This window comes from Cobetia sp. PDI-23MA (assembly GCF_059507735.1).
In genome coordinates, this window is record NZ_CM183352.1 from 339,478 (window position 1) to 453,247 (window position 113,770).

Consider the following 113,770-nt stretch of genomic DNA (forward strand, 5'->3'; position numbering starts at 1 on the left):
AGATCACCATCGTCGAGGTATTGGCGCGCAACACCCAGACCCTGGTCGGCATCTATCGTCAGTCCGAGCCGGACTTCGGTGTACTGATTCCCGAGAACTCGCGCATCGCGCAGGAAGTCATCATCCCCAACCGCGTGGCCAATGGAGCCAAGGACGGTCAGGTGGTGTCCGTGCGCATCACTCAGCAGCCCGCTACACGCGTTCAGCCAGTGGGTGAAGTGGTCGAGGTGCTCGGTGAGCGCATGGACCCGGGCATGGAAATCGATATCGCGATCCGCTCCCACGATATCCCCAGTGAATTCCCGCCGGAAGTCGAAGACCAGATCTCGACCATCTCCGCCGAGGTGCTGGAAGAAGACAAGAAGGGGCGCATCGACCTGCGCGAGACACCGCTGGTCACCATCGATGGCGAAGACGCGAAGGACTTCGATGACGCCGTCTGTGCCTGGCAGGACGACAGCGGCAACTGGAAACTGCTGGTCGCCATCGCCGATGTCTCCCACTACGTGCGTGGCGGCAGTCCGCTGGATCAGGAAGCCTACGTGCGCGGCAACTCGGTGTATTTCCCAGGGCAGGTCGTGCCGATGCTGCCGGAACTGCTCTCCAATGGACTGTGCTCGCTCAATCCGCACGTCGACCGTCTGACCATGGTCTGCGAGCTGACCATCTCCGCCCGGGATGGTGAGATGCTCGATTATCGCTTCTTCGAGGCCGTGATCCGTTCCCATGCCCGCCTGACCTACAACAAGGTCGGTACCATGCTGGAAGATCCGGACAGCGAAGAGGGTCAGGCACTGTGCCAGCAGTACAGCGAGCTGTTGCCGTCACTGCACAACCTGCATGCCCTGTACGGCGTGCTGCGCAAGGCGCGTGACAAGCGCGGTGCCATCGACTTCGAGACCACCGAGACCCAGATCCTGTTCAACGATGAGCGCAAGATCGAGCAGATCGTGCCGCGTACTCGCAATGACGCGCACAAGCTGATCGAGGAATGCATGCTGGCGGCCAACGTCGCGACGGCGCGTTTCCTGGATGAACATGATCTGCCTGCACTCTATCGTGTCCACAAGCAGCCGGCGCCGGAGCGCCTGAGTAATCTGCGCGCCTTCCTGGGCGAGCTGGGGCTGACGCTGGAAGGTGGTGACGAGCCAGCACCCAAGGACTTCCAGGCACTGCGTGCCTCGATCGCCGAGCGTCCGGACCTCGACATCATCCAGACCGTGATGCTGCGCAGCATGACCCAGGCGGTCTACTCGCCGCAGAACGAAGGTCACTTCGGGCTGGCCTATGATGCCTATGCGCACTTCACCTCACCGATCCGTCGTTATCCGGATCTGCTGGTGCACCGTGCGATTCGCTCCGTCATCCGTGGCCCGCGCAAGACCGACACCGTGCTGCGCGCTGAAGATGCCGTGACCGAGCGCCCGACCAAGTGGTGTCCGTACACCTTCGAGCAGATGCTCGAGCTGGGTGAGCACTGCTCTATGACCGAGCGCCGCGCCGATGAGGCGACGCGTGACGTCAACGACTGGCTCAAGTGCGAGTTCATGAAGGACAAGGTCGGCGAAGTGCTGGAAGGCACCGTCGCGGCGGTCACCCAGTTCGGCCTGTTCGTACGCCTGGATGCCTACTACGTCGAGGGCCTGCTGCACATCTCCTCGCTGCCGTCCGACTACTATCACTACGAGGCCGAGAAGCACCGCCTCAAGGGTGAGCGTGCCGGCGTCAGCTATGGTCTCGGCGATGGCGTCACCGTCCAGGTGGCACGTGTCGACATGGATGAACGCAAGATCGACTTCATGCTCAGCGATCCGACACCGCGCCCCAAGCGCAAGCCGCGCAAGTCGCGCAGCAGCGAGCGAGAGGGTGGCAAGTCATCTGCGGCCAAGAGCAGCTCACCTTCCGGCAAGGAGTCCTCTTCCAAGGGGCGCCCCGGCAAGCGTGAACGCGAGCGTCTCAAGTCCCTGACTGAAGAAGTCAGCCAGGAAGGCAATGGCAGCGCGGCGGCGGCCGAAAAATCGGCAGGTGAGCGTCCGCCGCGCAAGCCGCGCGGTGAGCGCAATGACCGCTCAGGCCGTGGAGAGCGCAAGGCGTCTGCTGGCAATGAGCGTGAGTCTGCGCCTGAAGCGCCGGCAGCAGCGCGTCCGGCCGTGCCGAGTGGCCCGGAAGCCGCCGACAGCCCATTCGCGCCGGTGGCACCGATGGGGGCTGCAGGCAAGGACGATCCGTCGCGCAAGCGCGGTTCGCGCTCGCGCGGGCGTCGCGGTAACGGCCGTAGCTGATTTCGGCTCGGCTCCTCGCGCGTCATTGCAATTGCATCAGCCCCGGCTCCGGTCGGGGCTGATGCGTTGGGCAGTTCAGGCTGCACGATTTCAAGGCTGTCGCGTCGGCGGCAGCGCAGTTTCCGTCAATGTGACAGGGCCCGTCGGGTCATCAGTCAGGAAGGCACAATGAGTCAGGACAAGGGGCGCAAGCCCGGCCGCGGCAAGCCCGCCGGCGAGCGTGCTAGCCACGCCAGAAGTGAGCATTCCCGAGGCGAGCGCAGTGGCGCTCAGCGCCATGAGCGAGGCGGGGCACGCAAGGGTGGCGCTCGCGCCGCTGCGCCGAAGATTCCCTGTGGGCTGGAAGCCGTCTATGGCGTGCATGCCGTGGAAGCCTTGCTGGCACGAGATCGTGCGCCCAGCGAGCTATGGGTGCAAGCGGGCGAGGCCGAGCTGCGCCTGAGCGAGATCATCGAGCAGGCGCGTGCCGCCGGCTCGCGCGTCACCCTCAAGGGGCGCGGGGAGCTGGATGCACTGGCCGTCGGCGGTGGTGCCCATCAGGGGCTGGTCGCGCTGTGCGCGCCACTGGCCACCGAGAACGAGACCGGCCTCAAGCTGCGCCTTGATGGCTGGTCTCACGAAGAAGCTCCGCTGTTTCTGGTGCTGGACTCCGTCACGGATCCGCACAACCTCGGCGCCTGCCTGCGCAGTGCCGATGCCGCGGGCGCCCATGGCGTCATCGTGCCCAAGGACAAGTCGGCTTCCCTGAACGCGACCGTGCGCAAGGTGGCCTGTGGGGCTGCGGAAGTGGTGCCGGTCTATCAGGTCACCAATCTGGCCCGCACGCTGGACGCCATGAAGGAAGCCGGTGTCTGGGTGCTGGGCACGGCGGGCGAAGCCGAATCCATGGCCTTCGAAGCCGACTTCACCGGCCCGGTCGCCATCGTGATGGGTGCCGAGGGCAAGGGCATGCGTCGCCTGACCCGCGAGCATTGCGACAGCCTGATCAAGCTGCCGATGGCGGGTAGCGTCTCCAGCCTCAATGTCTCGGTTGCCGCGGGCATCTGTCTGTTCGAGGCCGTGCGTCAGCGCCGCGGCTGAGGCAATTGTCGGCAGGGGATAGTCAGGAAGGCAGGGCAGAGACAAGCAAGAGAGAGGCGGCCGGCGGAACGGGGCTGGCTGTCTTTCACGGGCCGCTTGCCAAGCCCTTGACTCCTCTCTACAATACTGCGGTTCTGTGAAGTGCAGTCTGCAGTGAATGCGCGGCATGGGGGCACCTGTCCTCGCCCGCGCGCGTCATTCGTGGCCTTCGGGTCTGAATGGTACAACCGTAGTAATCACTCCACTCCTTGCTTCCCGGCCCGAGACGCGCCGTGGGGGCTGTCAAACCGAAAGGAGCCAAGCCATGCGTCACTACGAGATCGTGTTCATGGTCCACCCGGACCAGAGCGAACAGGTTCCGGCCATGATCGAGCGTTACACCTCCATCGTGACCGAAGCCGGCGGTACTGTGCATCGTCTGGAAGATTGGGGTCGCCGTCACCTGGCCTACCCGATCAACAAGATCCACAAGGCCCACTACGTGCTGATGAACGTCGAAACTACCGGTGAGGTGGTTGAAGAACTCGAAACCATCTTCCGTTTCAACGACGCCGTCATCCGTAACCTGGTTGTGCGTTCAAAGGAAGCGGTCATCGAGCCGTCTCCGATGATGAAGCCGGCTGAAGAGAAGCGTCCGCGTCGCGAAGACAAGCGTGACGAATCCGAAGCTCAAGACGCTAACTGATACCGCACCCCCAGGAGGTCATTGCAATGGCACGTTTTTTCCGTCGTCGCAAGTTCTGCCGCTTCACCGCTGAAGGCGTGAAGCAGATCGACTACAAGGACATCGAAGTCCTGAAGTCTTACATCACCGAGACCGGCAAGATCGTCCCGAGCCGTATCACTGGCACCAAGGCACGCTACCAGCGTCAGCTGGCGACTGCCATCAAGCGTGCTCGCTACCTGGCTCTGCTGCCGTACAGCGATAGCCACCAGTAAGGCGACACCATGATGCTGGCACTGGCACGCTGGGCCATGCGCGGCCCCCTGCAATGCATTGCGATTGTATTGCTGACGGGAATCGTGCCCTGGTTCTTCTGGTTCAGTGCCGCCATCAGTGCGCTGGTCACGCTTCGGCGTGGCCTTGCGCCTGCCGCACCCGTAGTCATCGCCGCCGCCGTTCCGGCCGGTTGGTGGTGGGTACAAGGCGATCCGGTGCCTTTGGCAACCGTATTGCTGGTCACCCTGATGGCAACCCTGTTGCGCGCTCGCGTGCGATGGGGGGAGGCGCTGATAGGCGCCAGCCTGACGGCGGCACTGATGGTGCAGTCCGGGATATTCCTGCCACCAGGCGGAGCCGGTCCACTGCTTGAGAGCATTCGCAAGAATGCCCCTGAGCTTGACGCACGCTTGAACGACTTTGCCGCTCAAGGTGTGCCGACTGAACAGCTCGCAGGGCTGGTCATCGGTGGTATTACCGGGTTGGTGGTCCTGCTGGCCGCCACGGGCTGTCTGGCCCTGGCGCGCAGTTGGCAGTCCGGGCTCTACAATCCGGGTGGGTTTCGCCGCGAATTCCATGCCTTTCGGCTGAGTTTGCCCGAAATCCTGATACTGGCAGCCTGCGGGATCATTGGCGTACTGCTCAATGTGCCTGCAGTGCTCCTGCTGATCTGGATACCGCTGCTGGTGGCGGGCATTGCCCTGGTACATGGTTACATCGGGTTAAAGGGGATGAGCGGGTTATGGCTCGTCGGCGTCTATTTCATGATGCTGACCACCTGGCCCACGATTCTGATTTTGCTGCTGTTGGCGCTTGTGGACGTCTTTGCGGATTTTCGCGCACGTCTCGCCGGCAGTCATCGATAAGAGGTTTACGAGATGCAAGTCATTCTGCTCGACAAGATTGGCAAGCTGGGTAACCTGGGTGACCAGGTTTCCGTCAAGGCTGGCTTCGGTCGCAACTACCTGCTGCCGTACGGCCTGGCAGTTCCGGCCACTGCTGAAAACCAGGCAGCTTTCGAAGCTCAGCGCGCTGAGCTGGAAGCACAGGTTGCAGAGCGCAAGGCCGAAGCTGAAGCGCGTGCCGCTCAGCTGAACGAAATCGAACTGTCCCTGGTCGCCAAGGCTGGCGATGAAGGCAAGCTGTTCGGTTCCATCGGTCCGCGTGATCTGGCCGAAGCTATCGCCCAGTCTGGCATCGACGTCGCCAAGAGCGAAGTCCGCATGCCGGAAGGCCCGCTGCGCAACACTGGCGAATACGACATCGTGCTGCAGCTGCACGCTGAAGTGACTGCCACTGTCCGTGTGGTCGTGGTCGGCGAGTAATCGCTGATCTGCAGTGGCTGGCCGGTGATCCGGCGTAGCGACTGCTGCGGTACCCAAGCCGCCTTTGCATCCTTGATGCGAAGGCGGTTTTTTCATGGGCGTGATTTGTCGTCGTCGAGGCGATGACGCACAAAATCCGGTAGAATGCCTGCCCCCGTCAGGAAGAGGCTTCGGCGTGGGCGCGACGGTTGGCAGGCTTGCGTCAATGCGTGAAACTAGAAGCCCCCGCGGGCATGTCAGTCATCAGCAGGAGTCAGTCAGGCATGAGCGAGATTCAGGATCAGGATCGCGAGACGGCAGCGCTCAAGGTGCCGCCCAATTCGCTGGAGGCCGAGCAGTCGGTGCTTGGCGGCTTGATGCTGGACAACAGCGCCTGGGATACGGTCTCCGAGCGGCTGGTGGCCGACGACTTCTACCGTTATGAGCATCGTCTCATCTACAACGCCATGTCTCAGCTGGTCGGCGGCAGCCGCCCGCTGGATGTGGTGACGTTGTCCGAGCTGCTGGAAAGTCGTGACCAGCTCGAGTCGGTCGGCGGGCTGGCGACCCTGGCCGAGCTGGCGCGCAATACGCCCTCGGCCAGCAACATCAAGGCCTATGCTGACATCGTTCGCGAGCGCGCCACGCTGCGCAAGCTCATCCAGGCGGCCAACCAGATTGCCGAGAGCTCCTTCAGCCCGCAGGGGCGTGATGCCGATGAGCTGGTCAACGAGGCCGAGCGCCTGGTGTTCCAGATCAGCGAATCGCGGCCCAAGAGCGGTGGCCCCCAGGGCATGAGTCAGCTGCTGACCGGCGCGGTGGACCGCATCGATGAGCTGTTCAACCTCAAGGGCCAGATGACGGGCCTGTCGACCGGCTTCCGCGATCTCGATGACATGACCTCCGGCCTGCAGCCGTCGGATCTGGTGATCATTGCCGGGCGTCCCTCGATGGGCAAGACCACCTTTGCCATGAATCTGGTCGAGCATGCCGTGGTCTCCGGCGACAAGCCGGTCGCCGTCTTCTCGATGGAGATGCCCGCCGAGTCGCTGATGTTGCGCATGATCTCCTCATTGGGCCGCATCGATCAGACCAAGGTGCGTACTGGCCAGCTGGAAGACGAGGATTGGCCGCGTCTGACTTCGGCGGTCAACCTGCTCAAGGACAAGCAGCTGTTCGTCGATGACACCGCGGCGCTGTCGCCCAACGAGATGCGCTCGCGCTGTCGACGCATGGCGCGTGAACACGGCGGCATCGGTCTGATCATGATCGATTACCTTCAGCTGATGCAGGTGCCGGGGCTTTCCGAGAACCGGACCGCGGAGATCTCCGAGATCTCGCGCTCGCTGAAGGGCCTGGCCAAGGAATTCGACTGCCCGGTGGTGGCGCTCTCGCAGCTGAACCGCTCGCTTGAGCAGCGCCCCAACAAGCGCCCGGTGATGTCGGATCTGCGTGAATCCGGCGCTATCGAGCAGGATGCCGATGTCATCGCCTTCGTCTACCGTGATGAGGTCTACAACAAGGACAACCCCGACAACAAGGGACTGGCCGAGCTGATCATCGGCAAGCAGCGTAACGGCCCCATCGGTACCGTTCACATGGCCTTCATCGGCAAGTACACCCGTTTCGAGGACCTGGCGCCCGACAGTTATGGCCAGGCCTTCGCTGAATAACGTGATGCGTACGCGCGTCAATCATGTACCCGGGCGGCGGCATCGCCGTTGCCTCGCAAGACCCGCACTGACGGGGAGGAGATAGCATGGCAGGTGGATTTGGGCGCGGACGCGCACGTACCCCCAAGCTGCAAGGCCGCGGCACGCTGGAGAGTCTGGAGCGTGAAGGACCCTTCAAGGAATGGCTGGGCATGCCGGACCTCTACCGCTTCACGCTGGTCGTGGAAGGTGAGAGCTACAGCTACCAGACCGAAGACAGCGAAGTGCCGGTAGAGGCTGGCGACATGGTCGTCTTCCGTTACAAGGAGACCAAGGCGGGCAAGTGGATCGACCGCAACTCCCTCGGCAAGGCCATCGACCCCAACTCGCTGTAGGCGTCACTCCAGTGCATGAGGATCACGCCATGCCGGCTGCCAGGCCGGCATGGCGTGATCCGTGTTCATCGAGATGGTCGGTACGTCGAGATGGTCGGTATAACGTCCCCCGGGCAGGATGCCGATCAGGGCTGTGGTATTTCCTCTGCCGGATGAGGCGCCTCATGCGCCGCGTGCAATCTTTGTCATCCCTTTGTCATGTCAGCATGTTCAGATTCTGACATGCTCCCTTCCCCGCCCCTGCAAGCCGCCCATGGCCAGCCTGTCGTCGAATCCTGTCATGCACTGGAGGCGTTGCTGCGTCAGCGCCAGGTGAGCATGCATTTCCAGCCCATCGTGTCGTCCAACGGGCGTGAGGTGTTCGCCTATGAGGCGCTGGCGCGCGGGAATGCCGCGGGGCCACTGGCCTCACCACTGGCGATGTTCTCGGCGGCGCGCGAACACGGCCGGCTGGTGGAACTCGACAGCCTGTGTCGCGAGCGTGCGCTCGAGCAATGGTCGACGCTGGGCCTGACGGAGCGGCTGTTCATCAACGTGTCTCCCGATGTGCTGCTGGATGGCACCCACTCGCCCGGTCTGACGCGACGCCTGCTGCGGCGCTTCGGCCTGCGTCCGCACCAGGTGGTGATCGAGCTGACCGAGCAGACGCCCGGGCTGGATTCGGCGCTGATGCGGGAAGCCGTCAGCCATTATCAATCGATGGGCTTCGCCATCGCGCTGGATGATCTCGGCGAGGGCTATGCCAGCCTCAAGCTGTGGTCGTCGGTGCAGCCGGACTTCGTCAAGATCGACCGTCACTTCATCAGTGGTATCCATGCCGACCCGCTCAAGCGGCGCTTCGTGCGCTCGATCATCGATATCGCCCACGGTAGTGGCAGTCAGGTGATCGCCGAGGGCGTCGAGCGTGAGGCGGAAATGGAGTGCGTGCGACAGCTGGGGGCCGACTACCTGCAAGGCTGGTTGTTCGCGCCGGCCGAGGCCGATCCGCTTGGCCAGCGCGCCGCGCTCGACCGGCATCTGCGCCAGCTGAGTCGCAGGCTGCAGCAGCGCCCGCCGCCTGGCCGCAGCATCGGCAGTCTGGCGCGCGCCGTGACGCCTGTGCAGCAGGATGTCACCGTCAATGAGGTCGCCCAGCGGCTGCATGCCGAGCAGGAGGTGATGTCACTGGCCGTGGTGGACGAACAGCAGCGACCAGTGGGCATGATCATCCGCCATCGCCTGCTGGGGCTGCTGAGTCAGCGCTTCGGGCCGGAACTGTATGCGCGACGCTTGATTCACGAGGTCATGCAGAGCAGTCCGCTGCGCGTCGAGGCGGATGAGACGCTGGAGCGCGTCTCGGCCAAGGTGACCGGCCGCGAAGGCAGTGATCGGGATGAGGACTTCATCATCACGCGCGGCGGGCGCTATCAGGGACTGGGGCGCACTCTGGACTTGCTGCGCATCATCACGGAGCTACAGGTCGCGAGTGCCGAGGAGGCCAATCCATTGACGCGCCTGCCGGGCAACGGACCGATTGAGCGCCAGTTGCTCGGCTGCGTGGCTGGCGCGGGCCTGGGCAAGGGAGAGGGCTTGCGAGAGGACGGCAACGCGCACAGTGCCGAATGGGTGGTGATCTATCTGGATCTCGACAATTTCAAGCCCTTCAATGACCGCTTCGGCCACGCGCTGGGCGACCGCATGTTGCTGGCGCTGGCGACGGTATTGCGCGATGCGCTGCAGGAGGGTGACTTTCTCGGCCATGTCGGCGGCGATGATTTCGTGATGACGCTGTGCATGGCCGAATCCCACCGAGCACTGCGCCTGACAGCGCTCGAGCAACGTCTTGCCGGACTGCAATCGGCATTCCAGCATGCGGTCTCCAGCCTGTATCCGGCCGATGTACTGGCAGCGGGAGGCTTTCAGGGCCACGACCGCTTCGGCACCACGCGCTTCTTCCCGCTGACGCGACTGTCACTGGTGGCGCTGCATGATCTTGCCGGGTGCGAGATGACCCACATCGCCGCGCGCTGGAGCGAGCTCAAGAGCGAAGCCAAGACGCGAGACTCCGGGCGTGTCATCGAGGCATGTACCTCACCAGTGCAGTGATCTCCGCCTGCGAGTCACTCAATCGTCATCCGCCTGCCCCATGACTGTCATCGCTGGCCATCAGTCTGGCGTGAAGCCTTGAAGTACATCCTGAAGCGTCGGGCTGCTGGGGTCAGGATTCGCCCAGCACCTGTTTTCACGGGCTATCCTTGTACCACGTCGTCGTCTTGCGGCCTTGCCATGCGCAGCCCCCTGGATGCGCAGGAGTCTTTACATGTCCAGAACCACCAGCATCTTTACGCCGTCCGCCATCTTTACCAGCAATCTGCAGGCGCTGATGGCCGAATACCCTGCACTGGAGGCGCGCGTGATCAGTCATGCCGCCAGTCGTTTCTATCAGGTTCAGCTGGTGCTGGAAGCCGCCGGCGAGGAAGGGGAGGAGCGCAGCGAGCTGCTGATGAAGCGCGGCAAGCCGATGCTGTTCCGCTCGCTGGAGGATGTCTACAGCGAGCTCAAGCGGGGCGGGATGTCACGGGCGTGGCTGGTCTCGCAGGTCGCCAATGATGAGATGATCGGCCGCCCGCCGCAGTACCACCAGCCCTTGAGCTCGCGTATCCCGCTGAGCTTCTGAGCCCGCGCCTGGTGGCTCAGATGTGCTTTTGAGGCACCCAGTGGCCAATGCGCTCGCGATGGCGGGCGAAGAAGCGGTAACTCAAGTCCATCAGCGGGCGCAGGCCCGGCAGCAGCGACAGGCGCACCAGGCGCCGATAGCCGAGTACCGCATAGAGTGCTCGGCTGGCATCCATGCCGACATACCATTCCCCGCGTGCGTCCTGCACATGCAGACGTCCCATCATCGTCTCGAAGCTCAAGCCCAGCGCCTGAGGCGAGAAATCTGGTGCACGGATGTCCACCGTTATGACTCGCTCCCGCCTCGGATGCCTGGCCAGCCAGGCGACCTCGCGCTGGCACAGGGGACACTTGCCATCGTGATAGAGCGTGACCGGTGAGCTGGCTTGCCAGATGCGGCTCATGAGGATTCCCTGTCGGTGATGAGACTGGAAGGCGCGGCGTAGTAACCGGCGCGATGGGCATCACTGCCATAGTCCGCGGCGCTGTCGAGGCGAGCCAGGAAGGCGTCGGCCTGTTGCAGCAGAGCTTCGCGCTTGTCGTCCTTCATGCGTCGCCAGCTGCCGTAGACCAGTGACATGCGCGGATTGCGCGACAATGCTTCGCGATGGCGCTCGATGAAGTGCCAGTAGAGGCTGTTGAACGGGCAGGCATGCGTGCCGGTGACCTGCTTCGGCGAGTACTGGCACCTGTCGCAGTGATTGGACATGCGGTCGATGTACTTGCCAGAGGCGCAATAAGGCTTGGAGCCCATCAGGCCGCCATCGGCATGCAGCACCATGCCCAGCGTATTGGGCAGCTCGACCCACTCACAGGCGTCCACATAGACCGCCAGATACCAGTCGCATAGCGCCTCGGGCTTCACGCCGCACAGCAGCGCGAAGTTGCCCGTGACCATCAGGCGACGAATATGGTGGGCGTAGGCATGCTCGCGGGTGCTGGCGATGGCCTGATCCAGACAGCGCATGCCGCTGTCTCCCGTCCAGAAGAATTCCGGCAGGTTGCGGCTGGCTTCCAGCCGGTTCTCGCGCTTGTAGCCGGGCATGCGTGTCCAGTAGATGCCGCGAACATATTCGCGCCAGCCGAGTATCTGGCGAATGAACCCTTCCGCCGAATTGATCGGTACATCGCCGCGCCGCCAGGCAGCGTCCACGGCGTTGCAGACCTCCTGCGGGCTCAAGAGCCCGATATTGAGCGCAGCGGACAGGCGTGAATGGAACAGGAAGGGGTCGCTGTCCTCGATGGCATCCTGATAGCGCCCGAAGTCTGCCAGGCAGTGATCGAGAAAATGCGTGAGGTCAGAGCGGGCCTGGGCGCGGGTGACGGCCCAGTTGAAGTTCTCGAGGCTGCCGAAGTGGCGATCCTTGCCACTGGCCTGTTCCCCGAAGCGCGCCGCGACCAGCGCCAGCACCTCGCGAGTGGTCGCATCTTCGTGATGGGCATGCACCGGTGGTGGCGGGGCATGGAAGTCGTCTGGAATCGGTTCGCGGTTGTCGTGGTCGTGATTGAACTTGCCGCCGGCGGGTTCGTTGCCTTCCATCAGCAGGTCGGTGTCACGGCGTTGTTCGCGATAGAAGTATTCCATGCGCAGTTGCTTGCGGCCCTCGGCCCAGCCGGCGAATGCTGCCGGCGTGGTGAAGAAGCGCGTGTCCTCGAGGACTTCCCAGCGCACGCTGCCGGCTTCGCGTCGCGCCATGAAGTCGTCCAGCAGACGCCACTCGCCGGGGCGGGTCACCAGCACGCCATCACACTGATACAGGGCGGCCAGACGTTCTGCCTCGCTGGTTAGACGTTGGAGGTTGTCCGGGTCCTCCAGTCGGCTTTCATGTACCTGCCAGCCACATTCCCTGAGTTCCTGGGCGTGATGGCGCATCGCGGCAAGCATCATCGCGATCTTGTGCGGGTGGTGCGGCACGTAGCGGCCTTCCTCCTCGACCTCGCAGAAGGCGATCACGCTGTCTGCGGGTGCCTGCTTGAGACTTGCCAGGTCATGGCTGAGCTGGTCGCCGAGAACCAGCACCAGTGGCCGCGCAAAGTGATGACGCGTCGCCAGATGCAGAATAGCGGGGGTGGGATCGGGCACGAGGCCTCCGGAGGGGTTGTGACAATAATTGTCTTAAAGCTATACAAATCGTGATGATAGTATAACTTCATCCCTCACGCACAGGGCGAGCTGGTAATATGGATGCGCTGTCGGTGAAGCTGGCTGCGCTGTCGGTGAAGCTGGCTGCGCTGTCGGTGAAGCTGGCTGCGCTGTCGGTGAAGCTGGCTGCGCTGTCGGTGTCAGTGGATGCGCTGCCGCTTTACCTCTCTTCTTGCCCCTAGTCAGGAGTCCATCATCCATGAGTACCCCGCGTTTTGGCGTCATGCTGGTCAATCTCGGCACCCCCGATGCCCCGACCCCCAAGGCGGTGCGCCGTTACCTCGCGGAGTTTCTCGGTGATGTGCGCGTGATCGACCTGCCGCGTCTGCTCTGGCTGCCGATTCTGCATGGCCTGGTGTTGACGACGCGTCCCAAGAAGGTGGCCGAGGCCTACGCCTCGGTGTGGACGGAAGACGGCTCGCCATTGATGGCGATCGGCAAGCGTCAGCGCGCCGCGCTGGAAGCACGCCTGGCCGAGTCACTGGGCGAGGACATTCCCGTCGAGCTGGCGATGACCTACGGCAAGCCGACCATGGAAGAGGTGGGGCGCAAGCTCGCCAGCCGCGGTGCCGACCGCATGCTGATCCTGCCGCTCTATCCGCAGTTCTCGCGCACGACCACCGCCGCGGTCTTCGATCGCCTGGCGCGTGCGCTCAAGCCGTGCCCGCATCTGCCGGAGCTGCGTTTCGTGCGCGACTATCACGATCATCCGGATTACATCGCGGCGCTGGCCGCCAGCGTGCGGGAGCATTGGGAGAAGGAAGGTCGGCGCGGCAAGCGCCTGCTGATGAGCTATCACGGCATTCCCAAGCGCTATGCCACCGCAGGTGACCCCTACCCGACGCAATGCGAGCGAACCAGCCAGTTGCTGGCCGAGGCGCTGGGGCTTGGTGACGATGAATGGGCGATGACCTATCAGTCACGTTTCGGCAAGGCCGAGTGGCTCAAACCGTACACCGATGAAACGCTCAAGGCGTGGGGTGGCGAAGGGCTGGAAAGCGTCGATGTCATCTCGCCGGCCTTCGCGGCTGACTGTCTCGAGACGCTGGAAGAGCTGGAGGAAGAGAACCGCGGCTACTTCACCGAATCCGGTGGTGGCGACTTCCGCTACATTCCGGCGCTCAATGATCGCAGTGATCATATCGATCTGCTCGAGGCGCTGTGTCGTCAGCATACCCAGGGCTGGTAACCAGCAGGCCCGTCAGACTTCTTCCATAGCCTGAGAAATGAAAACGCCCCACCAGTCATCACTGGTGGGGCGTTTTCATGTTGCTTGTCTGTTGTTCGTGAATCCGCTCCTGCGAATCAGCGCTCGTGGCTCAGAGTCAGGAGGGTGAGAGCCTGTCTGGCGAGAGCCGAGAGCCGAGAGCCGAGAGCCGATCACGGCAGGCGGGATTCGCTGGCCTCGGCGTTGACCTCGTCCGGCTCCTCGGCGACTTCAAGTCGCTCCGGCACGTTGCGTGTGCGCTTGTCCGCCACCAGCTTCTGGTGCAGCGCCGCCTTGGATAGCAGATGAGCAGTCACGGGGGCGGTGATGAACAGGAAGATGGACACCAGCATTTCCTGGAAGCTGAAGTGGCCGGTGGTGGCGCGGAAATAGATCATCGACGCCATCAGCACGCAGCCGACCCCCAGCGTGGTGGTCTTGCTGGGGCCGTGCAGGCGCATGTAGAAGTCCTTCAGGTGCGTCAGTCCCAGGGAGCCGATCAAGGCAAACAGGCCGCCGGCAACCAGGAAGAAGGCGATCACGCCTTCGAGGACAGGATAGAACCAGGTGGGCATGGGGAATCTCCGCTCAGGTCATTCGATGATGTCGCCGCGCAGCAGGTACTTGCAGACTGCCACGGTGCTGACGAAACCGAGCATGGCGATCAACAGCGCCGCCTCGAAGTAGGACTTGCTGTTGAGCTGGATGCCGAACAGCACGATAAGGGCGATGGAGTTCACGTACATGGTGTCCACCGCCAGAATGCGGTCCGGCAGGTCCGGCCCGATGGCGAGCCGGAAGACGTTGAGCACCAGCGAGGCGGCGAACAGCGCGATGCTGATCCACAGGGCGATGTCTAGCATTCGAAGATCTCCTTGAGCGGACGCTCGTAGCGCTGGCGGATCTCGTCGATCAACTCCTGCTCATCCTCGACATCCAGTGCGTGGATGATCAGATGGCGACCGTCCAGCGTCAGATAGGCCGAGACCGTGCCCGGCGTCAGCGTGATGGTGCTCGACAGCACGGTGATCGGGAACTTCTCCTCAAGCTCCAGCGGATAGCGCACGAAGGCTGGACGGAACTTGGCGCGCGGATTGAGGATCAGGTAGGACACCTGCAGGTTGGCGATGATGATGTCCATGATCACGCGCAGGAAATAGCTGATCAGCCGCCAGGGCTTCTGGAGGTCGGGCTGCGGCTCCCAGAAGCGGTAGGTCAGGATGGGAATCGCGATGGCCAGCACTGCCCCGAGCAGAATCTGACCGGGCGCGACGCTGTTCTGCAGCATCAGCCAGACAATCAGCAGCAGCACCGACAGCATCGGCGTGGGCAAGAGACGGGAACGAGGCTTGATCATGAGACATCTCCCTTCAACGGCGGTGCGGTTTCGGGTGCCGCGTCCTTGCCGAGCAAGGATTCAAGATAGGGGGCCGGGTTGGACAGCTGCTCGGCGGTGGCCTTGGTCCAGTTCGCCAGCGGCCCCGCGAAGATGACCAGCATCAGCGCGGCCGAGATCAGCCCGCCAGTGGCGATGCCGCGGGCCGCGCCGACCCGCTCGCCGCTGGGTTCGGCCTTGCTGGTGCGCCAGAACACGCTGGAGCCAGCGCGTGAGCAGGCGACCAGCGAGCACAGACCGGCCAGCAGCAGCAGCGGCCACAGCCAGATCTGTTGCTCCGGCGTCGCCGAGGCGAGAATCAGCGCCTTGCCGATGGCGCCCGAGAACGGCGGCAGCCCGACGGCGGCTGCGGTGCCGATCAGGAAGAGGCCGCCCAGCAGGCCTGCCTGCAGCAGCGGGCGCGAGCGCACGATGCGTGCCCCGGCCTTGCCGCGCTGAGCGGCGACCACGTCGACCAGCAGGAAGAGCCCGCCGGTGACCAGCGTCGAGTGGATCAGGTAGAACAGCAGGGCGCTGTCTGCCTCGATCGTGTTCATGCCCAGCGCCGTCAGCAGCGTGCCCACCGACACCATCACCAGATAGGCCACCAGGGTGCGCAGATCACGCGCCGAGAGCACGCCCAGCATCGCCACCACCAGGGTGGCGAGCCCCGCCCACCACAGCCAGTCACGACCGAGGTCCGCCAGTGGGCCAGCATTGTCGGTGAAGATCAGCGAGTAGACGCGCAGGATGGAGTAGATGCCGACCTTGGTCATGATCGCGAACAGCGCCGCCACAGGTGCCGAGGCCGCGGCATAGGCGCGTGGCAGCCAGAAGTACAGCGGCAGCATTGCCGCCTTGAGGCCGAACACCACCAGCAACAGCAGGCCACCGGCTTCCATCAGACCGGCCCGGCCCGGGTCCAGCGTGGTGACGATGACTGCCATATCGGCCATGTTCAGGGTGCCGGTCACGCCGTACAGGATACCCAGCGCGATCAGGAAGAACGCCGAGCCCATCAGGTTCAGTACCACATAGTGCAGTGCCGACAGCGTGCGTGCCTTGCTGCCGCCATGCAGCAGCAGGGCGTAGGAGGCGATCAACAGCACCTCGAAGAACACGAACAGGTTGAACAGGTCGCCGGTCAGGAAGGCGCCGTTGATGCCCATCAGCTGCAGCAGGAACAGACCATGGAAATTGGAGCCGGTCTCATCGATGCCCGCCGTGGCGTACAGACAGGCCAGCAGTCCCAGCAGCGAGCTGAGCAGCACCATGGTCGCCGACAGGCGGTCCAGCACCAGCACGATTCCGAACGGCGGCTGCCAGTCGCCCAGTGCGTAGTAGCGGATGGTGCCATCACCGGCCTGCACCACCAGCGCGATGGCGATGGCCACCATCATTGCCTGGGCCACCAGGCTGACCGTGCGGCGCAGGGCTGGTGAAGTGGCACGACTCAGCAGCAGGCCCGCCCCCACCAGCAGCGGCAGGACAATCGGAAGGACAATCAGGTGTTGCAGCATCACTTGGTGTCCTCTTTCTCTTTCGAATCATCCAGGCGATTGCCGTTGACATGGTCACTGCCCAGATCGCCGCGCGCGCGCATCGCCAGAATGACCACGAAGGCCGTCATGGCGAAGCCGATCACGATGGCGGTCAGCACCAGCGCCTGGGGCAGGGGGTCTGCCGTGGGCGAGCCTGAGCCAACCACGGCTGGTGTGCCATGCATGGCCAGGCCGCCCATGGAGAACAGGAACAGGTTGACGGCGTAGGACAGCAGCGTCAGACCGACCACGACGGGGAAGGTGCGGCCGCGCAGGGTGAGGTAGACACCGCAGGCGGCCAGTAGACCGGTGGTAGTGGCGTAGAGGGCTTCCATCACATCTTCTCCTTGGTCGGGCGATGCGGAGTCGTCAGCTTGCCCAGATTGGCGAGAATCATCAGGGTCGCGCCGACTACGGTCAGGTAGACGCCGAGGTCGAACAGCAGCGCGGTAGCCAGCTCGATTTCCCCGATCACGGGCAGGGTGAAGTGGCCGAAGGAGGATGTCAGGAACGGATAGCCGAACACCCAGCTGCCGGCACCGGTCAGGCCGGCGATCAACACCCCGGCCGCCGCGACGGGCTGATAGGGGAAGCGCAGCCAGCGCTGCGTCCAGTCCACACCACGCGCGATGTAGAGCAGGATGATGGCGACTGCCGTCACCAGACCGGCGATGAAGCCGCCGCCCGGCGCGTTGTGGCCACGCAGGAAGATGTAGACCGAGACCAGCAGTGCCAGCGGCAGCAGCGTCTGGGATACGGTGGCCAGGATCATCGGATGGCGATCCGGCGACCAGCCACGGCCATCCAGGTCACTGGACGGCATGAACAGGCGCAGGCGGTTGAGCAGCTTGAAGATCGCCAGACCCGCAATACCGAGAACGGTGATTTCACCCAGCGTATCGAAGCCACGGAAGTCGACCAGAATCACGTTGACCACGTTATGGCCACCGCCACCGGAGACCGCATTGGCCATGAAGAAGTCGGAGATCGACTCCACCGGGCGGGTCAGGATGGCGAAGTTGAGGCTTGCCACCACCACGCCGAAGGCACTCGCCAGCAGCACGTCGCGCATGATGCGGCGTGCACTGGATTCCTTTGGCGTGCGCTGGGGCAGGAAGAACAGCGCCAGCATCAGCAGGATCATCGTCACCACCTCGACCGCCAGCTGAGTCAGTGCCAGGTCCGGCGCGGCGAAGCGCGCGAAGGCCAGCGAGGTCATCAGGCCGACCACGGACAGCATCAGCAACGAGATCAGCCGCTTGCGGTGGGTGATCGCGGTGCCGAGACCGGCCAGACCGGTGATGATGGCGCCGGTCAGCAGCATGCCATCGAAGGGTTGCTGCTCAAGCTCCCCGCTCAGTTGCGGCACGGCCAGCAGGCCGATGCCGACGAACAGCAGCGCGGTCAGCAGCAGCCACAGCATGTAGCGCTGCAGCGAGCCATTCTCGAAGCTGTCCATGCTGCGCTCGGAAAGCTTGACGAGGCGTTGCACGTTGGCCTCGAACACCAGCAGGGCGTTGCGCGCGCGGAACTGACGCTGGAAGGAATAGAGATGGTGGCGCAGGGCATAGACGGCGACGCCGCCCGCCAGCGCGATGGCACTCATCAGCAGTGGCAGATTGAAGCCGTGCCAGATGGCGAGACTGAAGTCCGGTACCGGTCCGGCCAGCACGCTGGCGGAGGCACTGACCAGCAGGTCCTTGATCACCAGCGACGGCAGGATACCGACCAGCAGACAGATCAGCACCAGCACCTCGATGGGCAGCTTCATGTAGCGCGGCGGCTCATGCGGGGTCTTGGGCAGGTCCTTCGGCTCGCCATTGAAGAAGACGTCGTGGATGAAGCGCAGCGAGTAGGCCACCGACAGGATGCCGCCAAGGGTCGCCAGCGCCGGAATCAGCCACGACAGGCCGCCCAGCAGCTGGGCATCGAGACTCTCGGCGAAGAACATCTCCTTGGACAAAAAGCCGTTGAGCAGCGGCACACCGGCCATCGAGGCCGAGGCGACCATCGCCAGCACCGTGGTATGCGGCATGTAGCGATACAGGCCGTTGAGCTTGCGGATGTCACGCGTGCCGCACTCGTGATCGACGATGCCGGCAGCCATGAACAGCGAGGCCTTGAAGGTGGCGTGGTTGATGATGTGCAGCAGGCCCGCGACGGCGGCCATCTGGCTGTTGAAGCCGAACAGCAACGTGATCAGGCCCAGGTGACTGATAGTCGAGAAGGCCAGTACGCCCTTGAGGTCCTGCTTCATCAGCGCGAACCAGGCGCCATACAGCAGGGTGGCCAGGCCGGTCAGGCTGACGATGTAGAACCACAGGTCTGTCCCTGCGAGCACCGGGTGCATGCGCGCCAGCAGGAAGACACCGGCCTTGACCATGGTGGCGGAGTGCAGGAAGGCGGACACTGGCGTCGGTGCCGACATCGCATGGGGCAGCCAGAACTGGAACGGGAACTGGGCCGACTTGGTGAAGGCGCCCAGCAGCACCAGCACCAGCGCGACCGGATAGAGCTCGTGGGAGCGGATCTGGTCCGCCGCGGCCAGCACGTCATCGAACTGGTAGCTGCCGACGATATGTCCGATGACCAGGATACCGGCCAGCAGTGCCAGGCCCCCGGCGCCGGTGACGGTCAGGGCCATGCGGGCGCCCTTGCGCGCCTCGCTCAGCTGGTACCAGTAACCGATCAGCAGGAAGGAGCTCAGGCTGGTCAGCTCCCAGAACACCCACATCAGCAGCAGGTTGTCTGCCATCACGATGCCGAGCATCGCGGTCATGAACAGCATCAGGAAGCTGTAGAGGCGTGCCAGCGAATCCTCGCCCGACAGGTAATAGCGGGAATAGAGAATGATCAGCAGGCCAATGCCGAGAATCAGCAGCACGAACAGCCCCGACAGGCCATCGAAGCGCAGCGACAGGTGGAGTCCCAGCTCCGCGATCCAGGGCAGATGGAACTGGGGCACCATGCCCGAGAAGACGTCCCCAAGGTGGAAGACGGCGATACCGAGTGCCAGGGCAGGTGCCACCGCGGTCAGCCAGGCAAGGCGTGCACGGGGCAGGTTTCTGGCCATCAAGGGCACCAGAGCACCGAGTAACGGCAATAGCACGATCAACAGCAGGGTCATGGAAGACTCGCTCCAGTCGTTGTTGTAGTACGTAGTCCGTCATTCGTGGGCAGCGCAGACACAGGCTCAGGGCCGGACTGCCAGCTTCGAGATCGGGAGGCGGAGTTTCGGCCACTGGGTGCCGACAGAATAGGCGAGCACACTGCAGGTTGCCGCGATGAAGTGCCGGTCACACGAGACTCTGTCAGGCAGGCGTTCTCGTGGGGCCATGCGAGACACGACATGCGTCACGCGGCAACAAGGGGTGGCAGTGGCTAGCTCAGGCTGCACGGAGGATCTGGCGCGAGTTCAGCGCGTCAATCGCTCCGGGCATGACGTTACCGTCGCAAGGGGCGGATCCGTCAGGAAGGGGAGTCGCACGGCACGAGGTGCCAGCATCCAGGATGGGATGAGGTCCGCAGCGCGTCCCCGACTGCCCGCAACGGACAGACGGCGAATATGCCGGGTTGGTGCGGTCATGTCATGTCTTGCGAGCATGGCCGTATTCCTCCTGAAGCCCCTGGATGACAAGTGTGTGTTCGAGTGGAGACACTTGCGCGATCTTGTTGAAAACATTGATGGAACATGACCTAACCTCTCGAATGTATCACGCACTTGCACCCCTCGCCAGCGCATGCCCGACCCGGCGGAACGCGACATGTACCCTGTGAAGCGTTGTACAATATGTCGATTTTCTTGTACAAATATTGCACGCCATATGTTCCACGGAGTCATCATGCACGAGGTCGCCAGCATGAATACGGGCAACGCACCGGAAACCTCTCTGGTGTGGCTGCGTCACGACCTGCGGCTGGAAGACAACCCACTGTTTGCGCTGCCCCTGTCACGTCGCCCGTATCAGATGCTGGTGATGTATGTCTTCGACCGTCGCTGGCTGACACCGAGCGACGGCTTGCCACGCCTGGGGCCAGCGCGTCTGCGTCTGCTGTGGCAGAGTCTGATGAACCTGCGTGGCATGCTGCTGCGTCGTGGCAGTGACCTGCTGGTGCGCGTCGGGGACCCCGTCGAGGAAGTGCTGACGCAGGTTGTCCAGCATGATGTCCAGTGTCTGGAGGTCAGCCTCACCGCCGCGCCGGAAGACAGCCGCGCCCTTCAGCAGCTCTCACGGCGTCTACCGGCCTCGACCCGCCTCCACTGTCACCCCCCTGACCAGATCGCCTTCGACAGCCAGCTGCTGGATGGCCCAGTGCTTGATCGCCAGCTGCCGGGCAGACTCCCCCGCGAAGAGACGGCTCGCCTGCGCATGGCGCATGAAGCGTCCCGCGTTGTCGACGAGCGTGCGGCTCCCTCCAGTGATCTCACTCTGCGTGACACGGTCTCTACTGATACAGGCGCCTCAGGTGATCTTGACGCCCTGACGACCTGCGCCGCGCTTGCCTCGCAGGTGCTGCACGCCAGTGGTGGTGTTGATTCTGGCGTCGCCGACCTGATGCTGCCGCCTTCCGCTGTGCTCACGCCGGTACCCGGTGCCTTGCAGGCCCGCCTTCAGCGCGAGGCTCTGTCTCAGCGCGAGGCTTTGCCGACGGGGCTGAACGATGAGCAGTGGCGCGCGCTGTGCGAGGCGCAGTCACCCTTGCAGGGGCTGCCCTATTCCCTGCCGCCGTGGCCCGATTCTGCCTCGCGTGGCCTCCCGCCGCTGGATGCCATCTGTGGCTCGGCGCAAGCCTGGCAGCCGGCGACTGCCAGGCTTGCGGAGCTGCAGGGCGGCGAGGAGCCCGCCCGCGCATACCTGTCGACCTTGCTATGGGGCAAGGCCTGGGCGAAGGGAGATGCCGGCAACGGCGATGAGGACTCGATCGAAGGGGCGTCCTATCAGCGATCGCACTCTGTCGATGGCGAAGGCCCTGGTGTGCCGGTGGGGCTGGCACCCCAGCGGGAGGCGGGGAAGACGCTGGACGCTATGCAATTGATGGCGCGCCCGGCGGATGCATGGCCACTGGCAGCCTGGCTGGCGCTGGGCTGCATCAGTCCGCGCCGCATCCTGCAGGTGCTGGATGCCCGCCGCCGCGAGGCGGGTGATGAGGCGATCAATCGGCAGCTACTGGCTATCGTGCTGCAGCGTGAATGCTGGCAGCGCATGCTGCGTGACAAGAATGAGGAGGCTCGCGCGGCCTGGTATGGCGCTGCGTTGCGGGAAGATGCCGCAAATGACGCCGCCTTTGCGCGCTGGAGCGAAGGGCGAACCGGCGATGCCCGGGCCGACAAGGCCATGCAGGTGCTGGTACGCGAAGGCTGGTTGCCGTGGTCAGAGCGCAAGTATCTGGCCGGCGTCTGGCTGGACGGCGGCGGCGACTGGCGGTTGGGTGCGCGCTGGTTCGAGCGTTGTCTGCTCGATTACGACGCCGCCACCCATTGGGGAGAATGGCGGCATCTGGCGGGCTTCGATGTGTAAGGAGGTGTCGATATCGCGCGAGTCGTGCGAGCAGAGCCAGGCCCGGGCGGATCTTCTTTACAACCTGTCGCTCTTCAGCCCAGGCGCGCCAATAGCGCCGTCACGGCTGTCTCGACGCGCAGGATGCGCTCGCCCAGATGCACCCCTTCAAAGCCTGCCGCCATGAATTTCTCGACCTCATAGTCCACGAAGCCGCCTTCCGGGCCGATGGCCAGAACCACCGGCTCGCCTACGGCGCGTGGGCACTCATCCGGCATGCCCGGATGGGCGATGATGCCACGCGGAGTCGTGCCTGATGATGGCATCATCAGTGCCGGCAGGCGGTCTTCCACGAAGGGTTTGAACCGTTTCTCGTGGGTCACCGTGGGCATGATGGTGTCACGCGCCTGCTCCAGTCCCAGCACCAGATGCTGGCGAATCTTGCCTTCCTTGAGCTCCGGCGATTGCCAATAACTCTTCTCGACCCGCCGCGTATGCAGCAGGGTGATGTGCTTCACCCCCAATGCCGTGACGTGTTCCAGCGAGCGTGCCAGCATGCGCGGGCGCGGCAGCGCCAGCAGCAGATGCACGTCGAGTGGCGCCGGCGGCTGACGGTCCAGCGTCAGGCTGAATTCGGCGCTGTCCGCGTCCAGCCGCTCCAGGCGGCCCCGACCGATCAGCCCTCCCTCCACGCCGAGCGTCATCTCGTCGCCGACAGCGGCGCGGTGTACCTCGCGCAGATGGCGCAGGCGGCGTGGGTCCGTGACACGTGCATGGTCCTGAGCGGTCAGGTCGTCAGCGCCGAGCAAAATCAGATTCATGGCAATACCGGGGCAGTGAAGGGCGGGATGCATCGCTTACAGACAGCGGCAAGCGGGCGTTATTCTAGCATGTCGTGTCTGCTGACCCGACGAGGACAGCGTTGTCATGGCGTCAATGGCTGACGCGTGGAGACGCCTTTTCTTGCAGTCCCCCCCCTTGAGTGCACAATGAAGAAAAATCGACAGGAGCCTGACACGTGCGAGTGATCCGCAAATATGCCAATCGGCGCCTATACGATACCGAGCAGAGCCGCTACGTCACCCTGGAAGACCTGCGCAGCCTGGTGCTGGCGGAAGAAGTCTTCAAGGTCGAGGACGCCAAGAGCGGTGAGGACCTCACGCGCACCATCCTGCTGACCATCATCATCGAGCAGGAGCAGGGCGAGGGCGAAGCCGAGGTCTTCTCCAACGAGCTGCTGGAGCAGTTCATCCGCATCTACGCGATGGCCAAGCCGTTGCCGCTGGCCGGTTATCTGGAGCAGGGCACGCGTCTGATGATGGAACAGCAGCAGCGCATGCAGGAGCAGTGGTCCCAGGCCATGCGTCACTCGCCGATGGAGATGATGCGCGAGGTCGCCGAGGAGAATCTGCGCTTCTGGCAGCAGGCCATGGGCGGCGGCATGGGCGCTGGCAAGAGCGCCTCACGCTCACGGCCGAGCGATGCGGATGTGGCGCCTGATGAGTCGGATACACCGCCGGACGATGAGCGGCGCTGAGTGTGACATCGTGTCAGATCCAGCTTTCACATGAATTCATCGTGATGTGAAATGGGCGCCCCGAGCAGGGCCCCTTTCTGCCATAATGCGCAGCCTGATATTTCCTCGGTAGCTCGCGCCCTGCGGGTCGCCCTGATCCTCACTGGCTCATGAAGGTTGAAAAGATGAAGGTCCTGATCATCGGCGGCGGTGGCCGCGAACATGCGCTGGCCTGGAAGGCCGCCCAGTCATCCCGTGTCGAGGAGGTCTTCGTGGCGCCCGGCAATGCGGGGACGGCGCGCGAGTCCAAGCTGACCAATCTGGCGATTGCCGCTGACGATCTCGATGCGCTGGTCGCCTTCGCGCGTGACAATGCCATCGAGCTGACCATCGTCGGCCCGGAAGCGCCGCTGGTGATCGGCGTGGTCGATCGCTTCCGCGAAGCGGGTCTCAAGTGCTTCGGCCCGACGGCCGGTGCCGCCCAGCTGGAAGGCTCCAAGGCCTTCACCAAGGACTTCCTGGCGCGTCATGCCATCCCGACCGGCGACTACGCGACCTTCGCGGAGGTCGATGCGGCGCTTGAGTACCTGGCGGCACATCCGGCACCCATCGTCATCAAGGCCGATGGCCTGGCGGCGGGCAAGGGGGTCGTGGTCGCGATGAGCGACGAGGAAGCTCGCGCCGCCGTGCGTGACATGCTCGAGGACAACGCCTTCGGCGATGCCGGCGCACGCGTGGTGATCGAGGAATTCCTCGACGGCGAGGAAGCCAGCTTCATCGTGATGGTCGACGGCGAGAACGTGCTGCCGATGGCCACCAGTCAGGATCACAAGCGCGTCGGCGAAGGCGATACCGGCCCCAACACCGGCGGCATGGGGGCCTACTCTCCGGCTCCGGTGGTGACGGCTGACGTTCACCAGCGCGTGATGGATGAGATCATCCTGCCTACCGTGCGTGGCATGGCAGCCGAAGGCCACCCCTATACCGGCTTCCTGTATGCCGGTCTGATGATCGATGCCCAGGGCGCGCCGAAGATCATCGAATACAACTGCCGTTTCGGTGACCCGGAAACCCAGCCGATCATGGTGCGTCTGAAGTCCGATCTGGTCGCGCTGTGTCTGGCTGCCGAAGACGGGCGTCTCGACACCCAGACCTGCGAGTGGGATTCCCGCGCGGCGGTCGGCGTGGTGCTGGCAGCTGGCGGCTATCCGGCCAGCTACCGCAAGGGCGATGTCATCAGCGGCTTCGATGCTGCCGAAGCGACCGGTTGCAAGGTCTTCCATGCCGGCACCGCCGAGCAGGACGGCCAGGTCGTCACCAGCGGCGGTCGCGTGCTGTGCGTCACCGCACTGGGCGACAGCGTCGCGGCGGCCACCGAGCGTGCCTATGAAGGCGTCGATGCTATCAGTTGGCAGGACATGCTGGTGCGTCGCGACATCGCCTGGCGTGCCATCGCTCGCGAGCGCGGCGATAGCTGAAAGCGCTGACTCGTACGCGCCATCACCCCGCGGCATGCCTGCTTCACGACAAGACCCGGCCTCAGGCCGGGTCTTGTCGTTGGGGTGACTCTCGACGCCCTGAGCGCCTACGACCATCGTGTGGGGGTCTGGTCATGGCGGTGCCGGGCATGCGATAACCCTAGTCATCCTCTATTCCTTCTTGAGGCTGACCGGCGTCGAAAGATGGCGTCGCCGTCCGCCCCGAACCTTTTTCCTGTCTCGCCGACAAGGAGTCTGCATGGACCGCATCCGGCTTGAATTTCCGGTTTCCCGCCTGTTACATCGCCACCCGATGACGATTCGGGTCAGCGACATCAACTATGGCCAGCACCTGGGCCACGACAGCGTGGTCAGCCTGGCGCACGAGGCGCGGGGCCAAGCCTGGCAGGCGCTGGGCTTCCCCGAATGGAACATCGATGGGCTGATGAGCATCGTCGCGGATCTCGCCGTGCAGTATCAGGGCGAGGGTCGGCTGGGTGACGCCCTCGTGGTGGAAACGGCCATCGACAGCGTGTCCGGCAAGGGGCTTGGTGTCCATCACCGTCTGCTGCGTGTCAGCGATGACGCGGTACTGGCGACGCTGCGCGTCGGGCTGGTGTTCGCTGGCGAGCAGGGGCTGGCGGAACCGAGCGCGCGCGCCAGTGCCGCCATCGAGCAGGCCGTCTCTGCCATGTCGTCCCGAGAAGCCAACTGATGTCGCGGGAATATCCGATCATCGCCGTGACGGGGTCTTCCGGCGCGGGCACCACCACTGTCATGCGAACCTTCGAGCGCATGTTCTCGCGTGAGGCGATTCATGCCGCCTACGTGGACGGGGATGCCTTTCACCGTTATACCCGTGACGAGCTGGTGCGCATGTTTCAGGAGGCGCCGGAGCGCAAGCGCGAGCTGTCCCACTTCGCGGTCGAGGCCAACCAGCTGGATCGTCTGGAAGCGCTGTTCGTCGAATATGGCGAGCAGGGCTCCGGCACGCATCGTCATTACATCCATGCCGAAGACAAGCGCATGATCGAGGCCGGCTACAAGGTCGGCACCTTCACCGAATGGCAGTCGCTGCCGGATTGTACGGACCTGCTGTTCTACGAGGGGCTGCATGGTGGGCTGGTGACGCCGGAGCATGACATCGCGCGTCATGTCGATCTGCTGATCGGGGTGGCACCGACCATGAATCTGGAGTGGATCCAGAAGATCGATCGCGACACCAAGCTGCGCGGACATTCCCAGGAAGCGGTGGTAGACACCATCCTGAGCCGCATGGATGACTACGTGCGCTACATCCAGCCGCAGTTCTCACGCACGCACATCAACTTCCAGCGCGTGCCGACGGTGGATACTTCCAACCCCTTCGAGCCGCAGGATATCCCGACGGACGCCGAGTCGATGGTCGTGATCCACTTCCGTGATCCCGGCAGTGTCGACTTCCCGTTCCTGCTCGCGATGATCCAGGGCTCGTTCATGTCGCGCCCGCATACGCTGGTGGTACCCGGCGCGTTGATGGCACTGGCCATCGAATTGATCATCACACCATTGGTCAAGAGCCTGCTGGCACAGCGGCGGTTCCGCTAGCGGGAGACATGAAGGGGGCTGGGCTCGGGGTGGCTCAGTGCCTGCGGCCCTTGAGGCGTGGCAGGATGCCTTTCTTCCAGATGCGCAGGGTGCGATTCAGGCGGCCGCTGCGGATCAGCAGGCGTGCCTCGCGGGTGCTCAGCGGCAGGCCGAAGGTGCGTTGCTTGAGCTTCAGCGAGTGACGCAGATCGAAGCGGCGCATCATGCGCGCGAGGCTGGCTGTGCCCGGCAGGTGTGGCAGGCGCACGGCAGAGGTGAAGTCGATCAGGACCGGCACGCCATCGCGCAGCACGACGTTGGAGCCACGGATGTCGTTGTGGGCCATCTGGCGCTGATGGAGTTGCTGCACGATGAGAATCAGCTGCTGACTGAGGCGGGCATCCGTCACGTCATCCAGGGCGGCATCACTCAGCAGCGGACCGGGGATGTACTCCATCGCCAGCGACAGCGGTGACAGGCGTGCCACGGCGCGAGGGGCGTGTGCCCAGTCGCCCAGACGCTCTAGCATCTTCAGTTCGTGGCGTACCAGCCAGCGTGCCACCAATGCCGCCGGCGTGCCGGCATAGCGGCGATAATCCTTGCAGACCACCGGCCGGCCATTGAGGTGCGTGATATAGACCTCGGCCTTGAGAAAGCCCTTGGCACGCTGCAGGAACTCGCCCGGGGCCTGCTCGCCGTCAACACGCGTGACCCTGGGCGCGGCACGCAGCGCCGCCCGCGCCTTCTCGGCGCGCGTGGGGGCTGCGCGTTCAGTGGCGGGGGCGCCGACAGTGGCCGGTCGTGTCTCGCCCTGAGCGCCAAGGCCGGCCTCCAGTTCGTGGTTGGCCTTGCGCAGGGAAGAATCTTGGCGAGTGAACACGGACATGACGGGCGACTTCTCGTTAGCGGGATAACAATAATTATCCTACTGTTTTCCTCATTCGCCCACTGGCAGCGGTGAATCAGTCTGTTTCCTTGAAGGCGACATTGTCCTGTCCGCAAGCTGGCCCGCATATTCCTGTCTCTGCCCTTGGCCTGTTGCCCGGCTGGCGCTACGCTGGCAGGCCACGCTGCCGTGGGCAGCCCCACTTCAAGGGAGAAGGTGTCATGGACTGTCTGTTCTGCAAGATCATCAACCGCGAGATTCCCGCCGATATCGTCTATGAAGATGATGAGGTGCTGGCCTTCAATGACATCAATCCGCAGGCCCCGACCCATGTGTTGATCATCCCCAAGCAGCACATCGCCACGCTCAACGATATCGAGGAGCATCAGCTGGCCACGGTAGGGCGCCTGCAGTACACCGCCGCCAGACTGGCGAAGGACTACGGTTTTGCCGAGGGCGGTTATCGCGTGGTGATGAACTGCAATGAAGATGGCGGCCAGACGGTCTATCATATTCATATGCACCTGATGGGTGGTCGCCGCTTCACATGGCCGGCTGGCTGAGCCGGCATAGAGCAGGCGCCTGTACCGGCGGTTCGCGGGCAGGTAGCGGCTAGCGATAACAAGCGCGCGGCACACAGGCGCATACCGGCAATGTCGTGAAAACGGCGTTGCCGGTTTTCGTTGGGGAGGGTACAGCGCAAGAGGGCCGGGCAGGCCTCGCCCGGCGACACTCTGCCCCTTACCGTCGCGGGCTGGCTTGCGTAAGATGGCCTCATTGCTCACGCCGTGCAGGAGTCTTCCCATGCCGCATTCCGATGCCATTTCGGCGCAACGTCATCACAGCCGCGCCGATCAGTTGATCCATCAGTTCGACACCGTACTGCGTACCCTGGTACCACATGCCGCCCAGCCGTCGCGCCCTTCTCCGGCGGGCGACATCCATGACGAAGCGATCAGCGATGAAGAGCGCCAGCACGCCGCTGGCCTGATGCGCATCAATCACACCGGCGAGGTGTGTGCCCAGGCGCTCTATCAGGGGCAGGGGTTCACGGCGCGTCTGCCCGAAACGCGCACACAGATGGAGCTGGCCGCCCAGGAAGAGATCGACCACCTGGCCTGGTGCGATGCACGACTCGTCGAGCTGGATGCCAATACCAGCCTGCTCAATCCGTTGTTCTACATGACGAGCTTCGCCCTCGGGGCAGCAGCGGGTGCCATCAACGACAAGGTCAGCCTCGGGTTCGTGGCCGCGACCGAAGAGCTGGTCGGCGAGCACCTGTCGAAGCACCAACAGACGCTGCCCGAGGGCGATCAGCGCTCACGCGCCGTATTGCGCCAGATGGAAATCGACGAAGCCCATCATGAGCAGTGGGCGCTGGAAGCCGGTGGCCATCGCTTCCCGGGGCCGCTGAAGAGCGCCATGCGCCTGATGTCCAAGGTGATGACGGCCAGCGTCTATCGGGTGTGATGATCAGATGCCTGAGTCTGCCTTGGCAGCTTCAGGACGCTGCAACGCAAAAGGCCGCCCCATGGGGCGGCCTTTGTGTTCTTGGCGAACGTCGTGATGATCAATTCGAGACAATCATGGCGAGACGGCCAGTGCGAGACGTTCAGCGGTCTCTGGCGTCAGGGCTTATTCCTTGACCTGGTATTCACCGTCCAGCGTCTCGGTGCTGCTGCCGTCTTCACGCGTGGCATCACGCGAGTAGTTCTGGCGGCCATTGGCCTTGTCCTGAGCCTCCTGCATGCGCTGTTGCATCTCGCTCATGCGCTTTTTCATGCGACGGCGGATGAAGGGCAGCATGATGATGCCGAGTACCATCATCACCAGCGCTGCGAACAGGCTGAAGATCATGACCACACCACCGATCAGCCAGGCGGCGACCAGCTTGAGGCCGGACAGGCCATTGGAGGGGCGTTGGTTGCCTGCATTGGCCTGCCATTGGCGAGCCTGATTCCACAGTGTGTTGTGCTGTTGGCCTTGCATGTGTCTTCTCCACGATAGAGCCGGGCCGTCAGGCCGGGCGAGGATGACCCGATAGGTAAAAGTGGGTGGTCGGGGATATCGGGTCAGGAAACAGGGGTATTGCCCTCCCGGCGCAATTGTCATTCGTGCTCTGGGCCGGGGGATGGGGAAATGGGACTCGATGCGACGCACTTTTGCATGAGGCGTTTGATGGCATCGGGCGGCCGGTTGACTCGTTCAGCATCGAAGTTGGCATCGTTGCCGTCAAGCGGCTTCGGCGTTGATCCAGCGCTGGGAGTCGGTTCAACCCTTGAACCACTTCAAGGCACGGCGGCTGGTCAATCGGGTCGAGCAGTTCACGGCCGATAATCCGGATTCATGGACACGCTGGCGGCGAGGTTGAAAGCGTTGCCCGGCAGCGGCATGTTCAGTGTCATCCGTTGCGGCCTGCCTTGCGCATCGCGCCCGTGAATCTGGATGGCGTGCGCAGCGACTTCGACGCTCCGTACACTCTTGATGCCGTCGACAGCAGCAAAATTCAAGGTCTGGCGCATGCTGTCGCCATCGATGGCCTTGTCGCCGGGCACCGAATCACTCTGGCGCAGCGCTTCGCTGATGAATTCTCCATCGGCGAGATTGATGGCCAGTTCCATCTGCCATCCATTATGCCCCCAGCCCGTGAACTGAACATGATCGTCGCGGATATCCATCGTGCTGAATTCCATCATGCCCTTGCGACTGGCGTGGATCATCATCTGCATGAGCAGCTCTGGCGCGAGCCCTTGAGTAGTTGCGGCGTCAGAGATATCCGTCGCAGGCTTACCGGCTGCGCGGGTGGCGGCCGTGTCCAGCGCGCTATCCTCCGCATCATCGCCGGGCGTGGCGTGCGCCTTGCCGTCATCTGAGTGATCGCTGGTCGAGGGCCCATTTGCAGAGAGCCCTGCGGTCGAGAGTTCTGCCGCCGACAGCTGATGGCGCACCGGCAGGTCCTCGATGCCGTTGGCATAGGCGGGAGCCGAACCCAGCATCAGGCCGAGTGCGCTGACGCCCAGGCCGTGTCGCCAGTGCTGGACTGCGCGGCTGGCGAGCCAGAAGCGTGACGGGGCGGTGCCTGTGGCCGAGGATGGCGGCTGCCGGGATGCGGAGTCTGATTCACGAACGGGAGCAATACGGGACGCGGCTGATGGGGACATGACACCCTCCTCAAGGATGGCTGGGCATGGCGTTCACTGTGGGCCAGGCGACCTTGCGCGACGCTGAGACGTGAATTCATCTGAGGTTCATTGCCTCCTGTCAGTCTCTGCATCACAGGGGCAGTGGTTGCTATCGCGTTGGTCCGCGTTGTTCCAACGCAGGTTTGATTGCACATTCCGTTGCTAGATTGAGCGCCACGCGCAAGCGCCCGCCTTGGGCGCACACCAGCCCCACCGGCATTCACGAGGTTCCCCTTCATGCAGACTCCCCACAAGGCTCAGCCAGACGCCCTTGCAGCGCGTGGCAGTCAATGGCGGCAATGCTATGTCTGGCTGTGCCTCGGGCTCGGGAGCCTGCTGGTCGGTGCGCTGGCACTGCCGCCGCATGCGCTGTGTGACAGCGAGCGCTGGCGCAGCCTGCACGATGAAGTCGCCGCCGGACATGTCATCTCGTTGTCCGAGCTGCTCGATAGCCTCGAGCGTGACTGGCTGGGGCAGGTAGTCGAGGTGGAGCTCGAAGAGACGCATGGCGAGCTGATCTATGAGGTCGAGATGCTCGGGCCGCAGGGCCAGATGGCCAGATTCACCGTGCGTGCCTCGGATGGCAGTCTGCGTGAGGTGCGCGGCGTCAATCTCGATGCCATGCGTCGCGCTGGCAGCGGTTCCTTGTTCGCGCCCTTGTCCGAGACGGACGACACGCCGCTCGTGACTGACGGCGGCAATGCCGAGGCCGAGCGTCAGTAGGACGCGGCAGGCAGGGGCCAGGCCAGGCAGTGCCAGCGCAGGCCGTGATAGGGTGCCGAGGGTGCCTGGCGGCCCTGAGGAACGGTATGCTAATGCCATTGTCCATTGCGCCACCGGTAGAACACCGCTTGCGTCAGGAGCCCGAGAATCGATGAAGATATTGCTGGTTGAAGATGACATGCCGTTGGCCGAAGCACTGATGGCGCGCCTGGAGGAAGCCGATGTACTGGTCGAGCATGCCACCACCGGGGGAGACGCCGACTTTTTGATCCAGACCGAGAGCTACGATGCCGTGGTGCTGGATCTCGGTCTGCCGGACGGCGACGGCACCCGCTGGCTGTCCCAGTGGCGGGAAGCCGGCATCGAGGTGCCGGTGCTGGTGCTGACCGCGCGGGAGCGCTGGTCTGACAAGGCCGCCGGCTTCTCTGCCGGCGCCGATGATTACGTCACCAAGCCCTTCGAGACCGCCGAGGTCATCTTCCGTCTGCGGGCGCTGGTGCGTCGATCACGCGGCCATGCCCACCCCGTGCTCAAGCTGGGCGATCTGGCCTGTGACACCCACGGCGGTACCGTCAGTCTGGCGGGGCGCCCCGTGTCGCTGACCGCCCAGGAAACGCGTCTGCTGATGCACCTGATGCACGCCGTGCCCGGTGTGGTCAGCCGTTCTGAACTGGTCGAGCATGTCTATGACCGCGACCATGAACCCGATTCCAACGTCATCGACGTGCAGATCAGCCGTCTGCGTCGCAAGCTGGGTGCCGAGCGCATCGAGACGCTGCGCGGGCGTGGCTATCGTCTGCGTGATCCGGATGCCGAGACACAGGCGCCGACGGATGGCCCCGACGCATGAAGCCACTGTCCGTCGGCCGCCGCTTGCTGGGCGGCTCGCTGGTCATTGCCTTGATCGTCATGCCGCTGACCGGACTCGGTCTGGCCTGGAGCTTCCGTGACGCCGTGACCACCGCCTTCGACCAGCGCCTGCTGTCGCTGTCCAAGGTGCTGATCGCCGCCATCCAGTTCGACCGCGAGAAGGGCCGCCCCGGCCTGACACGCTCGCTGGGCGACCCACGCTTCGACCAGGCCTATTCGGGCTGGTACTGGCAGATTTCCGATCGCAACGGCAATGTGCTGACGTCGCGCTCGCTGTGGGACCAGCGCCTGCCGCCGCTGGAAGACATGGACAAGGGCGTCATCATCAGCCGTGACCTCAAGGGCCCGCGCCATCAGGTGCTGCGCTCCCTCGAGCGTGATATTCGTCTGCCCGGCCGCAACCAGCCACTGCACGTGATGGTGGCGGCCAGTCGTAGTGAGGTCGACGCCGAGGTCGCGCGCTTCGAGTGGCTGCTGGCGGGCGCGCTGGTGGCCTTGGCATCGCTTTTGGTGTGCGGCTCTGCCGCGCAGATCAGCTGGGGGCTGGCGCCACTGCGGCGCCTGCGGGCTCGCCTCAAGAAGGTCGCCGATGGCGAGGCGGAACGGCTGGAAGAGACCCGCCTGCCGCCGGAGCTGACCGAGCTGACCCGCGCCATCAATGCCGTGCTCGAGCGTGATCAGCGCTTGATCGAGCGCGGTCGTGCGGCGGCCGGCAATCTGGCGCATGCCCTCAAGACGCCGGTCAGCGTGCTCAAGGCGCAGTCCGAGCGCTTTGACGGCGAGGACCGCGCGCGGATCGACGCCGAGCTCAAGCGCATCGATGAAGCCGTGCGCCACCACCTGGCGCGTGCCAGTGCCGCGGGTGGCGCGCATCTCAGCGGGCGCATCAGCCTGCGTGAGGCGGCGGGGCCGGTCTTCGAGGGGCTCGGGCGCTTGGCGAGTCGGCGTGGCATCACGCTCAGTCTGGCGCTGGAGGACGACGCCAGCGTGCGGGTCGACCCGCAGGATTTGCAGGAAATGGTCGGCAACCTGCTCGAGAACGCCTTGCAATGGGCTCGCCAGCAGGTCCGCGTCAGCAGCGAGACCCGCGATGGCGGCGTGCTGTTGATCATCGAGGACGATGGCCCCGGCATGAATGAAGAAGAGGGCGCCGCCGCGCTGGGGCGTGGGGCACGTCTTGATGAAGGGCGCTCAGGTTCCGGTCTGGGGCTGGCGATCGTCGATGATCTGATGGCGCTCTACGGGGGCGAGCTGGCACTGGAGCGCTCCAGCCTGGGCGGGCTGGCGGCACGCGTCTGGTTGCCGAGCTCCCCGCTGGTCGGGGCGCAGCCGACGGAGTGACAGGGCGTCGGTTCGTTTATCGGCGCTCTTGTCTTGATAGTCAAGGCCTATCACAGCCATCCCGAGAGATGATTGGGCACGGCCAGGGCGACACCGTATTCTGACGATGTCCGGCTGGCAGCTGGACGGGCTTCGTTTCTGAGTCTCGTCTGCCGCGCCCTGCGGTGATGACGAACTGGCGCTCCTTCGGGAGCGCTTTTTTTTGCCTGTCATTCGCCACGTCGTGCCTGATCGGTGAGGCTCAAGGTGCCGATTGAACGCTGGTGGGGCTAACGGTCACGCTCAGGATCGCATAGGCTGTCAGAGAGTCAGCATCCGTTGCCGGGCGTCAGGAGGTGGTGATGAAGGACATGACAATGTGTGCTCAGCATGGCGATCTGGAGGGCCTGGCACAGGCATTGGCCGCTCCCGATGCGCACGAGCGCGTCAATGACGTGGATTATCGCGGGCGCACGCCATTGCTGGTCGCGGTGCAGGCCAATCAGCCGGAGGCGGTGGAGGCCCTGCTGGCCGCTGGCGCCGATTGCGAGCAGACCGATGCCCTGCACGATACCCCCCTGCTGGCCGCCGCTGCGCTCGGCTATGGCCGTTGTCTGAGCCGGCTGCTGGCGCATGGTGCCTCGGCGACGGTGCTCAATCGCTTCTCTTCCACTGCACTGATGTCGGCCAGTGAGCGTGGTCATGCCGATATCTGCCGTCAGCTGCTCGAGGAGACCGATGTCGACGTCGATCACCAGAATACGCTCGGCTGGACGGCGCTGATCGAGGCCGTGTTGCTGGGGGATGGCGGCGTTGACTATCAGCAGGTCGTCGAGCAGCTTCTGGCCCACGGTGCCGACGTCAATCTGGCGGACGCCGAAGGTGTCACGCCACTGGCGCATGCGCGCTGGCGTCAGTTCGATGCGCTAAGCGCGAGGCTGGAAGCGGCCGGCGGACACGAGCAGGGCGTTGCCCATGATGTGAGCGACCACGTCCAGGCCCGCACCTCGGCACCGCGTCGTGCATGATGGCACCGACCACAAGGAGGCATCGCATGGCGTTGACCTGGGGATTGATCATCATCGGCATCGCCTTGCTGCTGCTCGGCGGCTATCGCTGGCAGCAGGCGCAGTCCTTCTCCCGCAACAGCGCACAGGTGATGGGCGAGGTCATCAACCACGACCGCACGCTGCACGTCGAAGGGCGTGGCCCGATCCATCTGCCCAAGGGCGGCAGGCTCAGCGAGGATGAGGCCCTGGCGATGGCGGGGCTGCCGCCGGGCGGGCGCTTCAATATCGAGTCGATCCAGTATGCGCCCGTGGTGCGTTATCAGGATCAGCGTGATGGCTGGCACGAGATCATCTCGCCGCTGGCGGTGCCCTCGCCGACACCCGCCGTGGGGGAGAACGTGGCGCTGGTCTATCGCCTCGATGCCCCACATGAGGCCAGCCTGCCGGGGACGCGCGGTTGGTTGATCGGGGTGCCGTTGGTTCTCGGCTTCGCACTGTGCGCCGTCGGTTTGCGCCTGCTGTTGCGGGGTGGTGGTGGATGAGTGATTCAGGGGGCGGCGCGACCCGCCGTTATGGTGTCGGCATGCTGGTGGTGTGCTGGGCGCTGATTCTCGCCATGCTGGTGTGGTGGTTTCAGGGCCAGCTTGATGAGCGCACCCGGCCCAATGCCTCGCTGGCTGGCCAGTCGCTGTCATCTGGAGAGCCACTGGCGCTGTCGCGCAATCGCTCTGGGCACTTCGTGGCCCCCGGCACGATCAATGGTGAGCCGGTGACCTTCCTGCTCGATACCGGCGCCACCTATGTCTCGGTGTCCGAAGCGCTGGCCGAGCGCCTGCAGTTGCCACGCGGGCGGGATGCGCGCTTCACCACCGCCAATGGCGTCAGTCACGGCGCATTGACCACACTGGATACCGTCAGCCTGGCGGGGCTCAGCCAGCGCGAGGTGCGCGGGGCCATCGTGCCGGGCATGCACGATGAGGTGATGCTGCTGGGAATGAGTTTCCTGGGGGAGTTCGATATCAACATGCGCGGTCAACAGATGACGTTGACGCCGGTGGATGGCGATGACCGATAACGCCAGTGGCTGCTATAGATGGCTGACAGGGCTGACAGGGCTGACAGGGCTGACAGGGCTGACAGGGCTGGCAGAAAGGGCGGCTGACACTCCACCGCCCTGGCAGCAGGCCCCGCAAACGACAACGCCCCGCTCATGATCTCCATGAGCGGGGCGTTTCACGTCTGGCGTGTCAGAGCAGGCGCTCAGTCCTTCTTGGGCGGCTCGACATGACCGCCGAACCCGAAGCGCATCGCCGACAGCAGGCGGTTGGCATAGGTGTTCTCCTTGCGCGAGCTGAAGCGCGAGAACAGCGCATTGGCCAGCACTGGCACGGCGACACCCTGTTCGACGGCGGCATCGACGGTCCAGCGGCCTTCGCCACTGTCGGAGACGGCACCGCTGTAGTGGTCCAGACGCGCATCCCCGGCCAGTGCCTGGGCGGTCAGGTCGAGCAGCCAGGAAGACACCACGCTGCCACGACGCCACACCTCGGCGATATCGGCCAGATTGAGGTCGAAGCGCTGATCTTCCGGCAGGTCCTCGGAGCCCTTGCTCTGCATCAGCTCGAAGCCCTCGGCGTAGGCCTGCATCAGGCCGTACTCGATGCCGTTGTGGACCATCTTCACGTAGTGACCGGCACCGACCGGGCCTGCGTGGATATAGCCGCGCTCGGCGCGCTCGTCCGGGGCGTTGCGGCCCTTGGTGCGCTCGAGATCGCCATAGCCCGGGGCGAGGGTATCGAACAGCGGCTCGAGATGCTCGAACACGGCCTTCTCGGCGCCGATCATCATGCAGTAGCCGCGCTCCAGGCCCCATACGCCGCCGGAAGTGCCCACATCGACGTAGTTCAGGCCCTTCAGCTTGAGGGCCGTAGCACGGCGGATGTCGTCCTTGTAGAAGGTGTTGCCGCCATCGATGATGGTGTCGCCGGCTTCCATCAGCTCGGCCAGCGTGGCGATGGTCTGCTCGGTGATCTCGCCAGCCGGCAGCATGACCCAGACGGCGCGCGGGGCCTCGAGCTGCTTAACCAGCTCCACGAGGCTATCGACGTGCGTCGCACCGTCGGCGACCAGTGACTGGGCGATTGCCGCGTCACGATCATGGGCGACCACTTCGTGGCCATTGCGCATCAAGCGACGAGCGATATTGCCGCCCATGCGGCCGAGTCCGATGATACCGAGTTGCATGTTCGTTCCTTTCACGTGAAGCCGGGGAGAGTCGGGACGGCGCGAAGCCTACCCTGTGCGGACGCTGGACGCAAAACGGGCCATATCAATGACATGGCCCGCTTCAGTGCTCATCAGGGACAGGCGTCAGTCGCGTGCCTGTCTCCGGGAGAGGGAGTGATCAGCGATCAATCCCAGCTCAGGGCACCGCCGACCTGATATTCGGTGACGCGCGTCTCGAAGAAGTTCTTCTCCTTGCGCAGGTCGATGATCTCGGACATCCACGGGAACGGGTTCTTGGCGCCCGGGAACTGCTCCTTGAGGCCCAGCTGCGCGAGGCGACGGTTGCAGATGAAGTGGAGGTATTCCTCCATGATGGCCGCGTTCATGCCCAGCACGCCGCGCGGCATGGTATCACGCGCGTATTCGATCTCGAGCTGGGTGCCTTCCAGGATCATCTGGGTGACTTCGTCCTGGAATTCGGTGGTCCACAGGTGCGGGTTCTCGACCTTGATCTGGTTGATCACGTCGATGCCGAAGTTCAGGTGCATGGACTCGTCACGCAGGATGTACTGGAACTGCTCGGCGACGCCGGTCATCTTGTTGCGACGACCCATGGACAGGATCTGGGAGAAGCCGCAGTAGAAGAAGATGCCTTCGGTGACGGCGTAGAAGCCGATCAGGTTGCGCAGGAATTCCTGGTCCGCTTCCGGTGTACCGGTGTGGAAGTCGGCACGCGCCAGCGCCTGGGTGTGCTTGAGGCTCCAGGCGGACTTGCGCGCCACGGAGTCCACTTCACGGTACATGTTGAAGACTTCGCCTTCGTCCATGCCCAGTGATTCGATGCAGTACTGGTAGGCGTGGGTGTGGATCGCCTCTTCGAAGGCCTGACGCAGCAGGTACTGGCGGCACTCCGGGTTGGTGATGTTCTTGTAGACGGCCAGCACCAGATTGTTGGCGACCAGCGAGTCGGCAGTGGAGAAGTAACCCAGTGAGCGCATCACGATCAGACGCTCGTCCTCGGTCAGGCCGTCCTGGCTCTTCCAGAGCGCGATGTCCGCATTCATGTTCACTTCCTGCGGCATCCAGTGGTTCGCGGAGCCGTCGAGGTACTTCTGCCATGCCCAGTCGTACTTGAAGGGCACCAGCTGGTTGACGTCGGCGCGGGCATTGATCATGCGCTTCTCGTCGACCTGAATGCGCTGGGCACCCATTTCCAGTTCTTCCAGACCCTTGGCCACGTCGAGATCGTCCAGCGCCTGCTGGGCGCGGGCGATGCGCTCGGCTTCGCTGACCGTATAGCCTTCGCTGTTCTCGCTCGCGACGACAGCGTCAGCCGCCGGGGCAGCAGCGGGAGCTTCGGGCTGCGGTGCCGGTTTGGCAGCGGCCGGCTTCTCGGCAGCGGGGGCTTCGTCCTCGTGGAAATCGTCCCAGTTCAACATGTTGCGTTCCTCGTGTTCGGTGATGGTCACGCGGGCAGTCAGCGTGACGAAAAGGCAGGGGCGGTGCGTTCTACGACGCGAGCGCCATCGAGTGGCGTGGCTCCCGGAAGGGAGTCAGGCCCGGGCTTGTTTCGAGGGAATGTCAGGAGGCAGTGATTGTTGGTGGCGGCACAAGACCGAGCCAGGCTCGGTCTTGTGGATTTGCCGCAGTCCGCCTGCAAAGCATGTCTTGCAGGCGGTGAGTCAGCGTCAACGGACTCGGATCTGGCGCAATCGCTTACTGACAGGCCTCACAGCCCAATTCATCGATGTTGCTGGCGGAGGGGGCGCGCTGGCCGCTCTTGCCCTGCAGGAAGTCTTCGATGCCGCGCGGTTCCGGCTTGGCTTCCGGTGCCGGTGTCGGCGCGGGAGCCGGTGTTGGAGTCGGCGCGTTGCCGACGGCGTTGTGCTTGCTGCGATCTACGGTGGATTTCTCCACGGCGGTCGCGCCCAGAGCACGGAGGTAATAGGTGGTCTTGAGGCCACGGAACCATGCCATGCGGTAGGTCACGTCCAGCTTCTTGCCGGACACGCCCTGGATGTACAGGTTCAGGGACTGGGCCTGGTCGATCCACTTCTGACGACGCGAGGCGGCTTCGACGATCCACTTCGGCTCGACTTCGAAGGCATTGGCGTACAGCGCCTTGAGGTCTTCCGGGATGCGCTCGATCGGCTGCACGCTGCCGTCGTAGTACTTGAGGTCGTTGATCATGACCTCGTCCCACAGGCCGCGCGCCTTGAGGTCATTGACCATGTAGGCGTTGACCACGGTGAACTCGCCAGACAGGTTCGATTTGACGAACAGGTTCTGGTAGGTCGGCTCGATGGACTGCGAGACGCCACAGATGTTGGAGATCGTCGCGGTTGGCGCGATCGCCATCACGTTGGAGTTGCGCATGCCCTGGGTACGGACCTTCTCGCGGATGTAGTCCCAGTCCTGAGTCTGGCTTTCATCCATCTCGATGTAGTCGGCGCCACGCTCGGTCTTGAGCTTCTCGATGGAATCGATCGGCAGGATGCCCTGACTCCACAGCGAGCCGTCGAAGCTTTCGTAACGACCACGCTCGGCGGCCAGATCACTGGAAGCTTCGATGGCGTGATAGCTGACGAGTTCCATGGATTCGTCGGCGAAGGTCACGGCCTCTTCGGAGGCATAGGCGATGGACTGCGCGTAGAGCGCGTCCTGGAAGCCCATGATGCCGAGGCCGACCGGGCGGTGACGCATGTTGGAGCGACGCGCCTGCGGGACGGCGTAGTAGTTGATGTCGATGACGTTGTCGAGCATGCGCACGGCGGTACGCACCGACTTCTTGAGCTTGTCGCCGTCCAGCTTGCCGTCGACGATGTGCTGCGCCAGGTTGATCGAGCCCAGGTTGCAGACCGCGATCTCGTCCTCGGAGGTGTTGAGGGTGATCTCGGTGCACAGGTTGGACGAGTGCACGACACCGGCGTGCTGCTGCGGGCTGCGCAGGTTGCACGGGTCCTTGAAGGTGATCCACGGGTGGCCGGTCTCGAACAGCATGGAGAGCATCTTGCGCCACAGATCACGCGCCTTGACGCGCTTGTAAAGCTTCAGCTGGCCCTGACGTGTCATCTCCTCGTACTGCTCGTAACGCGCCTGGAAGGCCGCGCCGTACAGGTCGTGGAGGTCCGGGCAGTCGGACGGCGAGAACAGGGTCCACTCGGTGTCATCGAAGACACGCTTCATGAACAGGTCCGGCACCCAGTTGGCGGTGTTCATGTCGTGGGTACGGCGACGGTCATCACCGGTGTTCTTGCGCAGGTCGAGGAATTCCTCGACGTCCATGTGCCAAGTTTCCAGATAGGCACAGACGGCACCCTTGCGCTTGCCACCCTGGTTGACGGCAACGGCGGTGTCGTTGACGACCTTCAGGAAGGGCACGACGCCCTGGGACTTGCCGTTGGTGCCCTTGATGTAGGACCCCAGCGCACGCACCGGCGTCCAGTCATTGCCGAGACCACCCGCCCACTTGGAGAGCATGGCGTTGTCACGGATGGCGCCGTAGATGCCATCGAGGGCGTCCGGCACGGTGGTCAGGTAGCAGCTGGACAGCTGGCTGCGACGGGTACCGGCGTTGAACAGCGTCGGCGTGGAAGCCATGTAGTCGAAGCTGGAGAGCAGCTCGTAGAACTCGATGGCACGACCTTCGCGGTCTTCCTCGTTCAGGGACAGGCCCATGGCGACACGCATGAACATGACCTGCGGCAGCTCGTAGCGCACGTCGTTCTGGTGCAGGAAGTAGCGGTCATACAGGGTCTGCAGGCCGAGGTAGGTGAACTGGTTGTCACGCGTGTGATCGATGGCCGCGCCGAGACGCTCCAGATCGAAGGTGGCCAGTTGCTCGTCCAGCTGCTCGAAGGCGATACCGCTTTCGATGTAGGCCTTGAAGGCGACCGGGTAGTGGTCCTTCATCTCGCCGAAGGTGGCCTCGTCAGCGACCTTGAGGAAGCTCAAGGCTTCGCGGCGCAGGTTGTCCTGCAGCAGGCGGGCGGTGACGTAGGTGTAGTTCGGGTCCTTCTCGACCAGCGTACGCGCAGTCATCATCAGCGCGGTGGACACGCCATCGACCGGCACGCCGTCGTACAGATTCTTCAGGGAGTCATCGACGATCTTCTGGGCATCGACGTTGGAGAGCTCGGCGCAGGCATCGAAGACGAGGGTCTCGATACGGCCCAGATCCAGCGGACGCACGCTGCCGTCGAGGTGCGTGACGTTGATGGTCGGGTGCGGCTTGGCGATACCGTCGCTCTGGGCGCTGCGGGCGCGAGCGTGTTCATCGCGGTACAGGACATAGGCGCGGGCCACCTTGTGCTCGCCGGAACGCATCAATGCCAGCTCGACCTGATCCTGGATGTCTTCGATGTGCAGGGTGCCACCGTCAGGCATGCGACGCTGGAAGGCATCGGTGATCTGGCTGGTCAGCTGCTGGACCAGATCGCGGATACGCGAGCTGGACTCGACCTGGTCGCCTTCCACGGCGATGAACGCCTTGGACAGTGCGACGGAGATCTTGCTGGCATCGAAGGGCGCGACATCGCCAGTGCGCTTGATGACGCGCAGGCGCTGAGGTGCGGTCACGTCGACTGTCGCCTGATCGGTGCTGAAAGTGGAATCCATGACGCCTTCCTGAATCGTCTGAAGGTGAATCGTTGCCCGTTAGGGCTCGAGGGCAATTCGTGTCGGGGCGCAGGCTGGAAATTCCTGCCTGCGCCCCGGGGGCATTCTGTCGTCGTCAGCTTTGTCGTCGAGACACTCGATCAGGCTCAGGCGGGGCAATCATCACCCGGACTGAGCCTGATAGCGTTCATGAGACACGGATTCGGCAGCCTTGCGTGACTGCCGTCCCATACGCTGATTCATGCTTTCGGGGCTTGACAATCGTCGCCATGATCTATGGGCGTCGACGTCGCCAAAACCCTACATATGGGGTGTAAGCTGATTTTGGACACAAGATAGTGTTGTTTGATGGGGCGTGCAAGTGGATAACTTGTGGGTAAGGTGTGGTTGAAAATCCGGCCTTGCCGCTGGGGGATGTCAAGCGTTCAGGTGTTAAATTTTCTGCGCTGCGTCAATGCAGATGGTGCCTGCGCTGCTGGCGCGTAAACGCCTAAATTGGCGTATCATTCGTGACAAATCACCCTGAAAAGGTTACGACGTGGCACAGGAAAGTAACTGCTTGTGAGCTGCTGGCCACGTTGACCCAACGATGCGGATGGAATGCCCTTGGATACCAATGCGCAAGAACATGTATTGATTGTTGAGGATGACGAGCGCCTGGCGACACTGACGCGCGAATACCTCGAAGCCAACAACTTCCGCGTGAGCGTCGAGAATGACGGCGCGCGGGCGGTGGACCTGATCATCAGTCTGCGCCCCGACATCGTGATTCTGGACCTGATGCTGCCGGGCGAGGATGGCCTGTCCATCTGTCGTCGCGCGCGGCCTCAGTTCGCCGGGCCGATCCTGATGCTGACGGCACGTACCGATGACATGGATCAGGTGCTGGGTCTGGAGATGGGCGCCGACGATTACGTGCCCAAGCCGGTGCAGCCGCGTGTCCTGCTGGCACGCATGCGGGCCTTGCTGCGTCGCGCCGATGGCCCCGAGGTGCCCGCCGGTGAGACGCGCCTGGTGTTCAATGATCTCGAGATCGACAACGCCACCCGTGAGGCATGGTTGGCGCGCGAACGTATCGAACTGACCAGTGCCGAGTTCGACCTGCTGTGGCTGCTGTCCTCGAATGCGGGCCGCGTGCTGACGCGTGAGGAGATCTTCTCTGCGCTGCGCGGCATCAAGTACGACGGCCAGGACCGCTCCATCGACGTGCGTGTCTCGCGCATCCGCCCCAAGATTGGCGATGACCCCAATCATCCTGAGCGGATCAAGACGGTGCGCAGCAAGGGATACCTGTTCGTCAAGGACCTCTAGACGATGCGCCGGGCTCTCTCCGACAGCATCTTCCTGCGTGTCTATATCGCCTTGCTGGTGGCATTGGTGCTCACGCTGGGCATCGCGCTGGGCGGCTTTCAGCTGACCAACATGGTCCGGTTGGAGGCCTACCAGACACGTCTGGGGGCGGCGCCGATGCGCCTGCTGGTGAGCCAGATCGCGGCCACACCGGAAGCTGAGCGCGGGGACTTCCTCAATCGGACCGCCCGGCTGCTGGATGGGCGGTTGTTGCTGGCACCGGCGGCGGTCTTTGATCTCAGCTGGTGGGAGCAGCGCCGCCTTGAGGCTGGGCGGCCGCTGGTGCGGCCCCATGATGATGCCGGCTGGCAGCTGCTGATGGCGGTGCCGGGCGAAGAGAGAGTGCTGGAATTCCGTCTGTTGCATCTCGCGGAGCGGCAGTTGCGCGGGTTGATGGTGTCGCTGCATGACACCCTGCAGCCCATGAGTGCCGAGCAGCGCAGCGACTTGCTGGCCCAACTGCAGCAGGCCTCCGGTCTGTCCTTCGCGCTGCTGCCGGACATTCCGCAGAATCTCGATGCGCAGCAGGCTAGTCGCCTGGAGGCCGGTCGGGTGGTGCTCAACGTGGCCAGTCACGGTCAGGCGATGGCGCTCTATACTCGTCTGGGTGACCGCGCCATGCTCAAGGTCGGGCCCATCCGCGGCTTCGAGACGACACCGCCAGCCTTGATCATCGCCATGATACTGGCGGTCATCAGTCTGCTGGGCGGCGTCATCTATCTGGTGGTGCGTTCACTCGAGGCGCGCCTGACACGTCTGGAAAAGGCCGCGACCCGAATCGCGGGCGGCTATCTCGATACGCGGGTGCGCATCGAGTCCAATGACTTTCTCGGGCGTCTCGGCATGGCCTTCAATGGCATGGCCGAGCGGGTGCAAGGGTTGCTGGGCGCGCAGCAGGACATGATTCGGGCGGTCTCGCATGAATTGCGTACGCCGGTGGCGCGTATCCGCTTCGCGCTGCAGATGATCGAGGACATGGTCGAGGATGATTTCGTCCAGCGTCAGATAAAGGGCGCAGACGGCGACATCGAGGAACTCGACAAGCTGATCGACGAGATCCTGACCTACGCGCGCCTCAACAATGCCGCCGGTATCCAGCTGGACCTCGGCATGGTGGATTGCCGCGAGATCGCGGAGCAGGTCTGCGAGACGCTGGCGCCGCTGCATCCTGAGTTGCTGCTGAGCATCGAAGGCGAGGGGTTGGAAGTTGAGGCCGAGGCACGCTATCTGCAGCGGGCGCTGCAGAATCTGGTCTCCAATGCCTGCCGGCACGCGGATTCCCGTGTGCTGGTGCGTATCACCAGTGACCCGCAGGTGGTCAGGCTCGATGTCGAAGACGATGGCCCCGGCATCAATGAGGAAGATCGCAAGAAGGTCTTCAAGCCCTTCGCGCGCCTGGATGATTCGCGTACGCGTGCGTCCGGCGGCTACGGGCTGGGGCTCTCCATCGTGCAGAAGATCCTGCATTCCCACGGTGGCAGCGTGGTGGTGGACAAGGGTCGGTCGCTCAAGGGCGCACGCTTCAGCCTGTTGCTGCCACTGACCTCCAGCCAGTTGGAGCGCAAGGCGCCTGTGCCCTTGCCGCCGGTCAAGCCGCCGTCACCCCGGGACGAGCACGCCACCTGATCACGACCGTTTGAGGAATTGGCCATGCGGCAATCTTCCTTGTCACTGCATCCTGACTTGATCGGCGCATGGCGGCTCGAGCGTTTCTGGTATGCCTGGCCGGATGGACGCGAGCTGGAGCCGCTGGGCGAGTGCAAGGGTCAGCTGCATTACATGGCCAATGGCTATATGAGCGTGCAGCTGGTGTCCTGTGAGCGTCAGCCTCTGGGGATGGCGCCGACGGATGATCAGCTGGTCGCCGCCTTTCGTGAGGGCTTTGCCTACTGTGGGCGCTGGCAGTGGAACAGTGAGCGGGAAGAGGTCTGCCATCATCTGTCGTTGGCCACGATCGCCGATTGGGATGAGGTGACGCTTGTGCGGCGCGTCATGCTCGAGGGAGACCGCCTGCTGCTGGGGACCGATGCGCCGAATCTGCAGCTGCCGGAAGGGGGATTTCTGACATGGCTGGAGTGGCATCGATTGACGACCGTGTGAGGTGATTGTCGAAAAGGCTTGACGTGGTCATGGGTTAGCGTGCAATGTAGCTCTTGTTGGATAGCAAGACGCACCACTCAGTCGCCTGTGCTGCTCGGCAAATCGCCTTGAGCGCCCCGAGAAGCCTCGCTGATTTGATGCATGGTTTTGCTTTGCCCACGCTCCTCGGGTAATGCCCGTTATTTCAAACATGCTGATCAGAGAGGAATTTCTCATGGCTACAGGTACAGTTAAGTGGTTCAACGACGCTAAAGGTTTCGGTTTCATCGCTCCGGCTGACGGTGGTGACGATCTGTTCGTTCACTTCTCCGAAGTCCAAGCTGAAGGCTTCAAGACCCTGCAGGACGGCCAGCAGGTCTCCTTCGACGTGACCCAGGGCCAGAAAGGCCTGCAGGCAGCCAACGTCAAGGCTCTCGACTGATCATCATTCTCTGCGGAATGCCTTTCCGCTTGAGATGATAGATGTCAAGAACCGCCCCAGCTCATGCTGGGGCGGTTCTGTTTGTGCTGAAGAAAAGGTCTTGGGCGCAAGCTGTAGTGATATGACGCGAACAAGCATTGAACAGTACTGACAAGAAGCCCCATCACTCGGCAGGCCGCAAGGCATCGAGTGGTGGGGCTTTCGTGTATCCATTCCGCGTAGGCGCTGAGATCCGGGTATCAGGCAGGCTTCACGCCACTCAACACCTCGAATGATGTCTCACGAGCGGTACGCAGGAAGTCGTCCATCCACGGCGTGCCGAGCAGGTCTTCTCTGACGGCGGCGTAGAGTGTCGCCCAGACACCGTCGCCCAACGACAGGCCGCGCACGTAATCGCGCGTCAGATACTCGGCCAGCGCCCAGTTGGGGAGCGCCGTGACGCCGCGACCGCTGGCGACCAGCTGCATCATCATCACCGTCATCTCGGCGCTGCGGATCTCGCGCGGGCTCACGTTGGCCGGTTCGAGGAACTGGGTGAACACGTCCAGGCGATCATGCTCGACCGGATAGATGATCAAGGTCTCATCGCACAGGTCCTGCGGCTCCACATGGCCCTTGATGGCCAATGCATGCTGGCGTGCCACGGCCAGCATGACCTCATAGCGGAACAGCGGAATGTACTGGATGCCGGTCATCTCCACCGGATTGGCGGTGATGACCAGGTCCAGCTGCTCGCGGCCCAATGCCTGCAGGGGGGCGAAGCTTTGGCCCGAGGGGATATCGACTTCAATTTCCGGCCAGTGATCGCGGAAGCGATCCACCGTCGGCATCAGCCACTGAAAGCAGCTATGGCACTCGATGGCCATGTGCAACCGGCCCTGTTCGCTTCCCGCCATGCGGGCAATGTCGCGCTCAGCCATGCGGAATTGCGGCAGTACCTGCTCTGCCAGCGACAACAGGCGCTGTCCGGCGCGGGTAAACTCCACGGGGCGCGTCTTGCGGATGAACAGTGGCGCGCCCAGGCGCTCCTCGAGGTCCTTCAGCTGATGGGAGAGGGCGGATTGGGTGAGGTGGACACGCTCCGCGGCTTCGACCAGCGAGCCTGCATCACGCAGGGCCAGCAGGGTACGCAGATGGCGCAATTCAAGCATGATGAATGGTGCTCATGTTGAGAGGTTGAAAAGGTACGTCGTGGAAGGTCACCATCATGACGTGCGGCTGCCAGAGGGCGCTCATGACACTGTCTCATATTCATGGCGATTGGCGTATCACTTGGGGTGGTGGAAAACGAAGGATGCCAGAGTCAGCCTTGCAGAGGGTGTCATGCAAGGCTGGCAGGGCGCGCGCCTTGTACCCTCAGTGTATTCCCATCCCCACAAGCCTCACTGCGCTTGATAGACTTTGGCAGGGTGCGCCAGGAAGGCCGCCGTCTCCGCCTTGAAGTCCAGCCATGCCGCAGTGTCTCATCGCGAGAGTGCTGCGCTGCCTCTTGTCGTCCGACATGCCCAGGGAGGGTTCATCATGTCACGTCATTGCTGTCGCCTTTTTGTCATTTTTCATGCGTTGCCCCATAGGTGGGCCGCGAGTCTCACGCCAGGGATGATCGCTGCCGGTCGAGCGGGCTTGCGCCTGTCGCCTCTGGCGGTGCCCATGCTGCTGGCCGGATGTACCTCTCTGCCGTGGAGTCAGGACGCCACGACAGGGGCGGATGCTGGCCAGCATCCGCTCAAGGTGCCGGCCCCCGCACAGGACCCGGGTCCCGTGGTGCATGAGGTGGTGAAGAAGCCTGCGCCGCCCAGTGCGGAATCGCTGGGCAAGGCTGCTGCCGTGACTTTGCCCGCCAGCTTTCTGCCACCGCCCCGGGCGAGTGAGTATCAGGTGTGGCGCTGTACTCCGGCGCAGGATCTGCTGATGGCCTTCAGCGAAGGCGACGCCGAGGCATCGCATGACTGGTTGCGACTGTGGTCGCGGCGGCATGCCTATACCCTGGAGCGGGTCGTCAGTGCCTCGGGCGAGCGCTATCAGGCCAATGCCGGTGCATCGCCGGCCGAGCAGGCGTCTGGTGATGTGAAGGCGTTGCCCGGTGAAGAGGGACTGGAGGTGTGGTTCAAGGGGGCCGAGGCGATGCTGCAGAATGCCCGCGGCAATCTGGAATGTGTGCAGGATGATCGGCGCGTGATTCATCCGACGACGCAGAAGCCGCTATTGGTGGCGCAGGGCAATGAGCCGGGCTGGCAGGTTAGTCTCGACAGCCAGCACAACCTGCTGACGCTGACGGCCATGCAGGGCTTGCTCGAGTCGCCGCACGAGGCGCAGGCATCCGAGCGCTCTGCGGAGGCTGGCGCGCGCTCGTCAGGTGTCCAGGTGGTGAAGCTGCCTTATCGAGTCGTCCGTGAGGCAAACGATAGCCGTGTGCTCAAGGCGGAGCTCCCGGCTGACGGCAAGCTGTTGCAGCTGGTGGTCGCGCCGGGCGCCTGCTTCGATTCCATGCAGGGTGCGCCCTATCCGTTGACGGCGACCTTGACGATTGCGGGGCAGGAATTGAGGGGCTGCGGCGAGGCGTTCCGTTATCCGTCGGCAGTCGAATAAGGCTGATGACTGACTAATCGTTCGCTTTTTTCGAATGATATGGGCGATTTAAGTCGCTTTTCGTGTGCAATGGTTCATTTATCATGCTGTGCATGCGGATCGGGTCGAACACCGTCGACAGGATCGCGCCTCACTTTCATGGAGACCCTCCACATGTCTAAAGACTCACTCAATGTCCTGCTGGTGTCTGCTTCCCTGTTTGCCGACAAGAGTAATTCACGTGCGCTGGCCTCATCCTTTGTCAGTGCGCTCGAGGCCTCCGGACAGCCATTTCAGCTGACGCATCATGATCTGGTCGAGCGCGATCTCCCTCACCTTGATAGTGCGGAAATGCAGGCCTGGATGACGCCGGCGGATGAGCGCAGCGCCGAGCAACGCAAGCTCGCCGCACTGTCCGATGAATTTCTGGCCGAGCTGAAAGCGGCCGATCTGCTGGTCGTAGCGGCACCGCTCTACAATCTGGGCCTGCCAACACAGATGAAGGCGTGGTTCGATCGAGTGCTGCGTGCCGGCGAGAGCTTCCGTTACACCGAGAAGGGGCCGGTAGGTCTGCTGGAAGGCAAGCAGGCACTGGTATTGGCAGCACGTGGCGGGATATATGCGGGCACTGAAATGGATTCCCAGACACCGCACCTGAAATCCATGCTCGGGCTGATGGGGATCACGGATCAGCACTTCGTGTATGCCGAAGGCCTCAACATGGGCGATGAGTCCAGGGCCGCCTCACTGGCCGAGGCCAAGGCTGCCATCGCCAATCAGGTGCAAGCTCTGCAGTTCCGCTGAGAGAAGTGAAAACACGAACGCCATCGCCGCCCCTTGTCCGGGCGGTGATGGCGTTCGTGTTTGTGCACAGCCAAAGGGAATCGCTGGCGCCGGTCAGTCGCTGGTGCAGGTCAGTCGCGGGAGTCGAGCACTTCCAGCGCTCCCTTGAGACGCGCATGCAGTTCTTCCAGCGGCGGCTGGGCGCTACCTTGCGGCCAGCCCGCCGTCAACACTACGCCATCAGCACCATAGTCGCTGGCATCCACTGGCACATCGTAGCCATTCAACCAGTGGCGAACATCGGCTTCATGGGCGAAGCCGACCTTCAGGCGCCTGGGCGTGCGCGGCGTGAAGGTCGTGGTGGGCAGGTGCTCAAGCGCCTCGAGCACCGCGCGGCTGTATGCCCGCGCCAGGCCGCCGGTGCCCAGCTTGATGCCGCCGAAGTAGCGAATCACCACGCAGGCCACCTGGCCGACGCCACTGCCTTCGAGCACCTGATACATCGGCCTGCCAGCAGTGCCGCCCGGCTCGCCATCATCGGAGAAGCCGATGGCATTCTGCTCATCGGGTGCCCCGGCGATGAACGCCGTGCAGTGGTGGCGCGCGTTGGGATGGGCGAGATGCGCCTGCGCCAGCAGCCGCGTCATGCCGTCTGGCGTCGGGGCATGGGCCAGCCAGGCGATGAAGCGGCTCTTCTCGATCTCGATGCTGTGTTCATGGTGCGCCTCGGGCGCCAGTGCCGGTATCTGATAGGTCATGGCACCATCTTATCAAAGCGTCGCTCTCAGTGAGTGACGGCGTTGCCGCGCACCACGCCCATTACCATGCCCAGCACTTCGATATCGGCATTCTTGAGATAGATGGGGGCCATGCTGTCGTTGGCCGGTTGCAGGCGCACGCCGGTCTTCTCGATATACAGTTTCTTCAGCGTCACTTCCTGCTGGTTGATCATCACCACGGCAGTCTCGCCGTTCTCGGCGCTTTCGCTGCGTTCGATGATGATGATGTCGCCATCATGGATGTTGCAGTTGATCATCGAATGGCCGCGCACGCGCAGGGCGTAGGTATTGCGGCGCACCATGCGCGTCGGCACGGCAACCGTACCGCAGTCGGCGATGGCTTCGATGGGCATACCGGCGGTGATGTTGCCGAGCAGCGGGATATCCATCATGTCGCTGGCGGTGATTTCCTGCCAGGCCTGGTCATTGAGCGGCAGGTTGTGAAGACGCTGAAGGTAGTGCGGAGCGTGAAGACGTGACATGAGCAATCCCCTGATGCCGTGCGGTCGGCGCGGAAGGTGCGTCGGCCTGCGATGCAGCGTGGAGGGTCGTCAGGCTGAGTTCATCTGTCGCCTGCTAGGCTCCGCGAACATGCTGACAACGCGTTGAGCCGACCCGATCAGTCTGTGCCTGCACTCGGCAGGCGTGTGATGAAGGTACTGTATGGATACTGTTTTTGTATACAGTGCCTGCATCATAGCAAGCTCTCGCGAAGTGGCAAGAGGTCAGCGGATCGACCGGCGCCACTCCAGCGAAAGTGTGTCGTATGAATGTGCACCACATGTCGCTGATATATTTCTCGAGTGCTTGACTGCCCGTCATGGTGGGGCTGCGAGACCAGGCGATCGGCTGCTCGGTGGTCAGTGTCGACCTCAGCTCGTAGAATGGCTCGCAGTGACCCTTGGGTCTGCCTTTGATGTCGCACTCCGCGACGGCTCAGCCGCGAGAATCCGGGATGCCCAGCCAGCCTGCCAGCGATGAAGTCAGTAGCGCGCCGCCTCTGTTGGCGGTCGTGGCGCTCGGCTGTGAGCGTGATGAGCGCTGGCTGTTCGAGGGGCTGGATCTTTCGCTGCATGCGGGAGAGATCCTGCAGGTCGAGGGCCCCAATGGCAGTGGCAAGACGACCCTGCTCAAGATTCTGTCCGGTCAGTTCCATGACTACGAGGGCGAGGTGCTCTGGCGCGGCCAGCCTTCCTCGCGGGTGCGTGACGACTTTCTGGGTTCACTGCTCTATCTGGGTCACCAGCCCGGCATCAAGGGCACCCTGACCGCCTTGGAAAACCTTGCCTGGTATCAGGCGCTTGGCGGTCAGCCGCAGGTGAAGTCAGAGGCCTGCAGCGAGATCGCCTGGGCGGCGCTGGATGCCGTAGGGCTGGCCGGTTTCGAGGATGTGCCTGCCCAGCAGCTTTCCGCCGGTCAGCAGCGACGTATCGCGCTGGCGCGGCTGTATCTGACGCCACGCCGGCTGTGGGTGCTCGATGAGCCCTTCACCGCCATCGATCGCGACGGCGTTCAGGCGCTGGAAGCATTGCTGCTGGCTCACGCCCAGCGTGGGGGCGGTGTGGTGATGACGACTCATCATCGCTTCTCGCAGGCCTCGCGCTTGCGCCGCTTGTGCCTGGGCGCTAAGGAAGGGGTGAAGGCCGAGCAGGGGCTAGAGCAGGGTTCAGAGCAGGGTGTGGGCGGGAAAGACACAGCCTCGACACAAGGCGCCTCGGCATGAACCATGAGCTACTGACGGCATTGCCCGAGGCCCCGCCCACCGGTTCGCTGGCCGGGGCCTTCAAGGCGACCCTCGCGCGCGACCTGCGTCAGGCGCTGCGCCGACGCAGTGAGCTGATCAATCCGCTGGTGTTCTTCGCCCTGGTGATCACGCTGTTTCCGTTGGGCATCTCCCCGGACAAGGCGCTGCTGGCGACGCTGGCGCCGGGCCTGTTGTGGGTGGCGGCGTTGCTGGCGACGCTGCTGTCACTGGATGGTCTGTTTCGACAGGATCTGGAGGACGGCAGTCTCGAGCAACTGCTGCTGACGCCGCAGCCATTGCCGTTGCTGGTACTGGCCAAGGTGGTAGGCCACTGGTTGCTGACCGGCCTGCCGTTGGCGCTGATGGCACCCTTGCTGGGCGTGATGCTGGGACTGCCGAGCGGCGCCTTTGGCGTGTTGATCTCCTCGCTGGCGCTGGGCAGCATGAGCCTGTCATTGATCGGCGCGATCGGTGCGGCACTCACGGTGGGGCTGCGGCGTGGCGGAGTACTGCTCTCGCTGATCATCCTGCCGCTGTACATTCCGGTGCTGATCTTCGGCGCCGGTGCCGTACAGAGCGCCGTCAACGGCATGCCCAGCCTGGCCCATCTGGCCATTCTGGGCGCGATGCTGGCGCTGGCCCTGCTGATGGCGCCACTCGCCATCGCCGCCGGACTCAGGCTGAGCATCAATGGCTAGCCCGATCAAGAACTGCATGACGCTGCCCGAGCATGCTCGGGCATTCGCAAGGCTCTTCATTACCCCTGACAAGAGGCCCGTGTGACCGCCGACTCCGACTCTCCTCAAGCGCCTGCCCGCAAGGTTCGTCCCCGCAAGGGCGGGCTATGGCCGTGGCTGCATCGCATGGGTGCACCGGCGACCTTCTTCGCGGCCAGTCAGCGCTGGCTGCCGTGGCTATGGGCGCTGGCGATCATCTCGCTGGTGGCCGGCAGTGTCTGGGGACTGGCCTTCGCGCCCGCCGACTACCAGCAGGGCAACAGCTTCCGCATCATCTATGTGCATGTGCCGGCGGCGATTCTCGCCCAGTCGTGCTTCATGCTGCTGGCGGTGTGCGCGCTGCTCTTCCTGGTGTGGAAGATCAAGCTGGCGGACATGGTGGCCACGGCCGCCGCGCCCGTCGGTGCCCTGATGACAGCTCTGGCACTGTTTTCCGGCTCGGTGTGGGGCATTCCCACCTGGGGCACCTGGTGGATCTGGGATGCCCGGCTGACCTCGATGCTGATTCAGCTGTTCCTGTATCTGGGCGTGATCGTGCTGCGTGGCTCCTTCGCCAGCCGTGACAGCGGTTCGCGCGCGGCCTCGATCCTGGCGCTGGTCGGCATGGTCAACATCCCGATCATCAAGTATTCGGTGGACTGGTGGAGCACACTGCATCAACCGGCCACCTTCACGCTCAGCGAAGCGCCGCCGATGCCGGCCAGCATGTGGATTCCACTGCTGCTGATGGTGATCGGCTTCTACGCCCTGTTCGGCGCGCTGGTGCTGATGCGCACGCGGCTCGAGGTGCTGAGACGCGAGAGTCGCAAGCAGTGGGTGCGTGATCTGCTGAGTCCGTCTGCGCGTGCGCGCCCCGATGCTGCGGTGGTCGCGGCAGAAGGGGATAAATCATGAACCTGCCGGGCATCGCCTTCTCGAGTGTCAGCGAGTTCTTCGCCATGGGCGGCCATGCGCTGTATGTGTGGTCGGCCTGGGGGCTGACGGCGGCGTGTCTGATGGGGCTGGTGATCGCCACGCGGCTGTCGCGTCGCGCGCTGGAGGCGGATATCCGTCGCCGGCTGCGCCGTGACGCTTCCCGTCATTCTTCGCACCCTGCTTCACGCCACGCTGCGCATCGTTCGTCACCTCAGGCTTCGCGCCACACCTCTCGTGATTGAACCTGTTTTCTCCCTCCCGCGGCTGTTGTCCCGCTGATCGCGAGAGGCTTGACCGTCCCTTGCCCTGACCGAGCCCTGACCATGACTCCCAAACGCAAGCAGCGCCTGTATATCGTCACGGCCATCGTGCTGCTGGCCGCCCTCGCGGTGGGTCTGACCCTCTATGCCCTGCGCGCCAACATCAACGCCTTCTATACCCCGACCCAGATCGCCAGTGGCGAAGCGCCCCAGGGGCGGCAGATCCGTGCGGGTGGCATGGTGCGTGAGGGCAGTGTCAGGCGTGACAACGAGACGCTGGATGCCATCTTCACCGTCACGGATTTCGATCATGACGTGACGGTGCATTATCAGGGCATCCTGCCGGACCTGTTCCGTGAAGGGCAGGGCGTGGTGGTGATGGGCACCTTCGATGGTGAGCATCTCGAGGCCAGCGAGGTGCTGGCCAAGCATGACGAGAAGTACATGCCGCCGGAGGTGTCGGAGGCGCTGAAGGCCTCCGGGCGCGATATCTCTGGTAACAGGACGGGCAACGAGACCGGCAATGCGGCTGACAACAAGACCAGCGACAGCAGCGCAGCCAAGGCCGCGCTCGATCCGCAGGAGACCCCGTGATGGTGACGCAACTGTTACCGGAAATCGGCCACTTCGCGCTGATTCTGGGCGCCTGTCTGGCCTGTGTGCAGGCGGTCGTACCGCTGGCGGGGGCCAGTACGCGCCGTCCGCTGTGGATGAGCTTCGCCCAGCCGATGGCCTGGGGGCAGTTCCTGTTCGTGCTGATCGCCTATGCCTGCCTGACCGCGAGCTTCCTGCTGGATGATTTCAGCGTCGCCTACATCGCCAACAACTCCAACAGCCAGCTGCCGTGGTACTTCAAGTTCAGCGCCGTGTGGGGCAGCCATGAAGGCTCGGTGCTGCTGTGGAGTCTGATACTGGCTGGCTGGGGCTTTGCCGTCTCGCTGGGCGCGCGCCATCTGCCGCGCGACATGCTGGCACGGGTGCTGGGCATCATGGGGCTGATCTCCACCGGCTTCATGGCCTTCGTGCTGCTGACCTCCAATCCCTTCGCGCGCCTGCTGCCGGACATGCCGGCTGACGGCGCGGACCTCAATCCGCTGCTGCAGGATATCGGGCTGATCATCCACCCACCGATGCTCTACATGGGCTATGTCGGCTTCTCGGTGGCGTTCGCGTTCGCGATGGCGGCACTGATGGGCGGGCGTCTCGATGCCGCCTGGGCACGCTGGGCGCGCCCCTGGACCAACATCGCCTGGGCCTTCCTGACCGTCGGCATCGCGCTGGGCAGCTGGTGGGCCTACTACGAGCTCGGCTGGGGCGGCTGGTGGTTCTGGGACCCGGTGGAGAACGCCTCCTTGATGCCGTGGCTGGCCGGTACCGCCCTGATCCATTCGCTGGCGGTCACCGAGAAGCGCGGCGCCTTCAAGAGCTGGACGGTACTGCTGTCGATCTTCGCCTTCTCGCTGTCACTGCTGGGCACCTTCCTGGTGCGCTCCGGGGTGCTGACCTCGGTGCACGCCTTCGCCAGTGACCCCGACCGCGGGCTGTTCATTCTCGTGCTGCTCGGCATCACCGTCGGTGGCTCGCTGCTGCTGTTCGCGTTGCGCGCACCGCGCGTGCGTTCGACGCTGGGCTTTCACTGGTTGTCGCGGGATGCCTTCCTGTTGGTCAACAATCTCGTGTTGCTGGTGATGATGGTCACCGTGCTGCTGGGCACTCTCTATCCGCTGGTGCTGGATTCGCTGGGACTGGGCAAGATCTCGGTGGGCCCGCCGTACTTCAATGCGCTGTTCGTGCCGCTGACCACGCTGCTGTGTGCCTTCATGGGCCTCGGGCCGGCCTCGCGCTGGAAGCAGATGCCGGGTCGCGAGCTTACGCGCCGTCTTGCGCTGGCCGGCAGCGCGGCACTCCTCATCGGTGGCCTGCTGCCACTGACGCTGGATATCGAGTGGAGTTTCCCGGTGGCACTCGGGCTGGTCATCGCGCTGTGGGTGGTGCTGCCGCTGCTGCGCGATTTGTGGGACAAGAGTGCCTCGAAGGCGGGGCGCTGGGCGGGGCTCAAGCGCCTCACGCCCAGCTACTGGGGCATGCAACTGGCGCATCTTGGCCTGGCAGTGACCATCGTCGGCGTGACGCTGGTCTCCAATACCGAGGTCGCCGAGAACGTACGCATGGTGCAGGGCAAGGAGGTCAGCGTGGGCGGCTATCAGTTCCGCATGACCGAGCTTGGCGAATATCGCGGCCCCAACTACCTGTCGGACCGCGCCACGGTGGAAGTCAGTCGCGATGGTGACCCCGTGACGACACTGCATCCCGAGAAGCGTCTGTTCCTGGCCAGCGGCATGCCAATGACCGAGACCGCGCTCGATGCCGGCTTCACGCGTGACCTCTACGTCGCCATGGGCGAGAAGCTGGATGACGATAGCTGGGCGGTACGCATCCAGGTCAAACCCTTCGTGCGCTGGCTGTGGCTGGGCGCCTTGCTGATGGGGGCGGGCGGTGTGATCGCCGTGCTGGATCGCCGTTATCGCCGCCGTGTCGAGGCCAGCACGGCGTCTAACACCCGCTCTAACGCCACACAGGAGGCCCGCCCATGAATCTTCATCGTCTGGTGCTGTTCGTGCCGCTGGTGGTCGTGGTGGGGCTGGGTGCCTTCCTCTACCAGCGCCTCGATGATGACCCCTACGCACGGGACTCCGCGCTGCTGTCGCGGCCCTTCCCCGAATTCTCGCTCAGCACATTGAGTGAGCCGCAGGCGCGCCTCGATGCCTCGCTGCTCAAGGGGCAGGTCAGCCTCGTCAACGTCTGGGGCGAGTGGTGCCCGACCTGCAAGCACGAGATGCCGCAACTGCTGGATCTTGCCAGCCGCGGCGTGCACATGGTCGGCGTCGACTACAAGGACACCCGCGCCAAGGGCCGCCAGTTCCTGGAGGAATTCGGCAACCCGTTCAGCATCAATCTGTTCGACCCCGACGGCACCCTGAGCTTTGATCTTGGCGTCTATGGGGCACCGGAAACCTTCCTGGTCGATGCCGAGGGCGTGATCCGCTATCACCACACCGGCTACATCCGCCCCGAAGATGTCCGCGACGTCATCCTGCCGACGCTTGAACGCATTGCAGAGCCCGCGCCTGACGCCGCCAGCACGCCCGATGAGGAGGCCAGCTCGTGAAGTCCGTACTCAGGAGTGTCGCCATCCCGCTGGTGCAGGCGCTGGTGGTACTGATGTTTCTTGCCTGGCTGTCTGCCGGCAAGGCGCATGCCGCCATCGAGATGCATCAGTTCGACAATCCGGTGCTGCAGAAGCGCTACGACAGCCTGACTGCCGCGTTGCGCTGCCCCAAGTGCCAGAACCAGGCGATCGGTGACTCGGACTCCCCCATCGCCGGTGACATGCGCCAGAACGTGGCGGACCTGCTCAAGGACGGCCGCAGCGACAGCGAGATCCAGAATTTCATGGTCGCGCGCTTCGGCGAGTACGTGCTCTACAATCCGCGTCTCGATGGGCGCACCTGGCTGCTGTGGGGCGGTCCGGCAGCGCTGATCCTGATCGGCCTGGGGATCGTGACGCTGATCGTGCGTGCCCGACGGCGCGCACGTGTGCGTGCGTTGGATGCTGACGAGCAGGCACGCCTGTCGGCGCTGCTCGCCGCGCACCGTGATGCACCGCAAGATGCAAAGGAGCGCTCATGATTCTGCTATGGCTGGCGATCGCCGTGCTGTTGATTCCCGCCGGCTGGCTGCTGTTGCTGCCGTTGCGGCGGGCGCGTCGCGTGCATGCCGATCAGCAGGCGTTCGAGGACAACGACAGCCTCGGCGCCGAGAACGTGCGTGTCTATCGGCGTCGACTGGCCTCGCTGGAGCGCGGCCATGCGCGTGGTGAGCTGGATGACACGGCTCTGGCGGAAGGGCGGGTCGAGCTGGAACGCAGCCTGCTCGAAGATGCTGAATCCCTCAAGCGCTCTCCGCTCAAGGCGGCCAGCAGCGGCCGTGTGCTGGTGCCCGTGTTGCTGGTGGCGATGGTGGCGGGCTCGCTCTACTGGTATCAGCGCGAGGGCGCGAGCGGGGACCTGGCGCTGGCGCAGGCGATTGCCGCCACGCCGATCCACGACGCCGCCAGCTTCGAAGCTCGCATCGCCCGGCTGCGCGCCGAGGCCGAAGCCCAGCCCGACAACGCCAAGGTATGGATGGCGCTGTTCCCGCTCTACCGCGATGCCGGACGCCTCGATGAGGCCATGCAGTCGCTCGAGGCGTTGATCGCGCTCGAAGGCCGCGTGCCCGCATTGATCGCGCAGCTGGCGCAGCTCAAGTTCTTCGCCGCCCAGCGTACCTTGACCGATGAGGTCCAGGCGCTGGTCGATGAAGTGCTGGCGGACGATCCGCGTCAGCCGACGGTACTCGGCCTGCTCGGGATCGAGGCCTTCGATCATGCCCGCTATCCCGAGGCCATCGATTACTGGCGCAAGGCGATTGCCGGCTTCGAGAATCCCGATGCCGCCAAGGCGCTGCGCGAAGGCATCAAGGCCGCGCGTCAGCGCATGGCCAGTGCCGGTGATGTCGATGCGTCGGTCGCCCTGGCTCCCTCGGCAGCGAGAGATAAAGACGCCGCGGATGCGCAGGGAGCGAGGGCTGATCAGGACACCAGAGAGGGCGCTGCACGTCTGACGCTCAAGGTGTCACTGGACCCGGCGCTCGAGGCGCAGCTGGCGGCGCTGCCGGTCAGTGCCGAAGCGGCAACCCTGTTCATCGTGGCACGCGATGGTGAAGGCAAGCTGCCGCCGCTGGCAGTTGTGCGCACCACCGCGGACAAGCTGCCGCTGACGCTCACTCTGTCGGACGACAACGCCATGGCCCCGATGGCACGGCTCTCGATGGCGGAGCGCGTCGATCTCGTGGCGCGTATCTCCGCTTCCGGCCAGCCGACGGCCCAGCCGGGGGATCTCGAAGGCACGCTCGAGAATGTCATCGTTACTCGCAGCACCGATGCTGATGTCGGCCATGAGGCTGCGGACGCGCCGCTGATGCTGCGTATCGACCACCGTGTCACTCAGTAAGCCGCGATTGGTCCCTGCCCTGCGCGATGACGGCTTCGTTTGTCATTGCGCCGGTTGGGGCCATCGCCGCTTTTGGGTAGACTGCGCGCTGGTTTTCGAAAACCCCCTCGATGACCGGCTGTCTCGTCGTAAGGACATGTTTACCCTGCGGTGGTGCGGGATCTCCCCACGGAGGTCTGCAAGGCCGGAGCGTGTCAGGTTTTCTGCACCAGCCACTCTTCTCCCAGACTCAAGGACGCGCCAGGCGCAATGCGGCTCAAATCGATCAAGCTGGTCGGCTTCAAATCCTTCGTCGATCCGGTCACCGTACCCTTCGACAGCAACATGACGGCGATTCTCGGCCCCAACGGCTGCGGGAAATCCAACGTCATCGATGCTGTGCGCTGGGTGATGGGCGAGTCCAGCGCCAAGAACCTGCGTGGCGAGTCGATGACGGACGTCATCTTCAATGGCTCCACCGGGCGCAAGCCGGTGGGGCAGGCCTCCATCGAGCTGACCTTCGACAATGCCGACGGTAGCCTCGGTGGCGCCTGGTCCGAGTATGCCGAGATAGCGGTCAAGCGTCTTGTGACGCGTGATGGCCAGTCCGGCTACTTCCTCAATGGCCAGAAATGTCGCCGGCGTGATATCGCTGACGTCTTCCTCGGCACAGGCCTCGGGCCGCGCTCCTACTCCATCATCGGTCAGGGCATGATCTCGCAGCTGATCGAGGCGCGCCCGGATGACCTGCGCAGCACCCTCGAGGAAGCCGCGGGCATCTCCAAGTACAAGGAGCGCCGCCGCGAGACCGAGAACCGCATGAAGCGCACCCAGGAGAACATGGAGCGCCTGGATGACCTGCGTGAGGAGCTCGACAAGCAGCTCGAGCGCCTCAAGCGTCAGGCCGAGGCCGCCAAGCGCTATCAGACCCTCAAACAGGACGAATACCGCCTCAAGGGCGAGCTGGCCGTGCTGCGTCGGCGGGGCCTGCGTGCCCAGCAGCGCGAGCAGCAGTCACGCGTCGCGGAGCTGGAAACCGGCGTCGAGCGCGAGATTCTCGGTCAGCGTCAGTGCGAGAGCCAGCTGGAAGAGCAGCGCTATCAGCACGACGAGCTGGCGGGAGAGCTGGAAACCCATCAGGCCGCCTTCTATGAGACCGGTGCCCAGATCGCGCGCCTCGAGCAGAGCCTCGAGCACGCCCGCACCCGGGAACAGCAGCTGGCGACGGACCTCGAGATGGCCAGGCGCGAGCTGAGCGACATCCAGCGCGTCGAGGGCGAGGACGGCGAGCGCCTCGAGATGATCGATGCACGCCTGGAAGACATCGCCCCGGAACTCGAGCTGGCCCGCGAGACCCTCGAAGGGCTCGAGCTGTCACTGGAAGAGGCCGAAGAGCGCCGCCAGGACAGCCAGAGCGAGTGGGAGCGCTTCAGTCAGGCCGACAACGAATCCCAGCGTGGCGCCGAGCGGGCCCAGAGCGAGATCCAGCAGCTCGAGAATGCCATTGCCGACGCCGAGCGCCAGCGCGAGCGCCGTCGTCAGCAGCTGGCGGAGCTGCCGGATGTCGCCGAGCTGCGTGAAGCCCGCGAGGAGCTGCGCGAGCAACTCGATGAATTGTCGCTGGGCGGCGAATCACTGGAGTCGCGCCGCGAGCAGGCCAGTGAAGCCCGTGAGCAGGCTCAGGCCGATCGTCTGGCGCTGGATGGTGAGCGCGATCAGTTGCGCCAGCGTCGCAATGTTTTGCAGGGCGAGAAGGCCTCGCTTGAGGCACTGATCGACGCGGCGCTGCGTGATGACGATGACAGCCTGGCGAGCCACCTGGAGCAGCACGGGCTCGCCGAGACCCCGGCGCTGGCCGAGGGGCTCGAGGTCGCCGAGGGCTGGGAATCGGCCAGTGCCTGGGTACTGGGCCCCTTCCTCAAGGCGCGTCTGGCGGCGGGCGAGCCGTCGCGGCTGGCCACGCTGATGGATGAGCTGCCCGGCGGCGAGCTGTTGCTGATCGATGGCACGCCGGCGTCCAGCGCGGCAGCCCGCCCAGAAGGCACACTGGCGGCGCAGTTGAGCGGCGCGGATGCCCTGACCGGTTGGCTGGCCAGCATCCACTGTGTCGAGTCGCAAGCAGCCGCCTGGGCCAGGCGTGGCTCGCTGGCCGCGCACGAGAGCGTGCTGACGCCGGATGGCCTGTGGCTGGGGCAGGGCTGGAGTCGCCGTCAGGTGGCTGGTGAGCGTGCCGATAGCGTCATCGCCCAGCGGGCGCGCCTCGAGCAGGTCGTGCTGGAGCTCGAGTCACTGGATGAGCGTCTCGAGGAGATCGAGACGCGCCTGGCCGCGGCCGCGGAACAGATTGCCGGCGCCGAGCAGCAGCTCGAGCATCTGCGCGTCGAAGAGCGCGAGCTGGGCGAGCGCCAGCGTGAACTCAGTCTCAAGGAAGCCGGCATCGCCAGCCGTCTGGAGCATGTCGATGGTCGCGCTCGTGAGCTGGATGAGGAGCTCGAGCAGCTGGCGGAAACGCGCGAGACTCAGGCCCTGACGCTGGAGGAGGCGCGCGAGCGCTGGCAGCAGGCACTGGAGGCGGTCGAGAACAACGCCCAGTCACGTGAGTCGCTGGAGCGTTCACGGCGCGAACATCAGGAAGCGCTGGCCGGGCTGCGTGCCCAGCTGGCGCCAGCGCGTGAGCAGGTCAACCGTCTCGACATGGAGCGTCAGCGCCTGACCACCGAACGTGACGGCATGCAGGGCCAGCGCATGCGAGCCGTCGAGCAGCGCGAGAAGCTCGCCGAGCGCATCGAGATGCTCGAGGCCAGCCGTGAAGAAGCCTCGCTGCCGCAGGAAGAAGAGCGCGAGAAGCTCGAGATGCTGCTCGAGACGCGTCTGTATCAGGAAACCAAGCTCAACGCCTGTCGTGACAAGACTCATGAATTGGTCGAACAGATGCGTCAGGCGGAGCAGGCGCGTCAGACTCATGAGCGCAATCTCGAGGGGATTCGCCAGCGCCTCGAGGAAGGCCGCATGCAGGTGCAGGCGCTGACCCTCAAGGGCGATGCGCAGGACGAGCAACTGGTGGAACTGGGCTATGACGAGGCGGCGATCGCGCAGCTCGAGGACGAGCTGGACCCCAATGCCACTGAATCGGCCTGGAGTCACAACCTCGAGCAGATCGGCGAGCGCATCAAGCGGCTGGGGGCCATCAACCTGGCAGCCATCGAGGAATACGACCAGCAGGCCGAGCGTCGCAACTACCTTGAAGCCCAGCATGCCGAGCTGAGCGAAGCGCTGGAGACTCTCGAGCGCGCCATCCGCAAGATTGACCAGGAAACACGGGTGCGCTTCAAGGACACCTTCGACAAGGTCAATGCCGGAATCCAGGCGCTTTTCCCCAAGATCTTCGGGGGCGGAACTGCATGGTTGACGCTGACGGGTGATGATTTGCTGGAGACGGGAGTCGCGATCATGGCGCGGCCACCGGGCAAGAAAAACTCCACCATCCACCTGCTGTCAGGCGGCGAGAAGGCACTGACGGCACTGGCGCTGGTCTTCGCCATCTTCCAGCTCAATCCCGCGCCGTTCTGCATGCTCGATGAGGTGGATGCGCCGCTGGATGATGCCAACGTCGGACGCTATGCAAGGCTGGTGAAGGAGATGTCGGAAAGCGTACAGTTCATCTATATCACCCATAACAAGATCGCCATGGAAGCGGCAGATCGGCTGATGGGCGTCACCATGCAGGAACCCGGCGTCTCGCGCCTTGTCTCTGTAGGGATAGAAGAAGCTGCCGTGCTTGCCGAAGCGTGAGGGAAAAGCCGTTCAGGAGGGCAAGGTCATCCTCCGGCGCGGTAGCCAGTGGCCGCCTTGGCGGCCTGGTTGGCAAGATCGTGTTGCATCTAGACATCGAAAGCACTACGAGTTTGCGTCATAGTGTCAGTCAGGGATAATTGAAGGGCGATTGCGCAGGTCACCACCACAGGATTGACATTCGAAAAAATGTCCCCTTTTTCTGCAATCGCGCTATGCTGTTCACGTGCATGGTGCCCAAGCAAATAGGCTAATGACCCATGGAATTGAGAGAGTGGCTCATCTTGTTGGGGTTGGTGCTGGTCGCAATCATCGTCGTTGACGGTGTGCGCAGGCTCCAACGTCAACGTCGAGTACCCCGACTGGATCGAGCGGGTACAGAGGATTCCACCGACGATGCGGGCAATCCCGCGGTGGAAGAAGAGGAAGAACGTGACAACTGGGAGCTGCCGAACGGCGGCTACCGGGTGGTTGGCGATTCCGGGACGCATGCCGAGGCCGAGGAAGATGTCGTGCTCGACAATGCGCACGGCATCAAGGCCTCGCGGGTGACTCAACCGAGTCGTCCGGTGCAGCCCATGGAGCGTCGTGAAGCAACGGAGCGCAAGGGCTTCGGCGAGCGTGCGGCTGCCTTCGGTGCGCGTGCCAGCCAGTCGATGCGCGACGTGACGGCCAGTCTGGGCGCACGGCGTGATGACGAGCATGAGCACGACGATGCGCATCGTGAGCCTGTGCTCGGCAGCGCCTCCAGTGAGCAGGCCGAGACGGCGCGCGAAGACGACTTCCATGAGAAGCCGTTGATCACCGCCGAGGACGACAGCATCAGTGTCTCCTCCACCCAGGCCGATGATCTCGAGCCGATGGCCGAGATCGAGGAAGGTCAGGATGCCAAGGCTGAGGCGTCGTCCGTTGGCAAGCCGGCCGATGGCGCCAGCAGTACTTCCCAGCGCCAGGAACCTTCACTGGAAGCGGCCGCCGCGCCTGCTGCCGATGCCACAGCCCCCGAGGACGATCGTCATCCGCTGGTGCTGCGTGCCGAACGCAATCAGGTCGATGACCAGCTCGCACGTGACACCCTGGCCGATGCCAGTGAAGTCATCATCATCTCGGTGATGGCGCGGGGCGACGAAGGTTTCAGTGGTGAAGACGTGCTGGGCATCTCGCTGGCCTGTGGTCTGCGTCATTCCGAGATGGGGCTGTTCCTGCGTCACGAGGAAGATGACGACGACAGCCCGCTGCAGTTCGCGATGGCCAACGTGGTCAAGCCGGGCATCTTCAAGCCGGCCGAGATGGTGGAAAGCCAGCTCGACGGCGTCACCTTCCTGATGCCGCTGCCGGGCGCGGACGACACCTCCGCCGCCTTCGAGACCATGGTCGAGATCGCCATGCTGCTGGTGCGGCGTCTGGGCGGTGAGCTGAAAGACGAGAACCACAGCGTGATGACGGCCCAGACTATCGAGTTCAAGCGCCAGCAGGTGCACGAGTTCGAGCGTCGCAACCGTCTGCATCGCTACCAGGCCAACTGATCGACTCCCCAGCCATTCTCTGAGTCGACCATTCATGCCATAACGCCAACGGCGACCTTCGGGTCGCCGTTGGCGTTCGTGTCTGCTGATCGCTGCGCCAAGCGGCTTGAAGGTTCGGACTTGCGGTCGCATTGAGTACAATGGCCGCATCACGGCGTCTCTCCGGGCTTGATCCAGCGCGGAGCATTCGTCGCCATCCGCTTTCCGGTCGACCAGTGCTGCTCATGGGCAGTGCTGGCGAGCCATTGTCTCGAGTGAGTGTCATGTCAGCCCAGGATGATCTGTTTTCGGCGCCCGCCGATGAACCCAACGCCTCGAGCGCTTCTCGCTCCGCTGCACCGGCCGCGGTGGAAGGCGTGCCTGCCAAGGTGATGGAGGAGGTCGCGCAGCTGCACCGCGAGCTGCTCGAGGCCAGTCACCGCTATTACGTGCTGGATGATCCGACGCTGACCGATGCCGACTACGACACGCGCCTGCGTCGTCTCGAGGCGCTGGAAGCCGACTATCCCCAGCTGATCAGCTCGGAATCGCCCACCCAGCGTGTCGGAGCCGCGCCGGCCAGCGGCTTCGAGGAAGTGCAGCATGCAGTACCGATGCTGTCGCTCAACAACGCCTTCGATGACGATGAGTTGCGTGCCTTCGTGCAACGTGCGGCGAAAACGCTGGAGCTGGGAGATGCCCAGGATGCGGGTGACGAGCTGAGCTTCTGCTGCGAGCCCAAGCTGGATGGCCTGGCCGTGTCGCTCATCTACGAGAATGGCGTGCTGGTGCAAGGCGTGACGCGCGGCGATGGCCGCACTGGCGAAGGTATCACCACCAATCTGCGCACCATCCGCTCGATCCCGCTCAAGCTGCGGGGGGATGATCTGCCGGAGCTGCTGGAAGTGCGCGGCGAGGTCTACATGAGTCACGCTGGCTTCGAGGCGCTGAACGCGCGCGGCCGCGACGAGGATGGCAAGGTGTTCGCCAACCCGCGCAATGCCGCCGCCGGCAGCCTGCGCCAGCTGGATTCCAATATCGCCGCCTCGCGTCCGCTGGAATTCTGCGCCTATCAGGTCGCGCGGGTGGATGATGCGCTGCTCGCCAGCGAGGCCGGCCAGAATCATTCCGGTCTGATGGCGCTGCTCAACGACTATGGCTTCCGTACCAGCCCGCAGCTTGAGGTGGTGCGCGGTGCTCAGGGCATCATCGACTACACCCGTCGTCTCGGCGAGCAGCGTGATGGACTCGACCACGATATCGATGGCGCGGTCATCAAGCTCGATGCGCTGCGTCTGCAGCGTGAACTGGGCTTCGTGGCGCGCGCACCGCGCTGGGCCATCGCCTACAAGTATCCGGCGCAGGAGCAGGAAACCACCCTGGAAGGCGTCGATTTCCAGGTCGGACGTACTGGCGCGCTGACGCCGGTCGCCCGGCTGGCGCCGGTGCAGGTCGCCGGAGTGGTGGTCTCCAACGCCACACTGCACAACATGGACGAGGTGGAACGTCTCGGCGTGCAGATCGGTGACAGCGTCATCATCCGCCGCGCCGGCGACGTCATCCCGCAGGTGGTGCGGGTCGCCAGTGAAGGTGCCAGCCGTGAAGCCATCGTGCTGCCGGACGGCTGCCCGGTGTGTGGCTCCGAGATCGAGCGCCTCGAAGGCGAGGTGGTGGCACGCTGCGCGGGCGGACTGATCTGCGCCGCGCAGCGCAAGGAAGCCCTCAAGCACTTCTCCAGCCGCAAGGCGCTGGATGTGGATGGCCTCGGCGAGAAGCTGATCGAGCAGCTGATCGAGCGTGAGCTGGTCAAGACGCCGGCGGACCTGTTCCATCTGGAAGCTGCCACGCTCGCTGAGCTGCCGCGCATGGGCGAGAAGTCCGCCGCCAATCTGGTCGCCTCGCTGGACAAGAGCCGCAACACCACCCTGGCACGCTTCATCTACGCCCTCGGCATCCGGGAAGTCGGTGAAGCCACTGCCGCGAATCTGGCCACGCACTTCGGCACGCTTGAAGCGCTGCGCGCAGCCGATCAAGCCGCGCTGGAAGCAGTGGAGGACGTCGGCCCCATCGTCGCCGCACATATCCATACCTTCTTCCAGCAGCCGACCAACAACGAGACGCTGGAAGCGTTGCTCGCCTGTGGTCTGAGCTGGGAAGAGGTCGAGATCGGTGAGCGCCCCCAGCCGCTGGCAGGCCAGACCTGGGTGCTGACCGGCAGCCTCGATAGCATGACGCGTGATGAAGGCAAGGCGCGTCTGCAGGCGCTGGGCGCCAAGGTGGCGGGCAGTGTCTCGAAGAAGACCGCCGGGGTGGTCGCCGGCGAGGCTGCGGGCAGCAAGCTCGAGAAAGCCATGCAGCTGGGCCTCACGGTGCTGGACGAAGAGACCTTCGTGAAGCGCCTGGCCGAATGGGAATCCGGTGCTGATGCACAGCAGGACAATCCGCAAGACAGTGCGCAAGACAGCGCGGGAGAGGGTGCATGAGTACGGATACGTTGAACGATGCACCGCAGGCGTCGTCACGCCACCCCGATGATGGACAGGAGCTACCCATGAGCCAGATGCCACTTGATCAGATGGACCCGCGGGACCGCTTCATCGAGGTACCGCAGACCATGCTGCCCGCCGATACACGGCGCGCCCTGCTGGAAGCCTTCGTCACTCGTCAGGGCTATGACACAACCGATGTCGGTGAAGGCATGGCCGGCTGGGTCGCGGAGCTGGAAGGCCAGCTGTCACGCGGCAAGCTGCTGATTGTCCATGATATCGGCACCGAATCCACCGAGGTGATGACGCTGGAACAGTGGCAGTCCTTCGGTCGCCAGCTGGCAGATGATGAGGAAGAGGGCGACTGAGTCCTCCCGTGACAGGCTTTCAGCAGCCCTTTTGGCAGCTGAGAAATAAAAATGCCCTTGGCGAGTGCCAAGGGCATTTTTCATTGGCAAAGCTGGTTCACCTGATCAGCGCGTGTCTTTCACTCCAGGACTTGCCAGCTCAGCGCCGCTGGACGATATCGCGGATCAGGCGGCGCCCCGGGTGCAGGTGCTCGGCCAGTTCGCGTTCCAGCGGCAGCGGCTCGCCACACAGTTGCGAGGCGATCAGTTCGGCGCACAGCGGGGCGGTGGTGAAGCCGCGTGAGCCGTGTGCGGTGGAGAGCCACAGGCCGGGCAGGTGGGCGCCGCTCGTCTGCGGTACGCGCTTTTTCGCATCGAAGGCCATGGCGGCGTAATCCTCACGCCATTGCGCGGCGTCCGGTGCCGGGCCGGCCAGCGGGCTCTTGTCGGGGCTCGCGGCGCGCCAGGCGACACGTCCCTGCCAGGCATCGTCTTCCAGTCTGACACCCCGCGCCTGCTCCCAGGCGGCGGTGAAGGCGGGCAGGGCACTGCGCAGCTCCGCGACATTGGCGGCGTGGTCCGCCTCGCGGACCGCCTCATCCTCATCGCGCGGGGCGAAGGTCGCGCCGAAGCTGAGGGTCACGCTGCCATCGGCGTGGCGCTGATAGGGCGAGACATAGCCACCGGCACAGACCACGCTGTCGAGCGCGGGCAGGTGCGCGGCGTGTTCCGGCGCTACCGTGATCTCGCTGACCTGGCCGCGAATCGGCTGTAGCGGCAGATGCGCGAGCGGCTCGGGCAGGTGAGTCTGCTCCCCCAGCGCGACGATCATCTGATCCACTTCCAGATAGCTGCCGTCGTTGACCTGCAACTGCCAGCGTGGCGCGCCGTTGCGAGTCTCTTTGCCTTCCTCGGCCCCCAGCGACTGAATGGCCTCGATACGCGCCTGTAGAAAGCGGATGCCCGGCGTGGCAGCGAGGTGCTGGCAGAGCGCGCTGGGGCGCACCCAGCCCGCGACCGGATAGAAGATGCCGTCGAAGGCGATCTCGCTGCCGGCGATTCGACTGGCCTCACTGGCGCTGACAGGCGTGAGCAGCGCCTCGGGCAGCGGATGATTGTCGAGAAAACGCTGCTGGCGCTTGCGCTCACGCTCGCTGGTGGCCAGCTGCAGCACGCCGCTGGCGGACCACAGGGTCTGTTCGGGGTCGAGGTTTGCCAGCCAGCGCCGGCTGTACTGCAGCGCGGCCAGCTGGAAGCGACTGGCGGGATTGGTCTCGGCGGCCAGCTTGACGTAGAGCGCGCCCTGGCGATTGCCGGAGGCACGCGCGCCGAGAGCTTCGGCATCGATCAGCGTGACCTTCACACCGCGCCGCGCCAGCGCCTCGGCGCAGCTGGTACCGGCGATACCGGCACCGAGTACCGCGACATGTGTCTCGCGACTGACCGGCGCGGGCTGCGGGGGCTGAGTCCAGGGCTGCTCACGACGCAGCGGATGCAGGGCACCACGCACCGCGTGCGCCCTCATGGGGGCATGGCCGGACGCGGATGAGGCATCAAGCCCCATCAGTTCGGCGCGCGCGGCGGCGGTCGGTTCGTCCAGCTCGCCGCAGATCATCTCGCGTTTCATGCCGTGCCCCGGCACCTTGCGCCACACGAAGCCTGCCGCGCGCAGGCCACGTCGTACGAAGCCCGCGGCGGTGAAGGTGGCGAAGGTCGCCGTGGGGCGCGAGACTCCCGCCATGGCAGCGAACAGCTCGGGTGACCACATTTTCGGATTCTTCGATGGTGAGAAGCCATCGAGGAACCAGGCATCGACGCCCCCCTCCAGGCGCGACAGACGCTCCACCGCATCGCCGAAGTGCAGGTCCAGGGTGATGCGCTCATCCAGCCACAGGCGGTGCACGCCGAGGACGGCAGCGGGCCATTGAGCGACCAGCGGCTTCGCCAGCGAGGCGAGGTCCGGCCAGGCGGACAGCGCCCGCTCGAGATCCGCGGCGCGCATCGGGTGCTTTTCCACCGAGATGACATGCAGGCGCGCCTCGGCGGGTGCCGTGGCCAGAAAGCGCTGTGCGGCGCACAGGATGTTGAGGCCGGTGCCGAAGCCGGTCTCGCCGATCACGAAGGGGCGCGCCTCTTGCCAGTCACGAAAACGCTCGCTCAGACGATTGCTGTCGAGGAAGACGTGCACAGTCTCGGCACGGCCATCGTGGATCGAGAAGTACACATCACCGTAATCGGTGGCCTGTGGCGCGGTGTCGTCCCACTCGAGCTGCGCCTCCTCCAGTGCCGCCAGTGGCGCCAGTGGCACGTCCGGCACCACGCCGGGCGCCGTGACCGGCTCGATCGCGCTCGGTGGCGTCGTGGCAGGCTTGCGTGCCGCAGTGCCCGAGGCGTCCTTGAGTGACGTCTTGCTGGCTGACGGATCGGGAGCGGGCTTGCGGGGAGAGGAAGGGCGATCGTTCACGGGCATTCCTGGCAGGAGGTCGAGCGGGAGAGCGGCACAATGAGTCGGTATCAGAGCGAGTCAGCATCAGAGAGAGGCCTGCAACGCAGACGACGGACAGCCAGGCTGTCCGTCGTCTGCGAGAAACCGCCGGTCAGATGACCGGTCGGGTGCCGGGCTAGGGCAGGGTCTGCTTGAAGGGCTTCACTTCAGCGCTTGCATAGACACCGGCGATGACGAAGGGGTCGGCATCGGCCCACTTCTGGGCGTCTTCGAGGGAATCGAACTCGGCGATGATGACGCTGCCGCTGAAGCCGGCTTCGCCCGGTGCTTCGCTGTCGATGGCCGGGTTGGGGCCGGCGATGACCAGACGACCGGCGGCGTGCAGTGCCTCCAGACGTGCCAGATGCGGCGGGCGCGCCGCCATGCGTGCTTCGAGGCTACCTTCGACGTCCTGACAGACAATGGAGTAGAGCATCACGAATCATCCTTATGAGAATTGGTCGAGGAGGCGTTCTCTTCCTGAGGGGCCTGCACCATGTGACGGGACAGGTAGACGCCCTGAACGATGACGAACAGCAGTGTCAGACCGAGCATGCCGAACAGCTTGAAGTCGACCCAGATGTCTTCCGAGTAGTAACTGAAGACATAGATATTCAAGCCGCCCATGGCGAGGAAGAATACCACCCAGGCCAGGTTGAGGCGGTGCCAGATGGGGCGTGGCAGCTGAATCGCCTTTTCCATCATGCGCTCCACCAGCGGCTTGCCGCCGAACAGCGGCGACAGCAGGAAGGCGACGGCGAACAGCCAGTTGACCACGGTGGGCTTCCACTGGATGAAGGAGCTGTTGCCGAACAGCACGGTCGCGCCACCCAGCACGACGACCAGCGCCAGGGTGACCAGCTGCATCTTCTCGACGCGCTTGTGGCGCCAGTAGATGTACAGCACCTGCGCGAGGGTCGCGGGAATCAACACGGCGGTAGCCATGATCATGTCGCCAGTCATCTTGTAGACGGCGAAGAAGATCACGATCGGCAGAAAGTCGAGCAACATCTTCATGGGTAATGCGCACTCCTGAACACGACGACGTAGCCGTCGGGAAGGCAAGGGTCTGTGCGAGTGGTATCCTGTCTGACACCAGCGGCGCGCCCCTGCCTGCATGTGCTCATTCTGCCGCCATTGCTGCCTGCTGACAAAGCCCCTGTGTGTCCGGGCGCGCATCGCAGCCAATACTGCCCGACGTCTGGCCCGCTGGATCGCCTGCATCTCAGGCATCGCGTGACACAGACGTTCATCCCGAGAGGTTCCCCGTGTCCGACGTCCCGTCCGACTCTTCGCCGATTTCCGCCCGCAAGCCGATCGAGTTTCGCCCGCTGCCCCAGCGCTTCGATTCCGATATCGAGGTGCCGGACATCGATCTGCACATGCACTCCACCGCCTCCGACGGCGGCATGGCACCGAAAGAACTGGTGGCGCTGGCCGCACGGCGTGGCCTGTCACGCATGTCACTGACCGATCACGACAGCATGGAAGGCATCTTCGAGGCCCAGCAGGCCGCCCGCGCCGAGGGGATCTCGTTGCTGCCCGGCTGTGAGCTGTCGGTCCGCTGGCGCAACCAGACGATTCATATCGTGGCGTTGATGCCCGAGGGAGCCGGCGATGCGCTGAGTGCCGGCCTCAGACAGCAGCATGAGGCGCGTGAGCGTCGCAGCCACGAGATCGCCACGCGCATGGAAAAGCTCGGGCTCGAGAATGCCTACGAGCGCGCCCGTGAGCAGGCCACGCTGAGTGGCGCGGGCGACCGTCCGCTGTCACGCCCGGATTTCGCCCGCGCGCTGGTTAAGGCCGGGATTGCACGCAACCTGCAGGAGGCCTTCAAGCGGCACCTGGGCGCAGGCCAGAAAGGTGACGTCAAGGCGCACTGGCCGGAGATGGAAGAGGCGGTGGGCTGGGTGCGTGCCGATGGCGGCATCGCCGTGATGGCGCACCCGATGCGCTACAAGCTGACGCGCACCAAGCGTGGTGAGCTGCTGCGTGACTTCATTGCCGCCGGTGGCGAAGGCGCGGAGCTGGTCAGCGGCTTCCAGAATATCGATCGCGCGCGTGACCTGGCGCGTCAGTTCGATGAGCTGGGCCTCTACGCCTCCGTCGGCAGTGACTTCCACTTCCCCGGCGGCCCGCTGGCCCCCGGCAGCATGAGCCCGCCGCCCCGCACCAAGGTGCCGCCCGTGTGGTGTCATCCACGCATCGCGCCCTTTTTTGCGGCCGATGCTGCCTCCATGTGATATCAAGAGATCATCGTGACGCCAGATCGCCTGCCGGGTTGGCGCCCAGACGCAAGGAGCACCGCATGGGACAGTTCTTCCAGATTCATCCCGAAAATCCCCAGAAACGCCTCATCGATCAGGCCGTCGCCATCATCCAGCAGGGTGGCGTGATTGCCTATCCGACCGACTCCGGCTACGCGCTGGGCTGTCATCTGGGCGAGAAGAAGGCCATCGAGCGCATCAAGCGCCTGCGTCAGCTGGACGACAAGCACAACTTCACCCTGGTGTGTTCTGACCTGTCGGAAATCGGCACCTACGCCAAGGTCGACAACGCCATCTTCCGCCTGCTCAAGAGTCACACGCCGGGCGCCTACACCTTCATCCTGCAGGCGACTTCCGAAGTGCCGCGCCTTCTGCTGCACCCCAAGCGTCGCTCCATCGGCGTGCGCGTGCCGGACCACGCCATCACCCACGCCCTGCTGGAAACCCATCGCGAACCGCTGATGAGCGTGACGCTGATTCCGCCGGGCGAGGAGCTGCCGATGACGGATGCCGAAGAGATTCGCGAGCGCTTCGGACACGCGCTGGATCTGGTTATCGACGGCGGCGCCTGCAGCTTCGAGGCCACCAGTGTGGTTGACCTGCGCGAGCTGCCGCCGGTGATCGTGCGCGAAGGGCGCGGCGATATCTCGAGCTTCACGGAGTGATCGCGACAGCGTAGTGCTTCACGGCGCTGACATCGCTTATCCATGACAACGCCCCCGGACCTTGCGGTCGCGGGGGCGTTGTCATTTCTGAGGCGTTGTCATTTCCGAGCAATTGTCGTGTGCTGAGCGACTCTCGGCTTCGTCAGCTGCGGTCGCGGTCGGAAGGCCCGCTATCGGGAGGCCCGCTATCGGGAGGTTCTGGCTGATCGTCCGATGGCGTCTCTGCGTCAGGCGCAGATTCGGGATCCGGCTCTGTCTCAGGTTCCGGCTCAGTCTCCGGTTCTGGTTCTGGTTCCGGCTCGCGCGGGTCGCGGGTGTCCTCGTCCAGCCAGGTGCCGCAGAACTTGCAGTACTTGGCGTTGCGATCATGGCCTTCGCGACCACAGCCCGGGCAGGCTTCGTCGCTGGTCTGCTGCATGCGCAGGCCGTTGAGAACCTCGGCCGAGAACACCCCGGTGGGCACGGCAAGGATCGAGTAGCCGAGAATCATCATCAGTGCCGAGATGAACTGCCCCAGCGGCGTGATGGGCGCGATATCGCCATAACCCACCGTCGTCAGCGTCACCACGCCCCAGTAGAGCGCCTTGGGGATGGAGGTGAAGCCGGCCTCGGGTGGCTCGATCAGATAGATCAGGGCGCCGAAGACCGTGACCAGGCTGAGCACGGTGATGAAGAACAGCAGGATCTTGCGCCGGCTGCGCGTCATGGCCTCGACCAGCATGCGGCCCTCGCCGACGAAGGCCATCAGACGCAGCACGCGGAACAGGCGCAGCACACGCAGCACGCGCACCACCAGCAAGGCCTGGGCACCCGGAATCAGCAGCGACAGCCAGGTGGGCGCGATCGACAGCAGATCGAGCACGCCGTAGAAGCCCTTGGCCCAAGTGCCGGGATGCTTCAGGCAGTAGAGGCGGACGGCGTATTCCAGCGTGAAGATGATCGTGAAGCCCCACTCCATGATGCGGAACAGCTCGCCGTATTGCGCATTCAGCGAGGGCACGCTGTCGAGCATCACCACGGCGACACTGGCGAAGATCATCAGGATCAGACCGATATCGAAGGCCTTGGCCGCCTTGGTGTCGGATTCGAAGATCCAGTGAAACAGCCGCGCGCGCAGACGGCCCGTGGCGGGCTCGTAGTCGCTGGGGTGCGAGGGTGACGCTGGGGGGCTTTGCGGCGTGCTGCCATATTCATTGGCAGGGCCCTGGCGTTCAGGCATGCAGGCTTCCTTGACGGGCGTGATGACGCCGGATGAATGTCAGGGCGTATCGGGGATGTCTCAGTGTGTGACCTTCAGTGACTGCCCGGCCGTTGTCCATCAGCCAGTGGTCTAGCGCCTGGTGGCTGGGCAGTCAGTGTCGTGCCGAGATTCAGCCGCGCAGCGTCGCGAGCAGTGACAGGCTGTGCTGGCCGAAGTCGCGAGTCGCCCAGTCCTGTGAGGCGTCGCCGTCGCTGCTTTCCAGCGCCTCGACCAGCGCCACCGCGTGGATATGGCCGGGATGCTGACAGGCGGCCAGCCGTGATGCGAGGGCCGACAGGGCGGCCAGCGCATGCGCGTGCCACTTGAGGTCGTCTTTCGCCTGTCGGTCGGCGTGGGCATCGAGTGCATCAATGGCGGCGGACAGCAGCGCGCCGGGGTCAGTGGTATCCAGCGTCTTCTCATGCCATTCGCCATCACGCAGCGCCGCGCCGCGCTTGGCCTTGCTGGCATCCGCCGGACGCAGTGCCAGGTGGCTGGCCAGCGAATCCGCCAGCTGCCAGAGCACGGCTTCTCTCACCTCTGGGGCGAGGTCTTCGCCGCCGGTCAGCTCGAGCTCGATTTCCTGGATGGTCACTTCGCGACCACTTGCCTTCACCGCGCCAAGGTCCAGCGCCATCTCGACACCGACGATGACCTGCTCGTCGCTCAGATTCTCGTCGCTGCATGTCGCCTTGACGTCGAGCTGCCAGGCATGACGCTCGAAATCGGTGCTGAAGCTGGGCGCGAGCGCACTCAGCAGCTGCTCGCGGGCGCCGTCTTCCAGCGCCTGCAAGGGCGGCAGGCCACGCAGGCCGTCGAGGTCGAGGCCGGTCTGGCCCTCGGGCAGCTCCCATTCCCATTCGCCGCGAGAATGCAGTCCGCCATGACTCTCGCCGCTGGTCTTGAGCGTCTGGCGCAGGGCCCCCGTGCTGTCGGCATTCTTACCACTCTGGCGCAGACGCAGCGCCATGCGCGCACGCTCCAGCGCATGCTCGGGGGTGTCGAAATAGGTGTTGGCCAGCCAGCGCCGCCTGGGGGTGACCGTTGCCAGCTCTGCAATGCCCGTCAGTGTCTCCAGAATGGCATCGCGATCAATGACGGGGTGAGACAGTGCCAGTTTGAGTTCGATTTCCTGCGCCATGATGGGCACTCCCTGTACGGATGAAAGAAGACGGATGCTGACGGATGATGGTGACAGCGGCGCCAGGACCGCAGAGCCTCCGGCAAGCATGGTGCATGGTGATCGAGGCTCATGCCTCTCATGCTCGCGCCTGGCCCGCGGCAAGGCAAGCACAGGAGGGGGGAGGCCATGCGGGTATCGGCTGTCGGCACAATCACATTTATATGACAGAATGATGACATTGAGGTGACAGCAATTGCCTGTCGTCACGTCCTTGGTTATATTACGAACAGTGGATAAAGCCAGCGACCACGGGTCCTGCCGCTACATGACAATCTCTCCTCTGGAATCCTTCGTGTTCCCCCGCACTGCCGCTGTTGTTACGTAAATGACAACAGCAAGGCGGTATCATGACGTTACGATGAAAGTTATGTGATCGTCACAAAGGCTTTGCTACACTCCGCGCGTCAATCCTTAACGCCGACGGCCACTATGGTAACGACCAACCCTTTCTCTTCGATGTTCGGGCGCTCGCCTTTCAAGGCGCTGCACACCCACATCATCAAGACCGACGAGTGCGCCCAGCACTTGCTGACCTTCTTCGACGCCTGCGAGCAGGGTGATTGGGAGCAGGCAGCCAGCATTCGCAAGACCATCAGTGGTCTGGAGCGTGAAGCGGACGAGTTGAAGACGCAGCTGCGCCTCAACCTGCCCAACTCGCTGTTCCTGCCGGTCTCGCGCTCCGACCTTCTCGAGCTGATCCATGTCCAGGATTCCATCGCGAATGTCACCAAGGACATCGCCGGGATCATGCTGGGTCGTCATATGCAGATACCCACCGCACTGGTGCCCGCCATGGGTGAGTATCTCAAGACTGCGGTCGAATCGGTCTGCCAGGCGCGTCGTGCGTTGGGTGAACTGGAAGACCTCGTCGAGTCCGGTTTCGGGCGCAACATGAGCGAGCTGGTCGACAAGCTGATCAACGAGCTGCATGAGCTCGAGAAGCAGTCCGACGAACAGCAGATCGCCATCCGCCAGACCCTGTTCTCGCTGGAAGCCAGTCTCCCGCCCGTCGATGTGATCTTCCTGTACAAGATCATTGATTGGGTCGGCGATGTGGCTGACCAAGCGGAAAAGGTCGGTACCCGACTGCAGATCCTGATGGCGCGCTGAGCGCCGTCAGGACGTCCTGCCATCTGTCCAAGAGTCTTCTATGTCCATCATTGCTCAATACGGCGATGTGCTCGTCATTCTTGCCTGTCTGTTCGGTTTCTTCATGGCATGGGGTGTGGGTGCGAATGACGTCGCCAATGCCATGGGAACCTCGGTAGGTTCCAAGGCGATCACCATCAAACAGGCGATCATCATCGCCGTGATCTTCGAATTCCTCGGTGCCTGGCTTGCCGGTGGTGAGGTGACTGACACCATCCGCAAGGGCATCATCGACCCGTCACTGCTGATCGAGAATCCGCAGTTCCTGGTCTACGGCATGCTGGCCTCGCTGCTGGCCGCCGGTATCTGGCTGCTGATCGCTTCCATGAAGGGCTGGCCGGTCTCGACCACCCACTCCATCGTCGGCGCCATCGTCGGCTTCTCCGCTGCGGGTCTCGGCGTGGACGCCGTCGAATGGGCCAAGGTCGGTCAGATCGCGGCCTCCTGGCTGGTCTCGCCGCTGCTGGCGGGCTCCATCGCCTTCGTGCTGTTCAAGTCCGTGCAGACGCTGATCTTCGACAACGAAGACCCGTTCGCGGCCGCCAAGCGCTACGTGCCGATGTACATGTTCCTGGTCGGCTTCATCATCTCGATGGTGACCATGGTCAAGGGCCTTAAGCATGTCGGCCTGCATCTGAGCTTCGAATCCAGCCTGCTGCTGTCCGTCGTCGTCGGTGCCATCGTGATGGGTATCGGCGTGCTGATGGAGCGCAAGGTCGCGCGTTCACGCCTCAAGGAGAAGAATCGCGCCACCGGTGACGACTTCGACTTCAGCGGTGTCGAGAAGGTCTTCGGCCTGCTGATGATGTTCACCGCCTGTGCGATGGCCTTCGCCCACGGCTCCAACGACGTGGCCAATGCGGTCGGCCCGCTGGCGGCCATCATCAGTGTCGTCGACTCCGCCGGTCAGATCGGTGCCAAGGCGAGCATGCCGTGGTGGGTCCTCGTGCTGGGTGGCGGCGGTATCGTCGTCGGCCTGGTTACCTATGGTCGTCGCGTCATCGCCACCGTCGGCACCGGCATTACCGAGTTGACGCCATCTCGCGGCTTCGCGGCCACGCTGGCCGCCGCCTCGACCGTCGTGCTGGCCTCCGGCACCGGTCTGCCGATCTCCACCACCCACACCCTGGTCGGTGCGGTGCTGGGGGTAGGTCTGGCACGCGGCATGGCAGCGCTCAACCTGCGCGTGATCGGCACCATCGTGATGTCCTGGCTGATCACTCTGCCGGCCGGCGCGATCCTGTCGATCCTGTTCTTCTTCATGTTCAAGGGCATGTTCGGCTAAGCCGGCGCATGGTTCTGAGCCTGAGCCTTGGCTCGAGCTGACGCCTTGCATGAGATGAACTGGTAAAACGTATTGGTAAAACGAGAAAGGCGACCTTCGGGTCGCCTTTCTCGTATCTGACACATGGATGTCAGGGGGCAGCGCTCGCCGTGCAGGCTGCGGCGCTGATATGATGATTCATGGGCATGCCTGACATGCCATTTTCCCTCTCTCCTGCCCGGAGCTGGCTCTTGAACACGCGTTTCCCCTTCGCGGACTGGTTTCGCAACTCCTCTCCCTATATCAATGCCCATCGTGGCCGCACCTTCGTCATTCTGATCGAGGGCGATGCCCTGTCCTCGTCACGACGAACGCAGTTGATACAGGATCTGGCGTTGCTGCATACCCTCGGCGTGAAGCTGGTGGTGGTGTTTGGGGTGCGCCCGCAGGTGGCAGAGGCGTTGCAGGCTGCCGGTATCGAGGCGGACCGCCATCAGGGCCGCTGGGTGGTGACGCGTGAGATTCTCGGCCATCTGGAGCAGCAGGTCGCCACGCTGCGTCTGCGCCTAGAGGCCAGTCTGTCCCAGGGGCTGCCCAATACGCCGCTGCATGGCGTGGAGCTCTCCGCCGTCTCCGGCAATCTGGTGATGGCCAAGCCGCTGGGCGTGCGTCATGGCATCGACTTCCAGCATGGTGGCGAGGTGCGCCGCGTGCGCAGCGAGGCGATCCAGGGGCTGCTCTCGCAGCAGGCCATCGTCGTGCTGCCGCCGCTGGGCTATTCCAGCACAGGTGAGGTGTTCGATCTGGACGCTGCCGAGGTCGCCGAACACGCCGCCGTGGCGCTGGCCGCTGACAAGCTGATCCTGCTTGGCGAAGGGGAGGGCCTGTTCGGCGAAGACGGTGAGCTGCTGCGTCAGCTCAATCCTGAAGAAGCCGCGCTGATGGCGCCGCCTCGCGATGACGACAGCGAACTGTCGCGCCACCTGGCCGCGGCCTGCGGCGCCGCACGTCGTGGCGTCGGGCGCACCCACCTGTTGAGCTGGCGCGACCGTGACGCCCTGCTGGGCGAGTTGTTCACCCGTGACGGTATCGGCACCATGATCACGCGCCAGGGCTACGAGCAGCTGCGCAAGGCGCGCCTTGAGGATGTCGGTGGCCTGCTGGCGCTGCTGGGGCCGCTGGAGCAGCGCGGCATTCTGGTGGCCCGCTCGCGGGAGCGTCTCGAACATGAGATCGACGACTATGTGGTGCTGGAGCGCGATGGCATGGTCATCGGGTGTGCGGCACTGCATCTCAGCCTCGACGCCGCCATGGGCGAGCTGGCCTGCGTAGCCGTGCATGATGACTATCGTCGCGGACAGCGCGGCGAGCAGCTGCTGGCCGAGATCGAGCAGCGCGCGCGTCGCGCCGGCGTCGAGCGTCTGTATGCGCTGACGACCCATACCGTCCACTGGTTCATCGAGCACGGTTTCGTGTCGGCCGGCCTGCAAGACCTGCCGCCCATGCGTCGCGAGGCCTACAACTCGGCGCGCAACTCCAAGGTATTGCTCAAGTCGCTCTAGTCACACCTCACTTGCCTGCCAGTGTGAATCGCCCAGAGAACACCCGCTGATGACCCCCTCGATGAGGGCAGATCAGCGGGTGTTCTTGCGTAGGTGTCGCAGTTTCCCCCCACCCCTTGCGGGATTGTCTTGCAAAAGAGACGCTTCAACATATTGATTATAAAAGGAAAAATGTAGTGTCCTATATATATGTTGGCAAATCGCGACGAATCGGCCAGTAAAACACGACTCTGTGTGCCGTCCTGGGCAACATGGGCATGCCTGTCGCCGCGATGACAATTTCAAGTCATTGTTTTGTAATGTGTTTTCGGGTTTTTGGCACGCCTTTGGCAATAGGTATCGTGAGCAAGAGATATGAGGTGCATCACCGGCCCTTTCTCTGGCCTTCCAGCGATGACGGTACTCACTGCCCTGTGCGCTCCGTGATCGCTGACAGGCCAAGCGTCTGCTCCACGCGATGTGTGACTTCAGGTTGCGATGAGACAGGTACGGCCCTGGTGGGCATGGACAGTATCTTGAGGGCAAGGACGCCCGGGCAAGGATGCCCGAAACCGATGCGGTAGCCGGAGAGATTGGCTGCCGTCATCCCCGAATTGATGATCGAGGCGGGCAAGTCGGCAAGCCATCCGACTCGATCACCCACATTGCGATGTGTTGCCCCCTGCTTCACATCCGATAGGGAGCGCGGACGCTGTCCGGCGTGAACGTCAACTGATCTGGAACGACCACCAGGTGACGTTCTTTTCTCCCGGGACTGACAGGCAGACCACCTGTCAGACCCGCCAATCACGTGGTGCCTATGGTCTCCAGGTGCCAGAGTCACCACGTGATGACTGACCCTTCAGTTCCCTGCGTACTTGGGGCCGGCTATGCCGGCCCTCTTTTTTGTGCGTCCAGCGCTGAGTGGCTACTAATTTCATGCGAAACGTTGCCAATGGGACGGTTTGTCTCGTGGCGACCTTATGATTTGAATAAGCGTCATATTTATTTACGAACTGGCAACCGCGATGGACGCCGGTGAACTCTGGTACTCTAGGAAGACGTGATTCGATGATGACCATCCCTTTCCTGCATAGAGTTCTTTCCATGGCCTCCACAGTGTCACGACGCTGGCGTCCCCGCTCGTTGCCTCAGCTGGTTCTGATGGCATTTCTGGTGGTGATGCTGCCGATTGCCGTGCTCATGTTTCAAGCAGGGCAGGCGCTATCGGAATTGTCGGAACTGGCGGATGTCAGTGCCCGCCAGGCGGTCGACCAGACTCGCCGCGCCCGCACGCTGACCAATCTCACCGTCGAGATGGAGCGTAGCGCCCGCCAGTACGCCGTGCTGGAAAATCCTGATCTGATGAAGATCTACGCCGACAAGGCCAAAAGCTTCCGTGCCTTGCTGGATGAGCAGGCGCGGCTGTTGGGTGAGGGGGACCCTCGCGTCAGCGAGTTGAAGGCGACGCTGTCTCAGCTCGAGCGCATGCCCGAGATGAGCGTCGAGCAGGTCAGCCGCCACCTGGAAGACTTCGGTCCCTTCTCCATCCAGGCCAGTGGCCTGCTCAACTCCACGCGTGAGCTCGTCGATGCGCGTATCGAAGGCATCCGCGCCCGTGCCTCCCAGGTCAAGAATCAGCTGTGGTGGCAGACCGCGGCGCTGGTCTCCATCAGTCTGCTGTTGATGCTGTTCTTCACCTGGCTGATCATCCGGCCCATCCGGCAGCTGGAGCGCCGCATCAATGGCCTGGGCAGTGGCATCGATAGCGAGCGACCCATCGTCATCAAGGGGCCGGCGGAGCTGGTGCAGCTGGGCGAGCGCCTCAACTGGCTGTCGACGCGCCTGGATGAGCTCGAGGAGCAGAAGCAGCAGTTCCTGCGTCACATGTCGCATGAGCTCAAGACCCCGCTGGCCAGCATTCGTGAAGGCACCGGCCTGCTGATCGACGAGGTCGCCGGGCCGCTGAGTCCGCACCAGACCGAGATTCTTGGCCTGCTGGATGATTCCAGCAAGGAATTGCAGAAGCTGATCGAGCAACTCCTCGACTACAATCTGCTGCAGCACAATCAAGGCCTCGAACAGAGCCGCTTCGATGTGCATGAAGTGTTCAAGGAAGTGCTGGCAAAACATCGTCTGGCACTGGAAAAGAAGGGCATGCGCGTGCATCTTCCGCCTGCCAGCCTCAGTTGGGAGGCGGACAGGCCGCGTACCGGGCGTATTCTCGACAACCTGATCTCCAATGCCATCGCCTATGGTGAAGACAGTGGTGACCTGTGGTTGAGAGCCCGCAAGGAGCGTCGCAAGCTGATCATCGAGGTCGCCAACAGCGGCGAGCCCATCGCAACCCAGGACCGTGACCACCTGTTCAAGCCCTTCTATCAGGGCGAGGTCAAGCGCAAGGGGCCGCTCAAGGGCTCGGGCATCGGCCTCTCGGTCGCCGCTGACAGCGCCCGCGCCCAATTTGGTCAATTGGCGCTGGTGGATGACCCCAGGGCGGATGTCTGCTTCCGGCTGACATTGCCGACACCGAGTCGCTCGCTGACGTCAGGGGAAGGCAGTGAGCATGAGCTGCAGGCAGACAGGGATGCCGCCGGAGCGGATCAGCAGTCCACACCACATGAAATGGCGTCACTGAACGCCATCAAGCACGCAAGGAACTGAAGTGATGAAGGGGCAACGACTACTGATGCGCTTGGCCGCAGGCGTATTGCTCAGTACGCTTAGCGCCTGTGGCGCCCTGACCAATATCACCATGCCGGGCAGCGAGCCGGAAGTGGTCAGCCAGAGTGTGCGGGAGAGCTGCTACGGCATCGGCGACCTGCCGGACTTCACCGGCGAGGACTGCCTGCTGGATGAATGGGTCGCCTTCGCGCTGCAGGCCCAGCGTGGCAACAGCGGCTGGCGTGAAAGCACCCTTTTGCAGCTGGAAGGCAACCGCCATGACCGTCGCCTCGCGCGTGCCATCGTGCTCAGCTGGGGCGATGAATCGGACTGGGAGCTGGCCTCTGACCTCTACAAGGCGGACCTGCCTACCGCCCCGAGCCGCCTGCAGCCGCTGCTTCGCCAGTGGCTCAATGGCCTCGAGGAGCGTCGCGGTCTGATCGCCGAGCGTGACAAGAATGACGGTGCCCGTCGCAAGCTCAGCGCCGAGAATGCCCAGCTGACCAAGAAGCTGGAAGCCTTGACGGCCATCGAAGAATCGATCAATTCGCGCCGCCAGAGCACGCCCTGAACCCTCAGCGGCAGACTCTGGCCACGACCCTGTCACTCAATCCCCGCGATTGCATGACGCAAGACTGTGCGGCCCCGACGTCGATGTCCCAGGCCCTCGGGTGTCGCAAGGAGAGTTAGTGTGAAATACGCACAAGCGCATATTCTGCTCGTCGATGATGATGCGAGCCTGCTCAAGCTGCTCGGCATGCGTCTCGAAAGCCGTGGCTTCAAGGTCACGACGGCCAGCAGTGGCCGCGAGGCGCTCAGCCGTCTCGAAGCCGCACGTCCAGACCTGGTCCTGTCCGACCTGCGCATGGATGAAATGGATGGCATGGCCCTGTTCGGTGAGCTGCAGAAGCGTCAGCCGGGCATGCCCGTCATCCTGCTGACCGCACACGGCTCCATCCCTGATGCCGTCAGTGCCACCCGTCAGGGCGTGTTCAGCTTCCTGACCAAGCCGGTCGACAAGGACGAGCTGTTCGCCGCCATCGATGAGGCGCTGGCCCAGGCGCCGCCCGTAAAGGAGGGTGACGATGCCTGGCGTGCTGGCATCATCACTCGCTCCCCGCAGATGGAGCAGATTCTCGAGCAGGCGCGCATGGTAGCGGCCTCCGATGTCAGCGTGCTGGTCACCGGTCCGTCCGGTTCGGGCAAGGAGCTGATGGCCAAGGCCATCCACAACGCCAGCCCGCGTGCCTCGCGTCCCTTCGTCGCCATCAATTGTGGCGCGCTGCCGGAGCAGCTGCTGGAAAGCGAACTGTTCGGTCACGCCAAGGGCTCGTTCACCGGCGCGGTCAGTGCCCACCAGGGCCTGTTCCAGGCGGCAGACGGCGGCACCCTGTTCCTCGATGAGATCGGCGACATGCCGCTGGCGCTGCAGGTCAAGCTGCTGCGTGCACTGCAGGAGCGTCAGATTCGCCCGCTGGGCTCCACCACCTCGGTGCCCATCGACGTGCGCATCATCTCCGCCACGCACCGCAATCTCGACAAGGCGATGCATGACGGCGACTTCCGCGAAGACCTCTACTACCGACTCAACGTGGTCAATCTGAAGCTGCCCGCCCTGCGCGAGCGTGCCGAGGATGTGCCGCTGCTGGCCAAGTATCTGATCAGTCAGGCCGCCGCGCGCCACAAGCCGTTCGTGAAGGGCTTCTCGCCGGAAGCGCTCAACCTGCTGGCTTCCAGTGCCTGGCCGGGCAACGTGCGTCAGCTGGTCAACGTGGTCGAGCAGTGTGTCGCGCTCACCAGCTCCTCGATGATTCCGGAAGCGCTGGTCTCCCAGGCGCTGGCCGCGGAGGAAAACGCCTTGCCGTCCTTCTCTGAGGCGCGTGCCGGCTTCGAGCGCAGCTACCTGATCAAGGTGTTGAAGATCACCGAAGGCAACGTGACCCAGGCGGCGCGTATCGCCGGGCGTAACCGCACCGATTTCTACAAGCTGCTGGGACGTCATGATCTGGAGCCGGGTGTGTTCAAGCCGGGCGCCGAGCAGGGTCCGCCTGACTTCTAGGTTTATCGCGTCCGAGGCCACGCGAAAGGCGCAAGGTCAAAAGCGGCCCGGTGCGTCGGACGTGAAGCGCCCGTGAAAAAGCCCCGTTACCGGTTCCGGTAGCGGGGCTTTTTTCGGTCTGGCAGCGTGACAGCGTCGATCAGGGCTTTGGTCTGTAGCGACGTTTGACCTCGACGGCCAGGCGGCCTTCGCCGAGGCGGATCGAGAGCATCTCACCGGGCTGGGTCTGGTGGGCGGCGCGGATGACCTTGCTGTCGCCATGTGCTGGTGTCGAGTGACTGCCGACGCGTTCGACGATGGCGTAGCCGCGGTTGAGTACATTGAGCGGACTGACCGCATTCAGCGCACGCATCGCGCCTTCCAGTCTCTCACGATCAGCGGCCAGACGGCGGGGCAGGGCGTTGTTGAGGCGCGGGGTCAACATCGCCAGTTGCTGACGGTGACGCTGGATATCGCGCGCGGGGCTGGCCTGCTGCAGGCGGCGGGTCAGCTGGTCGGCCTTCTGCTGCTCACTGGTCATGCGCATGCGCACTGCAGTGTGCAGGCGGCGTTCCAGCTCGCGGGCACGCTGGCGCTGGGTTTCCAGCTCACGGGCCGGATGACGCAGGCGCGAGCGGGCATGATCCAGCCGCTGCGCGGCCTGATCGAGGCGGGCACGCTGCGCGCGCCACAGGCGCTGCTTGAGGGCGGTCAGCTGCTGCACCTGGGCGAGCTGATCAGGATACAGCGCCTCGGCAGCGGCGGAGGGCGTCGGCGCGCGCAGGTCGGCGGCCAGCTCCGCCAGGGTGGTGTCGGTCTCGTGGCCGATGGCCGCCACCACCGGCAGGCGCGAGTGGAAGATGGCGCGCGCCAGATGCTGGTCATTGAAGGCCCACAGGTCTTCCAGGCTGCCGCCGCCACGTGTGATCAGCAGTGCATCACAGTCGCTGTCGCGATTGGCCATCGCCACCGCGCGAATCAGCTGCGGCACCGCCTGCGGCCCTTGCACGGCGACCGGCAACACGCTCAGATGCGCCTGCGGCCAGCGCTTGCGCGTCACCGCGATCACATCCTGCAGCGCCGCACCGGTAGCGGAGGTGATCACGCCCAGATGGCGCGGCGGATGGGGCAGGGTGCGCTGATTGGCGAACACGCCCTCGGCCGCCAGTTGCTCCTTGAGGCGCGCCAGTCGCGCCAGCCACTCCCCCAGCCCCGCCTGCTGCAATGCCTCGACGATCAACTGATAGTCGCCGCGCGCCTCGAACAGTGACACCTTGGCGCGCACCCGCACCCGATCTCCGTCCTTGGGCTTCTCGCGCAGAAACTGGGCACGGCTCTTGAACAGCGCACAGCGCACCTGGGCGTTGTCGTCCTTGAGCGTGAAGTAGCAGTGGCCGGAGCGCGGCTGCGAGAAACCCGAGATTTCCCCCTCGATCCAGAGCTCCCCCAGGCCTCGCTCCAGCAGGCCCTTGGCCTCGCGGTTGAGCTGGGTCACGCTGATAGCATTGGCGGCAGACGAGATTTCGAACACGCGACATTCCTTGTGCTGGAGCTGACGGGGAGCTTGAGTGAGGGCGACTATTGAAGCTTGTGAAGAACTGAAGCTTGGAAGCACTGAAGCTTGTGAAGAGCACAAGACAATGATGCCACAGGCGAGAAGCGAGAGACGATCCAAGGCGACCCATCGGGATGCGCTGACCAGTGCCCAGCGAGGCGCGGCTCTGGCAAGGTGACTTGCCGCCCGCCAGCCCGCAGGCCGCGTCATCCGTGGCTTTAGTTGACCAGATGGTCAATGCCGCTGGGACAAGATGTCGCGAGATTGATAGCCTGCGACGTTTGTCTCGAGTGGGGCGAATGGGTTATCATGGGTGATTACCTCGCAGCAATCGCAAGAACCGTAGTCATGGCGCCTGTCCCACGGGCCCTGCACTGCGGCTTTCGCGCATCCCTCATAAACTGCTACTGGGCGTTCGACATGCTACGTATAGCGCAAGAAGCTCTGACGTTTGATGACGTTCTTCTCGTCCCCGGCTACTCCGAGGTCCTCCCCAAGGACGTCAGCCTGAGATCACGTCTCACACGCGACATCAGCGTCAATATCCCGCTCATCTCCTCTGCGATGGACACCGTCACCGAAGCTCGCCTGGCCATCGCCATGGCGCAGGAAGGTGGTGTCGGCATCATCCACAAGAGCATGAGCATCGCCCAGCAGGCCGCGGAAGTCCGCAAGGTCAAGAAGCACGAGAGCGTCATCGTGCGTGACCCGGTCACTGTCAGCCCGAAGGCCAAGATCCAGGATCTGCTGGCAATGTCCGAGGAGCATGGCTACTCCGGCTTCCCGGTGGTCGAGGGTGAATACCTGGTCGGCATCGTGACCGGTCGCGACATGCGTTTCCAGCCTGACTTCAGCGATACCGTCGCCGGCATCATGACCGGTCGCGACAAGCTGGTCACCGTACTGGAAGGCACGCCGCTGGATCAGATCAAGGCCAAGCTGCAGGAAAGCCGCATCGAGAAGATGCCGATCGTCGATGACGAATTCCGCCTGCGCGGCCTCGTCACCGTTCGCGACATCGAGAAGGTCAAGACCTACCCGAACGCGGCGAAGGACAGCAATGGCAGCCTGCTGGTGGGTGCTGCTGTCGGCACCGGCCCGGAAACGCCGGACCGCATCGCGGCACTGGCCGAAGCCGGCGTTGACGTCATCGTCGTCGACACCGCGCACGGTCACTCCAAGGGCGTGATCGACCGCGTCGCCTGGGTCAAGGAGCACCACCCGAAGATTCAGGTCATCGGTGGCAACATCGCGACCGCCGAAGCCGCCATCGCCTTGGCGGAAGCCGGCGCAGACGGCGTCAAGGTCGGCATCGGCCCGGGTTCCATCTGCACCACGCGTATCGTCGCCGGTGTCGGTGTGCCGCAGATCAGTGCTGTCGCCAATGTCGCGGCCGCCATGGCCAAGTACGACGTGCCGGTCATCGCCGATGGCGGTATCCGCTTCTCCGGTGACATCGCCAAGGCCATCGCCGCAGGCGCCAGCATCGTCATGATCGGCGGCCTGCTCGCCGGTACCGAGGAAGCGCCGGGCGAAGTCGAGCTGTTCCAGGGCCGTACCTACAAGGCGTATCGCGGCATGGGTTCCATGGGCGCCATGTCCCAGACCCAGGGCTCCAGCGACCGTTACTTCCAGGACAAGAATGCCGGCGTCGAGAAGCTGGTGCCGGAAGGCATCGAAGGCCGCGTGCCCTACAAGGGCATGATGAGCGCCATCGTGCACCAGTTGATGGGTGGCCTGCGTGCCTCCATGGGCTACACCGGTAGCCAGACCATCGAAGAGATGCGCACCGTGCCGCAATTCGTGCAGATCACCGGTGCCGGCTTCGCCGAATCCCACGTCCACGACGTGCAGATCACCAAGGAAGCGCCCAACTATCGGCGCGACTGAGACATAGCGAAGCGCGACGCAAAGCGGGAGCCCTACACGGGTTCCCGCTTTGCTTAGGTCGAGAAAACTTCTCCCCCGGCGGTTTCGGGGGCCGGAAGGAGACGACGCCGCGCTCCCTCGCAGCTCCGAAGCGGGTCACATGACTCCCCAATGAGAGACTGAAGATGCAAGACATCCATTCCCACAAGATCCTGATCCTCGATTTCGGTTCCCAGTACACACAGCTGATCGCGCGTCGCGTGCGTGAGCTGGGCGTGTTCTCCGAGGTGCGTGCCTTCGACATCACCGAAGAAGAGATCCGCGAGTACAACCCCAACGGCATCATCCTGGCCGGTGGCCCGGAATCCGTCACCGAGCTGGACTCGCCGCGTGCGCCTGAGTGCGTGTTCGAGATGGGTCTGCCGGTGTTCGGCATCTGTTACGGCATGCAGACCATGGCCGAGCAGCTCGGCGGCAAGGTCGAAGGCTCCAACGTGCGCGAATTCGGCTATGCCCAGATTCGTGTCGACGGTGAGTCCGCGCTGTTCAAGGACATCAAGGACCACCTGGACGACGAAGGCCGCCCGCTGCTCGACGTCTGGATGAGCCACGGTGACAAGGTCGCGAAGATCCCGGAGACCTTCACCGTCACTGCCTCCACCCCGAGCTGCCCGATCGCCGCCATGGCGTGGGAAGAGAAGCAGTTCTACGGCGTGCAGTTCCACCCGGAAGTCACCCACACCCTGCAGGGCCAGCGCATCCTCGAGCACTTCGTGATCGAGATCTGCCAGTCCGAGCGTCTGTGGACTCCGGCCAAGATCATCGAAGACCTCACCGATCGCGTTCGTGCTCAGGTCGGTGACCGCAAGGTGCTGCTCGGCCTGTCCGGCGGTGTCGACTCCTCCGTGGTCGCGGCGCTGCTGCACAAGGCCATCGGCGACCAGCTGACCTGCGTCTTCGTCGACAACGGCCTGCTGCGCAAGAACGAAGGCGACCAGGTCATGGAAACCTTCTCTCGCCACATGGGCGTCAAGGTCATCCGTGTTGACGCTGAAGACCTCTTCCTCAGCAAGCTGGCTGGCGTCAGTGACCCGGAAGCCAAGCGCAAGGCCATCGGCAACACCTTCATCGAAGTGTTCGATGCCGAAGCCGCCAAGCTGACCGAAGTCGACTTCCTCGCCCAGGGCACCATCTACCCGGACGTGATCGAATCCGCCGCCAGCAAGACCGGCAAGTCCCACGTCATCAAGTCTCACCACAATGTCGGCGGCCTGCCGGACGACATGAAGATGGAACTGGTCGAGCCGCTGCGCGAGCTGTTCAAGGACGAAGTCCGCAAGGTCGGCCTCGAACTCGGCCTGCCGTATGACATGGTCTACCGTCACCCCTTCCCGGGGCCGGGTCTGGGCGTGCGCATCCTCGGGGAAGTGAAGAAGGAATACGCGGACATCCTGCGTGAAGCCGACGCCATCTTCATCGAAGAACTGCACAACTTCGACTGGTACCACAAGACCAGCCAGGCGTTCGCCGTCTTCCTGCCGGTCAAGTCCGTCGGCGTCGTCGGCGATGGCCGTCGTTACGAGTGGGTCATCGGTATCCGTGCCGTCGAGACCGTCGACTTCATGACGGCCCGCTGGGCGCACCTGCCGTATGAGCTGCTGGAGAAGGTCTCCAACCGCATCATCAACGAGCTGGAGCACGTCTCGCGCGTCACCTATGACGTCAGCAGCAAGCCGCCGGCCACCATCGAGTGGGAATGATCGCCTGACGATCCCCCTCGCTGAGCTGACGCAGCGTTCTGTCGAGACGGTCTCTTGAGCTGATCGAGACGACAACGCAGCAAGCAGAAAGCCCTTCCGGCCATTGGCCGGAAGGGCTTTTTTGTGGGCGCGATTCAGGAAACGCTTATTGCCTTGCTTACTCCAGGTCGTCTCATTCCTGCTCGGCTGGCGTCTGCCTCGCCTTGTGTAGGTCGAGCCTTACGCCGTGGGCAGAGTGGAAGAAGTCGAAGTCGGCCAGTGGGCGGGTGTGGCCGTCGGAAGTTTGCCAGTAGACATCGGCGCGGTGGTTGCGGACTTCGTGCATCACGGCGTCGTATTTCAGCAGCAGGGAGTCCGGTTCTGCCTTGTCGGTCTTCACGTTCCACTCTGTGATGACCAGCACGTAGTCGCCGAGTTGTGGCTGATAGGTGGATGCGAGGCGCGCTCCCACCAGTTGCAGCGTCAGTGGTGTGTGACTCGCTGACAAGGCGAGATGGTGACTGAGGTAGTTGCCGAGTTGATCCACCAGCGGCTGCGGCAGGGGCTGGCCTGGTGCCTGCTCACCAAGGGCTGCCAGTTCCGGCGCGGCGATCAGCAGATCCTCGCGCGGGAACTGGAGCGTGAGGTGCAGCGTGTGCTGCGGTTGCTGCTCGAATGTCAGCACGCTGCCGGGCAGGGCGTGGGCGTGAGCCGTCTCGATGAGGCCGCCTCCCGCCCCGCTGACCCCGTGGCCGAAAGAGATCATGACAAGGGCGAGCAGGGCGGTGCGCCAGGAAACGCGCCGGCTCATTCGGCCTGGCCGCCGTAGTCGTCGGTGCGATCCCGCCATACCGAGTGCGGGTGATTGCCGACCTTGTCGGTGGACTTGTTCGACTGCAACGAGAATTCGATCCACAGTGAGGGGCCGTGGATGCGCACGTAGTCGTTCTCGGCGCTCACCTGCGGCGTGCCAGAGAAGCCGAGATAGGTCTCGGGAAGCTCGGAGGTGTACTTCTCCATGTAGGCGGCGGCTTCAGGGGCGGAGATGTCGTCCACGTAGGTCTCGATGGCCGTCAGCAACAGAGCCTGCTGGTCGTCATCCAGCTCGGAGACAGGGATGCCCTCGTAGCTGTCGGGGATGGCGTCGTCAGCCTGCGGGCCAGCGAGGATGTCACGGTAGGTGCCTTCCAGCGTGGCCTCGGCCTGTTGATCCTCGGAGAGCGAGCTGAGCAGGGTGGCGAAGGCATCGCGTTCCTGGGTCAGCGGCTCGTTCACGCGACCGTTCATCTCGAAATAGGGGAAGGGTTCCACGCCACGGAAGGAGGGCGTGGCACCGGCCAGCTTGCCGTCGGTATAGGTGTTGGCGAAGGCCATGTGGTGACCGCCGTAGTACAGCTCCCATGTGCCGCTCTCACCCGGTGTGCCGAGGAAGGCGAACTTGGTGTTGTAGGAGGAGTAACCGGCCTTGTAGTCGGTGCTGACGGTATTGATGTAGTCATCGGCGTTGAGCGTCTGGAGCATCTCGTCGAAGCCTTCATCGGGCGCGTGGCCGGTGGCTTCCAGCATGATGGCCTTTACAAGGCCGCGCTGCTTGATGTTCAGCTCGCCCAGCAGCACGCCGGGGCGTTTCGGGAAGGCACCGGCTGGCAGGTTGCTCCAGTTCTCGGCCTCTGCGAGGGAGTAGTCATGCTGCAGGTTCTCGAGAAGGTCATCGGAGACATCAGCCTTGAGCAGATCGATCAGGCACAGCATGCGTTCGTAACCGGGCGTATCACCGCATTCGGCTGCGCTCTCGGGGATGGGCACGCTCTGCATCTGGGTGCTGGTGTCACCCATGCGCGCGCGCAAGGCCTCGCTCAGCGCCTGGTCTTCCGCGGGCATCGGCGGTGGCCCGTCGTGGCCGGGCGGCGGCCCGTCGTGCCCTTGTTGTGCGAGGACGGGGAGGGACAGGAGCGCGGCCAGCGCGGCTCCTCCGGTCACTGCGAGACGTCGGGACATCGATGGGCCTATTTTCCGGGGATGAAGGAAAACCTTAGCCCGCCTGACGTCGAGCAGGAAGCTTTCGTCAGATGATTTCTTTGTGCACGTGCCGTGGCCTGTGCGTCGGTAGGCGATGACAGCCACGGGCCATGCCACGGCTCACGCCAGTGTCAGGTCACCGTCGTATTCGAAGCGTCTTTCCTCGCCGGTGACGGGGTCAATGAACTCGAATCCCTTGGAGAGCAGCTGCAAGGGGCGCGCGTAGTCATCCGGCGAGAGCGGTTGCAGCTCGGGGTAGTAGCGGTCATTCAGGATCGGCCAGCCCAGTGTCTGCATGTGTACCCGCAGCTGATGGCGTCGTCCGGTGATGGGGTGCAGCTCGAACAATGCCCGGCTGCCACGCTGGTCGATGCAGCGGATCACGGAGTGGCTGTTGGGCTCGCCCTGCCTTACCACGGTGCGAAAGCGCTGCTCGCCCTGTTCCAGACGATTCTTCACCTCCCACTGCTGGCCTGTCAGCGGTGCCTCGCTGTGTGTCTCGGCGATGGCCTGATAGGTCTTGTGGATATCTCGTGATTTGAACAACTGATGATAGAGAGGACGCGTCTCGGGATTGAGAGAGCACAGCACCAGCCCCGCCGTCACCCTGTCCAGGCGATGCACCGCCTGCAGCGCCTCTATCCCGGTACGCTTGCGCAGTCGCTGCTGCAGGCACTCGTTCACATACAGGCCACCGGGCGTCACCGGCAGAAAGTGCGGCTTGTAGGCCACCAGGATGTGCTCATCCTGATGGAGAACCTGCTCCGCGAAGGGAATGCTCGGCTCGCTTTCCACCTCGCGGTAATAGAACACGCGCAGATGTGGCTGGTAGAGCGACTCAGGCGTAATCCGCGAGCCATCATCGCGATGCACCTTGCCCTCGGCCATGCGCTCGCGCCAGCGCGACTCGGCAATCGCCGGAAACTTGAGCAGCAGATACTCCAGCACCGTCGTCACACCGGGATTGACCTGAGGCAGGCTCAGCTTGGAAGGGCGCGCGGAAATGGACATGGAAGGCCTGAGGTTGAGAGGAGCGGCTTGAGGGAGCCATTGTACAGGGAATGGTGGGGAGCGACGTTGTCAGTATTTTTGCCGCTGTTTCAGGTAGGGGGGCTGGGGCCAGAGGTCTGTTCAAGGCGCTGATATAAAACATCAAAAAAGCCCTCCCGGCATCGCCGGGAGGGCTTTTTCATGCGTCTTGCGGACTACGTTCACCGACGGGTCGATCTGCGGGGTTCTACTGAGATCAAACCATTACATCGGGTGTTGCTCTTCTTCGTAGAGCTCGGCCTTGGCGTCGCGTAGGACATCTTCGCAGGCGCTGTGGTTGGCCAGTTGCAGCATCAGGTTCTGGCTGAGGGCGAAGCCCTTGCCCAGGCAGGTGTCGACCTCTTCGCGGGTGAGCGCCGGGGTGACATTGCAGTCAATCTTCATCGTACGACTACCGCCATCAAAGCGGTCGGCGAGGGCGCGCAGGCGCCAGGCAAGCCGTGTTTTCCAGCGGGCGGTGGGGTCGGGGCCTTCCGTCACGTCGAGCGTGCAACGCCATTCAGGTTTGTAGACCTTCATGTGAACCTCCTCGGCTGGTCGTTTTCAATGATCGATCGTGATGTTCTGCTCCGCGTGCTGTGCTTGATGTCGTGCCTTGTTGCGCGTACCAGAAATGCGTTCCAGTCGTGCATATGACAGTCGTGCTCGAGGCTCGCGCGTCATCTTGATCGACGACAGGCCGAGCCTCTCTCTCACCATACGAGTTTTGGCGCCGAGATACATCAGCCTGAGTGCAAACGTTGCTTATCCTGATGTATCTGCAACAGCTGCTCCAGCGCCAGATGCAGCCAGTCGAAAGTATCAAGTGGCCTCACGACCCGCGCTGGCGCGCCACTTTGTGCAGCGGTGGCGGGGCTGTCAGGCGGAGTGTGCTCACCCAGCAGCTCCGCCAGGCTCTCGACCTGGATGCCTTCGCGTAAGGCGAATGTCTCAAGCTCGCCACTGGCCAGCCAGATCTCCTGAATCACCGTCGGTACCGCACTCATGGCACAGGCGTCGTCGAGAATCTCGCCACGCTCGCGTTGTGCTGCAATGCGCGCGGCATGCGCCAGCAGTTGGGCGCTCAAGGCCGGAAAGCGCGCCTTTGCAATGCGTGGCGGTAGGCCGGACCAGGGGCAAGGGAAAAGGGGCAAGGGGCCAGGATCAGGGCGGGTAAGTCGGCGTTTTTACAGAAGCAGTGACTGCTGATATTGCGCCCAACAATGGCAGCTTAAGGTCGCTAGACCCTCCAGTGCGGCAGGCGTTTGCGCCAAGGGGACGCGAGGCGGGATTGCGCTGCCAAGTGGTTAATCTTGTGAGAAAAATCATCAATCGATGCAACCAGGCGGCCACTTGGTGCGTACACAGCAGCACGTGCGCGCTGCCTTGCAGCGCCGGACCCTTCCCCCTGGAGAGAATTGACATGACGAAGTACGCCGATCGAATCCGCATTTCCCTGTTGCTGCTGCGCCTCGGGGTCTTCCTCGTGATCTTGATGTGGACACTCGACAAGTTCTTCCATCCCGGCCATGCCGCGGCCATCTTCGAGAAGTTCTACGCCATCGGCGGCCTGGGCGAGGGCATCGTCATCGCGATCGCCGTCGTCGAGATGGTGCTGTTGCTGATGTTCGTCGCGGGCGTGAAGAAGACGCTGACCTATGGCCTGGTGCTGTTGCTGCACGCCGGGTCTACCTTCTCTGCCTTCAAGCAGTATCTGGACCCGTTCGATCACCTGCTGTTCTTCGCTGCCTGGCCGATGCTGGCCGCCTGTGTCGCGCTGTTCATGCTGCGCGAGATCGACACCTGCTTCACCCTTGGTGGCAAGCAGGCGCGTCTTGAGGAAGAAGCGGCACGCTAAGTGGCCGTGGCCGAGCTGGCTGCAAGCTCGGCCCTTTTCCTTGATGAGATGACACACAAAAGCGCCGCTCGGGCCATGCTCGGGCGGCGCTTTTGTGTGGGGAGGTATCGCCATCGTGCGTCTTCGTGTGACCTTTCTCGCTTGCGCCGGGGAGAGTGGGGCTCCAGCGTCATTATGTGTTGTTTCTTGTCATGTTTATCAAAAAGGTAATCAGTTAGCTTGTGTGAAGGTAGTAAAACCCATAATTGTGTCTTCTGTTCTCCATAGCCGGCATTACGTAATCATCTGATGACAAGGCCCACAGGCAGCACTGTGTTTGCTCAGGTCACGTCATGCCGTGCATTGCGGCAATGAAGCTGCAGGATTCACGTCAATGGTGTTTCCAAGGTGTTGCCAGCTCTGTGTCTCGGCGACCTGTGTCTTGCGCCGGGCTTGATGACCGGTTTCGTACTGGCTGTCAGTACGCCTGCAATGATCCGATTCGGGAGCTCCCGAGATCGAAAACGCCTGTGCGGCACAGACAGTATTTTTCTATCTGCAAGTCATTGATATTCATGACATCGATTCAGATTTAGTCTCTGGGCGCGCAGCGGCATCACTGATGAGAGCTGGCATTCCTCATATCCAGCATGGGGGCATCTCGGTATGCACCAATCCTGGTATGTCATTGGCATTGATAGTCGGAGGCAGATAACAAGAACGTCGCGATGACTATTCCGTCATGAGTAGCGACGTCATTTGTGTGAATACGCTGCATGAATCAAGGATCGGGAAATATCAGGCAATCTGATAGGCGTTTCCGTGTCATGGCATGCCAGCTGACAATTGGCCATTCTGTTTAATTAACGATAATTGATAAATGATATTTGGCGGGAATCGAATCCTGTCGTGACGAAAATCATGCTTGAGTTGAGTCACGTTCTAGCTGGCTCATACGGTGTGCTGAGAGATGATTCTGGCGGGCAAGGGAGGGCGTTGCTCCAAAAGGCTATCTCGCCTGGGGAGCCGGTATCAGGGGCTGGCATTCGTGGCAGGCGCTATCCGCAGCAGGCGTCGGTGGCCACGCTCTGCTATGCTCTGCGCCCGCGCGTAAGCCCGTTCGGCTCGTGCCTGTTCATCGATTGAAGGAATGTCCTCGTGACTGACGCCACCGCCACCCCTGCCTTTGCCTCTCTGGCGCTGGCGCCCGAGCTGCTCGACAACCTCGCCACGCTCGACTACCACACCATGACGCCGATTCAGGCGCAGAGCCTGCCGCCGATGCTGCAAGGCCGCGATGTCATCGCCCAGGGGCAGACCGGCTCCGGCAAGACTGCTGCCTTTGGCCTGGGCCTGCTGTCGCGCCTCAAGGTCTCGCGCTTCCGGGTGCAATCACTGGTGCTGTGCCCGACGCGTGAGCTGGCTGATCAGGTCGCCGGCGAGATCCGTCGTCTGGCGCGCGGTCTGCACAACGTCAAGGTGCTGACATTGTGTGGTGGTGCACCCTTCGGCCCCCAGCTGGGTTCGCTGGAACACGGCGCGCACATCATCGTCGGCACGCCGGGGCGCGTGGATGAGCACCTGCGCAAGGGCAGCCTCAGCCTTGAGGAGCTCAATACCCTGGTGCTGGATGAAGCCGACCGCATGCTCGACATGGGCTTCGCCGAGGTGCTGGATGCCATCGTCGCCGAGACCCCGGAGGAGCGTCAGACGCTGCTGTTCAGCGCGACCTTCGCCGATGGCGTGCGTCCGATCGCCGAGCGCATGCTGCGTGACCCGGTCAGCATCGAGGTGGCCTCCACCCACGATGACAGCAGCATCCGTCAGCTGTTCCACCGTGTCGCCGATGACGAGGCGCGCTTCGAGGCGCTGCGTATCCTGCTGCTTAAGTACCGTCCGGAATCCAGCGTGGTGTTCTGCAACACCAAGCGTCAGGCGCAGGAAGTCAGCGATGCCCTCAATGAGCACGGCTTCAGTGCCATGGCGCTGCACGGTGACCTCGAACAGCGCGAGCGTGACCAGACGCTGGTGATGTTCGCCAACAAGAGCACCTCGATTCTGGTGGCCACCGATGTCGCGGCGCGCGGGCTGGATATCGATGCGCTGGATGCGGTGTTCAACTACGAGATCGCGCGTGATCTCGACGCCCACGTGCACCGTGTCGGGCGTACCGGCCGCGCGGGCAGCTCCGGCATCGCCTGTACGCTTTACACCGAGAAGGAAGACTATCGCCTGACCAGGCTGGGTGAATTCCTCGAGCAGACCCTGGAAGCCGAGCCGCTGCCCTCGAAGAGCATGCTGACCCGCGAGCCCTTCCATGCGCGCATGGCGACGCTGCAGATCGATGGCGGCAAGAAGGACAAGCTGCGTCCCGGCGATATCCTCGGCGCGCTGACCGGTGACGGCGGCCTGGAAGGCAGCAAGATCGGCAAGATCAAGGTACTGGCGCGGACCACCTTCCTCGCCGTGGAGCGTGATGTCGCCAAGTCGGCACTCACCCAGCTGATGAATGGCAAGCTCAAGGGCCGCTCCTTCCGCGCGCGTCGTCTCAAGAGCTGAGGCGGGCAGCGTTGGCGACGTGTCTGACTGCTGGCGGCGAGATGCCTGAGAGGGGCTGAACCAGGCACTTCATCTGTCATGCGACCTTGATATCACCCCAGGCGATGCCCGCCACCACGGCGGGCATCGTGCTTTTTGAGCAGCAGATTGACGCTCGCAGCCGCTGCGGGCGGTGGCTACGCTTGAGGTAACGTCCCTGATCATCAGGGCGCTGATCCGGTACCTCGTGATGACTGCCAACGCCGTCGATAACCTTCGCATTCGTGAAGAGCGTCTCATTGATCATGAGCGCATCTACCGCATTCATGAATCCGTCTTTGCCGGCCATCGTGAAGCGCGCCTGGGTGACAGGTTGCGTCGAGGCAATCTGGCGCAGATCTCGCTGGTGGCCGAGCGTGTCACCGACCCGGAGACCGGCCGCCACCTCAGTGAAGGCGAGGGCGGTCTGCTGGGGCATGTGATGGTGTCGCGCGTGGAGCTTTCCGGCTACCCGGACCGCGTGCTGATGGCGTTGGCGCCGCTGGCGGTGCTGCCCCAGCATCAGCGTCACGGCATCGGCAAGCGACTGGTGATCTCGGCGGTCAAGCGCTGTCGACTGCTGGGGGCGGGGGCCGTGGTGGCGGCCGGTCATGCGGATTTCTATACCCACCTGGGCTTTCATCCGGCGTGTCATTACGGGCTCTACTGCCATCATGACGACGTGCCGGGTTCCTTCGTCGCCTTCGAGCTGCTGCCGGACTATCTGGAGGGGCTGGGCGGTGAAGTGCAGTTTCCCGATACCTTCTCTGAGCTGGGTATCTGATCAGCCCTGCGCGGTTGAGCTGAGCAGCCCTGAGCGATTGGTTTTGATCAGCCACAGGCAACTCGGCGTTGCGTGACCCTTGAAACGGCAAGGCTCCTGCTCCATGTCATGGGTAGCACCACGTGGCAGCCTGCGGGTGATGGCAGCTGTCGCGTCATTCCGACCGATGATTCAAGGAGAGACATCATGAAGCTCAAGACTCTGGGTAGTTCGCTGATGATTGCCATGCTCGGTCTCGGTGGCCTGTCGCTCGCCGGTTGCGAGGACGAAGGCCCGATGGAGAAGGCCGGTGAGAAGATGGACAACGCCGTCGAGGAAGCCGGTGATAGCGTCGAGAACGCCACCGATAGCTGAGGCTCGGCTGTCAGCGCCGCGATGAGTCGCCGCTGACCTGAGCTGTCATCAGACACAAGAAGGCCCCGCCTCCCAGAGGCGGGGCCTTCTTGTGTCTGGCTCGGGGAGAAGGAAATCCGCTTATGCCGAGGCGGGCTGCTGCTCGCTCTGCTGCTTGCGGTCCGCGATGGCGGCGTCGTAGGCGCGGCTTTCCTCGGCTTCGGTGGCGGCGCTGAAGCGCACCAGCAGCGCGAACAGCGAGATCACGATCACGCCCATGCCCAGGTACATCAGGCCTTCCTGGTAGGTCAGCTCCTCGCTGCGGAACAGGAAGCCCGCGGCGACCGCGCCTGCGTTGCCGCCGGCACCGACGATACCGGCGACCGCGCCGAGCGCCTTGCGATTGACGAAGGGCACGATACCGAAGGTCGCGCCCTCCGCCATCTGCACGAAGAGGCTGAAGACCAGCATGATGCCGATGGCCACCGCGAGGGTTTCCATCTGCGCGAAGCCGACCAGCGCGACGCCTTCACACAGCAGCGCGATGAACAGCCAGCGCACGCGGCCCTTGAGGCCGGCCTGGCGGGCGAAGAGATCGGAGAAGACGCCGCCCAGGGTGCGGGCGAACAGGTTCATCAGGCCGAACAGGCCAGCGATGAGACCGGCGGTGGCGAGATCGAGATCGAAGTGGTCGAAGAAGTAGATGGCGGCGACGTTGTGGATGGTCAGCTCGACCCCGAAGCAGGCGCCATAGACGAGGAACAGGGCCCAGACACGGATGTCGCGTGCCGCCGCGCCGAAGGTGGCGCGCATGCTGTATTCCTTCTCGGCCTTGGGCAGCTCACCACGCTCACGCAGCTCGCTGAAGTTGCCGTCCGGCGCATCCTGGGTGAAGAAGTAGTAGGCGATACCGGTGAGGAACAGCACGATGCCCGGCACGACCATCGCCAGACGCCAGCCCAAGGTCTGCTCGACGCCCAGCATCAGCAGGCCGGCCATCACCAGCGGCATCAGCATCTGGGTAGTGCCGCCGCCCAGGTTGCCCCAGCCTGCGGTGGTGGCGTTGGCGGTACCGACCACATTGGGGCCGAACATCACGGAAGTATGGTACTGGGTGATGACGAAGGAAGCGCCGATGGCACCGATGGCCAGGCGGGCCAGGAAGAAGGATTCGAAGCTGTCGGCGAAACCGATGCACATCACCGGCAGCGAGCCGAGGCACAAGAGCCAGGTATAGGCCTTGCGTGGCCCGATGCGATCACACAGCACGCCGATGGCGAGACGCACGATCACCGTGATGGCGACGGAGGCGATGATGGTGTTGCCGATCTGGGTCTTGGTCAGGCCGAGGTCGTCACGTACCACGGCCATCAGCGGCGCGATGCCGAACCAGCCGAAGAAGCAGACGTGGAAGGCGAACCATGACATGTGGAAGGCGCGCATCTGCGGAGTGTTGAAGCTGAACAGCCGGATGCGGCTGGCCTTGTTGCGGATATCCATGAGTGGGCTCCTGATTCAGCGTCGGTGCCGGGCACGAGGTCAGGTGTGCTCGGCGAGTGGTCGAACGGCTGTGAATGAACGACAGCAAGGGCGCCTCGTCATTGAGGGGCCTGGTTCGACGCACTCGTACTCCGAAGAGCCTGGTCCACGTCATGGATAGCGATGGCAGCAGTCGGTGATGCCATGGTTGCCGGCAGCAGAGTGTCCGTGCGGCAAGTGACAGGAACAAAGCAAGTAGCGCGCCAGTTGCGGGGGTGTGAGAGGGACAAGTCCCAGAAGATCAATGGCTTGGCAAGGACAGTAGGGTGGCACGTGCAGGCGGTGTCTCGGGCTGGATGCGCGCTGGCGGTGCGTCAGCAAGGCGCGGGGTACCAGTCTGGCGCACGCGAATGGTGCTGGGAGGGTCGGCAAGGCGCATGCCTCATTGCAGTGCAGCGACGCTTTCGGCTCGACCGCTCTGAAGGCCTTTGGCCGCAAGGTTGCACCAGATTGCGGCACGGATCCTGCTTGGGTGTACGGCAAGTCTCATGCCCGACCCAAGGAAACCTGACATGCCCGTGACCGTGCTGATCGTCGATGTCCGCAGTGAGCGCTCCGCCGCGCTGGAGCAGGCGCTATTGAGCGCCGGCTTCGAGGTGGCGCTGCGCGTTGACGAGCACGAGGACCTGCACGCGCTGGTCGAGCAGCATCAGCCCGATGCGGTGATCATCGACGCCGACCTGCCCAGCCGCGACACCCTGGAGCATCTCGGCCAGCTGGGGCGACGCTATCCCAAGCCGATGATCATGCTGGCCAGTGAAGATGCGCCGGACCTCGTGCGTGAGGCGGCCGGCGCCGGTGTCTCGGCCTATGTGGTGGACCACGTCATGCCAGCGATGGTGCGCAGCATGGTCGAGGTCGCCATCACCAGCTTCGAGGCGCACCGTGCACTCAAGGGGGAGCTCAACCGTACCCAGACCACATTGGTGCAGCGGCGCAGCGTCGATCGCGCCAAGGCCGTGGTGATGGAGACGCGCGGGCTCAGTGAAGATGCCGCCTATCAATACCTGCGCAAGACCGCCATGAACCGGCGCCTGGCTCTGCATGAGCTGGCCGATGAGCTGCTCAAGGCCGCGCGTCGGCGCTGAGCCGGTCGCCGTACTGTCCTTCTCTCTCGATCGTTCAAGAGGTATGCGTGATGCCCACAGATGTACCCCTGAATGGCCATCAGCTGACGCTGGGCCTGATGCCACTCAATGATGCCGCGCCCTTCGTGGTCGCTGAGCAGTTGGGGCTTTTCCGCGAGGAGGGGCTGGCGGTGACACTCAAGTGGCAACCCTCGTGGGCAGCGTTGCGTGATGACCTGCAGACCGGCGTGTTGCAGGGCGCGCAGATGCTGGCGCTGATGCCGCTGACCTCGACCCTGGGCCTGGATGGCCGCGCCACACCGGTGATCAGCGCCATGACGCTCAATCTGGGCGGCAACTCCATCACCCTGTCGCGCGCACTGATGGCGACGCTTGGCGAGAATGGTCACGCGCTTTCCAGCCCGCTGCAGGTCTCCGAGGCGCTGGCGGCGCATGTGCGCGAGCGCAAGCAGCGCGGCGAGCCCCTGCTCAAGCTGGCCAGCGTGCATCCGTTCTCCTCGCATCGTTATCTGTTGCGCTACTGGCTGGCGGCCGGCGGCATCAATCCGGACCGCGACGTCGAGATGCGTGCCGTGGCACCGCCGCTGATGGCGGCGCAACTGGCTAGCGGTGCGCTGGATGGCTTCTGTGTCGGTGAGCCCTGGAACAGCCTGGCGGCGGCACAGGGCATGGGGCAGGTGGTGGCGGGCAGTCATGATATCTGGCGCTTCGGGCAGGAAAAGGTGCTGGGCGTGCGCGAGGACTGGGCGGAGCAGCATCCGCTGGCGCATCAGGCGCTGATTCGCGCGCTGCTCAAGGCCTGCGCCTGGCTGGACCGCCCCGGCAATCGGGCCAGGGCGGCCGAGTGGCTGCATGATGAGGGCATGCCGGAGGTGCCGATGAGCGTGGTGACGCGCGGACTGGAAGACGTGGATGTCGAGCAGTCGGTGGAGGAGTTTCAGCAGCAAAATCCCGGCTGGACCATCTTCCATCGCTACGCGGCCAACTTCCCGTGGCGTTCCCAGACACGCTGGTACATCGCCCAGATGCAGCGCTGGGGCCATCTGCAGGGCTTCAGTGACGAGGATCTCGAGGCGACGCTGGCGCGGTGCGTCCGGCCGGACCTCTACCGCACGGCGGCCCGCAAGCTGGGCATGGTGGTGCCGGTGGTGGATGAGCGCAGCGAAGGCACGCATCCGTCGCCCTGGTGGCTGAGCGGTGAGGCGGGCCAGGTGCCGATGCCGGCGGATGGCTTCATCGATGGTGCGGTCTTCGAGTGATGTCGCAGGCGCGGTGCTTGCCGATCCGCGCTGGCGCGGGATTGCACAGCACTTGCAGAGTCGCCATCTCCCTTGCCGGATGGCAGGGGGGAACCTGACGGCTCAGACATGTTGGCAGTGCGGTTGTGATATTCTCATCGCACTGCCAGCACCGCGTCAGGGGATCGCATGACCACTCGCAAGTCTCAGATTCGCAAGGATAATGTCGGCCGCATCCTGCTCGCCGCCGAAAAGATCTTCGCTCTCAAGGGCTATGTCGGCGCCAGCATGGTCGATATTGCCGCCGAGGTAGAGCTGCCCAAGTCCAATCTGCATTATTACTTCAGCACCAAGGAAGCGCTGTATCGCGCGGTGCTCGATGGCCTGCTGGCGCTGTGGAAGGAAGATGCGCTGTGCTTCGAGGCCTACGATGACCCGCAGCTGGTGCTCTCCACCTACATTCGCGCCAAGATGATGCACTCGCGCCAGCGCCCCTATGGCTCCAAGGTGTGGGCCAGCGAGATCATGCAGGGCGCGCCGGTGCTGGGCGAGGAGCTGACGGTGTGGCTCGACGAGTGGGCCGAGATGAAGAAGTCACGTCTGCGTCAGTGGATCGGCGAGGGCCGCATCGACAACGTCGATGCCTCCGCCTACCTGTACATGATCTGGGCCAGCACTCAGCACTACGCCGACTTCGATCATCAGATCGCGGTGCTCAATCAGGGCAAGGCGCTGAGTGATCGCGAATTCGAGCAGGCGGTGCAGAATGTGACGCGAGTGCTGCTGAAGGGCGTCGGGCTGTCCGCCTGAGCCAGCAGGTGATTTCATGATTTCATTATCTTTAGGCTAATCATGGTCATCATTGGTGGGTCATCAAGCCAATGAAAAAGGGGCTGCCATTGCTGGCGGTCCCTTTTTTGATTCTCATCTATTGCTGGCTGTTCACCGCCGCCGCATATTTCCCCAGCGTCTTCCTGACCACGCCGCCCCAGCCGGCCTCGAAGGCGCGTACCACGTTGTAGGCCCTGTCGGTGAGTGGGGCGTTTGCCAGCCAGAAGGGGGTGGGTGCACGGATGTCCGCGCCGGTCACTTCCGAGTGTCTGGGCACTGCCAGGGCGTTCAGTTCGCCGCTCTGATGCAGCATCTTGATGAATTCGGTGACCGCCATCAGGGCGCTGATGAAAATTGTCAGTGCAATGACAGACGAGCTGCCGATTGGCAGCCCGTCTGTCGTTCGTCAGCTTCTTCATTCAACCGCCCATCGACTCATCCGCTCATCAATTTGGCAACTCATCCGCAGCGGCGCGTCATTCGCCAAGGCTGGGGATACCATCTTCGAAGCGCTCGACCATGAAGTCGACGAACTGGCGCACCTTGGGTGAGAGATGGCGGTGGCGAGGATAGACGATCCACACCCCGGTATCGCGCACCTGGTACTCATCCAGCACCGAGATCAGCTTGCCGCTGGCCAGATGGGGCGCGACGTAATAGTCGGGAATCTGGGCAAGGCCGAGGCCCTTGAGCGTGGCGTCCAGCAGCGCCGGGCCGGAGTTGGCCTGCCAGCTGCCGGTGATGCGCACCTCGCGGCGCTGGCCCTCGACCTCGAACAGCCACTCGCGCTTGGAGCCGGCCAGACAGCGGTGGCTGGAGAGCTCGGCCAGGGTGTGCGGGCGCGGCGCCTGCTGGAAGTAGTCATGCGAGGCGACGACGAATTCGCGGCGGTCCACCAGTCGCCTTGCGATCAGCGAGGAGTCCTTGAGTACGCCCATGCGGATGGCGACGTCGAAGCCCTCGTCGATCAATTCCACCGGACGGTTGGTGAAGTGCATCTGCACTTCCAGTTGCGGGTGCAGCAGCTGGAAGTCGTTGACCAGCGGCGCGACGTAGCGCTCGCCGAAGGTGGTGGCGCTGGTCAGCTTGAGCACGCCGCTGGGGCGGGCGTGGAAGTCACCGATGGCCTGTTCGGCGGCGCGGAAGCCATCGAAGAGATGATGGCAGTGCTCGAAATACACCTGACCGGCATCGGTGAGGCGCGTCTGCCGGGTGGTGCGGTAGAGCAATTGGGTATCGAGTTGGGCTTCCAGCTGGCTGATCAGACGGCTGACATGTGAGCTGGACACCCCGAGATGACGGGCGGCACCGGAAAATGAGCCGATTCTGACGACTTCCACGAAGGCTTCGATACGGTCCCAGCGCTGCATGCTGGCTCCTCTTTCATTGTTGTTGAGTGGCAATAATCATCTGAGTGCCGACGGCTTAATCCCACCCGCATGACTGCGTAGACTGTGCTCCATGCCGAGCCCGCAAGGATGAACCGCAAGGACGAGCCCAGTGCCTGTCGCGTTGGGAGTCCCTCGGGCGACTCATCCATGCAACCTGTCAGGTGCTGCTACCTTTCAGGATGGCCTCCGTGGTGATCGTCACCACACCAGGGGGCATGAGATTGGCAGCCAGTTTACCGCTATTGATGCTCACTAGGAGAGATTCATGAAATCACGTGCTGCGATTGCGCTGGAAGCCGGCAAGCCGCTGGAACTGGTCGAGATCGATGTCGAAGGGCCGAAGGCCGGTGAGGTGCTGGTACGCATCGTCAATACCGCCGTCTGTCACACCGATGCGTTCACCCTGTCCGGCGCAGACCCGGAAGGTCTGTTCCCGTCCGTGCTGGGCCACGAAGGCGCCGGTATCGTCGAGGAAGTGGGCGAGGGCGTGACGGGCCTGGTACCGGGCGACCACGTCATTCCGCTCTATACAGCCGAATGCGGCAAGTGCAAGTTCTGCCTCTCCGGCAAGACCAACCTGTGCAGCGCCGTGCGTGCCACCCAGGGTCGCGGCCTGATGCCGGACGGCACCTCGCGCTTCTCTCTCGATGGCAAGATGCTGCACCACTACATGGGCACCTCTACCTTCTCCGAATACACCGTGGTGCCGGAAGTCTCGCTGGCCAAGGTGTCCAAGGAAGCGCCGCTGGACAAGATCTGCCTGCTGGGCTGTGGCGTCACCACCGGTATCGGCGCGGTGATGAACACCGCCAAGGTCGAGCCGGGCTCTACCGTCGCCATCTTCGGCCTCGGTGCCATCGGTCTGGCCGCCATCCAGGGTGCGGTGATGGCCAAGGCGTCGCGCATCATCGCCATCGACATCAATGAAGACAAGTTCGACCTGGCCCGCAAGTTCGGCGCCACCGACTTCGTCAACCCGAGCAAGCTGTCCGTGCCGGTCCAGGAAGCCATCGTCGACATGACCGACGGCGGCGTCGACTACTCCTTCGAGTGCATCGGCAACGTTAATGTCATGCGTGCAGCGCTCGAGTGCGCGCATAAGGGCTGGGGCGAATCCATCGTCATCGGCGTCGCCGGTGCCGGTGAAGAGATCTCCACCCGTCCGTTCCAGCTGGTGACCGGGCGCGTCTGGAAAGGCTCCGCCTTCGGTGGCGTCAAGGGCCGTACCGAACTGCCGGGCTACGTCGAGCGTTACATGGATGGCGCGATCAATCTGGACGACTTCATCACTCACCAGATGCCGTTCGAGAAGATCAACGAATCATTCGATCTGCTGCACGAAGGCAAGTCGATCCGTACCGTGCTGAGCTTCTGATCCGAGGCTGAACTGCCGCCGGGCAACAGGGAAACACCTGTTGCCCGGTGAGGTCTGGAACGCGAAACGGCGTCGGCTTGCCGACGCCGTTTTCATGGGCGATATCACAAGGGAGAACATGATGACCGCGACCGAACAACTCGAGCTGGTCAGCGCCAACAAGGTGCATGGCGGCTGGCTCAAGCGTTACCGTCACCGCAGCGGCAGCCTGGATTGCGACATGGTGTTCGCCATCTATCTGCCGCCCCAGGCCGAACAGGGCTCGGTGCCGATGCTGTGGTGGCTGTCGGGGCTGACCTGTACCGACGAGAACTTCATGCAGAAGGCCGGCGCGCAGAAGAAGGCGGCGGAGCTGGGCATCGCCCTGATCTGCCCGGACACCAGCCCGCGCGGTGTCAATCTGGACGGCGAAGACGACAGCTACGACTTCGGCAGTGGCGCAGGCTTCTACGTCAATGCCACCCGCGAGCCTTGGGCGCGTCATTACCGCATGTATGACTACGTCACCGAGGAGCTGCCGGCGCTCGTCAAGCGTCACTTCCCGGTAGACGGCGAGCGTGAATCCATCTCCGGTCACTCCATGGGCGGCCATGGCGCGCTGATCTGTGCGCTGAAGAACCCGGGACGCTATCGCTCGATCTCCGCCTTCGCGCCGATCGTCAATCCGATGGCCTGCCCGTGGGGCGAAAAAGCCTTCAGCGGCTATCTCGGCGATGACCGCACCCAGTGGGCGCAATGGGATGCCTGCGAACTGGTTAAGCAGGTTCACGCCAGCGGCGCCGAACGCCAGGAGCTGTTCGTCGAGCAGGGCGAAAGCGACCAGTTCCTCGAGGAGCAGCTCAAGCCGGAGCGTCTGGAGGAAGTCTGCGCCGGACTCGATCATCCGCTCGTCCTGCGTCGCCAGCCCGGCTACGACCACAGCTACTTCTTCATGGCCAGCTTCATCGATGAGCATCTTGCCTACCATGCGAAACACCTCCTCTGAGAGGTGTGGGTGTGGTAGCCGGTAGAAATGAAAAGGCACGCGAAACACCTCTGAGTTGAGTCTCAAGCCTCGGTGTTGAGGTGTGAAAGTCCCAATCGCAGATGATCGCTCGCCGAGCAGAGACACTGCGTGAAAGACAGAAACGACAGCCCCGCTATCGATTGATGGATAGCGGGGCTGTCGTTTTTTCGTCATGAGAAGCGGGTTCTTTCAGAATCTCAAGGCATGAAAGCCCGTTTTGGTGGCATTTGCTTATGCTGCGTCAGTGGCAGTCAATCCAGACGTTATCCTGTGCCGTACGGCAACGATGATTTGCTGCACAGCGGCGATAAAGTCACTGCGCCAGGCAGGCGCGATGGTTTACTGTCGAGACGTGGACAACGCACGACGTCCAGGCAGTGAATCACGACATCCCTGACGTTATCGGAATTGCAGAGGTCGCTTGTTGACCTCCCCCTGATGGGGCCGATTGCCGATGTCGTCGCTGCTGGAGCTGACCCTCCGGGTTCGCTCCCTGCTGAGACCCAATAACGATAATACTGCAGACCCCCGCCGGCCTCATCAGGCCACGGGAGAGGGCGCCACGAGGCCCCGGTCTGTCACTCAGGCAGATATGAAGAAGGACCCCTCTCATGGCATTGACCAGTGGCCGTTTCGCCCGCCCGTACGAAGCTCACTCATCCGCTGCAGGAATGGCCGGCGAGACGCGCCAGCCGCAGACCATCGGCTTCCTGCTGCTCGACAGCTTCACGCTCATCTCGCTGGCCTCGGCGGTGGAACCGCTGCGCATGGCCAATCAGCTGGCCGGACGCGAGCTATACCGCTGGTATACCGTGACGCTGGAAGGCACCCCCGTGCGCGCCAGCGATGGCCTGCAGGTCACGCCCGACACCTCCACCGAGGCCTGCCCGCCGCTGGATATCGTCATCGTGTGTGGTGGCGTCGGCATCCAGCGCTCCGTGCATCGTCCGCATGTCAGCTGGCTGCAGGCGCAGGCGCGTGCCGGCCGCAAGCTGGGTGCCGTCTGTACCGGCAGCTGGGCGCTGGCTCAGGCGGGGCTGCTCGAAGGCCATGAGACCAGCATCCACTGGGAGTGTCTGGCCGCGATGCAGGAAGCCTTCCCGCGCGTGCCGCTGACCACACGACTGTTCTCCATCGATCAGGACCGCGCCACGGCCTCCGGCGGTACCGCGCCGATGGACATGATGCTGACTATGATCGGTCGCGAGCATGGCCGCGAGCTGGCGGCGGGCATCTCCGAGATGTTCATCTGCGATCGCGTGCGTGGCGAGCAGGACCAGCAGCGCGTGCCGCTCAAGCATGTGCTGGGCACCACCCAGCCGAAGCTGCTGGAAATCGTCGCGCTGATGGAGGCCAATCTGGAAGAGCCCATCGGCCTGGACGAGCTGGCGCACTATGTCGATGTCTCGCGCCGTCAGCTGGAGCGGCTGTTCCAGCGCTATCTGCATTGCTCTCCGTCGCGCTACTACCTCAAGCTGCGCCTGACCCGCGCACGTCAGCTGCTCAAGCAGACGGCGCTGTCGATCATCGAGGTGGCCTCGGCCTGTGGCTTCGTGTCCACGCCGCACTTCTCCAAGTGCTACCGCGAGTACTTCGGGATGCCACCGCGTGATGAGCGCATCGGAGGTGAGCGCAGTGTCAGCGTGCTCGAGGTGCCGTGTCGCGCCGATGGTGATCATCAGCTGACCGGTGTCGCCAGTCTGGAAGGGCTTCTGCATCAGTCGATCGGCCAGAGCATGGTCGGCAATGCGCCCCTGCAACCGGTGAGCGAGTCCCCCGTCTCCTCGGCGATTCTGGCACTGGCCAATGCGCGCGGTGAGCCGACCTACGCCAGCGTGCGTCTGCAGGGCTGACACCTGCCGACTGACAGTAGCTTCCCGCAACGTCCAACGCCTCTGCCTCTGTGGCAGGGGCGTTGTCGTTTTCACGGGAGCCACCGGCACGCTCTGGTACACTCGAAGGCGCTATGCAGCAGTAGCTGACACGACAATGGCTCGGCGGCGGAATGACGCGCCACGACAAGCACGACAGGGGACGGCAAGGGATGGCACGAGGACAGCAACGCAGGCAGGAAGGCACGGAGCGTGTGGCGGGTGTGCGGCGCGGGGCGACACGCCGCCCGGCGCCGCGTACCGGCATGCGCCCGATGGAGCGTCTGCGCTGGCTGGCGGTGTGGGCATTCAAGGTCGTTGCCTGCTGGATGGTGGCCTGTATCGGCCTGGTGGTGTTGCTGCGCTTCGTGCCGCTGCCGGTGTCGATGGTGATGCTGGAGAAGTGGGGCCATGGCCTGGTCACCGGCGAGCCGATGGCGCTTAAGCATGACTGGGTGCCGATGGAGCAGATTTCCAGCAATGCCCGCCTGGCGGTGATCGCCTCGGAAGACCAGAAATTTCCCGATCACTACGGCTTCGATGTCGATCAGATCGTCAAGGCCATCGATGCGCGGCTGGCCGGTGAGCGCCTGCGTGGCGCCAGTACCATCAGCCAGCAGACCGCCAAGAATGTCTTCCTGTGGAACGGGCGCAGCTGGGTGCGCAAGGGGCTGGAGGTCTGGTTCACCATCCTGATCGAGATCATCTGGCCCAAGGAGCGTATTCTCGAGGTCTACCTGAACGTCGCCGAATGGGGGCCGGGCATCTTCGGTGTCGAGGCTGCGGCCGAGCATCACTTCAATACCGATGCCGCCAGCCTTTCCGCCTATCAGGCCAGTCTGCTGGCGGCGGTACTGCCCAATCCGATCCGCTTCAATGCCGGCAAGCCCTCGGCCTATATCCAGCGCCGCGCCAGCTGGACACGTCGCCAGATGAACAACCTCGGCATGGGCTACCTGAAGCGTCTGGAACAGCCGCGTGGCTGGCTGAGCTGGGACCTGCTGCCTTCGCTCAAGGAGCTGTCCCCCGCGCATTGAGCGGCGTGACGCTACACCCTCGGCTGTCTCGCGACGCCCCGGCTCTCTCGAGTCGGGGCGTCGGCGTTTCAGAAACGACAGCTCTGACGCGATTCGATAGCCACGGGTCGCATCTGGCGTCAGAGGGGCAAGAGGGCAGGACTATGCTGGCACAGCCTGCTGGAGATCGTGCTCCGACAGGCCCTGTCCGCCGGGTACGGGCAGTGACCTGACTCCCTCGAGCCGCCTGCCCAGCGCCGGAGCGACATGATGTCCGAATTTACCTCCTCCTTCGGTGGGGCCGATGCGGCCCGCGCCCTGCACGATGACAGCATCGTCATCGATGGTCTGGTGATCGCCAAGTGGCAGCGCGAGCTGTTCGAGGACATGCGCAAGGGCGGTCTGACCGCTGCCAACTGCACTGTCTCGGTCTGGGAAGGCTTCCAGGCGACCGTCAACAACATCGTCAAGAGCAATCAGCTGATCGCCGAGAGCAGTGACCTGGTCTGCGTGGCGCGCACCGCCGCCGACATCCGCGCCGCCAAGGCCGCCGGCAAGACCGGCATCATCTACGGCTTCCAGAATGCCAACGCCTATGAAGACCAGATCGGCTATGTCGATGTCTTCAAGCAGCTCGGCGTGGGCATCGTGCAGATGTGCTACAACACCCAGAATCTGGTCGGCACCGGCTGCTACGAGCGCGATGGCGGCCTGTCCGGCTTCGGCCGCGAGATGGTCGCCGAGATGAACCGCGTCGGCGTGATGTGTGATCTCTCCCACGTCGGCTCGAAGACCTCCGAGGAAGTCATCCTCGAATCGAAGGTGCCTGTCTGCTATTCCCACTGCGCGCCGGCCGGTCTCAAGGACCACCCGCGCAACAAGTCCGATGCCGAGCTGCGCTTCATCGCCGAACACGGCGGCTTCGTCGGCGTCACCATGTTTACCCCCTTCCTCAAGGCCGGCGTCAACGCCACCGTCGACGACTACGTCGAGGCCATCGAATACGTGATGAACCTGGTCGGCGAGGATGCCATCGGCATCGGCACCGATTTCACCCAGGGCCACGGCCAGGACTTCTTCGAGTGGCTGACCCACGACAAGGGCTACGCCCGTCGTCTCACCAACTTCGGCAAGATCGTCAATCCGGAAGGCATCCGCACCATCGGCGAGTTCCCCAATCTGACCGAGGCGCTGCTGCGTCGCGGCATGAGTGAGCATCAGGTGCGCAAGATCATGGGCGAGAACTGGCTGCGCACGCTGGAAAATGTCTGGGGCGGCTGAGTCTGGCTGCCTGTGCCCTTTATTGATCGCTCTTACTTGATCTCTCTTTCCTGATCTCTTTTTTGCAATTCCCTTAAGCCCCCTTTGGAGGACACCGACATGAGCAAGATGGCCCCTGAACTGCCGATCGAAGTGGATAGCGAGACCGGCGTCTGGACGTCCGATGCGCTGCCGATGCTGTACGTGCCGCGTCATTTCTTCATCAACAATCATGTCGCGGTGGAAGAGGCGCTGGGCGTGGAGAAATACGCCGAGATTCTCTATCACGCCGGCTACAAGAGCGCCTGGCACTGGTGCGAGAAGGAAGCCGAGCTGCATGGCCTAGTCGGCGTGGAAGTCTTCGAGCACTACATGAAGCGCCTGTCGCAGCGTGGCTGGGGTCTGTTCATCACCGAGGAGATCGATCTGGAGCGCGGTACCTGCAAGGTGCGCCTGGAACACTCTTGCTTCGTCTATCAGCAGGGCAAGACCGGCACCAAACTTGAATACATGTTCACCGGCTGGTTCGCCGGCGCGATGGACCAGATTCTGGCCGCGCGTGGCAGCGAGCTGCGCACCGTCGCCGTCCAGACCCAGAGCGGGGGTGAGGAAGGCTGTGACGTGGGGTATTTCGAGGTCGCTCCCGGAACAGTGTGACGTTTTCGGATCCGCCACTCTCTATTCCATGGTTCGGGCCCAGACCCGGCCCAGGCAACAGGCAACAGCACACGCTGGCCGCCCGATCATCTCTCTGTCACGACACTCACCACACGACACTCATCACCCACAACAACGACAACGCAACGCCTGAGCGCCGACTCTCCTGACATGCAAGACACCTGACGCCAACCCCGTCGCCACGACTCGTGGCGGCGGGCAGGCCAGGCCAGCGTGACGAGGCGGCGCTCTCCCCGGCGAGGAGCTCTCACCATGGCATTCGACGCACTCTTCCAGCCGATCGAGATCGGCAAGCTGACCATCCGCAACCGCGTCGTCAGTACCGCCCACGCCGAGGTGTATGCCACCGATGGCGGCATGACCACCGAGCGCTACGTGCGCTACTACGAAGAGAAGGCCAAGGGCGGGTGTGGCCTGTGCATCTGTGGTGGCTCCTCGGTGGTCTCCATCGACAGCCCGCAGGGCTGGTGGAGCTCCGTCAATCTGTCGACCGACCGCATCATTCCGCATTTCCAGAATCTGGCCGATGCCGTGCACAAGCATGGCGGCAAGATCATGATCCAGATTACCCACATGGGCCGTCGCTCGCGCTGGGACGGCTTCGACTGGACCTCGCTGATGTCGCCGTCCGGCATCCGTGAGCCGGTGCACCGCTCCACCTGCAAGACCATCGAGGTGGAGGAGATCCAGCGCATCATCGCCGATTTCGCCCAGGCGGCGCGGCGTGCCAAGGAAGGCGGCCTGGACGGCGTCGAGCTGTCCGCCGTGCACCAGCACCTGATCGACCAGTTCTGGAGCCCGCGCGTCAACAAGCGCACTGATGAATGGGGCGGCAGCTTCGAGGGCCGCATGAAGTTCGGTCTCGAGGTGCTCAAGGCGGTTCGCGCCGAGGTCGGCGACGACTTCGTGGTCGGCATGCGCATCTGTGGCGATGAATTCCATCCTGATGGCCTGTCCCACGACGACATGAAGCAGATCGCGGCCTATTACGACGCCACCGGCCTGCTCGACTTCTTCGGTGTGATCGGCTCCGGTTGTGATACCCACAACAGCCTCGCCAACGTCATTCCCAACATGTCCTACCCGCCGGAACCCTTCCTGCACCTGGCCTCCGGCATCAAGGAAGTCGTCTCGATTCCGGTGATCCACGCCCAGAACATCAAGGACCCCAACCAGGCCGAGCGCATCCTGGAAGGCGGCTATGTCGACATGGTCGGCATGACCCGCGCCCACATCGCCGACCCGCACATCATCGCCAAGATCAAGATGGGCCAGCTCGACCAGATCAAGCAGTGCGTCGGTGCCAACTACTGCATCGACCGCCAGTATCAGGGCCTCGACGTGCTGTGCATCCAGAATGCCGCGACGTCACGCGAATACATGGGCCTGCCGCATCAGATCGAGAAGACCAGCGGCCCGCTGCGCAAGGTCGTCATCGTCGGCGGTGGTCCGGCCGGCATGGAGGCAGCCCGCGTGTGCGCCGAACGCGGCCACGACGTGACGCTGTTCGAGGCCCGTGACGAGCTTGGCGGCCAGATCACCATCGCCGCCAAGGCACCGCAGCGTGACCAGATCGCCGGCATCACGCGCTGGTATCAGCTGGAACTGGCACGCCTGAAGGTCGACCTGCGCCTGGGCACGCGGGCCGATGAGGCCACCATTCGTGACCTGCGCGCCGACGTGGTGATCCTCGCGGTGGGTGGCCGTCCGTTCATGGAGCAGTTCGAATCCTGGGGCTACGACGAAGACCCGGCCAAGAGCCTGATCGCCTCTTCATGGGACGTGCTGGACGGGCGCGTCGCACCGGGCAGCAACGTGCTGATCTACGACAGCATCTGCGAGTTCTCCGGGGTCTCGGTGGCCGACTATCTGGCCGACAAGGGCGCGCGGGTCGAGATCGTCACCGATGACATCAAGCCCGGCGCGGCGGTCGGTGGAACCACCTTCCCGACCTATTACCGCAGCCTGTATGCCAAGGAAGTCGTGATGACCTCCGACATGGTGCTGCATGAGGTCTACCGCGAAGGCGAAGGCCTGGTGGCGGTGCTCGAGAACGAATACACCGGCACCCTCGAAGAGCGCGTCGTCGACCAGATCGTGGTCGAGAACGGCGTACGCCCGGATGAGGCGCTCTACTACGCCTTCAAGGACGGCTCGCTCAACAAGGGCCAGATCGACGTCGAGTCGCTCTACGCCATCAAGCCGCAGCCGTGCCTGAGCCAGGCCACCGAAGGCAATGATTACCTGCTGTTCCGCCTCGGTGACTGCAACGCACCGCGCAACACCCACGCCGCCATCTATGACGCCCTGCGTCTGTGCAAGGACTTCTGATGACGTGATCTGCCGAGCCGGCCGCACCTATGCCGCCGGCTCGGCAGTCGTCCGGTCGACAGCGGGCTTGAAGAAAGAGGGTGAGCAGCATGAATGACACGATCTTGTCGGTATTGATCTTCACCGCGCTGGCGCTGGCTGCCATCGGCGCGGTCAAGCGCATCGGCCTGTGGCGCCAGGGGCGGGCGGATGCCACGTCCATGAGTGTGGGAGAGCTGATCGCGAGCCTTGCCAAGGTACCGCGCCGCTACGGGGTGGACCTGCACCACGTGGTCGCGCGGGACCGCTACATGGCCAACACCCACGTCGCCACCGGGGGCGGCTTCGTGGCCGCGGCGCTGCTGATGGTGGTGGTCTACGGCTTCGGCATCGACTCCGCCTGGCTGGGCGTCTTGCTGCTGCTGGCCAGTGGCGCGATGTTCGGTGGCGCGCTGTTCGTGCGTCGTCGTCGCCTCGCCCCGCCGGCACGTCTGTCGCGTGGCCCGTGGATGCGTCTGCCCAAGAGCCTGCTGGTGTTCTCCGCCAGCCTGTTCGTGATGAGTCTGTCACTGGTGCTGCCGGAAGGCGTCGGCGGCATGATCTCCGGCGGTATCCTCGGGCTGGTGCTGGTAGTGGGCATCGGCTGGGGGCTGCTCGAGATGATCGTCGGCATGACCGGCGGCGGCTCGCGCATCACCGGGCCGATGAAGCATGCCTTCGCCGGTGCGCTGCATCTGGCCTTCCATCGGCGTCCGGCACGTTTCAGCACCCGCGATAGCGCGGGCATCCGCGACAGCGCATTGCTGCCGCTGGACCTGACCAACCCCGAGGCACCGCTGGGCGTCGGCAAGCCGTCCGATTTCAACTGGCGTCAGCTGCTGGGCTTCGATGCCTGCGTGCAGTGCGGGCGCTGTGAAGCGGTGTGTCCGGCGTTCGCGGCCGGTCAGCCGCTCAATCCCAAGAAACTGATCCAGGACATGGTGGTCGGCATGGCCGGTGGCAGCGATGCCGCCTACGCCGGTTCGCCCTATCCGGGCGATGAGCCCAGGCGCGCGCCCGGCCAGCATGGCGGCGGCCCGCAGCAGACCATCGTCGGGGCCTCTCCGCATGCTCGCCCGGCAGCTCAGGCAGCGTCATCCGGGCCGATCCAGATCAAGGCGGCACCGGGCGCTGCGGGTGAGGCGACAGATGGCGACAAGCTGATCCACGAGTTCAAGGTACTGGTCGAGCCGGAAACCCTGTGGGCCTGCACCACCTGTCGCGCCTGCGTCGAGGAGTGCCCGATGATGATCGAGCACGTCGATGCCATCGTCGACATGCGCCGTCACATGACGCTGGAGCAGGGCGCGACGCCGGGCAAGGGCGTCGAGGTGCTCGACAACCTGATCGCCACCGACAACCCGGGCGGCTTCGCGCTCGAGGCGCGCCTGCATTGGGCGGCGGACCTCGACCTGCCGCGCATCGCCGAGCTGCAGGCTGCCCGCGAGGCGGCGCGTGATCCGCGTCCGGTGGAAGCGCTGCTGTGGCTGGGCGATGGCGCCTTCGACATGCGCAACCAGCGCACGCTGCGCGCCTTCGTGCAGGTACTGCGCGCCGCCCGGGTGGATTTCGCCATCCTCGGTGCGGAAGAACGTGACAGTGGTGAT

Annotated in this window: 101 protein-coding genes (2 of these 101 running past the window's edge); 69 read left to right on the forward strand and 32 right to left on the reverse strand. The window is 63.7% G+C overall.

Features of this window, described 5'->3' with window-relative positions; all coding sequences use genetic code 11:
- From rnr to AC5WNJ_RS01610, 10 genes are all read left to right on the forward strand, one after another.
- Positions 1-2,282, forward strand: partial view of a ribonuclease R gene (gene rnr / locus AC5WNJ_RS01565; protein WP_253062930.1) — the 3' portion only. 430 nt of this gene lie to the left of the window's left edge; 2,282 of the gene's 2,712 nt are visible here — the last part of the coding sequence; its start codon lies off the left edge, out of view; its stop codon occupies positions 2,280-2,282.
- Between the two features lie 168 nt (positions 2,283-2,450).
- Entirely contained in the window at positions 2,451-3,362 is a 912-nt protein-coding gene (rlmB, locus tag AC5WNJ_RS01570; RefSeq protein ID WP_495930348.1) for a 23S rRNA (guanosine(2251)-2'-O)-methyltransferase RlmB, read from the forward strand.
- A gap of 304 nt (positions 3,363-3,666) precedes the next feature.
- Positions 3,667-4,047: a 30S ribosomal protein S6 gene (gene rpsF, locus AC5WNJ_RS01575; protein ID WP_176676041.1), complete on the forward strand. Its 381-nt coding sequence runs from the start codon at positions 3,667-3,669 to the stop codon at positions 4,045-4,047.
- Positions 4,048-4,073: 26 nt separating this feature from the next.
- On the forward strand, positions 4,074-4,301 hold the full coding sequence (gene rpsR, locus AC5WNJ_RS01580; RefSeq protein WP_024952281.1) for a 30S ribosomal protein S18: 228 nt from the start codon (positions 4,074-4,076) through the stop codon (positions 4,299-4,301).
- Between the two features lie 12 nt (positions 4,302-4,313).
- Positions 4,314-5,168, forward strand: coding sequence for a hypothetical protein (locus AC5WNJ_RS01585; protein ID WP_253063183.1), 855 nt, complete (start codon positions 4,314-4,316; stop codon positions 5,166-5,168).
- 12 nt (positions 5,169-5,180) lie between these two features.
- Positions 5,181-5,627, forward strand: a complete 447-nt coding sequence (gene rplI / locus AC5WNJ_RS01590) for a 50S ribosomal protein L9 (RefSeq protein WP_175089989.1) — start codon at positions 5,181-5,183, stop codon at positions 5,625-5,627.
- Between the two features lie 263 nt (positions 5,628-5,890).
- Positions 5,891-7,279 carry a replicative DNA helicase gene (gene dnaB / locus AC5WNJ_RS01595; protein WP_253062932.1) on the forward strand — a complete coding sequence of 463 codons (1,389 nt, stop codon included), beginning with the start codon at positions 5,891-5,893 and terminating at the stop codon, positions 7,277-7,279.
- Positions 7,280-7,365: 86 nt separating this feature from the next.
- Positions 7,366-7,653 carry a hypothetical protein gene (locus AC5WNJ_RS01600; RefSeq protein ID WP_176676043.1) on the forward strand — a complete coding sequence of 96 codons (288 nt, stop codon included), beginning with the start codon at positions 7,366-7,368 and terminating at the stop codon, positions 7,651-7,653.
- Between the two features lie 222 nt (positions 7,654-7,875).
- Entirely contained in the window at positions 7,876-9,738 is a 1,863-nt protein-coding gene (locus AC5WNJ_RS01605) for a bifunctional diguanylate cyclase/phosphodiesterase (RefSeq protein ID WP_253062934.1), read from the forward strand.
- Positions 9,739-9,952: 214 nt separating this feature from the next.
- Positions 9,953-10,309: a DUF6482 family protein gene (locus AC5WNJ_RS01610; RefSeq protein ID WP_253062936.1), complete on the forward strand. Its 357-nt coding sequence runs from the start codon at positions 9,953-9,955 to the stop codon at positions 10,307-10,309.
- A gap of 16 nt (positions 10,310-10,325) precedes the next feature.
- On the opposite strand, the gene AC5WNJ_RS01615 is transcribed toward AC5WNJ_RS01610, so the two are convergent.
- Both AC5WNJ_RS01615 and AC5WNJ_RS01620 read right to left on the reverse strand, forming a co-directional pair.
- Positions 10,326-10,712, reverse strand: a complete 387-nt coding sequence (locus AC5WNJ_RS01615) for a thiol-disulfide oxidoreductase DCC family protein (protein ID WP_253062938.1) — start codon at positions 10,710-10,712, stop codon at positions 10,326-10,328.
- The gene (locus tag AC5WNJ_RS01620; protein ID WP_253062940.1) at positions 10,709-12,391 is read right to left on the reverse strand and encodes a cryptochrome/photolyase family protein; all 1,683 of its coding nucleotides are present in this window, start codon (positions 12,389-12,391) and stop codon (positions 10,709-10,711) included. Before AC5WNJ_RS01620 ends, AC5WNJ_RS01615 begins: the two co-directional genes overlap by 4 nt.
- Before the next feature lie 98 nt (positions 12,392-12,489).
- On the opposite strand from AC5WNJ_RS01620, the gene AC5WNJ_RS01625 reads away from it, so the two are divergent.
- On the forward strand, positions 12,490-12,633 hold the full coding sequence (locus AC5WNJ_RS01625) for a hypothetical protein (RefSeq protein WP_495930349.1): 144 nt from the start codon (positions 12,490-12,492) through the stop codon (positions 12,631-12,633).
- Positions 12,634-12,650: 17 nt separating this feature from the next.
- A complete protein-coding gene (hemH, locus tag AC5WNJ_RS01630) occupies positions 12,651-13,640 on the forward strand; it encodes a ferrochelatase (protein ID WP_253062942.1) in 990 nt (329 codons plus the stop codon).
- Positions 13,641-13,831: 191 nt separating this feature from the next.
- Here hemH and AC5WNJ_RS01635 read toward each other — a convergent pair whose 3' ends face one another.
- The 6 genes from AC5WNJ_RS01635 to AC5WNJ_RS01660 are packed head-to-tail and all read right to left on the reverse strand — an operon-like array spanning position 13,832 to position 19,701.
- On the reverse strand, positions 13,832-14,233 hold the full coding sequence (locus AC5WNJ_RS01635; RefSeq protein WP_253062944.1) for a Na+/H+ antiporter subunit G: 402 nt from the start codon (positions 14,231-14,233) through the stop codon (positions 13,832-13,834).
- A gap of 18 nt (positions 14,234-14,251) precedes the next feature.
- Entirely contained in the window at positions 14,252-14,521 is a 270-nt protein-coding gene (locus tag AC5WNJ_RS01640; RefSeq protein ID WP_043334744.1) for a K+/H+ antiporter subunit F, read from the reverse strand.
- Positions 14,515-15,015, reverse strand: a complete 501-nt coding sequence (locus tag AC5WNJ_RS01645) for a Na+/H+ antiporter subunit E (RefSeq protein WP_176676047.1) — start codon at positions 15,013-15,015, stop codon at positions 14,515-14,517. The genes AC5WNJ_RS01640 and AC5WNJ_RS01645 overlap by 7 nt, the downstream gene beginning before the upstream one ends.
- Positions 15,012-16,553, reverse strand: a complete 1,542-nt coding sequence (locus AC5WNJ_RS01650; RefSeq protein ID WP_253062946.1) for a monovalent cation/H+ antiporter subunit D — start codon at positions 16,551-16,553, stop codon at positions 15,012-15,014. Before AC5WNJ_RS01650 ends, AC5WNJ_RS01645 begins: the two co-directional genes overlap by 4 nt.
- Positions 16,553-16,909 carry a Na+/H+ antiporter subunit C gene (locus tag AC5WNJ_RS01655; RefSeq protein ID WP_166019703.1) on the reverse strand — a complete coding sequence of 119 codons (357 nt, stop codon included), beginning with the start codon at positions 16,907-16,909 and terminating at the stop codon, positions 16,553-16,555. The genes AC5WNJ_RS01650 and AC5WNJ_RS01655 overlap by 1 nt, the downstream gene beginning before the upstream one ends.
- The gene (locus tag AC5WNJ_RS01660; RefSeq protein WP_176676049.1) at positions 16,909-19,701 is read right to left on the reverse strand and encodes a monovalent cation/H+ antiporter subunit A; all 2,793 of its coding nucleotides are present in this window, start codon (positions 19,699-19,701) and stop codon (positions 16,909-16,911) included. Before AC5WNJ_RS01660 ends, AC5WNJ_RS01655 begins: the two co-directional genes overlap by 1 nt.
- 715 nt (positions 19,702-20,416) lie before the next feature.
- On the opposite strand from AC5WNJ_RS01660, the gene AC5WNJ_RS01665 reads away from it, so the two are divergent.
- Entirely contained in the window at positions 20,417-22,093 is a 1,677-nt protein-coding gene (locus AC5WNJ_RS01665) for a deoxyribodipyrimidine photo-lyase (protein ID WP_495930350.1), read from the forward strand.
- Positions 22,094-22,167: 74 nt separating this feature from the next.
- Here the strand turns inward: AC5WNJ_RS01665 and AC5WNJ_RS01670 are convergent, their stop codons facing one another.
- The gene (locus tag AC5WNJ_RS01670; RefSeq protein ID WP_253062952.1) at positions 22,168-22,893 is read right to left on the reverse strand and encodes a 16S rRNA (uracil(1498)-N(3))-methyltransferase; all 726 of its coding nucleotides are present in this window, start codon (positions 22,891-22,893) and stop codon (positions 22,168-22,170) included.
- A 197-nt stretch (positions 22,894-23,090) separates the two neighbouring features.
- Between AC5WNJ_RS01670 and phaR the strand changes: the two genes are divergently transcribed.
- The 4 genes from phaR (at position 23,091) to AC5WNJ_RS01690 (ending at position 26,653) form a co-directional block, all read left to right on the forward strand.
- Complete coding sequence (gene phaR, locus AC5WNJ_RS01675) at positions 23,091-23,609, forward strand: polyhydroxyalkanoate synthesis repressor PhaR (protein WP_253062962.1); 519 nt, start codon at positions 23,091-23,093, stop codon at positions 23,607-23,609.
- 164 nt (positions 23,610-23,773) lie between these two features.
- Entirely contained in the window at positions 23,774-25,066 is a 1,293-nt protein-coding gene (gene purD, locus AC5WNJ_RS01680; protein ID WP_043334731.1) for a phosphoribosylamine--glycine ligase, read from the forward strand.
- A gap of 259 nt (positions 25,067-25,325) precedes the next feature.
- Complete coding sequence (locus AC5WNJ_RS01685) at positions 25,326-25,781, forward strand: acyl-CoA thioesterase (protein WP_176676054.1); 456 nt, start codon at positions 25,326-25,328, stop codon at positions 25,779-25,781.
- Positions 25,781-26,653: a phosphoribulokinase gene (locus tag AC5WNJ_RS01690; protein WP_043334728.1), complete on the forward strand. Its 873-nt coding sequence runs from the start codon at positions 25,781-25,783 to the stop codon at positions 26,651-26,653. The genes AC5WNJ_RS01685 and AC5WNJ_RS01690 overlap by 1 nt, the downstream gene beginning before the upstream one ends.
- 34 nt (positions 26,654-26,687) lie before the next feature.
- Here the strand turns inward: AC5WNJ_RS01690 and AC5WNJ_RS01695 are convergent, their stop codons facing one another.
- Entirely contained in the window at positions 26,688-27,518 is an 831-nt protein-coding gene (locus AC5WNJ_RS01695) for an RIO1 family regulatory kinase/ATPase domain-containing protein (protein WP_253062964.1), read from the reverse strand.
- Positions 27,519-27,739: 221 nt separating this feature from the next.
- Between AC5WNJ_RS01695 and AC5WNJ_RS01700 the strand changes: the two genes are divergently transcribed.
- Both AC5WNJ_RS01700 and coq7 read left to right on the forward strand, forming a co-directional pair.
- Positions 27,740-28,081: a histidine triad nucleotide-binding protein gene (locus AC5WNJ_RS01700; RefSeq protein WP_043334727.1), complete on the forward strand. Its 342-nt coding sequence runs from the start codon at positions 27,740-27,742 to the stop codon at positions 28,079-28,081.
- 241 nt (positions 28,082-28,322) lie between these two features.
- Positions 28,323-28,988, forward strand: coding sequence for a 2-polyprenyl-3-methyl-6-methoxy-1,4-benzoquinone monooxygenase (gene coq7, locus AC5WNJ_RS01705; protein WP_205700843.1), 666 nt, complete (start codon positions 28,323-28,325; stop codon positions 28,986-28,988).
- A 165-nt stretch (positions 28,989-29,153) separates the two neighbouring features.
- On the opposite strand, the gene AC5WNJ_RS01710 is transcribed toward coq7, so the two are convergent.
- Positions 29,154-29,507 carry a hypothetical protein gene (locus AC5WNJ_RS01710; RefSeq protein WP_166019712.1) on the reverse strand — a complete coding sequence of 118 codons (354 nt, stop codon included), beginning with the start codon at positions 29,505-29,507 and terminating at the stop codon, positions 29,154-29,156.
- 335 nt (positions 29,508-29,842) lie between these two features.
- On the reverse strand, positions 29,843-30,679 hold the full coding sequence (locus tag AC5WNJ_RS01715; protein WP_253062966.1) for a hypothetical protein: 837 nt from the start codon (positions 30,677-30,679) through the stop codon (positions 29,843-29,845).
- A 258-nt stretch (positions 30,680-30,937) separates the two neighbouring features.
- Between AC5WNJ_RS01715 and AC5WNJ_RS01720 the strand changes: the two genes are divergently transcribed.
- The 6 genes from AC5WNJ_RS01720 to AC5WNJ_RS01745 all read left to right on the forward strand — a co-directional run bounded on the left by AC5WNJ_RS01720 (position 30,938) and on the right by AC5WNJ_RS01745 (position 35,698).
- On the forward strand, positions 30,938-31,423 hold the full coding sequence (locus AC5WNJ_RS01720) for a PepSY domain-containing protein (protein WP_253062968.1): 486 nt from the start codon (positions 30,938-30,940) through the stop codon (positions 31,421-31,423).
- A gap of 151 nt (positions 31,424-31,574) precedes the next feature.
- Positions 31,575-32,273 (forward strand): response regulator transcription factor, encoded by a 699-nt coding sequence (locus AC5WNJ_RS01725; RefSeq protein WP_253062970.1) that lies wholly within the window; start codon positions 31,575-31,577, stop codon positions 32,271-32,273.
- Positions 32,270-33,634 (forward strand): sensor histidine kinase, encoded by a 1,365-nt coding sequence (locus tag AC5WNJ_RS01730; RefSeq protein WP_131431216.1) that lies wholly within the window; start codon positions 32,270-32,272, stop codon positions 33,632-33,634. The genes AC5WNJ_RS01725 and AC5WNJ_RS01730 overlap by 4 nt, the downstream gene beginning before the upstream one ends.
- A 341-nt stretch (positions 33,635-33,975) precedes the next feature.
- Positions 33,976-34,641 (forward strand): ankyrin repeat domain-containing protein, encoded by a 666-nt coding sequence (locus tag AC5WNJ_RS01735; protein WP_253062972.1) that lies wholly within the window; start codon positions 33,976-33,978, stop codon positions 34,639-34,641.
- 26 nt (positions 34,642-34,667) lie between these two features.
- Positions 34,668-35,165, forward strand: coding sequence for a DUF3592 domain-containing protein (locus AC5WNJ_RS01740; protein ID WP_176676060.1), 498 nt, complete (start codon positions 34,668-34,670; stop codon positions 35,163-35,165).
- Positions 35,162-35,698, forward strand: a complete 537-nt coding sequence (locus AC5WNJ_RS01745; protein WP_253062974.1) for a retropepsin-like aspartic protease family protein — start codon at positions 35,162-35,164, stop codon at positions 35,696-35,698. The genes AC5WNJ_RS01740 and AC5WNJ_RS01745 overlap by 4 nt, the downstream gene beginning before the upstream one ends.
- A 185-nt stretch (positions 35,699-35,883) precedes the next feature.
- On the opposite strand, the gene gnd is transcribed toward AC5WNJ_RS01745, so the two are convergent.
- The 3 genes from gnd to AC5WNJ_RS01760 all read right to left on the reverse strand — a co-directional run bounded on the left by gnd (position 35,884) and on the right by AC5WNJ_RS01760 (position 41,466).
- On the reverse strand, positions 35,884-36,867 hold the full coding sequence (gnd, locus tag AC5WNJ_RS01750) for a phosphogluconate dehydrogenase (NAD(+)-dependent, decarboxylating) (RefSeq protein ID WP_253062976.1): 984 nt from the start codon (positions 36,865-36,867) through the stop codon (positions 35,884-35,886).
- 167 nt (positions 36,868-37,034) lie between these two features.
- Positions 37,035-38,288 carry a ribonucleotide-diphosphate reductase subunit beta gene (locus tag AC5WNJ_RS01755; protein ID WP_253062978.1) on the reverse strand — a complete coding sequence of 418 codons (1,254 nt, stop codon included), beginning with the start codon at positions 38,286-38,288 and terminating at the stop codon, positions 37,035-37,037.
- 277 nt (positions 38,289-38,565) lie between these two features.
- Positions 38,566-41,466, reverse strand: coding sequence for a ribonucleoside-diphosphate reductase subunit alpha (locus AC5WNJ_RS01760; RefSeq protein ID WP_253062980.1), 2,901 nt, complete (start codon positions 41,464-41,466; stop codon positions 38,566-38,568).
- Between the two features lie 606 nt (positions 41,467-42,072).
- On the opposite strand from AC5WNJ_RS01760, the gene AC5WNJ_RS01765 reads away from it, so the two are divergent.
- The 4 genes from AC5WNJ_RS01765 to AC5WNJ_RS01780 all read left to right on the forward strand — a co-directional run bounded on the left by AC5WNJ_RS01765 (position 42,073) and on the right by AC5WNJ_RS01780 (position 45,337).
- Positions 42,073-42,777, forward strand: coding sequence for a winged helix-turn-helix domain-containing protein (locus AC5WNJ_RS01765; protein WP_373456565.1), 705 nt, complete (start codon positions 42,073-42,075; stop codon positions 42,775-42,777).
- 3 nt (positions 42,778-42,780) lie between these two features.
- Positions 42,781-44,442 carry an ATP-binding protein gene (locus tag AC5WNJ_RS01770; protein ID WP_253062982.1) on the forward strand — a complete coding sequence of 554 codons (1,662 nt, stop codon included), beginning with the start codon at positions 42,781-42,783 and terminating at the stop codon, positions 44,440-44,442.
- 24 nt (positions 44,443-44,466) lie between these two features.
- Positions 44,467-44,916 carry a lipocalin-like domain-containing protein gene (locus AC5WNJ_RS01775; RefSeq protein ID WP_253062984.1) on the forward strand — a complete coding sequence of 150 codons (450 nt, stop codon included), beginning with the start codon at positions 44,467-44,469 and terminating at the stop codon, positions 44,914-44,916.
- A 214-nt stretch (positions 44,917-45,130) separates the two neighbouring features.
- The gene (locus AC5WNJ_RS01780) at positions 45,131-45,337 is read left to right on the forward strand and encodes a cold-shock protein (protein WP_176676068.1); all 207 of its coding nucleotides are present in this window, start codon (positions 45,131-45,133) and stop codon (positions 45,335-45,337) included.
- A gap of 239 nt (positions 45,338-45,576) precedes the next feature.
- Here AC5WNJ_RS01780 and AC5WNJ_RS01785 read toward each other — a convergent pair whose 3' ends face one another.
- Positions 45,577-46,488 carry a LysR family transcriptional regulator gene (locus tag AC5WNJ_RS01785; RefSeq protein ID WP_253062986.1) on the reverse strand — a complete coding sequence of 304 codons (912 nt, stop codon included), beginning with the start codon at positions 46,486-46,488 and terminating at the stop codon, positions 45,577-45,579.
- A gap of 472 nt (positions 46,489-46,960) precedes the next feature.
- Here AC5WNJ_RS01785 and AC5WNJ_RS01790 point away from each other — a divergent pair, with 472 nt between their 5' ends.
- On the forward strand, positions 46,961-47,926 hold the full coding sequence (locus AC5WNJ_RS01790) for an MliC family protein (RefSeq protein ID WP_253062988.1): 966 nt from the start codon (positions 46,961-46,963) through the stop codon (positions 47,924-47,926).
- 153 nt (positions 47,927-48,079) lie between these two features.
- Positions 48,080-48,709, forward strand: a complete 630-nt coding sequence (locus tag AC5WNJ_RS01795) for an FMN-dependent NADH-azoreductase (RefSeq protein ID WP_253062990.1) — start codon at positions 48,080-48,082, stop codon at positions 48,707-48,709.
- Between the two features lie 110 nt (positions 48,710-48,819).
- Here the strand turns inward: AC5WNJ_RS01795 and AC5WNJ_RS01800 are convergent, their stop codons facing one another.
- The gene (locus AC5WNJ_RS01800; RefSeq protein WP_253062992.1) at positions 48,820-49,446 is read right to left on the reverse strand and encodes an IMPACT family protein; all 627 of its coding nucleotides are present in this window, start codon (positions 49,444-49,446) and stop codon (positions 48,820-48,822) included.
- 26 nt (positions 49,447-49,472) lie between these two features.
- Positions 49,473-49,949 carry a LexA family protein gene (locus AC5WNJ_RS01805; protein WP_043333703.1) on the reverse strand — a complete coding sequence of 159 codons (477 nt, stop codon included), beginning with the start codon at positions 49,947-49,949 and terminating at the stop codon, positions 49,473-49,475.
- Between the two features lie 473 nt (positions 49,950-50,422).
- Between AC5WNJ_RS01805 and ccmA the strand changes: the two genes are divergently transcribed.
- The 13 genes from ccmA to AC5WNJ_RS01870 all read left to right on the forward strand — a co-directional run bounded on the left by ccmA (position 50,423) and on the right by AC5WNJ_RS01870 (position 66,304).
- Positions 50,423-51,190: a cytochrome c biogenesis heme-transporting ATPase CcmA gene (ccmA, locus tag AC5WNJ_RS01810; protein ID WP_253062994.1), complete on the forward strand. Its 768-nt coding sequence runs from the start codon at positions 50,423-50,425 to the stop codon at positions 51,188-51,190.
- Positions 51,187-51,909 carry a heme exporter protein CcmB gene (gene ccmB / locus AC5WNJ_RS01815; RefSeq protein WP_253062996.1) on the forward strand — a complete coding sequence of 241 codons (723 nt, stop codon included), beginning with the start codon at positions 51,187-51,189 and terminating at the stop codon, positions 51,907-51,909. The genes ccmA and ccmB overlap by 4 nt, the downstream gene beginning before the upstream one ends.
- A gap of 165 nt (positions 51,910-52,074) precedes the next feature.
- Positions 52,075-52,842, forward strand: a complete 768-nt coding sequence (locus tag AC5WNJ_RS01820) for a heme ABC transporter permease (protein WP_253063185.1) — start codon at positions 52,075-52,077, stop codon at positions 52,840-52,842.
- Positions 52,839-53,105, forward strand: a complete 267-nt coding sequence (gene ccmD / locus AC5WNJ_RS01825) for a heme exporter protein CcmD (protein ID WP_253062998.1) — start codon at positions 52,839-52,841, stop codon at positions 53,103-53,105. The genes AC5WNJ_RS01820 and ccmD overlap by 4 nt, the downstream gene beginning before the upstream one ends.
- Before the next feature lie 81 nt (positions 53,106-53,186).
- Positions 53,187-53,717 carry a cytochrome c maturation protein CcmE gene (gene ccmE / locus AC5WNJ_RS01830; RefSeq protein ID WP_253063000.1) on the forward strand — a complete coding sequence of 177 codons (531 nt, stop codon included), beginning with the start codon at positions 53,187-53,189 and terminating at the stop codon, positions 53,715-53,717.
- A complete protein-coding gene (locus tag AC5WNJ_RS01835; protein ID WP_290441740.1) occupies positions 53,717-55,717 on the forward strand; it encodes a heme lyase CcmF/NrfE family subunit in 2,001 nt (666 codons plus the stop codon). Before ccmE ends, AC5WNJ_RS01835 begins: the two co-directional genes overlap by 1 nt.
- Positions 55,714-56,292, forward strand: coding sequence for a DsbE family thiol:disulfide interchange protein (locus AC5WNJ_RS01840; RefSeq protein ID WP_253063002.1), 579 nt, complete (start codon positions 55,714-55,716; stop codon positions 56,290-56,292). The genes AC5WNJ_RS01835 and AC5WNJ_RS01840 overlap by 4 nt, the downstream gene beginning before the upstream one ends.
- Positions 56,289-56,813 carry a cytochrome c-type biogenesis protein gene (locus AC5WNJ_RS01845; RefSeq protein ID WP_373456566.1) on the forward strand — a complete coding sequence of 175 codons (525 nt, stop codon included), beginning with the start codon at positions 56,289-56,291 and terminating at the stop codon, positions 56,811-56,813. Before AC5WNJ_RS01840 ends, AC5WNJ_RS01845 begins: the two co-directional genes overlap by 4 nt.
- Positions 56,810-58,174, forward strand: a complete 1,365-nt coding sequence (gene ccmI / locus AC5WNJ_RS01850) for a c-type cytochrome biogenesis protein CcmI (protein WP_253063004.1) — start codon at positions 56,810-56,812, stop codon at positions 58,172-58,174. Before AC5WNJ_RS01845 ends, ccmI begins: the two co-directional genes overlap by 4 nt.
- A 249-nt stretch (positions 58,175-58,423) precedes the next feature.
- Complete coding sequence (smc, locus tag AC5WNJ_RS01855; protein ID WP_495930351.1) at positions 58,424-61,945, forward strand: chromosome segregation protein SMC; 3,522 nt, start codon at positions 58,424-58,426, stop codon at positions 61,943-61,945.
- 260 nt (positions 61,946-62,205) lie between these two features.
- Complete coding sequence (locus AC5WNJ_RS01860) at positions 62,206-63,471, forward strand: cell division protein ZipA (RefSeq protein ID WP_253063008.1); 1,266 nt, start codon at positions 62,206-62,208, stop codon at positions 63,469-63,471.
- Positions 63,472-63,842: 371 nt separating this feature from the next.
- A complete protein-coding gene (ligA, locus tag AC5WNJ_RS01865; RefSeq protein ID WP_253063191.1) occupies positions 63,843-65,933 on the forward strand; it encodes an NAD-dependent DNA ligase LigA in 2,091 nt (696 codons plus the stop codon).
- Positions 65,934-66,025: 92 nt separating this feature from the next.
- The gene (locus AC5WNJ_RS01870) at positions 66,026-66,304 is read left to right on the forward strand and encodes a YheU family protein (protein WP_043333752.1); all 279 of its coding nucleotides are present in this window, start codon (positions 66,026-66,028) and stop codon (positions 66,302-66,304) included.
- Between the two features lie 139 nt (positions 66,305-66,443).
- Here the strand turns inward: AC5WNJ_RS01870 and mnmC1 are convergent, their stop codons facing one another.
- The 3 genes from mnmC1 to AC5WNJ_RS01885 form a co-directional block, all read right to left on the reverse strand.
- Positions 66,444-68,747, reverse strand: coding sequence for an FAD-dependent 5-carboxymethylaminomethyl-2-thiouridine(34) oxidoreductase MnmC1 (gene mnmC1, locus AC5WNJ_RS01875; protein WP_373456567.1), 2,304 nt, complete (start codon positions 68,745-68,747; stop codon positions 66,444-66,446).
- A gap of 157 nt (positions 68,748-68,904) precedes the next feature.
- A complete protein-coding gene (locus tag AC5WNJ_RS01880; RefSeq protein ID WP_176676085.1) occupies positions 68,905-69,204 on the reverse strand; it encodes a YciI family protein in 300 nt (99 codons plus the stop codon).
- A complete protein-coding gene (locus AC5WNJ_RS01885) occupies positions 69,204-69,785 on the reverse strand; it encodes a septation protein A (RefSeq protein ID WP_253063010.1) in 582 nt (193 codons plus the stop codon). Before AC5WNJ_RS01885 ends, AC5WNJ_RS01880 begins: the two co-directional genes overlap by 1 nt.
- 251 nt (positions 69,786-70,036) lie before the next feature.
- Between AC5WNJ_RS01885 and AC5WNJ_RS01890 the strand changes: the two genes are divergently transcribed.
- A complete protein-coding gene (locus AC5WNJ_RS01890; RefSeq protein ID WP_373456568.1) occupies positions 70,037-71,011 on the forward strand; it encodes a PHP domain-containing protein in 975 nt (324 codons plus the stop codon).
- Positions 71,012-71,076: 65 nt separating this feature from the next.
- Positions 71,077-71,700, forward strand: coding sequence for an L-threonylcarbamoyladenylate synthase (locus tag AC5WNJ_RS01895; RefSeq protein ID WP_176676087.1), 624 nt, complete (start codon positions 71,077-71,079; stop codon positions 71,698-71,700).
- 142 nt (positions 71,701-71,842) lie between these two features.
- On the opposite strand, the gene AC5WNJ_RS01900 is transcribed toward AC5WNJ_RS01895, so the two are convergent.
- The gene (locus AC5WNJ_RS01900) at positions 71,843-72,919 is read right to left on the reverse strand and encodes an ion transporter (RefSeq protein ID WP_495930352.1); all 1,077 of its coding nucleotides are present in this window, start codon (positions 72,917-72,919) and stop codon (positions 71,843-71,845) included.
- Between the two features lie 151 nt (positions 72,920-73,070).
- Complete coding sequence (locus tag AC5WNJ_RS01905) at positions 73,071-74,081, reverse strand: CYTH domain-containing protein (RefSeq protein WP_253063014.1); 1,011 nt, start codon at positions 74,079-74,081, stop codon at positions 73,071-73,073.
- A 471-nt stretch (positions 74,082-74,552) separates the two neighbouring features.
- Between AC5WNJ_RS01905 and AC5WNJ_RS01910 the strand changes: the two genes are divergently transcribed.
- The 6 genes from AC5WNJ_RS01910 to glrR all read left to right on the forward strand — a co-directional run bounded on the left by AC5WNJ_RS01910 (position 74,553) and on the right by glrR (position 82,800).
- Positions 74,553-75,233, forward strand: coding sequence for a TIGR00153 family protein (locus AC5WNJ_RS01910; protein ID WP_176676090.1), 681 nt, complete (start codon positions 74,553-74,555; stop codon positions 75,231-75,233).
- A gap of 40 nt (positions 75,234-75,273) precedes the next feature.
- A complete protein-coding gene (locus AC5WNJ_RS01915) occupies positions 75,274-76,557 on the forward strand; it encodes an inorganic phosphate transporter (RefSeq protein WP_176676091.1) in 1,284 nt (427 codons plus the stop codon).
- 230 nt (positions 76,558-76,787) lie between these two features.
- Positions 76,788-78,098 carry an amino-acid N-acetyltransferase gene (argA, locus tag AC5WNJ_RS01920; protein ID WP_253063024.1) on the forward strand — a complete coding sequence of 437 codons (1,311 nt, stop codon included), beginning with the start codon at positions 76,788-76,790 and terminating at the stop codon, positions 78,096-78,098.
- Positions 78,099-79,223: 1,125 nt separating this feature from the next.
- The gene (locus tag AC5WNJ_RS01925; RefSeq protein WP_495930353.1) at positions 79,224-80,741 is read left to right on the forward strand and encodes a HAMP domain-containing sensor histidine kinase; all 1,518 of its coding nucleotides are present in this window, start codon (positions 79,224-79,226) and stop codon (positions 80,739-80,741) included.
- A 4-nt stretch (positions 80,742-80,745) separates the two neighbouring features.
- The gene (locus AC5WNJ_RS01930) at positions 80,746-81,312 is read left to right on the forward strand and encodes a hypothetical protein (RefSeq protein WP_253063028.1); all 567 of its coding nucleotides are present in this window, start codon (positions 80,746-80,748) and stop codon (positions 81,310-81,312) included.
- A gap of 120 nt (positions 81,313-81,432) precedes the next feature.
- Positions 81,433-82,800: a two-component system response regulator GlrR gene (gene glrR / locus AC5WNJ_RS01935; RefSeq protein ID WP_054555312.1), complete on the forward strand. Its 1,368-nt coding sequence runs from the start codon at positions 81,433-81,435 to the stop codon at positions 82,798-82,800.
- Between the two features lie 139 nt (positions 82,801-82,939).
- On the opposite strand, the gene xseA is transcribed toward glrR, so the two are convergent.
- On the reverse strand, positions 82,940-84,301 hold the full coding sequence (gene xseA / locus AC5WNJ_RS01940) for an exodeoxyribonuclease VII large subunit (RefSeq protein ID WP_253063197.1): 1,362 nt from the start codon (positions 84,299-84,301) through the stop codon (positions 82,940-82,942).
- 453 nt (positions 84,302-84,754) lie between these two features.
- Between xseA and guaB the strand changes: the two genes are divergently transcribed.
- Together guaB and guaA are read left to right on the forward strand one after the other, a co-directional pair.
- On the forward strand, positions 84,755-86,224 hold the full coding sequence (gene guaB / locus AC5WNJ_RS01945) for an IMP dehydrogenase (RefSeq protein ID WP_176676096.1): 1,470 nt from the start codon (positions 84,755-84,757) through the stop codon (positions 86,222-86,224).
- A 164-nt stretch (positions 86,225-86,388) separates the two neighbouring features.
- Positions 86,389-87,963 (forward strand): glutamine-hydrolyzing GMP synthase, encoded by a 1,575-nt coding sequence (gene guaA / locus AC5WNJ_RS01950; RefSeq protein ID WP_253063030.1) that lies wholly within the window; start codon positions 86,389-86,391, stop codon positions 87,961-87,963.
- Positions 87,964-88,135: 172 nt separating this feature from the next.
- Here the strand turns inward: guaA and AC5WNJ_RS01955 are convergent, their stop codons facing one another.
- The 5 genes from AC5WNJ_RS01955 to AC5WNJ_RS01975 form a co-directional block, all read right to left on the reverse strand.
- Positions 88,136-88,753 (reverse strand): hypothetical protein, encoded by a 618-nt coding sequence (locus AC5WNJ_RS01955; protein ID WP_253063032.1) that lies wholly within the window; start codon positions 88,751-88,753, stop codon positions 88,136-88,138.
- Entirely contained in the window at positions 88,750-89,823 is a 1,074-nt protein-coding gene (locus tag AC5WNJ_RS01960) for a DUF3500 domain-containing protein (protein WP_495930354.1), read from the reverse strand. The genes AC5WNJ_RS01955 and AC5WNJ_RS01960 overlap by 4 nt, the downstream gene beginning before the upstream one ends.
- A gap of 258 nt (positions 89,824-90,081) precedes the next feature.
- Entirely contained in the window at positions 90,082-90,972 is an 891-nt protein-coding gene (locus AC5WNJ_RS01965; protein ID WP_253063036.1) for a pseudouridine synthase, read from the reverse strand.
- A gap of 243 nt (positions 90,973-91,215) precedes the next feature.
- Positions 91,216-91,530, reverse strand: a complete 315-nt coding sequence (locus tag AC5WNJ_RS01970) for a hypothetical protein (RefSeq protein ID WP_043333722.1) — start codon at positions 91,528-91,530, stop codon at positions 91,216-91,218.
- A 203-nt stretch (positions 91,531-91,733) separates the two neighbouring features.
- Positions 91,734-92,078 (reverse strand): hypothetical protein, encoded by a 345-nt coding sequence (locus AC5WNJ_RS01975; RefSeq protein WP_253063038.1) that lies wholly within the window; start codon positions 92,076-92,078, stop codon positions 91,734-91,736.
- 335 nt (positions 92,079-92,413) lie between these two features.
- On the opposite strand from AC5WNJ_RS01975, the gene AC5WNJ_RS01980 reads away from it, so the two are divergent.
- The 4 genes from AC5WNJ_RS01980 (at position 92,414) to AC5WNJ_RS01995 (ending at position 96,542) form a co-directional block, all read left to right on the forward strand.
- The gene (locus AC5WNJ_RS01980; RefSeq protein ID WP_176676101.1) at positions 92,414-92,848 is read left to right on the forward strand and encodes a hypothetical protein; all 435 of its coding nucleotides are present in this window, start codon (positions 92,414-92,416) and stop codon (positions 92,846-92,848) included.
- A gap of 1,137 nt (positions 92,849-93,985) precedes the next feature.
- Positions 93,986-95,386 carry an ATP-dependent RNA helicase DbpA gene (gene dbpA, locus AC5WNJ_RS01985; RefSeq protein ID WP_253063049.1) on the forward strand — a complete coding sequence of 467 codons (1,401 nt, stop codon included), beginning with the start codon at positions 93,986-93,988 and terminating at the stop codon, positions 95,384-95,386.
- Between the two features lie 229 nt (positions 95,387-95,615).
- Positions 95,616-96,188 carry a GNAT family N-acetyltransferase gene (locus tag AC5WNJ_RS01990; protein ID WP_054555319.1) on the forward strand — a complete coding sequence of 191 codons (573 nt, stop codon included), beginning with the start codon at positions 95,616-95,618 and terminating at the stop codon, positions 96,186-96,188.
- Between the two features lie 186 nt (positions 96,189-96,374).
- A complete protein-coding gene (locus AC5WNJ_RS01995; protein WP_166019763.1) occupies positions 96,375-96,542 on the forward strand; it encodes a hypothetical protein in 168 nt (55 codons plus the stop codon).
- Between the two features lie 120 nt (positions 96,543-96,662).
- Here the strand turns inward: AC5WNJ_RS01995 and AC5WNJ_RS02000 are convergent, their stop codons facing one another.
- Entirely contained in the window at positions 96,663-98,021 is a 1,359-nt protein-coding gene (locus tag AC5WNJ_RS02000) for a NarK family nitrate/nitrite MFS transporter (RefSeq protein ID WP_253063051.1), read from the reverse strand.
- Between the two features lie 551 nt (positions 98,022-98,572).
- Between AC5WNJ_RS02000 and AC5WNJ_RS02005 the strand changes: the two genes are divergently transcribed.
- From AC5WNJ_RS02005 to AC5WNJ_RS02015, 3 genes are all read left to right on the forward strand, one after another.
- The gene (locus AC5WNJ_RS02005; RefSeq protein WP_054555320.1) at positions 98,573-99,148 is read left to right on the forward strand and encodes an ANTAR domain-containing response regulator; all 576 of its coding nucleotides are present in this window, start codon (positions 98,573-98,575) and stop codon (positions 99,146-99,148) included.
- Between the two features lie 50 nt (positions 99,149-99,198).
- A complete protein-coding gene (locus tag AC5WNJ_RS02010; protein ID WP_253063053.1) occupies positions 99,199-100,407 on the forward strand; it encodes a CmpA/NrtA family ABC transporter substrate-binding protein in 1,209 nt (402 codons plus the stop codon).
- 168 nt (positions 100,408-100,575) lie between these two features.
- Positions 100,576-101,196, forward strand: coding sequence for a TetR/AcrR family transcriptional regulator (locus AC5WNJ_RS02015; RefSeq protein ID WP_043333730.1), 621 nt, complete (start codon positions 100,576-100,578; stop codon positions 101,194-101,196).
- A 118-nt stretch (positions 101,197-101,314) separates the two neighbouring features.
- On the opposite strand, the gene AC5WNJ_RS02020 is transcribed toward AC5WNJ_RS02015, so the two are convergent.
- Both AC5WNJ_RS02020 and AC5WNJ_RS02025 read right to left on the reverse strand, forming a co-directional pair.
- Positions 101,315-101,554, reverse strand: a complete 240-nt coding sequence (locus tag AC5WNJ_RS02020) for a hypothetical protein (RefSeq protein WP_306424396.1) — start codon at positions 101,552-101,554, stop codon at positions 101,315-101,317.
- 139 nt (positions 101,555-101,693) lie between these two features.
- The gene (locus tag AC5WNJ_RS02025; protein ID WP_253063055.1) at positions 101,694-102,587 is read right to left on the reverse strand and encodes a LysR family transcriptional regulator; all 894 of its coding nucleotides are present in this window, start codon (positions 102,585-102,587) and stop codon (positions 101,694-101,696) included.
- Positions 102,588-102,873: 286 nt separating this feature from the next.
- Between AC5WNJ_RS02025 and AC5WNJ_RS02030 the strand changes: the two genes are divergently transcribed.
- The 8 genes from AC5WNJ_RS02030 to AC5WNJ_RS02065 all read left to right on the forward strand — a co-directional run.
- Complete coding sequence (locus AC5WNJ_RS02030; protein ID WP_043333735.1) at positions 102,874-103,983, forward strand: S-(hydroxymethyl)glutathione dehydrogenase/class III alcohol dehydrogenase; 1,110 nt, start codon at positions 102,874-102,876, stop codon at positions 103,981-103,983.
- Positions 103,984-104,104: 121 nt separating this feature from the next.
- Positions 104,105-104,968 (forward strand): S-formylglutathione hydrolase, encoded by an 864-nt coding sequence (fghA, locus tag AC5WNJ_RS02035; protein WP_253063057.1) that lies wholly within the window; start codon positions 104,105-104,107, stop codon positions 104,966-104,968.
- Between the two features lie 692 nt (positions 104,969-105,660).
- Positions 105,661-106,842, forward strand: coding sequence for a choline metabolism transcriptional regulator GbdR (gene gbdR / locus AC5WNJ_RS02040; protein WP_253063199.1), 1,182 nt, complete (start codon positions 105,661-105,663; stop codon positions 106,840-106,842).
- Positions 106,843-107,135: 293 nt separating this feature from the next.
- Entirely contained in the window at positions 107,136-107,897 is a 762-nt protein-coding gene (mtgA, locus tag AC5WNJ_RS02045) for a monofunctional biosynthetic peptidoglycan transglycosylase (RefSeq protein WP_373456569.1), read from the forward strand.
- A 249-nt stretch (positions 107,898-108,146) separates the two neighbouring features.
- Positions 108,147-109,157: a dipeptidase gene (locus AC5WNJ_RS02050; RefSeq protein ID WP_253063061.1), complete on the forward strand. Its 1,011-nt coding sequence runs from the start codon at positions 108,147-108,149 to the stop codon at positions 109,155-109,157.
- 99 nt (positions 109,158-109,256) lie between these two features.
- The gene (locus tag AC5WNJ_RS02055) at positions 109,257-109,793 is read left to right on the forward strand and encodes a DUF5943 domain-containing protein (protein WP_043333737.1); all 537 of its coding nucleotides are present in this window, start codon (positions 109,257-109,259) and stop codon (positions 109,791-109,793) included.
- A 273-nt stretch (positions 109,794-110,066) separates the two neighbouring features.
- Positions 110,067-112,145 carry a dimethylglycine demethylation protein DgcA gene (gene dgcA, locus AC5WNJ_RS02060; protein ID WP_253063063.1) on the forward strand — a complete coding sequence of 693 codons (2,079 nt, stop codon included), beginning with the start codon at positions 110,067-110,069 and terminating at the stop codon, positions 112,143-112,145.
- 89 nt (positions 112,146-112,234) lie between these two features.
- Positions 112,235-113,770: the 5' portion of a (Fe-S)-binding protein gene (locus tag AC5WNJ_RS02065; protein WP_253063065.1), read on the forward strand. It continues 669 nt past the right edge of the window; 1,536 of the gene's 2,205 nt are visible here — the first part of the coding sequence; its start codon is at positions 112,235-112,237; its stop codon lies beyond the right edge, outside the window.

Excerpts from the sequence above, each read along its gene's own strand:
- rlmB (WP_495930348.1), top strand. The coding sequence starts at position 2,451 with ATGAGTCAGGACAAGGGGCGCAAGCCCGGCCGCGGCAAGCCCGCCGGC.
- rpsF (WP_176676041.1), top strand. The coding sequence starts at position 3,667 with ATGCGTCACTACGAGATCGTGTTCATGGTCCACCCGGACCAGAGCGAA.
- rpsR (WP_024952281.1), top strand. The coding sequence starts at position 4,074 with ATGGCACGTTTTTTCCGTCGTCGCAAGTTCTGCCGCTTCACCGCTGAA.
- AC5WNJ_RS01585 (WP_253063183.1), top strand. The coding sequence starts at position 4,314 with ATGCTGGCACTGGCACGCTGGGCCATGCGCGGCCCCCTGCAATGCATT.
- rplI (WP_175089989.1), top strand. The coding sequence starts at position 5,181 with ATGCAAGTCATTCTGCTCGACAAGATTGGCAAGCTGGGTAACCTGGGT.
- dnaB (WP_253062932.1), top strand. The coding sequence starts at position 5,891 with ATGAGCGAGATTCAGGATCAGGATCGCGAGACGGCAGCGCTCAAGGTG.
- AC5WNJ_RS01600 (WP_176676043.1), top strand. The coding sequence starts at position 7,366 with ATGGCAGGTGGATTTGGGCGCGGACGCGCACGTACCCCCAAGCTGCAA.
- AC5WNJ_RS01605 (WP_253062934.1), top strand. The coding sequence starts at position 7,876 with ATGCTCCCTTCCCCGCCCCTGCAAGCCGCCCATGGCCAGCCTGTCGTC.
- AC5WNJ_RS01610 (WP_253062936.1), top strand. The coding sequence starts at position 9,953 with ATGTCCAGAACCACCAGCATCTTTACGCCGTCCGCCATCTTTACCAGC.
- AC5WNJ_RS01615 (WP_253062938.1), bottom strand. The coding sequence starts at position 10,712 with ATGAGCCGCATCTGGCAAGCCAGCTCACCGGTCACGCTCTATCACGAT.
- AC5WNJ_RS01625 (WP_495930349.1), top strand. The coding sequence starts at position 12,490 with ATGGATGCGCTGTCGGTGAAGCTGGCTGCGCTGTCGGTGAAGCTGGCT.
- hemH (WP_253062942.1), top strand. The coding sequence starts at position 12,651 with ATGAGTACCCCGCGTTTTGGCGTCATGCTGGTCAATCTCGGCACCCCC.
- AC5WNJ_RS01635 (WP_253062944.1), bottom strand. The coding sequence starts at position 14,233 with ATGCCCACCTGGTTCTATCCTGTCCTCGAAGGCGTGATCGCCTTCTTC.
- AC5WNJ_RS01640 (WP_043334744.1), bottom strand. The coding sequence starts at position 14,521 with ATGCTAGACATCGCCCTGTGGATCAGCATCGCGCTGTTCGCCGCCTCG.
- AC5WNJ_RS01645 (WP_176676047.1), bottom strand. The coding sequence starts at position 15,015 with ATGATCAAGCCTCGTTCCCGTCTCTTGCCCACGCCGATGCTGTCGGTG.
- AC5WNJ_RS01650 (WP_253062946.1), bottom strand. The coding sequence starts at position 16,553 with ATGCTGCAACACCTGATTGTCCTTCCGATTGTCCTGCCGCTGCTGGTG.
- AC5WNJ_RS01655 (WP_166019703.1), bottom strand. The coding sequence starts at position 16,909 with ATGGAAGCCCTCTACGCCACTACCACCGGTCTACTGGCCGCCTGCGGT.
- AC5WNJ_RS01660 (WP_176676049.1), bottom strand. The coding sequence starts at position 19,701 with ATGACCCTGCTGTTGATCGTGCTATTGCCGTTACTCGGTGCTCTGGTG.
- AC5WNJ_RS01665 (WP_495930350.1), top strand. The coding sequence starts at position 20,417 with ATGCACGAGGTCGCCAGCATGAATACGGGCAACGCACCGGAAACCTCT.
- AC5WNJ_RS01670 (WP_253062952.1), bottom strand. The coding sequence starts at position 22,893 with ATGAATCTGATTTTGCTCGGCGCTGACGACCTGACCGCTCAGGACCAT.
- purD (WP_043334731.1), top strand. The coding sequence starts at position 23,774 with ATGAAGGTCCTGATCATCGGCGGCGGTGGCCGCGAACATGCGCTGGCC.
- AC5WNJ_RS01685 (WP_176676054.1), top strand. The coding sequence starts at position 25,326 with ATGGACCGCATCCGGCTTGAATTTCCGGTTTCCCGCCTGTTACATCGC.
- AC5WNJ_RS01690 (WP_043334728.1), top strand. The coding sequence starts at position 25,781 with ATGTCGCGGGAATATCCGATCATCGCCGTGACGGGGTCTTCCGGCGCG.
- AC5WNJ_RS01695 (WP_253062964.1), bottom strand. The coding sequence starts at position 27,518 with ATGTCCGTGTTCACTCGCCAAGATTCTTCCCTGCGCAAGGCCAACCAC.
- AC5WNJ_RS01700 (WP_043334727.1), top strand. The coding sequence starts at position 27,740 with ATGGACTGTCTGTTCTGCAAGATCATCAACCGCGAGATTCCCGCCGAT.
- coq7 (WP_205700843.1), top strand. The coding sequence starts at position 28,323 with ATGCCGCATTCCGATGCCATTTCGGCGCAACGTCATCACAGCCGCGCC.
- AC5WNJ_RS01710 (WP_166019712.1), bottom strand. The coding sequence starts at position 29,507 with ATGCAAGGCCAACAGCACAACACACTGTGGAATCAGGCTCGCCAATGG.
- AC5WNJ_RS01715 (WP_253062966.1), bottom strand. The coding sequence starts at position 30,679 with ATGTCCCCATCAGCCGCGTCCCGTATTGCTCCCGTTCGTGAATCAGAC.
- AC5WNJ_RS01720 (WP_253062968.1), top strand. The coding sequence starts at position 30,938 with ATGCAGACTCCCCACAAGGCTCAGCCAGACGCCCTTGCAGCGCGTGGC.
- AC5WNJ_RS01725 (WP_253062970.1), top strand. The coding sequence starts at position 31,575 with ATGAAGATATTGCTGGTTGAAGATGACATGCCGTTGGCCGAAGCACTG.
- AC5WNJ_RS01730 (WP_131431216.1), top strand. The coding sequence starts at position 32,270 with ATGAAGCCACTGTCCGTCGGCCGCCGCTTGCTGGGCGGCTCGCTGGTC.
- AC5WNJ_RS01735 (WP_253062972.1), top strand. The coding sequence starts at position 33,976 with ATGAAGGACATGACAATGTGTGCTCAGCATGGCGATCTGGAGGGCCTG.
- AC5WNJ_RS01740 (WP_176676060.1), top strand. The coding sequence starts at position 34,668 with ATGGCGTTGACCTGGGGATTGATCATCATCGGCATCGCCTTGCTGCTG.
- AC5WNJ_RS01745 (WP_253062974.1), top strand. The coding sequence starts at position 35,162 with ATGAGTGATTCAGGGGGCGGCGCGACCCGCCGTTATGGTGTCGGCATG.
- gnd (WP_253062976.1), bottom strand. The coding sequence starts at position 36,867 with ATGCAACTCGGTATCATCGGACTCGGCCGCATGGGCGGCAATATCGCT.
- AC5WNJ_RS01755 (WP_253062978.1), bottom strand. The coding sequence starts at position 38,288 with ATGTTGAACTGGGACGATTTCCACGAGGACGAAGCCCCCGCTGCCGAG.
- AC5WNJ_RS01760 (WP_253062980.1), bottom strand. The coding sequence starts at position 41,466 with ATGGATTCCACTTTCAGCACCGATCAGGCGACAGTCGACGTGACCGCA.
- AC5WNJ_RS01770 (WP_253062982.1), top strand. The coding sequence starts at position 42,781 with ATGCGCCGGGCTCTCTCCGACAGCATCTTCCTGCGTGTCTATATCGCC.
- AC5WNJ_RS01775 (WP_253062984.1), top strand. The coding sequence starts at position 44,467 with ATGCGGCAATCTTCCTTGTCACTGCATCCTGACTTGATCGGCGCATGG.
- AC5WNJ_RS01780 (WP_176676068.1), top strand. The coding sequence starts at position 45,131 with ATGGCTACAGGTACAGTTAAGTGGTTCAACGACGCTAAAGGTTTCGGT.
- AC5WNJ_RS01785 (WP_253062986.1), bottom strand. The coding sequence starts at position 46,488 with ATGCTTGAATTGCGCCATCTGCGTACCCTGCTGGCCCTGCGTGATGCA.
- AC5WNJ_RS01795 (WP_253062990.1), top strand. The coding sequence starts at position 48,080 with ATGTCTAAAGACTCACTCAATGTCCTGCTGGTGTCTGCTTCCCTGTTT.
- AC5WNJ_RS01800 (WP_253062992.1), bottom strand. The coding sequence starts at position 49,446 with ATGACCTATCAGATACCGGCACTGGCGCCCGAGGCGCACCATGAACAC.
- AC5WNJ_RS01805 (WP_043333703.1), bottom strand. The coding sequence starts at position 49,949 with ATGTCACGTCTTCACGCTCCGCACTACCTTCAGCGTCTTCACAACCTG.
- ccmA (WP_253062994.1), top strand. The coding sequence starts at position 50,423 with ATGCCCAGCCAGCCTGCCAGCGATGAAGTCAGTAGCGCGCCGCCTCTG.
- ccmB (WP_253062996.1), top strand. The coding sequence starts at position 51,187 with ATGAACCATGAGCTACTGACGGCATTGCCCGAGGCCCCGCCCACCGGT.
- AC5WNJ_RS01820 (WP_253063185.1), top strand. The coding sequence starts at position 52,075 with ATGGGTGCACCGGCGACCTTCTTCGCGGCCAGTCAGCGCTGGCTGCCG.
- ccmD (WP_253062998.1), top strand. The coding sequence starts at position 52,839 with ATGAACCTGCCGGGCATCGCCTTCTCGAGTGTCAGCGAGTTCTTCGCC.
- ccmE (WP_253063000.1), top strand. The coding sequence starts at position 53,187 with ATGACTCCCAAACGCAAGCAGCGCCTGTATATCGTCACGGCCATCGTG.
- AC5WNJ_RS01835 (WP_290441740.1), top strand. The coding sequence starts at position 53,717 with ATGGTGACGCAACTGTTACCGGAAATCGGCCACTTCGCGCTGATTCTG.
- AC5WNJ_RS01840 (WP_253063002.1), top strand. The coding sequence starts at position 55,714 with ATGAATCTTCATCGTCTGGTGCTGTTCGTGCCGCTGGTGGTCGTGGTG.
- ccmI (WP_253063004.1), top strand. The coding sequence starts at position 56,810 with ATGATTCTGCTATGGCTGGCGATCGCCGTGCTGTTGATTCCCGCCGGC.
- smc (WP_495930351.1), top strand. The coding sequence starts at position 58,424 with ATGCGGCTCAAATCGATCAAGCTGGTCGGCTTCAAATCCTTCGTCGAT.
- AC5WNJ_RS01860 (WP_253063008.1), top strand. The coding sequence starts at position 62,206 with ATGGAATTGAGAGAGTGGCTCATCTTGTTGGGGTTGGTGCTGGTCGCA.
- ligA (WP_253063191.1), top strand. The coding sequence starts at position 63,843 with ATGGAGGAGGTCGCGCAGCTGCACCGCGAGCTGCTCGAGGCCAGTCAC.
- AC5WNJ_RS01870 (WP_043333752.1), top strand. The coding sequence starts at position 66,026 with ATGGACCCGCGGGACCGCTTCATCGAGGTACCGCAGACCATGCTGCCC.
- AC5WNJ_RS01880 (WP_176676085.1), bottom strand. The coding sequence starts at position 69,204 with ATGCTCTACTCCATTGTCTGTCAGGACGTCGAAGGTAGCCTCGAAGCA.
- AC5WNJ_RS01885 (WP_253063010.1), bottom strand. The coding sequence starts at position 69,785 with ATGAAGATGTTGCTCGACTTTCTGCCGATCGTGATCTTCTTCGCCGTC.
- AC5WNJ_RS01895 (WP_176676087.1), top strand. The coding sequence starts at position 71,077 with ATGGGACAGTTCTTCCAGATTCATCCCGAAAATCCCCAGAAACGCCTC.
- AC5WNJ_RS01900 (WP_495930352.1), bottom strand. The coding sequence starts at position 72,919 with ATGCCTGAACGCCAGGGCCCTGCCAATGAATATGGCAGCACGCCGCAA.
- AC5WNJ_RS01905 (WP_253063014.1), bottom strand. The coding sequence starts at position 74,081 with ATGGCGCAGGAAATCGAACTCAAACTGGCACTGTCTCACCCCGTCATT.
- AC5WNJ_RS01910 (WP_176676090.1), top strand. The coding sequence starts at position 74,553 with ATGGTAACGACCAACCCTTTCTCTTCGATGTTCGGGCGCTCGCCTTTC.
- AC5WNJ_RS01915 (WP_176676091.1), top strand. The coding sequence starts at position 75,274 with ATGTCCATCATTGCTCAATACGGCGATGTGCTCGTCATTCTTGCCTGT.
- AC5WNJ_RS01930 (WP_253063028.1), top strand. The coding sequence starts at position 80,746 with ATGAAGGGGCAACGACTACTGATGCGCTTGGCCGCAGGCGTATTGCTC.
- guaB (WP_176676096.1), top strand. The coding sequence starts at position 84,755 with ATGCTACGTATAGCGCAAGAAGCTCTGACGTTTGATGACGTTCTTCTC.
- guaA (WP_253063030.1), top strand. The coding sequence starts at position 86,389 with ATGCAAGACATCCATTCCCACAAGATCCTGATCCTCGATTTCGGTTCC.
- AC5WNJ_RS01955 (WP_253063032.1), bottom strand. The coding sequence starts at position 88,753 with ATGAGCCGGCGCGTTTCCTGGCGCACCGCCCTGCTCGCCCTTGTCATG.
- AC5WNJ_RS01960 (WP_495930354.1), bottom strand. The coding sequence starts at position 89,823 with ATGCCCGCGGAAGACCAGGCGCTGAGCGAGGCCTTGCGCGCGCGCATG.
- AC5WNJ_RS01965 (WP_253063036.1), bottom strand. The coding sequence starts at position 90,972 with ATGTCCATTTCCGCGCGCCCTTCCAAGCTGAGCCTGCCTCAGGTCAAT.
- AC5WNJ_RS01970 (WP_043333722.1), bottom strand. The coding sequence starts at position 91,530 with ATGAAGGTCTACAAACCTGAATGGCGTTGCACGCTCGACGTGACGGAA.
- AC5WNJ_RS01980 (WP_176676101.1), top strand. The coding sequence starts at position 92,414 with ATGACGAAGTACGCCGATCGAATCCGCATTTCCCTGTTGCTGCTGCGC.
- AC5WNJ_RS01990 (WP_054555319.1), top strand. The coding sequence starts at position 95,616 with ATGACTGCCAACGCCGTCGATAACCTTCGCATTCGTGAAGAGCGTCTC.
- AC5WNJ_RS01995 (WP_166019763.1), top strand. The coding sequence starts at position 96,375 with ATGAAGCTCAAGACTCTGGGTAGTTCGCTGATGATTGCCATGCTCGGT.
- AC5WNJ_RS02000 (WP_253063051.1), bottom strand. The coding sequence starts at position 98,021 with ATGGATATCCGCAACAAGGCCAGCCGCATCCGGCTGTTCAGCTTCAAC.
- AC5WNJ_RS02005 (WP_054555320.1), top strand. The coding sequence starts at position 98,573 with ATGCCCGTGACCGTGCTGATCGTCGATGTCCGCAGTGAGCGCTCCGCC.
- AC5WNJ_RS02010 (WP_253063053.1), top strand. The coding sequence starts at position 99,199 with ATGCCCACAGATGTACCCCTGAATGGCCATCAGCTGACGCTGGGCCTG.
- AC5WNJ_RS02015 (WP_043333730.1), top strand. The coding sequence starts at position 100,576 with ATGACCACTCGCAAGTCTCAGATTCGCAAGGATAATGTCGGCCGCATC.
- AC5WNJ_RS02020 (WP_306424396.1), bottom strand. The coding sequence starts at position 101,554 with ATGGCGGTCACCGAATTCATCAAGATGCTGCATCAGAGCGGCGAACTG.
- AC5WNJ_RS02025 (WP_253063055.1), bottom strand. The coding sequence starts at position 102,587 with ATGCAGCGCTGGGACCGTATCGAAGCCTTCGTGGAAGTCGTCAGAATC.
- AC5WNJ_RS02030 (WP_043333735.1), top strand. The coding sequence starts at position 102,874 with ATGAAATCACGTGCTGCGATTGCGCTGGAAGCCGGCAAGCCGCTGGAA.
- fghA (WP_253063057.1), top strand. The coding sequence starts at position 104,105 with ATGACCGCGACCGAACAACTCGAGCTGGTCAGCGCCAACAAGGTGCAT.
- gbdR (WP_253063199.1), top strand. The coding sequence starts at position 105,661 with ATGGCCGGCGAGACGCGCCAGCCGCAGACCATCGGCTTCCTGCTGCTC.
- mtgA (WP_373456569.1), top strand. The coding sequence starts at position 107,136 with ATGGAGCGTCTGCGCTGGCTGGCGGTGTGGGCATTCAAGGTCGTTGCC.
- AC5WNJ_RS02050 (WP_253063061.1), top strand. The coding sequence starts at position 108,147 with ATGTCCGAATTTACCTCCTCCTTCGGTGGGGCCGATGCGGCCCGCGCC.
- AC5WNJ_RS02055 (WP_043333737.1), top strand. The coding sequence starts at position 109,257 with ATGAGCAAGATGGCCCCTGAACTGCCGATCGAAGTGGATAGCGAGACC.
- dgcA (WP_253063063.1), top strand. The coding sequence starts at position 110,067 with ATGGCATTCGACGCACTCTTCCAGCCGATCGAGATCGGCAAGCTGACC.